The organism is Marinobacter koreensis (assembly GCF_023156285.1).
Lineage (GTDB): Bacteria > Pseudomonadota > Gammaproteobacteria > Pseudomonadales > Oleiphilaceae > Marinobacter > Marinobacter koreensis.
The window spans coordinates 856,211-971,553 of sequence record NZ_JAKZAJ010000001.1 but is presented as its reverse complement, the minus strand read 5'-3'; the positions used below and the strand labels follow the sequence as shown (position 1 = coordinate 971,553).

The following is a 115,343-nucleotide window of genomic DNA, read 5'->3' as shown; positions in this document are numbered from 1 at the left end:
TTACCGAGGGCCGGAACCGTCAGGTTCGCCGGATGACCGCTGCCGTCGGGTTCCCCACGCTCCGCCTGATCCGCTATCGTATTGGCAACTGGACCCTTGACGGACTCTCGCCGGGCCAGTATCGAACGGTCACCGTACACTTACCGGCCGGCAAACCGCCGGCAAAACGTCGCAGAAAGCCCGCTTCAAGGAGGCCATCCCGCCCATGACCTGGACCCCACACGCCACCGTCGCCGTCATCGTCGAAGACACGGAAGGCCGCTTTCTCATGGTTGAGGAGGTCAGTGCAGGCCGTGTCGTTTTCAACCAGCCAGCCGGCCATGTCGAGGAAGACGAGCCTATTCTGGACGCGGTTCGCCGAGAGGCCCTTGAAGAGACCGGATGGGACATTCAACCCCGATACTTCCTTGGTATGTACACCTACAAGGCTCCGGCCAATGGTGTCACCTACTACCGTTTCTGCTATGTCGCCGATGCGGTAAACCACAGGTCTGACGAGCTTGATGATGGCATTCTCGCTGCTCACTGGCTGACACTGGACGACATCCGGGCGCTCGGTGACCAGTTGCGCAGCCCGCTGGTTCTGCAATGCATAGAAGATTACCGAAACGGCCGCCGTTACCCGCTTGACGTGGTGGTCGAGGCGCAGACGTAACGGGCCAGAAATGCTAGACTCGCGGCTTTTATTCAACATGGGGCTGAAATGAGCAACAAGCCTGAAGTCATCTCGCCAGAATCCACCCGGGTGATCGTTGGCATGTCCGGTGGTGTCGATTCTTCCGTGGCTGCCTGGCTTCTGAAGGATCAGGGCTACCAGGTTGAAGGCCTGTTCATGAAAAACTGGGACGAGGACGACGGCACCGAATACTGTACCGCCATGACCGACCTTGCCGACGCACAGGCCGTGGCGGATGCCATTGGCATCAAGCTCCACACCGCCAGTTTCGCTGCGGAATACTGGGACCGGGTATTCGAACACTTTTTGGCCGAATACAGCGCCGGACGCACCCCCAACCCGGACATTCTGTGTAATAAGGAAGTAAAATTCCGGGCGTTCCTGGATTACGCCATCACCCTTGGCGCCGATTTCATTGCCACCGGACACTACGCCCGCCAGCGCCCCCTCGCGGACGGATCCGGCAAGGCCCTACTGCTCAAGGGCCTCGATCCGAACAAGGACCAGAGCTACTTTCTTCATGCGGTGTCCGGTGAACGGATTGCCCGCACCCTGTTTCCGGTCGGTGAACTTGAAAAGCCGGAAGTCCGGCGAATCGCTGAACAGCAGGGGTTTGTCACCCATGACAAGAAAGACTCCACCGGCATCTGCTTCATTGGCGAGCGCAAGTTCCGTGACTTCCTGAAACAGTACCTGCCCGCACAACCTGGCGATATCGAAACCCCCGACGGTCAGGTGATCGGTCGGCACCAGGGCCTGATGTACCACACCATCGGGCAGCGTCAGGGTCTTGGCATTGGCGGTCTGAGCGACTTCGGTGATGAACCCTGGTATGTCGCTGAGAAAGATCTCAACCGGAACGTCCTGATCGCCGTTCAGGGCAAACAGCACCCCCTGCTGTTTGCCCGTGGGCTGGTCTCTGGTGCGATCGACTGGGTTGCCGGAGAAGCCCCTTCCGGCCATTTCCGTTGCAAGGCCAAGACCCGTTATCGCCAGCCTGACCAGGACTGCGAGGTAACGCTCCTTGCCGGCGGGGGTGTCAAAGTGATTTTCGACGACGCACAACGAGCTGTGACACCCGGTCAGTCGGTGGTTTTCTACGACGGCGAAGTCTGTCTTGGCGGTGGCGTCATCGAGGAGACCTGGCGGGACGACCAACCGTTGCCGGAGCGGGCTGACACATCGGCACGCCATGGAATGAGCGCATGAGCCGATCCCTTCACGATCAGACCCTGGCCCTGGCCGGCCTGTTCCAGGCCTCCGCGCTGGTGCAGCAGATTGCCCATCGGGGCCAATGCAACGAAGCCAGTCTTGAAACCTCGATCCGTTCGCTGTTCGCGACCAATCCGGAGACCACGCTCGACGTATTCGGCGGTGAGCTGACGGACATACGGGAAGGTCTCGAGACACTGGCCGCCATCATGGGCCAGCAGAGCAAGCCGGAGGATGTGGAAATTCTCCGGTACACGCTCAACCTCGTCCATCTGGAGGCCAAGCTCCGGCGCCATCGGGATATGCTGGACGTCATCGGCAGCCGTATTGATCAGGCCCGCCATACTGCCAGCCACTTCGGTTACACCCACCCCAACCTCATCGGTAATCTGGCGTCCGTCTATACCGATACCATCAGCACCTTCCGCCAGCGGATTCAGGTAACCGGCAATCCCACCGTGCTCCAACGGGAAGAAAATGCTGCCAAGGTGCGCGCACTCCTGCTTGCGGGGATTCGTTCGGCGGTCCTGTGGCATCAGTGTGGAGGCCGGCGCTGGCAACTGCTGTTCGTGCGCCGGAAAATCATACAGCACGCCCGGGAACTGGCCGAGCAGTCCCGCCAGTTGCCGTAATCCTGCCCGGTTTTAACGCTGATTCCCGTCCCGGCCTGGTGTATCATGGTCGGCCCAATTTCTGTTTGTTTCGATTCTTTGATCACTTGAGAGGTTTTCGATGGAACTCACCGCCCTGACGGCTATTTCCCCCGTCGACGGACGCTATGGCAGCAAAGTCAGTGTATTTCGCAGCATTTTCAGCGAATACGGCCTTATCCGTAACCGCGTGACCGTCGAAATCCGGTGGCTCCAGAAACTGGCCGCCCACCCCGGGATTGCCGAAGTACCGTCCTTTTCCGAGGAAGCCAACCAGTTCCTCGACACCATGGTCAGTGAGTTCAGCCTGAGCGACGCCGAACGCATCAAGGAAATCGAACGGACCACCAATCACGACGTCAAGGCGGTGGAATACTTCATCAAGGAAAAGATTGCCGGCATGCCCGAGCTGCACGCCGTCACCGAGTTTGTCCACTTTGCATGTACGTCCGAGGACATCAACAATCTCTCCCACGCACTCATGCTTCGGGAAGGACTGGATCATGGCCTGCTGCCAGCCATGGAGCGCGTCATCGACAAACTGGCAGAACTGGCCCGGGAGCACGCCGAGCAACCCATGCTGTCCCGCACCCATGGACAGACCGCCTCTCCGACAACCGTCGGCAAGGAATTCGCCAATGTCGTGTTCCGCCTCCGTCGCCAGCTTGAGCAGATTCGCCAGATCGAACTGCTGGGCAAGATCAACGGTGCAGTGGGCAACTACAATGCCCACCTGTCCGCTTATCCGACGGTGGACTGGGCAGAAAACGCCCGGTCGTTCATCGAAAGCCTGGGCCTGGACTGGAACCCGTACACCACCCAGATTGAGCCGCACGACTACATCGCCGAGCTCTACGACACCATCGCCCGCTTCAACACCATCCTGATCGATCTGGACCGGGACGTGTGGGGCTACATTTCCCTCGGCTATTTCAAGCAGAAGACCGTGGAGGGCGAGGTCGGCTCCTCGACCATGCCACATAAGGTCAACCCCATCGATTTCGAAAACTCCGAGGGTAATCTGGGCATTGCCAATGCCCTGTTCGATCACCTCGCCGCCAAGCTGCCCATTTCCCGCTGGCAGCGCGACCTGACCGATTCGACCGTGCTCCGCAACCTGGGCGTGGGCTTCGCGCACAGCCTGATCGCCTATGAGGCGACCCTGAAAGGCCTGGGCAAACTGGAACTCAATCCCGGCCGCCTGAACGAGGACCTGGACCACGCCTGGGAAGTCCTGGCGGAACCCATCCAGACTGTGATGCGCCGCTACAACATCGAAAAGCCCTATGAAAAGCTCAAGGCTTTGACCCGCGGCAAGGCAATGACCCCGGAAGTCATCAAGAATTTTGTCGAGACACTCGATATCCCGGACGCAGCCAAGGCGGAGCTGATGGCCCTCACACCGGGCAGCTACCTCGGTAACGCGGCCGAGCAGGCGCGCAACATCTGAAGACAGGAGCACACCATGGACATGCTGGGCGGACTGACACCCTCCGAGTTTCTGCGGGACTACTGGCAGAAAAAGCCGATGGTCATCCGTCAGGCCTTTCCCGGCTTCCAGTGCCCCGTCAGCGCCGATGAACTGGCCGGGCTGGCCTGCGAAGAAGGCGTTGAGTCCCGGATTGTGATCGAGAACGACAACGGCAAGCCGTGGCAGCTTCACAACGGACCATTTGCCCCCGACCGTTTCGAGACACTGCCGGATCAGGACTGGACACTCCTGATCCAGGGACTTGATCATTGGGTTCCGGAGGTTGCCGACCTTCTTGAACATTTCCGGTTCATCCCGAACTGGCGCCTCGACGATATCATGGCCAGCTATGCTCCCCGGGGTGGTAGTGTTGGCCCCCATTACGACCAGTACGACGTGTTCCTGCTCCAGGCCGAAGGCCACCGCGAGTGGACCTTTGGTGGCCATTGCGACCATAACTCCGCGCGGATGGAGGGAACGCCCCTGCGCATTCTCAGCGGTTGGGACGGCGAGGAGACCGTCACCCTGGCTCCGGGCGACATGCTGTATCTCCCCCCCGGCATCGGCCATCACGGCATTGCCCAGGACGACTGCATTACCTTGTCGGTGGGCTTTCGGGCACCGACCGTGGATGACCTGTTAACCGGTTTCACGGATTTCCTGTGCAGCCAGTCCGACGCGGATGACCACCTGAACGACCCGGACCTGCAGGTTCAGCCGAACCCGGGTACCATCGCCCCGGACGTCATCGACCGGCTCGACCACGTGCTTCGCGCCAAACTGGAAGACCGGCGGCAGCTGGCGCTCTGGTTTGGGCAATATGCAACCACACCCAAGAGCCTCGACATTGTGGTGCCGGCCGAGGAACCTGCGGCCGAAGAGGATCTCGCTGAGGCCATCCGCGCCGGCGAACGCCTTCGGTGGAACGAGGGATCACGCTTTGCCTACCATGAGCTGGGAGAAGAGACCGCGCTCTTCGTGGACGGCGAACAATATCTTCTCCGGGGGGATGCGCGCCCGGTTGCCCCCCTCCTTTGTGCCGGCGCACGCATCGACATGGGCGCATTGAAACCTCTGACAGAAGACCCCGCCCTGCTCGGGCTTCTAACCAGGCTCTACAACCAGGGATCCGTCTATTTCGAATAGGAGTGTTATGACCATCCGGTTCCGAAAGTACAGCTGGCAGCTGGCGCCCGGTCAGCTCCGGGACATTCGTCAGAAGGTTTTTATCGACGAGCAGAGAGTACCCCCGGAGCTGGAGTGGGACGACACCGACGAGATCGCCGATCATTACCTCGCGGTGTTGCCGGACAACACACCGGTCGGCGTCGCGCGTCTCTTCCCGGCCCTGGATGAAACCGGCCATATCGGCCGCATGGCCATCCTGCCGGAGCATCGGGGCAAAGGATTTGGCGAGGCGCTGCTCAGGCACCTGATGGCAGAGGCCGCCTCCCAGTTCGACGAGTTGCGGCTTTCAGCCCAGGAACATGCCGTGCCCTTTTATCGCCGGTCAGGTTTTCACGTCTGCTCGGATGTATACGATGACGCAGGCATTCCCCACTACGACATGCGCTGCCTTGCTCCTGCACTGGCCATGGAGGCATTACCAGACAACCCTTACCCGGCCATCCTGGGCGAGGATCCGTCCAGCTGGCTGTTCGATACCGAAACGCGCATGCTCGCCCTGATGGATTCACTCGCAGGCCAGGCAAGACAACGTCTATGGCTTTATGACCGGCTCCTCGAACACGATCTCTACGACCGGGGCCGCTTCCGGGAACTGATCTCCGTGCTGGCACGCGGCCACAGACTCAGCGAAGTAAGGCTGTTGATCCACGATGACAAACCCCTGGTCAAGCGACGCCACAAACTGGTGGAGCTGATGCGCCGGCTGCCCAGCCGTATCGAGTTGCGTCTGACCAACGACGACTATCCGCTCGAAGACCAGCCATTCATACTGGTTGATCGCGAGGGCGTGCTGTACCGGCACGACTTCTACAAGCCGGAAGGGTTTGGCAAGTTTTCCGACGCCGGCAGGGTCAAACAGCTTTCTGAAAGTTTCCAGAGGATGTGGGACGCCGGCCGTGGTTCACTGGAATTGCGGGAACTACCGCTCTGAAGAATGGACCTGAGGCAGATCCGATGCCTCAAAGCGTGCCCCGAAATCCGCAAACTCCGCATCCACCTCTTCCGCGACTTCGGCGATCAGTTTCCGCAGCCACTGGTGATCGGTGTTGTGCTGGAGTAAAGGGCTCCAGGCCATTTTCAGCTCGAAGGGCGGAATCTCGAACGGTGGCACCTTGACCACCAGATTAGGATTATCCTTCTGCAGCCACGCCGCCCGCGACGGCAGCGTTGCAATCAGGTCGTGCTGCTCCGCGAGCAGCATCGCCACCTGGTAGTGGCGGGTAAACACGGAGATCTGCCGCTTTCGCCCCATCCGGGACAGGGCCTCGTCGACCCAGCCCAGTCTCTGGACATCCTTGGGATTAACCCCGACGCCAACCCCAAAGCCGGTTTTACTGACCCAGATATGGCTGGCGTCCAGGTAGGTGTCCAGCGTGAAAGGCTCTTTGAGTATCGGATTCCGGACGTTCATCAGGCAGGCAAAGTATTCGGCCCAGAGGGTTTTCTGGTGGAAGGACTGGGGAATCTTGTCGAACCGGTTGATAGCCATGTCCAACCTGCCCTGCTCCACATCCAGAAAACTTACGTCACTGGGGGTGAGCACATCCAGGGTGACATTCGGGGCTTCCTGACGAATCCGGCGCAGCACCCGGGGCATCAGGCAGGACTCGGCATAGTCACTGGCCATGATCCGGAAAACCCGATGGCTCTCCATCGCCGAAAAAGGCGTTTTCTCCTGAACCGTCTGTTCGATATCCGACAGAATGCCCCGCACCATTGGCTGCAACTCCCGGGCACGCTCGGTGGCGGTCATCCCCTCACTGGTTCTGACCAGCAGGGGATCGGCAAACAGATCCCGAAGTCGACGAAGGCCATTGCTCATGGCAGGCTGGGTAATCCCCAGATGGTTCGCTGCCTTTGTAACGTTGCGCTCCCGGAGCAGAACATCCAGGTAAACCAGAAGATTGAGATCGACTCGGGAAAGATCCACGGCTGTCTCCCTGAAGGAAGTGGCATTCAGACCGCCAAAACGGTACATTCACCAAAACAATATACGCTATTTTGTAGATTCACAAAATGAATGAAGCGAAGTTTCACATTTCAAAACGGATTCGAATGACTATTTCTGCTAGTCTGATTGTTGAATAATATCGGCAAGTTGTGGCCGGTTCTTCACGCCAGTCACCGACAGTTCCCGAAGCCGGAGTCCACGCTGACATCATGAATACCATAACAGTCGTTCTTTTACTGGCGGGCATTGTGACCGTCTCGATAGCGATCATCGTTCTGAGCCAGATGCGTGAAAAGGCCCGAATAGAGCGTGCCAGGAAAATCACGGCCCAGGAAGACGCCTACAATCGGGCCAACCGTCTGCTTACTGAAATTCCGGGCCAATACCTCACCCCGGATCTCAAGCTGCTCATTCTGAAGCGCATGGAGGAGGCCTGCAATGAGCTGGCCTCGCTGAAATCGAACCTCCCGGTCCAGCAATGGCGAAATGGCGTACTCCAGACCAAGAAAGCGGTTATGGAAAACACGGACTCACGCCCCCCGGTCAAGATTGACTCTCCGGACAAGTCCAATTACGTCAAAGAGCTCCTCCAGAATCTCTTCAAAATGATTGAAGGGATGCACAAAAGCGGCAACATCAACACGGCGACCGCCAAGAAAAATCTCAAATACGTGCTGTTCCTCGTCCACAAGACCCACGCGGACCTCCACGTTTTCCAGGCCCGCGATTTTGTGCGCCAGAACCAGATCCGCAAGGCGATCCATGCCTATCATCTCGCCAGCACGGAAATGGGCAAGTCCAAGGACAACCCGCTCGCCATGAAAGCCGTCAAGAGCTTCCGCACGCGGATCAAGGAGCTTGAGGCCATGAGTGCAGACGGCGTCGACAGCAGTGCCGAGTCCCACTCCAAGCTGGATCGCGAATGGGACAACTTCCTTCACGACACCGAGTGGAAGAAGAAAGCGGACTACGACGATTGACCGTCAGGCGGTGCAGGCACCGCCTTCAGACAGCAACAGGGAAGTCAGAAAGCAGTGACTAACTGGTTCCGGAAAAGACTCTCGTACCGACTGACCCGGGACACCGTTCTGGTTGCCATGGCGGTCGGCCTGGTGCTGAACCTGATCCAGATCACCCTCGACTACTTCAGTGCCCGCGAATCGATGGAGTCGGAAGTTCACGCCCTGATGGAAATCAGCCAGAGCCCCGCATCCCAGATCGCCTACAACATCGACGTACGACTTGCAGAAGAGCTGCTCGACGGGCTTTTGCGCCATCCGGCCACCATTGATGCCCGCATCATAGACAGCGAGGGCCTGACCATGGCCGCCGCCAGCCAGAGCAGCCTGTCATCGCCCTATCGCTGGCTGAGCGATCTGCTTTTTGGTGAAAGCCTGACCTTTTCGTCCGAACTCCGCGTAAAACAGCTCCAGGATCTCCCCCTCGGGCGGCTAGTTGTCACTATTGACACCTACCATTACGGACTCCAGTTTCTGGAACGCAGCCTGTACACATTGGTCAGCGGACTGCTGAAAAGTCTGGCTCTGTCGGCTGCCCTGCTTGCGATCTTCTATGTCGTGCTGACCCGCCCGATGCTCAATGTCATCGGCGCTCTCAGCCGTGTGACGGCCAATTCCCCCGAGAAAATCCGACTTCCTGTTCCATCCGGACACGGGGAGGATGAGATCGGGATCATGGTGGGCATTATCAATCAACACCTGGAGGCGATTGACTCCAGCCTCGCGCAACTGCGCTCTGCCGAGAGCGCCATGAAGAACTACTCCAGTCAGCTGGAGCAGGAAGTTGCCGATCGAACCCGGGAAATTTCCGAGAAGAATTCCGCACTGCAGCGGGGCAACAATGCCCTTGTCCGGGCCAAGGAGGACGCGGTTCGCCGGGCCAGGGGGCGGGCCAACTTCCTGGCCAGCATGAGCCACGAAATCCGCACACCGCTCAATGGCCTGCTGGGCATGCTCGGCCTGGCCGTGGAGGGCGAGCTCGACCCGGTACAGCGCAATCGCATAGAGATCGCGCTCAATGCGGGCGAAAGCCTGATGAACCTGCTCAACGACATACTCGATATATCCAAGGTGGAAGCGGGCAAGCTGGACCTCGAAAACATTCCCTTCAGCCTGCGGCACCTCATTGAGGAATGCGCCACCCTCCATGCCCAGCAGGCCCGGCGCAAGGGAATCGACCTGGTCACCGAGGTCGACCCGGAGTTACCGGAACAGTTCCTCGGAGACCCGACGCGAACGCGACAGATCCTCAACAACCTGATCAGCAATGCGATTAAATTTACCGAAAAGGGTCTTGTGCGGGTCAAGGCAAGCTATTCCGCGGGCAGTTTCCGGCTCGAGGTGATCGATACCGGTATCGGGATGTCGAAACAGGGACTGCACCGGATCTTCTCACCGTTTTCCCAGGCCGATTCCGACACCACCCGGCGCTATGGCGGAACCGGTCTGGGGCTGACGTTATGTCGTCAGCTCGTGGAACGGATGCACGGTCAGATACTGGTGGATTCAAGCGAAGGCACCGGGACGCACTTTACCGTAACGCTGCCTTTCCCGATCCATGAAACGGAAGACACAGACTCCCTCTCCAACAAAGCGATGGAGACTTTACGGGATGTCGGAGTCGCCCTGGCCATTCCGACCAGCCACCCGCACAGAGCGGCACTGGAGAACCAGCTGCGCGCCTGGCATATCCCGGTTCGGGGAGCGAGCCGCCACCCGGAAGGTATCCTCCTGATTGCCATCGATGGCGATGATCCCGAGTCGCTTGCCTATGCGGAGAGCTGGTCCGGCACCGGCGTGGTCATCGCCGGCACCCAGATCAACCAGGTGTCACGGCACACCCAATACCCGTTGTTGCCGCTGCCCATGCGCCGTGACGAGCTCTTCCAACGCCTGTGCCAGGCAGCCGCGATCGAGATCGGGGAATCTCCCGGACACCCGACGGCGACGCCGCCACTTCAACCTGTCCGCCCCCTGTCCATACTGCTGGTGGAAGACAACGAGGTAAACCAGATGGTGGCCACCAGCCTGCTGAAGAAGTTGGGCCACCGGGTCGATCAGGCCGAGAATGGCGAACGCGCCCTGAATGCCCTGGAAAGCCATCGTTACGACCTGGTTCTCATGGACTGCCAGATGCCAGTCATGGACGGTTACGAGGCCACACGACGAATCCGTCAGAATCCGGCCTATGCCGGGCTTCCCATCATTGCCGTCACGGCCAACGTCATGCAGGGCGACAGGGAAAGCTGTCTTGCTGCGGGCATGAACGACTACATCACCAAGCCCTATAATCGGGAACAGCTCAGGGCGATGATTGAGCGTTGGGCGCCGAACCCGCCTCCAGCATCTCCAGAACAGCCCTGAGTTCATCCCTGAGTGCGCCCAGACGCTCGGGCGGCAGGTTCAGATCGCACAGCAACCTGGCCGGCACCTCCCTGGCCTTATTCTCGAGGGCGAGTCCTGCATCCGTCAGCGATATGATGACGCTGCGTTCGTCGCCGGGGTCCCGGGAACGGGACAACAACCCACGCTCAGACAACCGTTTCAGGAGCGGCGTCAGTGTGCCGGAGTCCAGTCGTAAACGGCGTCCGAGATCGGACACGTGTGTGACCTGACCTTGCCTGGCATGCTCCCAAAGCACCAGCATCACCAGATACTGGGGATAAGTGACTCCAAGCTCGTCCAGAATAGGCCGATACCGGGCAGTCACGGCCCGATTGGCCGCATACAGCGCAAAGCAGATCTGGTTGTCCAGTTTGAGGATCTCAGGCGAGGCAGACTCGTTCATAGCAGCGCTTCGATGTCCTTGCGAATAGCCTCTGGCTTGGTCGTCGGCGGATATCGACGGACGACGTTGCCATCCGGGCCCACCAGGAATTTCGTGAAGTTCCATTTGACCTGCTCAGACCCCATCAATCCTTTGGCCTCGTGCTTCAGGAACCGGTACAGGGGATGGGCGTTATCGCCATTAACCTCAACCTTGGAAAACATCGGGAAGTCGACGCCGTAGTTGAGACTGCAGAACTGGCTGATGGCCGACTCATCTTCGGGATCCTGGTTCATGAACTGATTGCAGGGGAACCCAAGCACTTCCAGTCCCCGCTCCCGAAGCGATTCATACAGCGACTGCAAACCCTCGAACTGCGGCGTAAACCCACATTTGCTGGCCGTATTTACAATCAGAAGGACTTTGCCCCGGAACTCGGACAGACTCCGTTCATTGCCCTGGATATCCCGGACGGAAAAGTCATAGATACTCGGCTTCGTCATTCGATAGACTCCTGTCACGCATTTAGATTGTGCAAAATATAATTTTGCACATAAAGAATCAAAAAGACAGCGCTCAACAGGCCACTCGGTCACATCTCCGACAATCGGCGTGAATTTACGGCGCTAAGGTATCCATTTAGCGCCATAATTCATCACAATTCCCCTGTTGAAGCACCACCCTGCTCCGCTAGAATAACGACAGCCCTTACCACAAAGGCATTCATCCGTCAGAGACCGAAGGAAATCCAGTCCCATGCAGAACTACTACAAGTCCGCCAAGCTCGATAACGTCTGCTATGAAATTCGGGGGGTGGTTCTGCGTGAGGCGCGTCGGCTCGAGGAAGAAGGTCATCGGGTCCTGAAACTGAACATTGGCAACCCGGCGGCGTTCGAACTGGATGTACCTGAAGAAATCCAGCAGGACGTCATCTACAACATGCACCAGGCCCAGGGCTACGTCGAATCCAAAGGGCTGTTCTCGGCCAGAAAGGCGGTGATGCACTATTGCCAGCAGCGTGGCATCGATAAGGTCGATATCGATGACATCTACCTCGGCAACGGCGTCAGCGAGCTCATCGTCATGTCCATGCAGGCCCTGCTGAACACCGGCGATGAAGTCCTCATTCCGGCACCGGATTACCCCCTGTGGACTGCGGCGGTTACCCTGTCCAGTGGTAAGCCTGTGCATTACCGCTGTGACGAAGAGCAGGACTGGTTTCCGGACATTGACGATATCCGCAAGAAAATCACCCGTCGCACAAAAGCGATTGTCCTGATCAACCCCAACAACCCGACCGGGGCGGTGTATTCGACGGAACTGCTGGAACAGGTCATTGAGCTGGCGCGTCAGCACAACCTGATCGTCCTGTCCGACGAAATCTACGACAAGATCCTGTACGACGGCACCGAGCACGTATCCACCGCATCGCTGGCCGACGACGTCCTGTTCCTCACCTATAACGGGCTGTCGAAGAATTACCGCGCTGCGGGTTACCGGTCGGGCTGGATGATCATCAGCGGCGCCAAACATCGGGCAACGGACTTTATCGAAGGCATTGAAATGCTGTCGAACATGCGGCTGTGCGCCAATGTACCGGCCCAGCTGGCCATCCAGACCGCCCTGGGCGGTTATCAGTCAATCAACGACCTGGTCGCCCCGGGAGGGCGCCTGTTCGAACAGCGGGAAACCGCCTGGCGGATGCTGAACGATATCCCCGGGGTGAGCTGCGTCAAACCCAAAGGGGCGCTCTACCTGTTCCCGAAGCTGGACCCAAAACATTTCCCCATCGTGAATGACGAAAAGCTGGTGCTGGACCTGCTCCTGCAGGAAAAAATCCTGCTTGTTCAGGGCTCTGCGTTCAACATTGACGACAAGCAGCATCTGCGGGTGGTCTTCCTGCCCCGTGCCGACACCCTGAACGATGCCATGGGCCGTCTGGGGAACTTCCTGGAAAAATACCAGCAGTAACCGGGGAACATCATGGCAGATATTCACGTGGAAGAATTCTACCGGGACGTAGCAATCGCTCTGGCCCAGCTCTACAGCGTTTTTCCCCGCCGGATCAATCTGTTCGTCGAGGACATTGCGGGCCCGGATGAACCGGATGAATTCGGGCTGCACAGCAAGCGCCACATGGCCTGCTTCGGTGCCCTGCTGTGGCTGGAGGAAGAGGGCCTGCTTCGTTATGTGGACACGATCCGCCAGGAAGCGCTGGATCAGGCCGTCCTGACCCGTGAGGCCTTTATCCGCCTGAGCGCCCCTGCGCCCGCGGCGCTCGTCGATGCCGCCGGTGTCGATAGCGGAGAGGAGTCCGCCCTACCACAATCGGTCCGGCGCGATCTGTCCACCTATATCCATCTCATCCGCCAATCCCTGAAGTCGGGGCATTCCGCCCGGATCAGCCAGATAGTCCAGGCAACCTTCTTTGCCGACGCCTGAAATATTAAATCGCCGTAATCTTGTTGAACGCCTGAACCCGGGCCGCATATAGCGGTCAGATGGGTGAATTATTTCTTTGACTGGAAGATCCGGGAATTAACATGCGAATACTGCTGTTTCTGGCGACCAACCTCGCGGTCATTCTGGTTGCGAGCTTTACGCTGCGATTGCTGGGTGTGGACAGTTACCTGGCACAAAATGGTATCGATTACGGCTCTTTGCTGGCGTTTGCAGCCGTTTTCGGCTTCGCCGGTGCTTTCATCTCGCTGCTCATTTCCAAACCGATGGCGAAATGGAGCACACGTGCGCAGGTAATCGAATCTCCGAGGACGCCGGCGGAGCGCTGGCTGATGGAAACGGTCGCAGACCTTGTCGGCAAGGCGGGTATCAAGATGCCAGAAGTCGCCATCTTTCCGGCCTCACAGTCCAATGCGTTCGCCACCGGCTGGAACCGGAACGATGCCCTGGTTGCGGTAAGCCAGGGCCTGCTGGAGCGATTCAACAAGGATGAAATCCGAGCCGTGCTGGGCCACGAGATCGGCCACGTGGCAAACGGCGACATGGTCACCCTGACCCTGATTCAGGGCGTGGTGAACACCTTCGTGATCTTCGCATCGCGGGTGATCGGATCGTTTGTCGACCGCGTTGTCTTCCGCAACGAACAGGGCCACGGCATTGGCTTCTTCGTGGTTAGCATGGTGGCGGAACTGGTTCTCGGGATCTTGGCCAGTACCATCGTATTCTGGTTCTCGCGTCGCCGGGAATACCGGGCGGATATTGCCGGCGCCCAGCTCGCGGGTCGGTCTTCCATGATTCAGGCACTCCAGCGCCTCAAGCAGGAAAGCGAGGTGCCGGATCAGATGCCGGACAGTCTGCAGGCCTTTGGAATCAACCGCGGGGCTCGTGGCGGCCTCGGCGCCCTGTTCATGACCCACCCTCCCCTGGAGGAGCGGATCGCAGCCCTTCAGAGTGCCAAACTGTAAGACAGGCGGGGCAGGGACGCCCCTTTTGGCATATAGATGAGAGGCGGGAACGGTCAGATTTTCAGTTTGAAACCAATCGCCCGGAATTTGTCCTGCAGCGATCGACTGGATCCCTTCAACTGAACCTTGAGGCTGGAGCACTCCCGACGAACGGGGTAATCACGGCGAAGGCGGTCAAAAGCCTCGGCCCGTTCCTCCAGGCTGCCGGTCATGGCCAGACGCAACCGGGCGTCGTCCTGGCGGGGATCGTAGCAGGACCTCAGGGCAATACGGATAGCCTGCCCCTCCTCCACCGATCCGGTGAACGATACCTTGTTCAGGGGCGGCTCCGGCAGAAACTGCCCGGCCTTTTTGCGAACCGGCAACCCGAGAAACTGGCTGAGTGCACGGTACACCATTTCGGTGCCCTGCACCTTCCCTTCCAGACTGTAGCCCGCAATATGAGGTGTTGCCTGCCAGACAAGGTCAACCAGTTCCGGTTCGATCCGGGGCTCCCTCTCCCAGACATCCAGAGCCACCAGCGGCGCATCGCCTGACAGCAGTCGCTGCTTCAGCGCGGCACCATCGACAACCTCGCCCCGGCCCGAATTGATCAGCAACTGGTCCGAGGTGAGCGTTGCCAGCGCCGATGCGCCAATCATGTGGTAGGTCGCGTGCTCTGATGAACGGGTCAGCGGAGTGTGAAGCGTCACGACATCGCACTCCAGGGCCTCGGCCAGACTCACAAACTCGCCGGCCTGATCCGCTTCCTGCTCTTCCCGGGGCGGGTCGCACAGGCGAACCTCAAATCCCAGCCGGCCCAGGATCGATGCCAGCTGGCCGCCCACATTGCCAACCCCGACGATGCCGACGCTCAGATCGCTCCAGTCGGCGAGACCTTTCCGCTCCGCATAGAGTGACAACGTGGAGAGAACGTACTCCGCCACGCTGTTGGCATTGCAGCCCGGCGCCGCAGAGAAATAGATGCCCTGTTCCCTGAGCCAGTCGACGTCGACATGGTCGGTCCCGATGGTTGCGGTACCCACGAACCGGACGCGACTGCCTTCCAGTAATTCCCGGCCGACCCGGGTAACAGAGCGAACCAGAAGGATGTCGGCATCCCGCACGTCCTCTGCATTCATGCTCCGGCCGGGTACTCGCCGTATGTCGCCGATATCACCAAAAAAGGAGTCCAGCAGGGGAATATTCTCGTCGGCTACAATCAGCATTGGTCGTCTTTCCCGCCCCGGCTCAGTTTCTTCGTGATCTCTGGGGACCGCGTCCGCCCTGAGGCCGGCCTCCCGATCCTCTGCGCCCGCCTCGCTTCCTGGTGATCGGCGGCTTCTCCAGCGGCGACGTCAGATCCTCACCTGGTACTTCGGTCTTCAGTTTTTGCTGGATGTACTTTTCGATCGCGGGCAGCGCGAAGGAGTCGTCCTCATCGGCCAGACTCACGGAAACACCGGTACTCCCCGCTCGGCCGGTTCGGCCGATCCGGTGCACGTAGTCTTCGGCATTTTCCGGCAGATTGTAATTGAAGACATGGGTCACGCCGTTGACGTGAATTCCGCGTCCGGCCACATCGGTGGCCACCAGAACCTGAATGCCGCCTTTCTTGAACTGGTCCAGGGTCCGGAGGCGTTTGTTCTGGGCAATCTCACCCGACATCAATGCCACCTTGACCCCCTGGTTCTTGAGGTCTTCCTCCAGATCACGACACTGGTCCCGCCGGTTGGCGAACACGATGGCCTTGTCGACTTCCGGACGTTTCAGGTAATTGACCAGGACGCGGAGTTTGTCGTCCTCCCCGACGAGGTAGACGCTCTGCTCTACCCTCTCGGCGGTCTTCTGCTCAGGTTCGATCTCCACGAACTCGGCATCCCGCGTCCACATGGAGGCGAGATTGAGAACGTCCTGGTTAAAGGTGGCGCTGAACAGGAGCGTCTGGCGATCGTCCTTGGGCGTGCATTTGCGGATGATGCGCTTCACATCGGGAATGAAGCCCATGTCGAGCATCCGATCGGCCTCGTCGAGGATCAGAATGTCGATCTGATCCAGGAAGACGTCCTGCGAGCCGAGAAAATCGATCAGGCGACCGGGCGTAGCCACCAGAATATCGACGATGTCGTTCTGGAGTTGATCCCGTTGCTTGTCATAATTCATTCCCCCGACCACGGTCACGACATTGTGGCCGGTGTGCTTGCACAGCTGTTCAGCGTCCTTGGCAATCTGCAATGCCAGCTCGCGGGTAGGTGCCAGCGCCAGCACCCGTGGCTCGGAGGCAAAACGCTGCTCCTTCGGAATCGGGGTCTCGAGCAGCGCCTGAATGGCGGTGATCAGAAACGCAGCCGTTTTACCGGTACCTGTCTGGGCCTGGCCAATCAGATCTTCGCAGGCCAGCGTCCAGGGCAGCGTTTCGGCCTGGATCGGCGTACAGTATTCAAAGCCGATCGCCTTGATGGCCTCCTGCAAGCGTTTGTCCAGGTTAAGATCGCTGAACTTGAGGTCACCGGTATGTTTTGGGTCAGATGTCATACAGCTTCTGTATTCCTTGATCTGTCGGAAATCGAATGGGATGGAACCAGACGTCGAACGTCCCGCCGCCAGGATTCATCAAAATCCTGTGCGGTTCCGTAAAATGACTGCAGTGTCTCGAAAAACCGTTGTCCGCGCTCCGGAAGACCCCGTTCCCGATACTGGATTGCCTGTTCCAGTACATTGTTCCGGAACCGTTGTTCGTCCCGGGCACCACCCCCGGAAAGATTATCCACACTGATGTGGAATCGAATGCCCGCCGCCAGGGAAAACAGCCATTCCTGGGCCTGGGGTTTGATTTCGACCTGCTCGAAGGCCTCCTGCTGTTCCGGTGTTCTGCCATCGGGACAGTACCAGTAACCGTAGTCATGGAGGGTACGACGATGGGCCCCAGCGATACACCAATGGCTGATTTCATGCAACGCGCTGGCATAATAGCCATGCGCAAACACGACCTGCGCCAGGCCCTCCGGTTGATTCGCAGGCAGGTATTCGGGTTCTGAGCCGCCCCTGACCAGAATTGTCCGGTAATCTTCCCGGAACAGGTCATTGAACAGCATGATAAGATCGTTCGGACTGTGGTTCATTGGGAGGCTATTGTGCGACTTTACCCGGCCTAATACCAGACCAGTGGGAACTTTGCCACCGGAACGATGTCACTCGCGGGCGACATGAGGTTCGCCCAAAAACGATCAACAGGAATTTGCAATCCAGATGACTGCCAAAACTCTGGCCGACCGTAATCTGTCAAAACCAGCCGTGACCCTGGTGATCCTGGGCCTCATACTGTTCCTTCTGGCTCCCAGCGCTTCCGCTCTCGGCAACTCCGGCTCCGGCTTCTTCAGCACCGACAACGATTTCCTGCCGGTGGAAAAGGCCTTGGCGTTCAATTACACCTCTGAGAGCGGTTCGCTCGTTCTGAACTGGGACGTGGCCCCGGGGTACTACCTCTACAAGGGGCGTATTTCGGTGGAGGCATCAACCGACGGGGTTTCAACCGGCCCTCTCGCCTTTTCCCGGGACGGCGAAATCACCGAGGACGATTACTTTGGCAAAGTCACGGTGTTCTACGAGCCGGTAACTGCACGAATGCCCGTTACCCTTCCGGAAGGGACCACGGAAGCGACGTTTCGGGTTACCTTCCAGGGTTGTGCAAAAGCTGGCCTCTGCTACCCGCCCCAGACCCGGGATGTTCTCTACTATCCCGGCGACGGCGCCTCGGCTGTGGCGCCATCGGATGCAACCCGCGACTCCTCGCCGCCCGCCGGCTCCGCCGCACCGCTGGACACCGAGTCCGCCACCGGCCTTGCAGGCTTTCTCGCCGGCAGTTCGGCACCGGTCATCGTCGGTCTGTTTTTCCTGCTGGGCCTGGGGCTGACCTTCACCCCCTGTGTCCTGCCGATGGTGCCAATCATCTCAACGCTGGTTTCGGGGCATAACACCCGCACCACCGGGCATGCCCTTCTCCTTGCAATAACGTATGTGCTCGGCATGGCGTTGACCTATGCAGCGGCCGGCGTGATCACTGGCCTGCTCGGGGCAAGCTTCAACCTGCAGGCGCAGCTGCAATCGCCCTGGATTCTGGGAACATTTGCCGTCGTCTTTGTCCTGTTCGCGATGTCGATGTTCGACCTGTTTGATATCCAGCTTCCCAGATTCCTGAGGGATTCGCTGAACAACGCCAGCCATCGGCTGAGCCCGTCCCGCGTGGCGGGTATTTTCGGGATAGGCGCCATGTCGGCGCTGATTGTGTCGCCCTGTGTATCGGCGCCACTGGCGGGCAGCCTGCTTTACATCTCTACCACCCAGGATGCCGCCATCGGCGGACTGGCCCTCTTCGCCCTCGGACTCGGCATGGGTGTGCCACTGATCCTCGTCTCTGTCGGCGGGCGCCGGATGCTTCCCGCCAATGGTCGCTGGATGACGACCGTGAAGCATTTTTACGGCGTCCTGATGCTGGCCGTCGCAATCTGGCTTCTGGAGAGAATGGTCCCCGCCTGGCTCACGCTGCTGCTGTGGGGCCTCCTTGTCGGCATTACCGGCGTCCAGCTCGGCGCCTTTGACGCGGCGAAGGCGGGCTGGGAGCGCACTCGCAAAGGGCTCGGACTGGTACTGTTTGCCTATGGGCTCGCTCTCCTTGCCGGCGCCCTCAGTGGTGCATCGGATCCGTTAAAACCACTGGCACCGTTTACGGGATCATCAATGGCCAGAGCGGGCGATCTCCCGTCTGCCAGTGCCGACTTCCAGCGGGTCACTTCACCGGACCGGCTGCGTGAACTGCTTGATCAGGCCAACCGTCAGGGACGACCAGCCATGCTGGACTTCTATGCCGACTGGTGTATTTCGTGCAAGGTCATGGAACGGACGGTATTCAGTGATGGGCGTGTCGAGGAAGCCCTGCGGCCCTACACCCTCCTGCAGCTGGACATCACGGATAACACACCCGAGCAACAGGCGCTGCTCAACGAGCTGGGCATCTTCGGCCCACCGGCCATCCTGTTCTACAACGGACGAGGGAAGGAGCTGGAAAACCAGCGTGTTCTCGGCGAGATGGACCGGGATCAGTTTCTCGATCATCTCGACTCAGTGGCCCGGGCGCTCTAGACCTGATCGCCACGCCGTATGAGATACACAAATTCGTCGTCCTGCTCAGTCCGGGAAAGCAGTTCGTGTCCAAGAAACTGGCAGAAACGGGGAATGTCCCGGGTGGTCGATGGATCGGTGGCCACGATTCGAAGAACGCCGCCCGGCTCGACATCGTTGATCCGGTTGTGGAGCAGCATGACTGGCTCGGGACAGAACAATCCCCGGGCATCAAGCTCAGCGTCAAAGTGATCTGTGGTCAACGTCTTCTCTCCCGTCCGAGTAGGCTGATTTTTCGACAATCGATGCTAAAGTCGTGTTTAGGGTGGTTGTCAAAAAGGAGGATCACCATGATACGGGTTCTGATCGAACGTCACATTGCCGAATCACTGGAATCCAATTACGAGCTTCAGGCACGCATTATTCTACAGCACGCGGTCTCTGCCCCGGGCTTCATTTCAGGCGAGACCCTGCTGGATGCCCACGATCCGGATCATCGGATCACGCTGGCCAACTGGCGCTCCGAAGCCGACTGGGACCGGTGGTACCACTCAGAAGAGCGCAAGCAGCTGATGGCCGAACTGATTCCCATGATGGATCGTGACGAGAGCATCACCGTGCTGGAACAGTATGTTGCCTAACCGGTTCGCTCAATAAAACAGGTGATTTCCTCGCGATCATGGTACAGGTGTCGGGCCTGCAACCGGTATCCGATACCGGCGGCCTTGAGCCCCTGGACGAGGATATCCCGACAGATCAGCCATTCTTCGTACCGTTTCTTCATCGGAAGCTTGAGATTGAAAACGGTATAGCGGCAAAGGCCCGAGCCAATCCAGTCCACCACCAGGTGAGCGGTTTTCCGCGGCTGATCCACGATGTCGCAGACCATCCAGTCAATCCCGCGGTGTGGACGCCAGCTGTAGCCATCCGCCCGGACATGCTCGACCTGCCCCGAAGCCATCAAATCCGCATTCATGGGGCCGTTATCCACCGCGTACACCGACATCCCCTGACGGACGAGTTGCCAGGTCCAGCCCCCGGGCGCCGCGCCGAGATCGGCCGCTGTCTTCCCGCCCCCGATGTAGTCGAGCTCCCGCTCTGGAGGCAGGAACACCTTCCACGCTTCCTCCAGTTTCAGGGCAGACCGGCTCGGTGCGGAAGCCGGCAGCCGAAGCCGGACGATACCACCCGCATAGCGGGCTCGATTTTCAGCAAAACTGAAGCCAATGATGGCCTGGGTAAAGTCAGGCAGAATGATTTCGAGACGAGCGGATGCTCCGGAATCAGGCTCATCCATCAGACCGGCACCCCGCAGGCCCCGGGACAGGGGAGCCACCCACTTGCGGGCAAAGTTACCAAGATCCCGATCCGTGTTGTTCTCCAGTAACCGCACTTCGACCCTGTCGCAACGGGGCATCGCCGAGCGATGCGTTTTCAGGGCTTCGATGACGGCTCCAACGCGATCCTCGGGAGGCAGCTCAGGGGTATCGAGGACGATCAGCCAATCCCGGACAAAGACAAGGGTTTCGATCCCGACCCGATCCAGCAGCGCCTCCGCCTGCTCCGGCCCGGTCAGGTAAAATCGGACCAGCCCGCGATCCCTTTCGGGCTGAAAATACCCATAAAGTCCCGCCGACATGGCCGAATCGACCAGCTCCTGCCCGGCCTCCGCCTCAAACCCCGGGCGGCAAAATGCAAGAATCTGTTCCATGGTGCTCCTGATCGGGTGCGACACCAAGCCGCAAATTTGAATCTGTTTAACAGTGTAAGCTGTGTACCTTGGCTACACTCTGACTCTGTTTTTCTCTGTGGATGCCCGTATGGCACTTATCACGCGGTTGCTGTCGTTCGTTCTGCTGCTGAGCCTTGCGGGGCCGTCGCTTGCTGACAGCATGGCACGCCAGGACCGATGCCCCACCCTGGATGTCTCTAACCCCTCCGCACGGGTCCGGTTGATGCAGTATGTGTGCTACCACATTGCGGATCCCGGACAACAGGCCTATGAGGCAAAAGCCCCTGATCAGTTGCCAGGTGGGATAGAGTGGACCCGTGCGAATGGTCATGACCTGGTCTTCAGTCATACCGAGTCCACGTATTGGCTTCGCCTGCATCTGACAAACCGATCCGCCGGACAATTCCGCTGGTACCTCAAGCTGAATTACCCGCTACTGGATGAGGTCACTTTCTGGCAATCGAGTCCCTTCCGGGATACCCGGCCGATTGTCACCGGTGACCGCCGGCCCTTCTCTTCGCGGGGCATAGATTATCGATATTTCCTGCTCCCCGTCACCCTGGATCAGGGGGAAACCACGGACATTACCGTCAGGATTCACAGCAGCGGCGCCCTGAATATACCGCTGACGCTGGAAACCCCACAGGAAGTGATCGAAAGCAGCAACCATCTGACGCTGACCCATGGACTGTTTTACGGCGCTGTCACAATCTTTGCCGCTTTCAATCTGCTGCTATTTTTCAGTTCGGGTACCTTCTACTATTTTTACAACGCCTTTTATATGGCGAGCATGGGCCTGTTCCTGTTCGCAATGGGCGGCTTTGCTAACCAGTATTTCTGGCCAGACAACCCGGACTTTGCAAACACCGCCATCCCTCTGCTGCTCGGGTTTTGCGCCCTGGCCATGACGCTTTTCGGGCGATCCTTCCTGGAAGTCATCCGGGGTTCTGCGGCCGACCGGACACTGAAGTTCCAGGCCTGGGCCTGTGTCGTGGCGGTGACAGCCACCCTTTTTCTACCCTACCACCAGACCATTATCTCGAATACGGTCCTGGCACTCGCAGTGATCGCCAGCCTGTTCGTTTGTGCTGCGGTCCGTTGGCGGCAGGGATATCAGCCGGCAATCTGGTACCTGCTGGCGTGGATGGTCATGCTCCTGGGCGGCCTGATCTATGCGCTCGCGGCGTTTGGCTATCTGACGGATTTCCTGGCCAGTGAGTCCCTGATGCAGGTCACAATCGGCGGACAGGTGATTCTTCTCAACTACGCCATGGTGCAGCGCTGGCGACTCCTTAACCAGAAGCTGCTGGACGTCGAACACAATGCCCGCACAGAACTGGAAGTCCAGGTACATGAGCGGACGGCCCAGTTGAGAAAGGCCATGCGCGAGCTGGAAAAAGCAAACCGGAGTCTTTCCACCCTTTCACTCAATGACGCACTGACCGGCCTCTATAATCGACGCCACCTGGACAACTGCCTGCCGGAACTCTGTGCGGAAGCGCGTCGAACAGGAAACCCGCTCTCCCTGGCGCTGATTGATGCGGACCGATTCAAATCCGTCAACGATACCTGGGGCCACAGTTTTGGCGATGAGTGCCTGCGGCGCATCGCCGATGTTCTCACCCGGCATACCAAGCGGCCTCGCGACGTCGCGATCCGCTTTGGCGGCGAGGAATTTGCCCTGTTGCTACCGGGAACCGACCGCGAGGGGGCAGAAAAGGTATGCTCGGAAATACTGCACGATATAAGGCATGTCCCGATTGAGAGCCCGGACGGAACAGCCGTCAATCTGACGCTCAGTGCAGGTATTGCCGAGCTGCGGACGGCTGAAGACCAGGACAAGCTCTTCCGGCGAGCCGATGATGCTCTCTACGAAGCGAAATCCTCCGGTCGCAATCGGGTGGTCATCTCGGAGACCGTGATCACAGACCTGGAACCCGGGCCTGCCGGATAAAGAGCCGCGTCTGCCTGGCGGCTTTCCGAATCAGGTCATTCTGGCTTCGCCCGGAACGTGCGAGTGGTTGGAAGTCGTGATTTCCTCCGTCGAGCCACGTGATGGAACACCCGCCCAGTTCCGGCTGACGCTCCTCCAGCTCCTCGGCTTTGCCAAATGGATCGCGGGTCCCCTGCAGGATTAACATCGGACACTGGACCTGAGGGAAATGGTCCACTCGCCATTTGTCGGGCTTGCCGGGCGGATGAAAGGGATAGCCGTAGCACACCACGCCATCAACGGACGCACCGGAACTGGCCAGGATGCTGGCCATCCGCCCCCCCATGGATTTTCCCCCGACCCATATCGGGACCGACTCCCCAACCTCTTCCCGGATCTGAGCCAACGTTCCTGAAAAACAGTCAATCAGCACAGGCTGGCGGTCCGGAGGCCGTTTACGCCCGTCTTCCCGCCTTTTCTGCATATAGGGGAATTCGAACCTGACAACCGCCACACCTTCCTCATCGAGAGCCGCCGCCAGTTGTTCCATGAAGTCGGAATCCGCGGGGGCTCCCGCCCCATGTGCCAGAAGAAGGACTACGTCGGGACTGGTTACATAGCAATTGGTCTTAATCAACTTCACTTCAACCACCTTAAGGTTCATGGGAGCTATCATGACAGGGAAGACACAAACATTACGGGCATTTCCGGAAAACCGCGAGGCGGAAAGCGCCTGGAATCCGCTCCAGACCACTGATTTCGGGGAATTTGACGGATGTCAGGCTTTGATCTGAGTCATTGCAAAGATGCAATGCTTTATCCATACTTGCCTCCGCATAATTCCCCATCCTAAACCCATTGGTAAGGCTATGAGCACAGTAAATGCAAACCTGACGTACAACTACAAGGTGGTGAGACAATTCGCCATCATGACTGTAGTCTGGGGCATTGTTGGCATGAGTATGGGCGTGCTGATCGCATCCCAACTTGTGTGGCCCGCAATGAATCTGGACTTTCCCTGGAGTCACTTCGGAAGACTCCGTCCGTTGCATACCAACGCGGTAATCTACGGGTTCGGCGGATCGGCTCTGTTTGCCACATCCTACTATGTGGTACAGAGAACCTGTCAGGCCCGGCTGATTTCTGACGGTCTTGCCTCATTTACCTTCTGGGGATGGCAGGCCATCCTGGTAGCGGCAGCCATCACCCTTCCAATGGGTTTCACGACCAGTAAAGAATACGCAGAACTTGAGTGGCCGATCGATATCGCCATCACAATTGTCTGGGTGGCCTATGCCCTGGTCTTCTTCGGCACGATCATGAAGCGCGCGACCAAGCACATTTATGTTGCAAACTGGTTCTACGGCGCATTCATCATTACCGTTGCCGTCCTGCACGTCGGTAACAACCTGGAACTGCCCGCCAGCGCTTTCAAGTCCTACTCTGCGTATGCCGGCGTCACCGACGCCATGATGCAGTGGTGGTGGGGACACAATGCGGTTGGCTTCTTCCTGACCGCCGGCTTCCTGGGCATGATGTACTACTTTGTTCCCAAGCAGGCCAACCGTCCGGTCTACTCCTACCGCCTGTCGATCGTTCACTTCTGGGCGCTTATTGCCACCTATGTCTGGGCCGGCGGCCACCACCTGCACTACTCTGCCCTGCCAGACTGGGCTCAGACAGCAGGCATGATCATGTCCCTGATTCTGCTCGCACCTTCCTGGGGCGGCATGATCAACGGCATGATGACCCTCTCGGGCGCGTGGCACAAACTGCGCACGGATCCGATCCTGCGCTTCCTGGTGGTTTCCCTGTCGTTCTACGGTATGTCGACCTTCGAAGGCCCCATGATGGCAATCAAGACCGTCAATGCCCTGTCGCATAACACCGACTGGACCATCGGCCACGTTCATTCCGGCGCCCTCGGCTGGGTTGCCATGATTTCCATTGGCGCCATGTACCACCTGATTCCGCGCCTCTGGGGTATGGTCGAGATGTACAGCATCCGCATGATCAACGTTCACTTCTGGCTGGCCACCGTCGGCACCGTGCTTTACATCGTTGCCATGTGGGTTAACGGCATCATGCAGGGCCTGATGTGGCGTGCGGTCAACGAAGACGGCACCCTGACCTACAGCTTCGTGGAATCGGTTGAAGCCTCCCACGCCGGTTATCTGGTACGCATGATCGGTGGTGCAATCTTCCTGAGCGGCATGTTGCTCATGGCCTGGAACGTTTACATGACCGTTCGCCAGAAGCAGGCGGTTGCCCAGGATAACGCAGCAGCCCAGGCTGCCTGAGGGAGAAGAACCAGATGAAACACGAACTTATTGAGAAGCACCTTGGTTTGATGATCCTCCTGATCGTACTGACGATCAGTGGTGGGTTCCTGGTGGAAGTGGTTCCCCTCTTCTTCCTGAAAGAAACCAACACACCCGTGGAGGGCCTCAAGCCCTACACCGCGCTCCAGCTGGAAGGCCGGGATATCTATATCCGTGAAGGCTGCAGCGTGTGTCACACACAGCAAATCCGCCCGTTCCGCTCCGAAACCGAGCGTTACGGCCACTACTCCGTTGCCGGCGAATTCGTCTACGACCGGCCGTTCCTCTGGGGTTCCAAGCGTACAGGGCCAGACCTGGCACGTGTCGGCGGTCGGTACTCCGATGCCTGGCAGCGCCAGCATCTGTACGATCCCCGGAGTGTCGTGCCGGAATCCATCATGCCGGCGTTCCCGTGGCTGTTCGAAGACAAGGTGGACTACACCAAGACGGCCGACAAGATGAAGACCCTGCAGACACTCGGCGTGCCCTACACGGATGAGCAGATTGCCAATGCTGAGAGCGAGGTAAAGGGTAAATTCGAAATCGAAGCCCTGGTCGCCTACCTGCAGCATCTTGGCACTGTCATTTCTGAGAAGCGGTGATTCCAATGGACATCAATGAGTTACGCGGCTATCACACACTGCTGATCATGGCAGTCTTCATCGGCATTATCTGGTGGGCCTACAGCTCCCACCGGAAAAAGGCAAACGATGAGGCTGCACAGTTGCCGTTCAGCGACGACGAAGTAGACAAGCGTACTCTCGAACAGGAAAAAACGGAGAAAAAGCAATGAGTACCTTTTGGAGCGTCTGGATCAGCGTGATCGTGCTCGGTACTGTTTTCGGCTGCATGTGGCTTCTCTTTGCAACTCGCAAGAGCCAGACCACCGACGTCGAAACGGATCGGACCACCGGTCATTCCTATGACGGCATTGAAGAGTATGACAATCCGCTGCCCAAGTGGTGGTTCTACCTCTTCCTGGCTACCTGTATTTTCAGTCTGGGCTATCTGGCCCTCTACCCGGGTCTGGGCAGTTTCAAGGGCCTGCTGGGTTGGACGTCCCACAACCAGTGGGAAGCAGAGGTTGCTGCGGCCGAAGAGAAATACGGTGAAATCTACGCCCAGTACGGCAGCACGCCTGTGCCTGAACTGGCGAAGAACGAAGATGCCCTGAAAATCGGCCAGCGTCTGTTTGCCAACAACTGTGCGGTATGCCACGGCAGCGCCGCTCGCGGCCAGGTGGGCTTCCCCAACCTGACTGACGACGACTGGCTCTACGGTGGCGCGCCGGAGAACATCCTGCACACCCTGAAGAACGGTCGCATGGGCAACATGCCTGCCAAAGGCCTGATGCCTTCAATGACCGACCAGCAGGTCGACCAGGTGGTGAACTACGTCCTCAGTTTCAGCGGTCGTGAAAAGGACGCAGAAGCCGCGAAAGCCGGTGAAGCCGTCTTTGCACAGGCCTGTGCCGGCTGTCACGGTGCCGATGCCAAGGGTAACCAGGGGATCGGTTCGCCGAACCTGACGGACAACACCTGGCTGTATGGCTCCACCTACGACTGGATCAAGGAAACGGTCATGAATGGCCGTCAGAATCAGATGCCTGCCCAGCAGGGTCGTCTGACCGATGATCAGATCCAGATTCTGGCTGCGTACGTGTACAGCCTGTCCAACTGAAAAAAGCCGGCCAGATAGCTTCTGGCCGGGTCTTTTCAACCCTGTGCCCGCGCTCCGCGGACACAGGCTTGAACAGATCCGCAGACCCTCCGAGGCCCGCTCCCCGCTTTACCATTTCATCGGGAGGTAACGATGAGCAGTGAGATTCCGGTCAAACAGATTGACCCTTCCTCTGACCCCTCCAATAAAAACAAAAAAGCAGAGACCGTAGAGCTTTATGCCAGTCGCAAAAAGATCTACGTGAAAGAGGTTAAGGGCTTCTTCCAGAGAATTCGCAACGTCAGCCTGATGGCTCTCATGGGAATGTACTTTCTGTTCGTATGGATCACCATCGACGGACAGCCATTGATCCATTTCGACCTTCCGGCCCGTGAATTCCACCTCTACGGTGCGACCTTTTATCCCAAGGATTTCATCCTGCTTTCGGGCATGCTGATCATTTGTGCCTTTGGACTGTTCTTCATCACCACCCTGTTTGGCCGGGTCTGGTGCGGTTATACCTGTCCACAAACCGTCTGGACCTTCATCTTCATGTGGGTGGAGGAGCGTATTGAGGGCAGCCGGAACAAGCGAATGAAGCTGGACCGGGCCCCGACCTCCTCGGAGAAACTACTCAAGAAATCGGCGAAACACGCCATCTGGCTCCTGATAGCACTGGCGACGGGGCTCACGTTCGTCGGTTATTTCTATCCGATCCGTGAGCTGATCGTCGATCTTTTCACGCTGCAGGCGAACGGCTGGGCGTATTTCTGGGTGGCCTTTTTCATGGTGGCGACCTATCTGAATGCTGGCTGGATGCGAGAGCAGGTCTGTCTTTATATGTGCCCGTATGCGCGCTTCCAGTCCGTTATGTTCGACCCCAATACCCGGGTCGTCTCTTACGATCCGAACCGTGGTGAGCCGAGGGGCAGTCGGAAAAAAGGCGTGGCACCTTCCGAGGTCGGCCTGGGCGATTGCATCGATTGCGGACAGTGTGTGCAGGTTTGTCCGACCGGAATCGACATCCGGGATGGTCTGCAGTACGAGTGTATTGGCTGCGCCCTGTGTATCGATGCCTGCGACCAGGTCATGGAGAAAATGAATTATCCAACAGGCCTGATCCGGTATACTACCGAGAACGAACTGGAAGGTAAGACGTCGAAGCTTCTTCGACCACGGACCTTTGGTTACGGTGCTGTTCTCCTGACCATGATCGGCGCCATCATTTTTACCCTGGCCACCCGGGTACCGGGGCAGATGGATGCGCTCAGGGATCGCGGGTCACTCTACAGTTTCAATGGCGAGGGCCGGATCGAGAATTCCTACACCCTCAAAATCGCAAACATGACGGAAGTGCCCCAGACCTTTACTATTTCGGTGAATGGCCTCGAAGGCATCCGTATCCTGACCAGCACACAGGTGACCGTGCAAAGCGGCGAGAACCGGTCGCTACCCACGGTGGTTGACGTTCCGCCGGACGCAATCTCGGAGACCAACAGCAAGATCCGGTTCTTCGCGAAATCGCAGACCGATTCTTCGCTGAATCTTGAAACTGAAAGCCGATTTGTCGGTCCCACACGCTGAGTGCGGACATGTGACCAACATTCACCCTTGAGAGACAGTTCAGTATGAGCGTTAACGCCCCGGTCGCCCCATGGTATCGACAGCCCTGGTTCTGGTTCATCGCGTTTTTTCCCCTGATTACCATTGTCTGGGGCGTCGTGATGATCATCATTGCCGCCAATGTCGAAGACACCATGGTGACAGACGACTATTCCAAAAAAGGCCTGGCCATCAACATGGAGTTGAAGAAGGATGAGAAGGCCTACACGATGGGCATGGTCGGGGCACTGACCTTCGAAGGGCGGGACCTTGTACTCAGGCTCAAATCCGATCAGGGCCCTGCCGATTACCAGTACCTGATACTGTCCCTGTACCACCCGACGCTCGCCGGGCGTGACCGGACGATCCAGTTCAATTCGAACGGCAACGGGCTGTATTCGGGTAAGCTGCTGAAAGATATCCAGGGACGCTGGTACTACATGTTGCGTGATCCCGCCGATGACTGGCAGATCAAAGGTGAGCTCCAGCTGCCCGCAGAGGGCTCAACTCTCACACTACAGGCTGACAAGCCCATTCAAGGGTGAGTATCACTCCCTGCTTCCATTGCGGGGAGCCGGCAGACGGTTCCCCGCCCATAACTCTGGAGCTTGATGGTGAGCTCCGGCATTTTTGCTGCCGCGGTTGCAAGGCTGTTTGCGAAACCATCCGCCAGGAGGGCCTGGATGGCTTCTACCGCTTCCGTACCGAACCGGCAGCGACCCCTCGGGAGCTGAGCGACGCTGAACTCAATCGGCTCCGGGAACTGGACCACCCACTGGTTCAGAAGTCCTTCGTGTCCGCTGTCAAAGCCGGCCAGGAAGCCCAGCTATTGATTGGGGGCATCACCTGCGCTGCCTGCATCTGGCTACTCGAGAATCACCTGAAAAAGCAGCCCGGTGTGCTGGATTTCAATGTGAACCATACCACCCAGCGTGCAACCCTGGTCTGGTCTCCGGAACAAACCAGGCTGAGCGACCTGCTGATCGCCATTCATCAGCTCGGTTATACGGCCCGCCCTTACCAAGCCGATGAACTGGAGAAGCAACTCAAGGCGGAACACCGATCCATGTTGATTCGCCTGGCCATTGCCGGCATTGGATCGTTCCAGAGCATGATGTTGGCGTTCCCGCTGTATTTCAACATGATCAACGGGCTTTCGCCGGAGTTCGTCACGTTTTTCCGATGGTTCAGTCTCCTGGTTGCAACCCCTGTTGTGTTCTACAGCGCCCGGCCCTTCTTCCGGAACGCACGGCGGGATATTCGCAGTCGTCACCTCACCATGGACGTTCCGGTTGCCATCGCGATTGGCCTGGCCTATGCCGCCAGCGCCTGGGTAACCATCGTGGGTGGCGAAGAGGTTTACTTTGAATCCGTCTGCATGTTCACCTTCTTCCTTCTGCTTGGCCGTTATGTGGAAGTCATGGCGCGCTATCGGGCCGGCCTGACCGGCAATGCACTGGCCGGCTTCCAGCCAGCGGTGGCAATCCGCGTCGCCGGAGAGGACGCGGATCTGGTTCCCACGCACGACCTTCAGGCCGGTGATACTGTCCGGGTCCGCCCCGGGGAGACACTGCCCGTGGACGGCATAATCCTGTCCGGGCAGTCGACGCTCAACGAGGCAGCCCTGACCGGTGAGTATCTGCCCGAATCCAGAGGGCCCGGGGATGTGGTCCATGCTGGCAGTGTCAATGGAGAAAATGCCCTCGACATACGCGTAGAAAAGGCCGGGGCGCAGACCCGCCTGTCCGGGATTCTCAGAATCCTGGACCGGATCCAGGCCGAGAAGCCACCGGTTGCCCATATGGCGGACCGGATCGCCGGCAAGTTTGTCGCCCGGGTCCTGATCCTTGCTCCGCTGGTGTGGATCGGGTGGTTGCTGGCCGGCGCGCATAACGCCTTCGACATCACGCTCTCCGTTCTGGTGGTCACCTGCCCCTGTGCCCTGTCTCTGGCGACCCCGACCGCCATTACTTCCGCCACCATGAAGCTGCGTCGCGATGGCTTCCTGCCGACTCGTGGCCACACCATTGAATCCCTGAACGACATCGATACGGTGGTGTTCGACAAGACCGGTACGCTCACCCGCGGCGAGCTGTCCCTGGTTAACACACAAACGCTCGCTGAGCCCAGCGACAAAGACTGCCTTGCGCTGGCCTCCGGGCTGGAAGGTCATTCCGAACATCCGATTGCCAGGGTGTTTCATGGCGTACCGGCGGCATCAATGGAGACCGTCGAGAATCACCTGGGTGGCGGATTGACCGGTCAACGCAATGGAAAAGCCTATGCCATCGGGCATTTCGACTTCGTCCTGGCGCATACCAGTGCACCACCACCGGATCATGAACCGGGCCAGGGGCTGGAAGTCTGGCTGGTCTCCGATGATGCATGGCTCGCCAGATTCCAGCTCGACGACCAGCCCAGAGAAGATGCAAAGGCAGTGATTCAGGCCCTCCAGGGGGAGGGCATCCGGACGATGTTGCTCAGCGGTGATCGGTCCAGCCATGTCCAGCACATTGCCGGAATTCTGGGCATTGACGAGGCCATTGGCCAGGCATCACCGGAAAAGAAGCTGTCCGTACTTGAGGACCTCAGGGATCAGGGCCACCGGGTCATAATGGTCGGTGACGGGCTGAATGACCTGCCTTCAATGGCCGGCGCCGGTGTGTCGGTGGCCATGGGAACAGCAGCTGACCTGACCCAACTGAAAGCCGATGCCGTGCTGCTCAACAGCCAGTTGATGGTGCTGCTGGATGCCCTGAAAGTCAGCAGGCGGACACGCCGGGTGATCCGCCAGAATCTCGCCTGGGCCCTGGTCTACAATCTGGGCGCGCTGCCTCTTGCCATAGCCGGACAGGTGCCCCCCTGGCTGGCGGCCATTGGTATGTCCGCAAGCTCTCTGATCGTGGTACTGAACGCGATCCGCCTGGGCTCGGGCAAGTCGGCCGGGACCCCGGTCACTACGGATGTTGGTGCCGAGGCACTCTCCTGATAATGTAGAAACTGAACCGAAAGCAGGACTGTATTGTGGAAAGTGTTCTCTACCTTGTACCGCTGATGCTGATTCTCGTTGCCGTCGGGATCGGCCTGTTTTCCTGGGCGGTGAAAAGCGGCCAGTACGACGATCTGGAAGGCCCGGCTCATCGGGTTCTCTATGATGACGACAAGGAAATGATCCCGAAGGACGCACAGACACCTGACATGAAACAGGATCCGGAGGAGTCTGCCAACTCCGGTGAGGACAGCGACGGCAAAAAATCCAATTCCTGATGGCGGCCGACCTCTATCTAAGCTACTCCAGCGCCTTCATGATCGGGCTTTTGGGAAGTACCCACTGCCTGGGCATGTGCGGTGGCATCAGCGCCTCGTTGTCCATGACCCTGCCTGTCGGTCGGGGATTCCGGATCCGTCAGTCGGCAATGCTGCTCAGCTTCAACCTCGGCCGCATTGCCAGTTACACCCTGATTGCCATATTGATTGCCAGCCTGAGTACCGGCGCTGCCGAACAGTGGGCGTCAGCCGGCGCTATCCTGAGAACACTCGCAGGGCTTCTGTTGATTTTCATGGGGTTATCCATGGGACAGTGGTGGCAGGGGATTCGATACATTGAACGGGTCGGGGCGCCGGTGTGGGCGCGACTCGCACCGCTGACCCGGAAACTGATGCCGGTCCATCACCCGATCCAGGCCCTGGCACTCGGGGCATTATGGGGCTGGCTTCCCTGCGGGCTGGTCTACAGCACCCTGGGATGGGCAGCCCTCCAACCAACCATCACGTCGGCCGGCCTGACCATGTTCTGTTTCGGCCTGGGGACCCTGCCTTCGATGCTGGCAACCGGATTCGCCGCCAACCGCCTCCGGGACTTCCAGGCGAGCCAGCTTGTTCGCAAGACTACAGCGGTGCTGCTGATCGGGTTCGGTTTCTGGACCCTGCCCCTGTTCTAGATATTCAGCACATCGAGGCGACCAAAGCTCTGGTCCGCCTGCGGCTCGGCTGTATTGACAGACTGGCGCTTGCCGCCAAGACGCCGCCCCTCCCTGAAATCGTAGAGATCCGGGTCCGCCAGGTGCGAAGGTTCCACATTGCACATGGCCCGGAACATCGTTTCCAGACGGCCGGGGTGTTGCTTGTCCCAGGTCTGGAACATGTCCTTGATCACCTGCCGTTGCAGGTTTTCCTGCGATCCACACAGGTTGCAGGGAATGATCGGAAATTCCCGCAACGCCGCATAACGTGCAATGTCCTTTTCGCGGCTGTACGCCAGCGGACGTATGACCGTGTTGCGACCATCATCGCTGTGCAGGACCGGGGGCATGGATTTGAGTTTGCCTCCGTAGAACATATTCAGGAACAGCGTTTCAAGCAGATCATCCCGGTGATGCCCGAGCGCGATCTTGGTCACCCCGTGCTCTTCGGCAAAATTGTAGAGAATTCCACGACGTAGGCGGGAACAAAGGCCACAAGTGGTCTTCCCTTCCGGGACCTTTTCCTTGACAATGCTGTAGGTGTCCTTCTCGATGATGTGGTATTCGATCCCGAGAGAACTGAGGTATTCCGGCAGTACTTCCTCCGGGAAGCCCGGTTGTTTCTGGTCGAGATTAACGGCAATCAGTTCGAACGACACCGGGGCGCTTTTCTGCAGATTCAGCAGGATGTCCAGCATGGCATAGGAATCCTTGCCACCGGACAGGCAACACATAACCTTGTCGCCCGCCTCAATCATCGAGAAATCGGCGATGGCCTGACCGACTTCACGGCGCAGACGCTTCTGTAGCTTGTTGATTTCCACCTTCTGGCGACGATCCCGCTCGGATGCGGTAACGGAGTCAGGAGATTGGGCGATCATCGTTTCGGACATAACAACCACGTTCGTAAAATCAGTGAACCCGCGATTATACGCGTCACAGGGATTCAGGGACAGGTCAGCAACATGGATAAGTTACAGGACGAAACCGCTGCCATCGGCCGGCGGGAACGCAATCGCATCCGCAATCGCAACGCCATTCTCATGTCCGCCAGGGACACGTTCCGGGAACTGGGGTACGACCGGGCCACGATCCGGGATATCGTCCAGCGCAGCGGCCTTGCCACAGGCACGTTCTACAATTATTTCACGAGCAAGCAGGACATCTTCGCCACACTGCTCACCGATTTCCTCACTCGCCTGAATGACGGCCTGATCCGGAATCGTCGGTCCGCCCACACCACGGAGGATTTCATTCACCGGGCTTATCTCGGGCTTTACCAGGCAACCGCCCGGGATCCACTTGTCTATGAACTGGCTCGTCAGAACGACCGGGCGCTGAGAAAGCTGTTCGGCTCCAATCTCCTTGAGCTGGCCATGTCGTCGCTGGAAGAGGATGTGCGAGATGCGATGGAGCGTAATCTTCTACCGAGCGTCGACTACGAGTATCTGTGTGCCAGCTTTTTCGGGGTGGCCTACGAGATGAGCCTGTCGGTGGCTCGCAGGGCCCACAATGCTCCGGAATCAGCCGAACAGGAAGCCGAGGGGGCAGCACGTTTTTCGACAGTCCTTTTCCTTGGCGGACTGCCCGAACTGGCAAAACTTTCCTGAGAGGGCAGTCTCCCCTACCATACCCTCATGACCGACATGCCTTTAAAAGAGACGATCAGGTCGGCCGAGGCAGAAAGCGCCCTCGACCGGCAGATCGAACACCTGCTGGTCGCCGTTGAACATGAGCTGAGAAGCGCATCAGACGGGATGGACGAGCTGAACCTGATCAAAACGCTGCAGCGGCCGCCCTGGCAGCTACTGGGACAGGTAAATTTTCACGAGCCGGAAATGCTGTATCCGGTGCATTTCGTGCTGTTTCACGTCCTCTACCGCCTGCGGGATCGCCTGACCGAGTCCGGCGAACGCCTCGACATTTCGCCCCTGCGCATAAAGCTGTCCCGGGAAGCGGTGGTCGGTGGAACCGGTGTCCCCGGCCAACATGACGAGTTGAGAAACTTCTACCTGGACCTGACCCACTATCAGTTGTCCGAGGACTCGATCCGTCAGATGATGGACGATTTCTGGTCCGGCCGACCAGCAGCCCGCCCCGCCCACGAGGACATCCGGAAAGCGGCTCGTGCCCTGGGATTCGACGTGGTTCCTTCCGAGTTCGCAGAAGTAAAGCGCCGGTTTCGCCGTGCGGTCATGCAGGCACACCCGGATCGCGGGGGGACGACCGAAACGGTCCAGAATCTGAACCAGGCTTTCTCAGTCCTGAAACACCATTTCCAGGCTTCAACCTGATCACTCCTCAAACCGGACACGCAAACATGCTGAAACACTGCCTTCTCATGTCCCTGTTGGCCGCCGCCAGCCTCAATGCCAGAGCCGACCTTGTCGTGCTGCAGTATCACCACGTCGACGACAGCACCCCGCCATCCACCAGCACCTCGGTATCGCTGTTCCGGGCACAGATGGACATGGTCGAGACGATGGGGCTTCCCGTCGTGCCGCTGAAAGAAGGTACCGTTAAAGCGCTTGAGGGGGATGACCGCAAAGAGGTAGCCATCACCTTTGACGATGCCTATGACTCGGTTTATGAGACGGCAGCACCGCTGCTGGAGGATCACGGTTTTCCCTACACCGTTTTCGTCAACACCGATGCGGTCGGGCGTACCGGTTATATGACCTGGGAGCAGCTCCGCACCTTATCCGGTCGACCCGGCGTGACCATCGCCAACCACAGCGCCGACCATGGGCACCTGGTGCAACGGCCGGACGAGAATGCCGAAGACTGGAACCGGCGCGTGGATCAGAGTCTCGACCGTGCAAGCGAGGCCCTTCAGAACCGCCTCGAAAGTGATCCGACACTATTTGCCTATCCCTATGGGGAATTCGACGTCCAGCTCCAGAAAAAGCTGAGAGGTCGGCAATGGTACGGGTATGGCCAACAATCCGGACCGATTGGTCCCGGGTCCGATTCGACCCGAATGCCCCGGTTTCCGATGGCCAATGCCTACGGACAATTGGGAAGCCTCAAAAGCAAACTGAAAAGTCTGGCCTTTCCGACAGAGGCGAATGCGTTGCCGGATAGTGTGATCCGCTCCAACCCACCCGCACTGGACCTGACACTCAGCGATGCCTGGTCACCGAAGCGGCTGACCTGCTTTGCCTCCGGAATGGGGCGTATCGAGATCAGTATTGAGGGGCAAAACCGGGTGAATGTGGAGGCGCCACGCCCCTTCGATAGCCGGCGGTTCCGCTACAACTGTACTTATCCTGCCGGCAATGGCCATTTCTTCTGGCTGTCTCAGCCATGGCTGGATCTGAGCAGACCGGAAGACTGAGTCCCGGTCAGTCCTCCGATGCCATCTCAAGGCCGATTTCACCGGTCTTGAGATGCGGAATCGCCTTGGGCCCATACCGGGTCTCCGTGACCGTCTGATTATCCAGGTCCCGGTTACGGGTGAAAATGACCATCCAGCGTTCGCCCTTTGCCGGGAACACCGGCAACCAGGCCTCCAGATGGGCCAGGGAATGCCAGTTTTCCGGCACGAATGTGGCTGCAATATCCGTTACCACCCGCAGTGGCTGGAAATCCGCATTCAGGAAAACCAGTGACGGCACAAACACACCTTCATTGGCGTACGACCTCAAATGGAGCACAAAGTCCGGGTGTTGTCGTGGCCAGGGCAACTCGATCACCGCATAGGGGCTGTCGCCCGTCGAAAATCCATGGGTTGACGACTCCGCATCGAGGTCCACTTCGAACTCCCGCCCCGATATCCAGGGTTGGCGATCACCGGTTTTGAGAGACTGGCAGCAAGCCCTGGCGAAGGTGTTAAAGAAGGTTCCGGCTTCGTCGGCGCCGAGTATGGCCAGAGCATTGGGATCGTAACCTTCCACCGGCTGTTCAGGCAGTCCGCCCTCCCCGGGCTCGTGCGTTGTCGCCGGCGTCAGCGTAATCGGGGGCGGAATCCGGCCCTTCTGCTGATCGGTCCGTGTGTCAGGCGTGTAATAGCTGACACGAATATTCCCCTCGGCGTCTTTCCAGGTGAAATACGGCTTTGGCTCACCTTTGCGGATATAGCCCTTTTTCGCCAATTCGTTGGCATCGGGGTAGTTTTCCAGGGTGTATTCATCCTCTTCCTGAAGACCGGTGGGCACCTCTGGCGATCCATCGCCAGCGTCGGCGCTGGCATTGCCCTTGCCGGCGCTGGTGGTGACTTTTCGAGTTTTATCCCCCTCGCCTTTGGGAATGGGTGAGTAGCGGACCTGGCCCTGTTCATCAACCCAGGTGAAATAGCCCTCCTTTTCACTGACCGGGGACCCGCCGATCTGACAGCCAGCCGAGAGTAGCGTAACCAGAGTCAGTAGACACAGGCGTTGGTCAAGGCGCCATTGGGACATTGCTTACCACCAGGTCGTCGGGACAGGGATCATCAGAATTTGGTGCGGAAGCTCAAGCCCGCCGAGACCACCCTCAACGACGTCTTGATATCCAGCCCCGCATAGGGATTGTAGATGATGTTGGTAATATTATCGCAGTTCACGTTACAGCTGCCGTTCGCCGGTATTGTCTCGATCGACTGGAGATAGCTCAGGTTCATGTCGATCTGGGTATCCTTGTCCCAGCGATACCCCATCCCGATGCTGTAGAGGTTAGCCCCGCCGAACGGTGCCATGACCTGCCGCTGGTCGTCGGGAATCACCGAATCCCGGATCTCCACACCGGCCCGAAGGTCCAGACGGGAGGAGGCATGGAACTCCGCCCCAAAGGCCCAGTTCCACTGGCTCTTGAAGCCCAGCGGCAACCTCAGTGTATTGGGTGTGGCATTGTCCGGCGACAGAATCCTTGCCGCATTGAGAAACTCGAGGTTTCGATCGAATCGGAACAGGAACGCATCCCACTGGGCATAGTCCGTCCAGCCAATGTCGGCGTTCAGGGTTAGTTTGGGATGGACATCCACGCTGATCCCGGTCTGGAAGTGCTGGGGATACACCAGATCCATACTGACATTACCCGCTTCCCTCGGCGCGCCGGAGGGCAGGCTCAGGATCGCCGATGTGATCGCCCCCAGAACCGAACTGTTCACGCTCTGCCAGAAACCGGACCAGTCATCGGTATACTGGATCTCGAACGTGCCTTTCATATTCATATCGGCTTCCGAGGAGTAGTTTGCCCCCCAGGTAAACCAGTCAGTCGGCTCCCACATCACCCCCAGGTGATAAGTGGGAGACAGGCTATCCTCCACCTTGATATTGAGCGCGCCGATATCGTCCCAGGGGCCGACATTACCGCCACAGAGTGCAAGCCACGGCTGAAGCGGTTCGTCCCCGCTTTCGCAGTTGAACGCATCCTGAAGGATCTCTGCCACCCCCAGCAACATGTTCGGAGCACGCATGTACTGATCCGCCGCAATACCCTGGTGCGACAGATGGATCCCGGCCCCGACCGACCAGGCATCATTGATTTTATAGCCCACGGTTGGCGACAGGTAGGTAATCCGCTGCAACGCCGCTGCCTGGGGCTGATAACGGCCAGGATCGTCTTTTTCGCGGTAAAACCCGGCTGCCATGGGCAGGTAGAAGGCATTGGCAAAGGTCAGTTTGGACCCCGGTGGATTGATGCTGATGCCAGCCGATGGGGCAACCGCAGGCCCCGGCGGCATTCTCAAGATGCCGTAGCCCGGCACGAACAGGGCCACATTGTTGGTGTGGCTGTGGCTGTTCGCCACGGGATCCTTCTGCTTGCCGGTTTTCGGATCAATCTCGAGACCATCGATGCCGAAGATCTCGTAACCCTCCGGCGCATAAAAATCCGCATCGCTGTCGAGGTAAACGCTCAACAGGTTTACTTCCAGCTGGCGACCATCCAGCTTGGTCAGGCCAGCCGGATTGTAGTGGACCGCCATTATACCCGGTGGATCCGCCGTTACCGCGTTGCCCAGGGCCAGGGCCTTGGGATGGATCGTCAGGTTCTGGGTGAACTGGGCATGTGCACCGCATGAGAGCGTCGATGCGATCAGGGCTGCGAGTATGTGCTGGTTGCGCTTGGTGTGTCCCATGAAAGTCTTCCCTTGCCGAAATTCGCCGACCTCTGCAATCACTCTTTCAGGCCAGAGAAGTTAATGGGCAGGGAGACCCCCACAGAAAAGTCCGGCGCGTCTTGCGTCAGACCGATACCGAGACTGGTATTCACAATGGTGGTCTCACTGACACGCGTACCCAGGGACATGCTCAGAAAGCCGGTCATCTGATCCTGAGCCACGGCCTGCTCTCCATTGGAGAAGGTCAGGACAGTCTGGTCGCTGTAGCTCAGCTGGGCGGAGATACTCAGGGAAACATCGTAGGAGAGTGAATACGCAAAGCCGGCGGATCCGGAAAGACCGAATCCGGGTTCCACTTCCACCAGAAGTCGAGCCCCACGGACCTGATTGAGGTCCTTGGCTGGCAGATTATAGGTCGCGCTGACCGAACCAAACACGACCACGGGGTCCAGGACCTTGGAGAGACTGGCGCCGCCACCCAGCGAATAATAACCGCTGCCGGTGGAAAGCTGTTCCTTGATATCGATCTCGTAGGGGCTGACACCGGTCTTGGTGGTCAGCGTGCCGAAGAAGGTCGTGGACATCTTGCCCGGCACGTAGGCGAACGGCTGCCAACGACCGGTGAAGGACACATCCCCGACGTCGTAAACGCTCAGCTCATCTTCGGTATCGTATTTCACGACCAGAGGGATCCGGGTGCCAATGGTGACGTTATCGAGCAACCCGTAATCGTAGGAAAACGAGTTGGTGAAGTTGTGCGTTGCCGAAGGCACCACATCGAGGTTACGGACTGAGCCATTGGTGATGGCCAGGTCCAGTCTCTGATCTCCGGTATAGGAGTAGTCAAAGGAGTAGTTCAGCGCATGGGTTCCCTTCTTCTGGAGGGAATAGTTTTTTTCCGCCGCCTGAAACACCTCTTCCAGCTGCTTGGAGGAATCTTCGTCCCCTTCCTGTTTGGCAAGCGCTTCCCGCGCTTTGTCCACGTTCCCATCCTGTGCCAGAACCATGTCTGGAAACAGAGCTGCCGTGGAAACAAGGATAAAACCTCGCACGAACCAACGATTCATCCTGACTCCCTAATCTTGTATTTGTAGTGTTCCTGTCCCGGGAAACATGCTCCCGGATGCACTAGTTGCGACGGTAGTAGAGTTGTTTACGGGTGTTTTCAACACTGCCGTCCGGGTTGTTCTTCTGTCGCTCCAGCAAATTCTGGATACGTCTTTCGGTGGCGTCATGGAATTCCGGAATCCGGTCCAGTGCCAGCAGGGTCATTGTCTGGTCGTCTACAAAACGCAGGTCTTCCTCTTTCAGCTCCAGGTTGTCGAGCGGCTTGTCGCTACCGGGAAAAACAATGAAGAGCACGTTGCCATCCCATTTGTTTTCGAATTGCGGGAGCGTAAACGAGATGTTTCCTACGGAGGGATCGGCGATGAAGGCCCGTCCATCCCGAATCGTCCGAAGCACCACGAAGTGTTTGAATCCGGCATGATGAATCGGAACGATGGCCGGGTGGTCCAGGTCTTTGAGATCGTCGATGGTTGCCCGAAAACCGCCGGAGGGATACCCAAGGGCCGTAACCAGGCGTTTCATGTCAAGCATTGAGAATGCCCGGCGCTGCACGATTCGGTCGCTCTCGCCATAATGCAGCAGCCCTTCCATCACCTGTCGCTCCGACAGGGTTCGACCGAGGTAGTAGTTCAGTATGATGGTCAGTGCGGCGCTGCCGCAGCTGTAGTCATAGGCCTGGTGAACGATGTTCCGGTACTTCTGCTCTACCAGAGGCTCCACCCGGATATCATTCCTGAGCTTGACCGGGCTGGAATCCACGTCCTGTTCGATCACAATCTCGTTTTTATCGAACGGCTCAACCTTGGTCGCTTCCTGCACCATGGCGAATGTTAGGATAGATCCGGCGAGCACCAGCAGCATGTCAGACGAAGTCCCTGTTTCTTTTGACCACGATCGAAATCGGGTTACATGTTGTTACGGTAAGATACCGAAATCCCGGTACCCTTAAAGATAACTGTGCCTCAAATCTGCCCCTGCAGAAGAGGCCGCCGGCGGGCGTTTTGAGAACTGGTTCATGCCGTCAGGAAGGGACCCCGGACACACCATGAGGCTGCCGGAATCATAGCAGGAAGCTGACCTCCGTTTCACCGTCAGCCAAGGAAGATCAGCCCAACCAGTACGTAACTGGCCGCCGTAACCACCACGATCCCCATCAGGTTAAGGGCAAAGCCTGCGTGAATCATGTCGCGGATAGCCATATCACCACTGGAAAACACGATGGCGTTGGGTGGCGTCGCCACCGGCATCATGAAGGCGCAGCTGGCCGCAATGCCTGCCGGGACCGTGAGTAATACCGGCGGCAATCCCTGGGCCTCGGCCAGAGCGCCGAGCAGCGGCAGAAAGGCGGCGGCTGTCGCCGTATTGCTGGTCACTTCGGTCAGAAAGATGATCACGGTAATGACCAGCGCCATCAGAACCAGTGTCGGCAGAACGCCGGCCGTCCCCAACGCACCGGCGATCCAGGCCGCCAGCCCCGAACTGCTGATCACCCCGGCCATCGCGAGGCCTCCGCCGAACAGGAGGAGAACTCCCCAGGGCAATCCCCTGGCGGTTTCCCAGTCCATCAGGAATTGACCTTCGCGCACATTAACCGGGATCAGGAACATCAGGATAGCTGCGCCAACGGCTATTCCCGTATCGTTCAGCCAGGGCAACAGTGATTCCGACAGCAGGGGCCGAAGAATCCAGGCAGCAGCCGTTGTGACAAACACAACGGCCACCCATCTCTCGCCCTTTCCCATTGGCCCGAGAGACGCCAGTTCCTTCAGGATGAGGTCACGACTGTCACCACTGTTGGATATCCCGTAATCCCGGCGGGTGAGCCACCACCAGGCAAGAAACAGCATAATGGCAGACACCGGCACGCCCACCAGCATCCACTGGGCAAAGCCGATGGACAGTCCAGCGGTTTCGTTCAGGTAGGCTGCCAGCAGGGCATTCGGCGGCGTACCAATCAGGGTGGCAATGCCTCCGATGCTCGCGGAATAGGCGATCGCCAGGAGCAGCGAGGTTGCGTAACGACGGACCCCGTCTGCACCGGTCGAGCTTGCGGATTCCAGCATGCCGATGACGGAGGCCCCGATAGGTAGCATCATGATCGCCGTGGCGGTGTTGCTCACCCACATGCTCAGGAAGGCGGTCGCGAGCATGAACCCGGCAATCTGGCGGCGCGGATTGCTCCCTACTGCCTTCAGTGTCAGCAGAGCAATACGTCGATGAAGATTCCAGCGCTGCATCGCAAGGCCCAGCGTAAAGCCGCCGAGGAACAGAAAGATAATAGGATGGGCAAAAGGCTGGGTCGCATCGGCAACAGACCCCAGGCCCAGCGCCGGTACCAGTACAATAGGCAGCATCGCCGTCGCCGGAATCGGTATGGCTTCCGTACTCCACCAGGTTGCCATCATCAGCATCAGTCCCAGTGCCGCCCAGGCATTGTCATTGAGAGTGCCGGGCGCCGGCAGCGCCAGCACCATGATCAGGAATCCAACGCCGAGGACCAGGCCGACCAGCCGACTGATGGCCAGGCCTTGTGGGGCCGTCGGTCCTGTGTCGGAGTCAGTCATGGCCCCTCCCTTCTGAAAAAGCTCGGGAAACCCTCACGCTGCTGCCCTCACCTTTGCCAACTGACGATCATGAAGCTTTCGCATCAACAGAACGGCAAGCACCGCGCCCAGCAGCGCCCAGCCCATATCCGATTGCGTGTCCCAGATGTAGCCCTGGGTACCCAGGAAGGAATCCGCGGCTTCCTCACTGACGAGCGCCACCCACCACTCAATGAGCTCATAGAACGCACTTAACGCAAGACAGAAGCACACCACAAAGAAAGCCGTCCACCGGGGGCGGGCAAAAACACCCATGCGTATTACCACCTCCCGGGCGATCATCGCGGGGATAAAGCCCTGGGCAAAATGCCCCAGCTTGTCATAGTTGTTGCGCTGCCAACCAAACCAGTCTCCAAGATGATCGAACAGGGGCACCTCGGCATAGGTGTAGTGGCCACCAATCATCAGAATGATGGAATGCACAAGCACGAGCCAATAGACCAGTGGTGTCAGCGGGAAACGCCGGTAGCTCCAGGTAATGATGATGAACCCGATGGCGGCCGGGAGAACTTCGAGGACCCACGTCATCCGGTCTTTCGGCTCAATGCCGGACCAGATGAACGCCGTCAGGAAAAGAACTGTCCAGGCTGCAATCGATGCCCGTTTCTGACTCATGAGTTACCGCACCCTTATGCTTGTACCATCCTCAAGCTGCCGGTCGGGATGGCGAACCACCTGATCGCCCGCCGAGAGCCCCTCCAGGATCTGTGTATCCAGGCCGTTGCTGCGTCCGGTTCGGACCGGGGTCCGAACGACCGTATCCCCCCGGGCAATGAAGACGTGAGACTGGCCCTCGTAATCGAAAACCGCCGATGAGGGCACAGTGAGAACGTCATCACCAGACCAGAGTATAAAACTGGCGTCCACACGGTAACCGTCGCCCAGGGACTGCCAGTCCTCGAACGGGCTAAGGATATCGGCCACCACCTGTACCCGCTGCTCTTCGACCCCCAATGCCGAAATGTCCTCAAAGCCCACCGGTTCAACACGGCGTACGACGCCCTTAAGGGTGACGCCGCCCCAACCGTCGAAACGCACTGGCATGCCCGGTTTGAGCTTGACCGCATCGAAACTCAGAACATCCACGACCACCTCCAGTGCGGCGGGGTCTCCCACCTCAAGAATCGGATCGCCGGCCTGGATCACCCCTTCACTTTCTCTTGCCACGGAGAGGACCGCTCCGTTGACCGGCGAATGCACCGTGACGCGGTCACCACTGTCGTTTCCGTTCATCCTTGCCGCAGAAACATCAAGCCGGGTTCTCGCCGCAGCCAGTTCGTGTGCCATAACCTCTTCTTCAAATCGGGCCGAACGCAACATGGCCTCGGCATGGTCGGTTCGGGCACGGGCCTGATCAAGCTGCTCACCAGAGACAAAACCGGTCGTTCCCTTTTCGGTGAGTGACTGCAGGCGGGCAAACTCCTGGCGCGCAATCCGCGCTTCCGCCTCTGCCGCCGACACCTGCTGACGGGCCGATTTCAGAGCCGAGGCGGCCGACTCCACCTTGGCTTGTGCCTCGGCACGGCTTCTTGCATCCAGGACGGCGGTCGGCATCGGATCGATCTCGGCGACGACGTCGCCCGTCTTGATGGTATCGCCCACCTCCAGTGTCACGCGCCGGAGATAACCGGATACGGGAGTGGAAATGACGTAACGATCCCTCACCCGGGTCTTGCCCTCCTCCGTCACCGTCACCTCCAGCGGTCCTTTCCGGGCGACGGCAAGATCCACCCAGACCGGATCAGGCCGGAGGGTCAGAAACAGCGCCCCTGCCGCCAACACGCCACAGACGATCCAAAATAGCCACTTACCCACTGCGTGCCTGACTTTATCCATTACTCGCCCTATACATCCCGCTACTCCACATTCTGCACATCCCTATTCCCGGGTTTTGAGCACCGCAATCAAGTCCAGATTCCGTAACCGCCACCAGGCCACCAGACCCGATACCAGGGCGGACACAACCACCACGGTCGCTGACATTCCCAGAGTCTGTCCGGTGATCGTCAGAGGAACCCGATACAGCTCGGTTTCGAGCGCTCCAACGATCAGCTGGGCAAGCCCCTGGCCAATCAGCCATCCCAATGGAATGCCCACGGCCACGATGATCGCCATCTCTCCAAGGAGGATATGGGAAACTTCGTTGTGGGTATAACCCAGCACCCGTAAACTCGCTAGCTCGCGCCCCTTTTCCGCCAGTGAAATCCGGATCGTGTTATACATGACACCAAACGCGATCACCCCACCCAGAAGGCTATTGAAAAAGGTAAACGTCAGGAAGGTTTTTGCGAGCGTGTCATAAAAGCTGTCCAGCATCGCCTGACGAATACTGATCCCAAGTACTCCCGGCGCCTCCCGGAGTTCCCGATAGACGCTGCCTCTGGCGTCCGGAGCCAGGTTGAGCAAGGCCTGATTGATGACCGGACCATCCCCGGTGACACGGTTGAGGACACCAAGGCGGGCATAAGCCCCAACGCCCACCAACTCCGAGCTGATTCCAGCCACCGGCATCGAGATTGACTTCCGCTTGCCCTCAAGAAACTGGACCCGAACCTTGTCTCCAACGTTCACACCGAGGCGCCGGGCCAAAAAATCGGTTAACAACAGCCCTTCGGCTGGCAAAGGAACCGCCCGCATATTCTGGTCCACCACAAATTGCAGACGGGCATCTTCGGGCATACCCGTGACCGACCCCCGCCATTGTCGATGTTCATGGATCAACCGGGCGGAAACAACCCGGCGCCCTTCTGCGTAGCGGACACCCGGCTGCTGCTGGAGGGTGTAGAGTGAGGAAGCGTTGCACGGCTCGATAAACGACGCCGTCACATCCTGCTGCTGCACCCTCGCGAATTGCTGGTGAACCATCAACGAGACCGAGTCAAACTGGAAGTTACCCACCAGAACGATGCCCGTGGCCATGGCCACCCCCATAACCGACAACACGGTTCGACCGGGCCGCCGGAGCAGCTGCCGGATAATCATTCGTGACGGTTGGCTGAACCGGATTGGCGCCAGAATACGCTCGATCCAGCCGGTCCTGTACCGGGTCGGTCCTTCGGGCTGCATGGCCTCGGCCGGCGGCAATGCAGCAGCCTTATGAATGGCCTGCCACCCACCGAGCCAGGCGACACCAAGCGTTCCCACCGCGAGCACGATCAACCAGCGGGGATCCATGCGAAACAGCAGGCCGGGGAACCGGTAGTAATCCATGTACATTTCGCCCAGGGCCCGACCGGTCCAGACACCGAGCAGCAGGCCCAGGAACAGACCAATCACAGCAATGGTGAGTACCAGTTTGCTGTAATGCCAGCCAACCTGGCCATTGGAATAGCCGAAGGCTTTCAGGATGGCGATGATATCCCGCTGGGTGTTGATCAGCCGGTTGATGACGACGTTCAGGAGAAACATCGCCACTGTCATGAAGATCGCCGGAAACACCGTGGCCATGGTTTTCAGCTGACTCAGCTCATCGTTCAGAAAGCGATGTGAAAACTGATCGGAACGGGCAAAGGCTCCGGTCACCCCGTAACGGTCGAGCAACCGGTCAAGCGCTTCAATCACTGAATTCTCAGAGGCCCCCCGGTTTATCGTCACGACCAGGCTATTGAAGGCCCCTTTCATATCCATGGCCGCCTCCAGGGATTCCCGACTCATCCATAACACACCGTAGCGTTCGTAGTCGGGCAGCATGCCGCCGGGTGGGATGGTATAGATGAATTCCGGTGATTCCACGACGGCGGTGACCGTGAGAACCTGCCGGCGACCGTGAATAATGGCCCCAAACCGGTCTCCCGGCTGAAGATCGTGAGCATCGGCAAAACTGCCTATGATCGCCACTTCCCGGTTTCGCCCGGGCCTGGGCAGCTGACCCTGGCGTACGTACAACTGATTGACTGCCGGCTGCCCCCGAGGCGGAAGCGAGACCACGCGAGCCGAGACCGGCTCCGGAAAATCGGGCATTTCAAGCTTTGCTGCACCCTCGACCCGTGCGCTGATCCGGTCGATGCCCGGAATCGCTTCAACTTTCTCCACCACGGAACGAGGTGCCCGTTTCAGGTTGGCAAAGACATCGGCGAACCGGTATTGCTGGTAATAATCCGCCCGCGTAACCATCAGCGAGGAGTAGTTTGCAAGGGACATCACGCATACCCCTACCCCCCCAGCGATAACCAGGGCAATGGCCAACACCTGCCCCCGCATCTGCCAGAGTTCACGGCGAATTTTGGTATTCAGCGAGGCGGTTGACCGGATCATGACATCACCACGCCAGTGTCCCCGGGTCCTGACGCTGCTCGTTGCGGGTCTCACCGCTGATACGCCCGTCCGACACGGTGATGACGCGATCAGCCATCGCTGCAATGGCCGCGTTGTGGGTAATGATCACGGTAGTGGTGCCGGTTTCCCGATTGGCCTTGTCGAGGGCCTCCAGCACCAGCACGCCGGTTGCCGAGTCGAGCGCACCGGTGGGCTCATCGCACAGTAAAACCCGGGGCCGCTTGGCGATGGCGCGGGCGATGGCAACCCGCTGCTGCTCGCCACCGGACAGCTGGGCGGGAAAGTGATCCATGCGGGGTTCGAGCCCAACCATGGACAGCGCCGCTTCCGGCGTCATCGGATCCACTGCAATCTCGGTGACCGCTGCCACGTTTTCACGGGCGGTCAGGCTGGGAATCAGATTGTAGAACTGGAACACAAAACCAACATGCTCGCGGCGGAAAGCCGTGAGCTCCGCTTCGCTGGCATGACTCAGTTCGGTGTCGAGATAGAAAACATCCCCGGAGGTCGGGACATCCAGCCCCCCAAGTATGTTCAGCAGAGTCGATTTACCAGACCCGGAGGCCCCCAGCATGACCACCAGCTCGCCCGGGAAAAGCTCCAGATCCACACCCCGGAGGGCGTGAACCTCAACGTCTCCCTGGTGGTATACCTTGGTCAGCCCACGAGTCCGGAAAACCGGCCTGGTTTCCATCCCCGATCGTTCCGGATTTGCGGTCAATCTTCGGCACAATCCACGCAAACGGTTGTATAAGGCAGCACCTGGAGTCGACGCGGGTCAATCTCGGCACCGCAGGACTCACACTGATCACCGAGCCCGGCGTCCATGCGCGCCAGGGCATGTTCGATCTGTGCAAGTTCCGAACGGGTTTCCGATTCCAGCGAATCCACCACTTCGTCGTTCTGGGTTTGCGCGGCCTGTTCCTCAAAATCCTTGTCCAGAGCCCCGGCCTCGCGATGCTGATGGGCCTCGTAGCGAGACAGACGAGCTTTGAGGTCTGCCCTCAGGGTTTCCAGTTCCGATTTCCGACTGCTCATGTCGATCACAACTCCTTTCGAATGCCCATGGGAAATGATGATTACCCTAAAGCATAAGGTGATTTGTGGATTGATGCTTGTCAAAATCGCCCACAGCCTCTTTGGGCACAATCATAGACGGGTAGTTGCAGGTTGCTTGTCAAATGGCACCACTCCCCGGTCAATAACAATTCCAGAGCCGAAAGGAACCGTTATGGGGCACTCGCTCCCGCTGTCGAAAATCATGCACACCGGTCTGCTGCTGCAGTGCCGGCCGGAAACTACGGTTGCCGAGGCCGCGGCCCGCATGAGCGAACACAATGTCAGCTCGATTCTGGTTTCCGATGGCGGGAACATCGTCGGTATCTGGACAGAACACGATGCGCTGGCGGTGGATTTTTCCGAACCGGAACGGTTGGAACAGCCCGTGAGCAACGTGATGAGTTCACCGGTCCTCACCCTGCCCCACGATATGGAGATCGGTGAAGCGGCCATGGCCTTCCGGGAGAGCGGGAAACGGCATTTTCTTGTCGTGGACCAGAGCGAACACCCGATCGGCATTGTGTCCCAGACGGACATGGCCCTGAACCAGGGGCTCGAACCCTATCTTCGCCTTCGGGAGGTCCGTGCCGCCATTCCCCACCCGCCCATTGTGGTAAGAGGCGAGTTGCCGCTCTCTGAGGTCGCCCGACTCATGCACCGGCACCATGCCGACGCAGTGGTGGTCGATTGTGGCCCTGAAGGACTGGGGATTCTGACCGAGCGGGACATTGTGCGACTCATCGGTCGCCACACCAGCAACACCCACGCAAACCTGTTGGCGACTCGTCCGCTGCTGACCGTGAATGAAAACGATCCGCTCATTCAGGCGCGGGATATTCTGCTTGAACACCGGATACGTCACCTGGCCGTGGTCAACGACGATGATGAAGTCACCGGATTGATCGGCTACAACGACATGCTGTCCGGTGCGGAGCAACTGTATCTGAACGATCTCCGCCAGGCCCTGGAGCAGCGGGATGAGGCGCTGGCCCGATCCCGGCGCACGCTGCAGCTGGCCGAGCGGGTCATCGAGTCTTCCTTCGAAGGCATCATGATTACCGACAGCAATGTAAAGATCGAGTTCGTCAATCCGGCGTTCACCTATCTCACCGGCTACCCCCCGGAAGAAGCCATAGGCAAAGGCCCCGATCTCCTGTCGTCGGGTCGGCATGACAGCGAGTTCTACCAGCGCATGTGGCAATCACTGAAGACCCAGGGCTACTGGCGAGGGGAGATCTGGAACCGCCGCAAGACCGGGGAACTGTACCTGGAGCTGCTGACCATCACGGCCATCACCGACGATGAGGGTAACACCACCCACTACGCGGGCCTGTTCACCGACATTACCCAGAACCGGAAAAACGAGGAACAGATCCGCCAGCTGGCCTACTACGATGCTCTGACCGGCGTTCCAAACCGGCGCCTGCTGGAAGACCGCCTGGAGCACGCGATCCGACACGCCCATCGCAAGAACTGCCGGCTCGCCGTGCTGTTCCTGGATCTTGATCATTTCAAGCGCATCAATGACACACACGGCCACGCCGTCGGTGACGAACTGTTGGTGCAATTCACCCAGCGGGTCACCCGGTGCCTGCGGGAAGACGACACTCTGGCCCGTCTGGGGGGCGACGAGTTCATCGTGCTTCTACCGGAGGTGGACACTGTTGAGGACGTCCGATTAGTGGCTGAACGGCTGATCTCGCTGAACGAACAGCCCTATCAGATTGAAGATGCGTCCGTGCGCGTGGGCTCCAGTATCGGAGTCAGTCTCTATCCGGAGGATGGAAGCACTGCGGAGGAGCTGCTTCAGGGAGCCGATGCCGCCATGTATCGATCCAAACGGGAGGGACGCAACCTGTACCGGGTATTCAATCCCGGTACAACGGAGTCCGCCTGAACCGGCCCGCCCCTCAGGCCATTTCAACCGACACCTGGAACTGCCCCGTCAGACGCTGCATTGCTGTTATCAAAAGCCCGGAGACAAACGCCCCCGGGCTTTGGCCCCGGGGATCAGTCGCCCCGATCGGCGATATAATCGGTAATCGCCGCGTAGAATTCCATTTCATCAAAGGTGTCCGGACCAACACCCACCACATCCAGGTGATCCTGATTGATCACATAGTTTGAGGACGTCATCTGAGTCCTGTTCGGGTGGTTAATGTCGCTGACATAGCCCAGCTCCGGACGCTCCCAGACATAGTCGAGGCATCCCCAGCACTCATAGTACTGCATACGGTAGCCCTGCTGCTGACTGTTGATGCCCACAAGACCGTCGTCATCCCGCTCGTAAGGGTTACCATCTCCCTGTCCGGCAGCACCGTCGTTGTTGCAATCGTCAACGCAGTAACCGTCACCATCAATGTTGTAGATGAATTCGGATGCGAGCCACAACGCAGGGTTCAGCGAACTGCCACTCTGAGCCGTCATCAGGGATACGGAGTTGGCCACATAGCTGGTGCTGGACGGATACTTCTGGTTGAACGCCTTCATGCCAGTGATCACACCGTCATTCGGATCGTAATCGTTGTAAACCAGCTGCTTGGCACCAGCGATCGCATCGTTACCACTCCCGTAGACAACACTGCCGTAGTAGTTGGCCAGGGTCTCGGTAATCGAGTTGGCATAATGATCGAGAATGTATTTCGCCACCGGGGAGCCACGATGCGGCGCGGACACACTGACGTGGGTCTGGACTACACGGTAACCTTTCCGCTCTCTGAGCAGCCGGGCTGCCTTGCGTGCATCAATCCCGCCCTGGGAGTGGGAAATGATATTCACATGACTGGCACCGGATGTGGCCATGTAACTCTCGATGTTGTTCGCCAGCTGATAGCCGCGAACTTCCGAACTCTGGAACGGTGTGACGGAAGAGACATAGCTGCGCTGGCCATCGTTGATATCGCCATTGCAGTTGACTTCAAGAAACTTGTCGCAGGGGTCCAGGACAAACGTTCCGTAGTCGTCACCCCAGTAGTCGTAACCGAGGATATCGTCGAAACCAGCCATGCCGTGAGCAAACACCACCGGATACTTCGTTCGGTTGGCGTCGCGGGCCATGGCAGGCATCGCGGAGGCAAGTCCGGCCAACAGCATTACAGCCGCGCTTACCCGGATCAGGGTACTTTCGTTTTTCATTGTTGAAGCCTCTTGTTTTTGTTGTGTGCAGATCCGCGGTACTGCATGCCCGGATCGAGGCCGATCGGGGCAACCGGGTCGCCTGATAAACAGGCCCCTCTTTTCTACCGAATATTCCTCTTGGTGTGTGTGCGAGGAGTCACAGACGACGCAATAACCGGACAGTTACTCATTTTTTGCAGTGGCGCACGGCTGGAGGTTGAGTAGCCTGATAGCTTTGTCCCGGACCCAATAACAACAACGTCAGGTGACCAGAATGAAACCCAGAGCTCTCGCGATTGCCGTCCTTGTCCCGGTGTTGGCCGGATTTGCCGTCTATCAATGGGGAAACGTATCGCAGCCAGCACCCCCTGCCACTCCGACGGACAAGCAACCTTCGGCCGCCCCCACGCAAGATTCCGTGCAGGCTGCCCCGGGGCCTGCGACAGAAATCAGTCAGGCCACAGAGGAAAACGAGCTGGATAAGTTCCGTGATCGACTGCTGAACCGCTATGCCGGTCGACTGGACCAGCCAAAATCACAGGTGCGTTTGCTGGAAGAATTGATGCGCTATCTTTCGGAAATGGATCCGGAACACTGGAAGGAGAGTCTTGCCGCACTGCTGAAGGGCTGGTTTCCGGATCGGGGGGATCAATTGTTGCAAAGAGCTCAGGCCATGATCGCCTACCAGGACTTTATGGAACAGGAGCGTTACACCCTGAGCAGCATGGGGCCGGATGAACGTCGGGACTTCGTCTGGGCCCAGCGCCGGGCACTTTTTGGCGACGACGCCGACATTATCTGGCAGGAAGAACTCCGCAATCATGCGTTGAGCCAATCACTTGCCGGAATCGACAAGCGCACCGGCTCCCCCACCCAGAAGGCAGCGGACTACACGCGCGCCATTCGCGAAACCTACGGTGAACAGGCAAGCGCCATGCTGGAGAACCGGCGACAGGAGCTGACCGACCGCTTCATAACGCTGAGCTCTGTACAGGACTCTCTCCAGGATCTCGATCCGGACCAACGCTACGGTACGTTACGGGAAATTCGCCAGACGATGGGCATGGAAGAGGCTGCCCTGGACCGCTGGAGTGAACTCGATCGAACCCGGGACGAGCGCTGGAAGGCTGGACAGGCCTATCAGGCGCAACGCCAGGCCATTCAGGAGCGTTACCAACCGGGCGCAGAACGGGACAAGGCGCTGGACAAACTGAGCCGGGACTTTTTCGGAGAGGACATGGGCGCCGTCATTCGTGACGAAGAGGCAGCCGGATATTTCCGGTTCCAGCAGCCTCGCGTTTACGGCCAGAATTAGGGTCAGACTGTTTCTGACAACCGAACCTTGACGCCTATCAAATACCTACAAACTGTTACGCAAAGTTCCACCTTAGTCCCATTGTTGTGGCTATGATCCCCGGAGACACTTGAGAGTCCAAAAAACAACCAATCAAAAACCTGCAGCCGCCCTTTCGGGCGGCACTGCATCCGGAGGCCAACATCCATGAGTCCAAGGAAAGCACTGCTTTGTGCGTGTCTGTTATTGCTGGGCAGCGCAGCAGCGACCGCCGAGCCCCTGAAAATCGGTCTGAACTACCCTCAGACCGGTCGCTACAAGGATCAGGGACTGCAACAGCGCCTTGGCGCCTTCCTCGCGGTCGATGAAATCAACAAGACTGGTGGCGTTATGGGACGGCCATTGGAACTGGTGATCAGGAACACCCGCGGAGAACCCGCCGAAGGCGCCGAAAATACCGCTGAGCTGATCGACAAGGAAGGCGTAAAGATGGTGTTTGGTGGTGTCTCCAGCTCCGTCGCCATTGCTTCGGGGAAAGCCGCCCGGGACCGTGACACCCTGTATTTCGGTACACTGACCTACTCCAACGCCACCACAGGCGAAGAGGGCCAGAAGTACATGTTTCGCGAGCCCTACAACGCCTGGATGACGGCAAAAGTCCTGAGTCAGTATCTCAAGACCAATCACGCCGACGAAAAGTATTTCTACATCACAGCGGATTACACCTGGGGCTGGTCCGTTGAAAAGTCCGTGCGGAAGTTCTCCGGCACCGAAGACACCGATGCAAATCCGGGCGTAAAGACGCCGTTCCCGAGAGCGCTGATCAGCGATTTCAGGGATGCACTCGAGAAAGCCGAAGCCAGCGACGCCAAGGTACTGATGCTGGTGCTGTTCGGCGACGACATGGTCCGGGCTCTGAACGTTGCCTACGAGATGGGCCTGACCAAGAAAATGCAGGTGGTGGTGCCCAACCTGACACTGGGCATGGCGCGGCAGGTTGGCCCCAAGATGATGTCCGGCATTGTCGGCGCGGCACCCTGGGTTTGGAACCTGCCCTACGAAAAGGGCTACCAGCGCGGCAAGGACTTCGTCGAAGCCTTCTCCAAACGCTATGAAATGCGGCCGTCCTCATCCGCCGCCTCGGCCTACAGCATCATCTATCAGTACAAGGATGCCGTTGAGCGTGCCGGCACCACCAAAACCAGTGCCATCATCCGCGAGCTCGAGGGCCACCACTACACCTTCCTCAAGGACGAACAATACTGGCGAGCGTTCGATCACCAGAACGTTCAGACGGTGTACGTGGTCCGGATCAAGGATCGGAACACGGTTGTTTCGGATGAATACAGTTCCGATTACTTTGACATCATCGACTCAATGCCCGGCGACGAAGCCGCCCAGACCCGGGAAGAGTGGAACCAGCGTCGCAAGGACGCGGGCAAGCCAACCCATCTCTGAGCGGGCACGGGCCATAAACGGCCCGGCTGACCGATGGGGGCCGCAAACCAGCCCCCATCGGCTGCCAACAGTGAGCCTGATCCCCGGCAAGCTGCATCCGTCCCCCAAAACCACTACACTCCCCGGATGTCCTGACCCGACAAACCGCCTTACCCTGCCCGCCACGGAGACATTGCATGGCACAGCACCGCAGACAGGACCGGATCCTGGAAATGATACGGGAGCACGGATTCGTGACCACCGACCAGCTGGTCGATACCTTTCACGTGACGCCCCAGACCATCCGTCGGGACCTGAACGAACTGGCACGCCAGAACCTGCTGAGACGCCACCACGGGGGCGCCGGGATTGATTCCAGCACGGCAAACACCGAGTACCAGACCCGCAAGATCATGGATCTGGAAGCCAAGGAACGCATCGCCGAATCCCTGGTGGAAATGATCCCCGACAATGCCTCCATGTTCATTAACATCGGCACCACCACCGAGACCATTGCCCGGGCCCTGCTGAAGAAAAATAACCTCCAGGTCGTTACCAACAACCTGCACGTCGCCTCCATTCTCTCGGCAAAGGAAGACTTCCACATCATCATCGCCGGCGGGGAGGTCAGAAACCGGGACGGAGGCATCGTGGGCGAGGCCACGCGGGATTTTATCAATCAGTTCAAAATGGACTTTGGAATCATCGGTATCAGTGGCATCCACTCGGACGGCTCTTTGCTGGACTTTGACTACCGCGAAGTCCGTGTCGCGCAGGCCATCATTGCCAACTCCGATCAGGTCCTGCTGGCCGCCGACCATACCAAGTTCGGCCGGAAGGCCATGGTCCGCCTTGGCACGATCACCCAGGCCGACCACGTCTTTACCGACGCCCCGCCTCCCAAGGCTCTCCGGGCCATGCTGGCCGAAAACGACATCCAGCTGCACGTCGTCTGAGCTCCCTCCTTCTACTCCAAAACGACGACTCATGCTCAAAAATGTTCGTTTATGTTCTTTATTTTCTTTTTCGAAAAACTTAACATTGAAGGCATACGCTGTTCGAACCTCTTGCACCGTCGAACAGTCAGTGTGAAACCAACGTTTGTCGCAGGAGCGTATTTCAATGACCAGGGATCAGCAGGAGTTCGACGTCGTCGTCGTCGGTGGCGGGGTGAACGGCGTGGGTATCGCCATGGATGCCGCCGGACGGGGTCTCAAGGTGCTTCTGTGCGAGATGAACGATCTGGCCTCGGCCACCTCGTCATCGAGTAGCAAGCTCATCCATGGCGGCCTGCGTTACCTGGAACACTATGAGTTCCGGCTTGTTCGCGAAGCGCTGGCTGAGCGGGAGTCGCTCCTCAGGAACGCGCCCCACATCATGTGGCCCATGCGCTTCCGCCTCCCCTATCGCCCCCACCTGAGACCGGCCTGGATGATACGCACCGGACTGTTCCTTTACGACCATCTGGCTAAACGGGAGTTGCTTCCCGGCTCAAGGTCGATTCGTTTTGACAGTTCCGATCCGCTCAAACCCGAGATCAGGAAAGGTTTCGAGTATTCCGACGGCTGGGTCGACGATGCCCGGCTTGTTGTGCTCACTGCGCAGAAAGCCCGGGAACTGGGCGCCAGCATCCGGACCCGCACCAAATGCGTCCGGGCGGAACGGGGATCAACCCACTGGAACGTTACTCTCCAGGACATGCGCAACGGATTGGAGCAACACATTACTGCCCGGACCGTGGTCAACGCGACAGGTCCCTGGGTCAGCCGACTGTTTGGCGAAGCGCTGTCGATGCGTGCCCCCAAAATGATCCGTATGGTGAAAGGCAGTCATATCGTGGTGCCGCGACTCAACAAGGGGCAGGAAGCCTATATCCTGCAAAATGCGGATGACCGCATCGTCTTCGTCATTCCCTATGAGGATCACTTTTCTCTGGTTGGCACCACAGACGTGGACTATCAGGGCGATCCATCCAAAGCCACCATCTCCGCCGAAGAGACCACGTATCTGTTGAACATTGTGAACGACCACTTCCAACATCAGCTCACGCCAAGTGATGTGGTCTGGTCCTACTCCGGTGTCCGCCCCCTGATGGACGATGAGGAAGGCGATGCCCAGAAGGCCTCCAGGGATTACAGCTTTGAGGTCAACCGGGATAAAGGACTCGCCCCGCTTATCTCGGTTTTCGGCGGCAAGATAACCACCTATCGGAAACTGGCGGAAGCCGCCACCAACAAGTTGTGCCAGTTCTTTCCGGGCTGCGGTGAGCCCTGGACCAAACACGCTGCCCTGCCCGGCGGGGACTTTGACAGCCAGGAAGCGCTGGCGGCGAGACTGAAAGCCGACTTCCCCTGGCTTTCGGAGTCGCTCAACCGCCGGCTGGTACGTACCTATGGCACCGCCTGTTATCAATTCCTCTCGGGCCACCAGTCCATGGATGAGCTGGGGCAACACTTCGGCGGCACACTCTATCGTGCCGAGGTGGATTACCTGATCGAACAGGAGTGGGCCCTGACCACCGACGACATACTCTGGCGCCGAACGAAACAGGGACTCTACGCCTCCGAGTCGGATGTCGCGGCCCTGAATCGGTATCTTGCCGAGGCCATCTCCTCACCGGCTCCACGACAAACCGCCAGCGACCCTCAGGTTTCCGGCGTCGGACTCTGATCGAAGGGCTTGTTCAGGACTTCCGAAATCCGGTTCTGGAGCGCCGGAACGACCTCTTGCTCAAACCAGGGATTGCGCCGCAACCACAGGTTGTTTCTGGGGCTCGGATGGGGCATGGGCACAAGCCGGGGCCAGTATTCCCGCCAGGCCCGGACGTTCTCGGTCAGTGAGGCCCGGGACTTTCCGATATGCCAGGCATGTGCGTACTGGCCTATCACAAGAGTGAGCTCGATATTGGTCAGGCGACTCAGAAGCTCATCCCGCCAGGTTGCCGCACATTCCGGTCTCGGAGGCAGATCGCCTGATTTCCCGGTGCCCGGATAGCAAAACCCCATGGGCAGGATGGCCAATCGGGATTCGTCATAGAACGTATCGCGGGTCACTCCCATCCACTGCCGCAGGCGATCACCGCTGGGATCATTGAAGGGCAAGCCGGTCTCGTGAACCCGGCGTCCGGGTGCTTGCCCGACCACAAGTATGCGGGAGGTTTCACTCAGCTGGACGACGGGGCGCGGTTCCCGGGGCAACACGTCTGCGCAGAGGGTGCAGGCCCGCACCTGTCGGACCAGTGCATCAAACGACAGTGTCTGGAGAGGATTGGTCATGGGATCTGGTGGTTACGGCAATTGCATCCAGCGACATTTATCGCAACCATAGGTCGATCCGTTCAAGACCACAAGGCCAGGACATGAATGCCAAAACAGATCCGGTTTCCAACACCCACGCCAATGCATTCAGAGAGATCGTCCGAAGCCGCCGTTCTGTCAGGCGATTTACCGGGGAACCCATTCCTCCGGAGGTGCTGCAGGATTGCCTGGAACTGGCAACTCTGGCACCCAACTCCAGCAATCTTCAGCCCTGGTCATTCCATGTGGTGCAGACGCCTGCCCTGAAGGCCCAACTGGCGGAGGCCTGTCTCGGTCAGAACGCCGCCCGCACCGCGCCGGTTCTGATTGCCATTGTTGCCAGGCCTCTATCGTGGGAGCAGCACGCGCAGCGTGTGCTGGATGAGTGGCCGGAGGAACGCATTCCGGACATTGTGAAACGTTATTACCAGAAGGTCGCGCCCCTGCATTACCGTCAGGGGCCGTTGGGGATTTTCGGGCTTGCCAAGAAGGCGGTCGGACTCGTGGCCGGCCTGAAGCGTCCCGTACCGAGAGGCCCCTACTCACCGGCAGAGATGAAAATCTGGGCCACCAAGTCGACTGCGTTGGCCGCTGAGAATCTGATGCTGGCGCTCAGGGCCCATGGCTTTGATTCCTGTCCGATGGAAGGGTTTGACGAATGCCGGGTGAAAAAACTGCTCGGACTCCAGCGCAGCGAGTTGGTGGTCATGGTGCTTGCCGCGGGCCGACGGGGCGAGAAAGGCGTCTATAATCGCCAGCACCGCTTTACCGGCGAAGATATCATCCGGTACCGGTAACCTCATACACCGGACTTCCTGGCCCCATCAGAGCTCAGGGTTGGCCAATGCTTCTGCCGCGCCACGAAGACCGGTGTAGGGGTCTGTCACCACATAAACCGGCGTGGATTCCAGCAACGGACGCATCCGGCCCTTATCCTCAAAGCCCGAACGAAACGGACTTGCCAGGAAAAAATCGAGGAACCGCGGCACCATGCCGCCGCAGAGGTAAACGCCGCCCAGACTCCCCAGCGTGAGGACTGCGTTACCAGCGGTTCGTCCCAGTAGTTCACAGAAATGATTGAGGGTATCCCGCGCCAGCGCATCCTGACGCTCCGCCGCCACGGTAATTTTCTCGGGGGATTCCAGCGGTGCCGGAAGGTCCAGTACTTCGGCACGGGCCCGATAGAGATTGAGCAGGCCCTCGCCGCACAGCAGGCGCTCCACTGAAACCCTGCCAAATCTTGCCTTCAGCACCCGCAGAACCTCGAACTCCAGGTCGTTGGTGGGGGCAAAATCAACATGACCACCTTCGGTCACCAGTGGCACCCAGCCGCCCCGGATGGGCACCAGACCGGAAACGCCCAGCCCTGTGCCCGGCCCTATCACCAGAATGGGCCTCCTCGGATCGCCCGGACCACCACAGACCGGCACGAGGTGTTTTCGGCCCACGTGGAGCACACCGAGCGCCATGGCGGTGAAATCGTTCACAACCTTGAAGGTCCGCCAGCCAAACCGCCCCCGCATTTCTTCGATATCGAATTGCCAGTCGCTGTTGGTCAGTTTTACGCGGGAACCCTTTACCGGCGAGGCAACCGCGAGACAGACACGACTCACCCCGTTCACACCCAGGCTTCGAAGGTAATCCTCGATCGCGTGATCGAGGTTGTCGAAGTCGGCACAGGGCAACGCCCTTATTGCGCGGGGCTCTGCCTCGCCCTCCTCGACCAGCGCAAACCGGGCGTTGGTACCGCCAATATCGCCTATCAGTGAAACGTTACCGAACGTCATGCATCGTGATTCCAGAAAAAGCTGGCCCCTTCCTCCGGTGTGCTGGCCGAACGGCGAAGCCAACCGAACAACTCCCGACCGTATCCGTGATGGCTGGCCTTAAGGTCTGCGCCAGCCGGTTCCCTCGCGGCAAATTCCGCCTCGTCCACATCGACAGTCAGGGACCCGGCCTCTGCATCCAGGAGGATCATATCGCCATGCCTCACCCGTGCCAGTGGTCCGCCGTCCAGGGCCTCCGGGTAGACATGAATCGCGGCAGGCACTTTGCCGGACGCGCCAGACATCCGCCCATCCGTCACGAGCCCCACCTGGAATCCCCGATCCTGGAGAACGCCAAGGTAAGGTGTCAGCTTGTGCAATTCCGGCATGCCGTTGGCCCTCGGTCCCTGGAAACGCACGACCACCACGCAGTCACGATCCAGATCACCGGCTTCAAACGCCGCTTTCAGTTCATTCTGATCATGGAACACCACCGCCGGAGCGCGCACGGTCCGATGTTCGGGGGCAACGGCAGAAACCTTGATAATCCCGCGCCCCAGGTTCCCGTCGAGAACCTTCAGCCCCCCGTTGGGGGCAAAAGGCTCCGCCGCACTGCTCAGCACTTCCGGGCGTCGACTCTCCGAGACAGCGGGCGTCCAGGTGAGCGCTCCATCGGTCAGTTCGGGCATTCGGGCATACTGCTCCAGACCATGGCCAATTACCGTTTCCACATCGTCATGGAGATACCCGCCATTCAAGAGTTCCCGAATCAGGTAAGGTGTACCGCCGGCCTCGTTAAACGCATTCACATCTTCCTCGCCGTTCGGATAGATACGGGTCATCGACGGCACCACCGACGACAGTTCCGCATAGTCGTTCCAGTCAATAATGATGCCGGCTGCCCTGGCAATCGCAATCCAGTGAATCGTATGGTTGGTTGAACCACCGGTCACCAGCAGCGCCACCAATGCATTGACGATGGCTTTCTCATCCACCATGTCGCCCAGACCCAACGTGCCTCCGTGGGGCTTTGACAACCGGATGACCTGTTCGGTCGCAGCCCTGGTGAGCGCATCCCGTAATTCAGTGCCCGGATGCACGAATGCCGCACCGGGCAAATGCAGCCCCATCACCTCCACCAACAGTTGATTGCTGTTGGCCGTGCCATAGAAGGTGCAGGTACCCGGACTGTGGTAGGACTGGCTTTCAGCCTCAAGCAGTTCGTCCTTGCCGATTTTTCCCTCCGCATAGAGTTGTCGGATTCGCTGCTTTTCCTTGTTGGGCAGTCCGGATGGCATCGGGCCGGCAGGCACAAGGATCGTCGGAAGGTAACCAAAACTGAGCGCACCGATCAGCAGGCCCGGCACGATCTTGTCACAGATACCCAGAAGCAGAGTGGCATCGAACATATTGTGGCTCAGCGCCACGGCGGTACTCATGGCGATGGTATCCCGGGAAAACAGACTCAGTTCCATGCCCGGCTGGCCCTGCGTCACCCCGTCACACATGGCCGGGGTGCCCCCTGCGAATTGCGCAACCGACCCCATCCCGTGGGCCGCCTCCCGGATGACATCGGGAAACGTCTGATAGGGCTGATGGGCCGACAGCATGTCGTTGTACGCCGAGACAATGGCCACATTCGCCTTGTTCATGAATTTGAGCGTGTCCTTGTCCGACTGGGGACAGGCAGCAATACCATGGGCCAGGTTTCCGCAGGACAACGAACTTCGATGGGGAGAGAGTGCCTTGAGCGCGTCCATCCGGCCCAGATAGTCTTCCCTGGTGCCACGGCTGCGTTCTATGATTCGCTGAGTGACCTTTTCAATGGTGGGATGCATGATGAACTCCGTTGCTTTGTCCGATGAGACGTCGCCAATGCCGTAAGTTTACTTTCTTTTTAAAAGCCCCACAGAAAGTATCATTCATCGATTCAGATTTTGTTGATATATTTACTACATAATCGAACCACGTGGCTCTCATCGCCAATAACACAGCCGGGAAATGATCGCTCCGTGTTCAGGATACCTGCGATCAATGTACCACTGGTCGATCCAGGCTTCATAAACAACCTTAAGGAATGCACCATGCTCAGGCGCACCAAGATTGTCGCCACCCTCGGCCCCGCCACCGACTCCCCCGAGGCACTCGCTGCCATTATCCGGGCCGGGGTCGACGTCACGCGACTCAACTTTTCCCACGGCAGTGCAGAAGAACACATCGAGCGGGCCCAGCGCGTTCGGCAGGCCGCCGCGGCAGAGGGTCGCTTCGTCGCCCTGCTCGCCGATCTGCAGGGACCAAAGCTCCGGATCGCCCGCTTCGCTGACAACAAGGTCACGCTTGAAGCCGGCCAGACCTTCGTGCTTGACGCCAGCATGAACAAGGAAGAAGGCACCCGCGACCGCGTGGGCATCGACTATGAGCAGCTGATTGACGACGTAGCGCCCGGCGACGTCCTGGTACTGGATGATGGCCGGATCGAGATGGAGGTGCAGTCGGTAGACGCCCACAGTATTACCTCTCGAGTGCTGATCGGCGGCCCGCTCTCGAACAACAAGGGGCTGAACAAACGTGGCGGCGGGCTTTCCGCCGACGCTCTGACCGAGAAGGACAAGCAGGACATTGTGACCGCGGCCAGGCTGGGCGCCGATTATGTCGCCGTTTCCTTCGTCCGTACGGCAGAGGACATGCATACAGCCCGGCGGCTTCTGCAGGACGCCGGTTCGGAGGCCGGACTGGTTGCCAAGATCGAACGGGCGGAACTGGCCCATGACGAGGCTGCCCTCGACGCGGTTATCGAGGCGTCTGACGCGGTCATGGTGGCCCGAGGCGATCTTGCGGTGGAAATCGGCGATGCCGAACTCGTCGGGGTTCAGAAGCACATTATCGCCCGAGCCCGCTCCCTGAACCGGGCCGTCATCACCGCCACCCAGATGATGGAATCGATGATCACCAATCCGATGCCAACCCGGGCCGAAGTGTCGGATGTAGCGAACGCCGTGATGGATTATACCGACGCCGTCATGCTCTCGGCCGAAACCGCTGTCGGCGATTATCCGACGGAAGCGGTGGAAGCCATGGTTCGAATCTGCGTGGGCGCCGAGAAACACCCCTCCATGCATCAGTCCAAGCACCGGATCCACGAAAGTATGGAACGCGTGGACGAAGCCATCGCCCTGTCAGCGATGTACGCCGCCAATCATCTCGAAGGCGTCAACGCCATCATCTGCATGACAGAGACCGGCGCAACGCCGCGACTGATGTCACGGATCAAGTCGAGTCTGCCCATCTTCGCTTTTTCCCGCCACCATTCGACCCAACACCGGGTCGTTCTGTATCGGGGCGTACAGACGGTCCCGTTTGATTCTGCCGAAGTGCCCCATGAGCAAACCAATGCCAGGGCCGTCGCGGAATTGGTGAACCGGAAGATCGTCAAGGAAGGCGACCTGGTGGTTATGACCAAGGGCGACTATGCCAATGCCCAGGGAGGCACCAACAGCATGAAGATTGTTCGGGTAGGACCGGACATTCGCTAGTGCCGAAAAATGACCGGGCCGTTCAACCCCGACACGGCGGCTGAGCGGCCTGGCACCGGATCAGAGATCCGCCAGGCTTCCCCTCGCAACTTCCTCGATCTGCGCCCAGTCTTTCTGCGCCACCACATCGTCCGGCGTCAGCCACGAGCCACCTACGGCTTTCACGTTCCCGAGAGCCAGGTAATCCTTTGCCGTTGCACGTCGAATCCCACCAGTGGGACAAAACACCACCTCGGGAAAAGGGCCACGGAACGACTTCAACGCAGCCACTCCCCCGGAAACCTCAGCCGGAAAGAACTTGAAAGCCCGGTACCCGTGTTGGTAGCCCATCATCAATTCAGAGACCGTGGCAATGCCAGGCAACAGAGGCGCGGCGGAGGTTACCCCGAATTCCAGCAGCGATTCGGTTACGCCCGGCGTTATCACGAACTGGGCGCCGGCCGACTCAACCTGGCGATACTGCTCAACACTGGTGACGGTACCGGCCCCCACCCAGGCTTCGGGAATGGCGGCACGAACGGCTTCAATAGCGCGCAGACCATGCTCGGTCCTGAGCGTGATCTCCAGTACTGAAATACCGCCTGCCACCAGAGCCCGGCAAAGCGGGATTGCGTCTTCAGGATCGCGGATGGCAATAACCGGTATCAGGAGCGAGGCCCCGAGAACAGACTGAATGCGATCGCGGTGGTAATCAGACAGCTGGCTCATGATGGACTCCAGTAAATCTTCAGGCCCGGCCGGAGAAAGCCTCGAACAGGCATTTCCATAACGCCTTCCGTATGTGCCATCGCCTCCTGAAGCGTCGCGAGCTTGTCCTTGCCCCGCAGGTGTAGGGCCACGAACCGGGCGGAACTCAGAAAACGATAAGTCAATGTAATGCGACGCTGTGGCTGGGATGCAGGGGTGGCGACAACCACTCTTTCGTCGTTGTCAGGATCCATCGCCGCCGACAGCTCCGGGGCATCGGGAAACAACGACGCAGTATGGCCGTCGTTGCCCATACCAAGCACCACGACATCCGGAGGTTCGATCAGCCCGGCAAGGCACCGCCGGGCCTCTGCCAAACCCTCCTCCGGCGTTGCTCCGGGATGTTTGAGCGGCAGAAAGCGCGCGCCAATGGCTCGGTCACGCAACAAATGTTCCTTCACAAGCGCGGTATTGCTGGCCGGATCGTCCTCCGGAACCCAGCGTTCATCCGCCAGAACAACATCCACCCGATCCCAGTCCAGCCTCTTCCTGCAGAGGGCGTGGAAAAATGGCAGGGGTGTCGAGCCCCCGGATACCACAAGACTTGCCCTGGGAGCGCTGGAAAGCCGTTCGGCGAGAAACCCGGCAACAGCATCGGCAAGCTGCTCGCCCACCTCATTCGGGGTCCGACCCACATGACTCTCGATGCCATCGGGCAGATGCAGCTCAGACATCTTCATACCAGCTCCTGCCATCCCGGGTGATCATCGCAATGGAAGCCACCGGCCCCCAGGTACCGGCAGCGTAGCGCTTGGGCGGCTCACCACTGTCCCGCCAGTTCCGAATGACCTGATCGACCCATCGCCAGGCATACTCCACCTCGTCACGACGGACAAACAGGTACTGATTGCCTTTCATGACCTCCCACAGCAAGCGCTCGTAGGCATCGGGGATTCGGTCCGTTTCGAAGGTCTCCGAGAAGGTCAGCTCCAAAGGGCCTTGTCGAAGCCGCATCCCCTTATCCAGGCCATGATCCTTGGTGAGGATTCTCAGGGACATCCCTTCATCGGGCTGCAGGCGGATAATCAGCTTGTTATTGGCCAGGTGCTTCTGGTCCGGGTCGAAGATGTAGTGCGGCGCCGGCTTGAAATGAATAATAATCTGGGACAGCTTCTCGGGCAGGCGTTTGCCAGTGCGAATGTAGAAGGGCACCCCCGACCACCGCCAGTTTTCAATTTCGGCCTTCAGGGCAACAAAGGTCTCGGTCTCGCTGCCCTTGTTGGCGCCCTCCTCTTCAAGATATCCGGGCACCGGTTTTCCATCGCTGGTGCCGGCGGTGTACTGACCACGAACCACGTAACTGTCCATCATGTCCGGACGAATCGTTTTCAATGCCTTCAGGACCTTCACCTTCTCATCGCGGAGACTGTCGGCCGACAGATCGGCTGGCGGATCCATGGCAATCAGGCAAAGCAACTGGAGGAGGTGGTTCTGCACCATATCGCGGATCTGGCCAGCTTTGTCGAAGTAGCCCCAGCGACCCTCTATGCCCACACTCTCCGCCACCGTGATTTCCACGTGAGAGATGTGATTCTGATCCCACTGGGAGGCAAACAGGTTGTTGGCGAACCTTAAGGCAATCAGGTTCTGGACCGTCTCCTTGCCGAGATAATGGTCGATCCGGAAAAGTTGATTTTCGCTGTAGACTTCACCCAGCTCGTCATTGATCACCTTTGAAGACTCAAGGTCATGACCAATGGGCTTTTCCACCACCACACGGGTATTCTCGTTGCAGCAACTGGCTGCCTTGAGGTTTCTCGCGATGACCCCGTACATGGCCGGCGGCGTCGCCATATAGACGATCAGTTCATTGTCCGGCCTGTCCCGCCACGTCTGTAACACGTCATAGCCAGCCGGATCCGTGAAATCGAGGAGCCGGTATTCCACCCGTTCCAGGAAGCTGCGGGCAACCCCGGCATCAAACTCCGCGGGCTTCACATAACGCTTCAGGTTCTCGAACAGCTGATCTCGAAATTCGTCGGTCCCCATGTCCCTGCGCGCCAGAGCGAGCACCCGACTTTCCCGAGCAAGCAACCCCCCGCACTCGAGCTGGTACAATGCCGGAAACAGCTTCCGCTGGGCCAGATCACCGACGGCGCCAAACAGCATGAGATCGCAGCGCGTATCGCTCGTTTTGACCATCGAGTCACTCTCCCCGCCTTTGCCTCACCAAGCCGACATACCAACCGGAGGCCATGTGTAGTAATATTAAACAAATAGTGTCATTCCAGATCCTTGAATCCAAGGATTTTCACTGACAATGACACATTTACTACCCGACCATACGCCTGAAAGCAGCACAGTCGGCCTTTTTATCACCATGACAACCGAAGCAGGGAGTATCCTTCCATGGCGGCGACCCCCGCGCACCGTGACGACAACCTTCTGGAAGACATCCAGGCTCGGCTGGACAGCCTCAACAAATCCGAACGCAAGGTAGCAGAAGCCATCCTTCGGGATCCCAGCGCAGCGACTCGTTACAGCATTGCCGCACTGGCCCGGGCGGCCGATGTCAGCGAACCGACCGTCAACCGCTTCTGCCGCGGCTTCTCCGCCACCGGTTTTCCCGACTTCAAAATCCGGCTTGCCCAGAGCATTGCCACCGGAACGCCCTACGTCGGCCAGAACGTCGAACCGGACGATACGGTCGCGGAGTTCGCAGACAAAATCATGCTGAGCACGATCGCCAGCCTCGACAAGGCCCGGCAATCCCTAGACCCGAAGGCCCTGGCCAGCGTTATCGACTATCTGATACAGGCCAAGCAGATCAACTTCTTCGGCATGGGTGGCTCGGCCTCCGTCGCTCTTGATGCCCAGCACAAGTTTTTCCGATTCAATATTCCGGTCATGTCCTACGACGACGCCCTGATGCAGCGCATGGTGGCCGCAGGCGCCCAGGTCGGTGACGTGATCGTTCTCATCTCCTACACCGGGCGCACCAAGGAAACGGTCGACATTGCCAGACTTGCCCGGAGCAATGGCGCAACCGTCATCGGCATTACCAATCCCGACTCGCCTCTCTCCGAGTGCTGCACCGAGGTTCTGGGGGTCACGGCACCCGAAGACACGGAGGTGTATATGCCGATGTCCTCGCGGATCATCCATCTCACCGTCATCGACATTCTCGCAACCGGCGTGACTCTCAAGCGAGGCAAGGACTTTCTCGGCCACCTCAAAAAAATCAAGGAGAGCCTGAAGGCGACCCGTTTCCCACAGAACTGACCAGGATTGCTTTTCAAATTAGCAGAGTTTTGCCGGGTCTGACGACTCAAAAACACAAAGGGCGCCGAAATGGCGCCCTTTGTGTTTTGCGACCGAAGCGAGGCCTCTTATGGGCGCTCGACCTCCGCTCGCTTACGCAGCATCTGCTGGTAAGCCGTGTAATCCCGCTGCCCTTCGAGGGAAGACAGGAACCGGTAAAGGCGCTTGTATTCTTCGCTGTCCTTATCCACCTTACCCTGATTAACGGCATCCAGCTCGATCACGCTCGCCTGATCTGCATCAACAACCTTGCCAAAGCTCGGCTGATTCTCGGACGGACGAGGCAATGAGAACGCCGTCTGCAGAACCGGCGCAGGAAGGCCCGATGCGTTGCGGCCCTGGTCCGTATAATCGACCCACTCACCCGCTCCGATTTTATCCGCGCTCTTACCCTGCTTGAGATCAGAGATAATGGAATCCGCGCGCTGCGCCAGGGCCTCACGCGTCTTCTGTTCGACCAGGGTAGAACGCACCTGGTCTTTTACTGCATCCAGCTCCAGCTGCTTGGCCTCCCGGTGCGCCCGGACACGCGCGACCACGGACAGGTTGTCACCCACGTCAATCAGTTCGGTGTTATAGCCATCATTGAGCACATCGTCCGAGAACAACTGGCGGACGAGCCCGGGGTGATCGAAGGGTGCGGGACCACCGTCTCGGGTAATACCGGAAATCTCGCGGACCTCAAGCCCGAGTTCCTTTGCCGGCCCGGCCAGATCGTCCGCCGCATACGCGGAGTCAGCCAGCTTCGAGCGAACTTCCGCAAACTTGTCCTCGGCCTTCTTGCGCGCCAGCTCGGCACGAAGTTTGTCTTTCATCTCGTCAAATGACGGCACCTTGGAGCGACGAATGTCCTCGAGTTTGATCAGGTGAACGCCAAAGCGAGTTTTAACCGGCTCCGACACCTCGCCTTCCTTGAGGCCGAACAGGGCTTTTTCGAAATCGGGATCGTAGACGCCACGACCGGCGTACCCAAGCTCACCGCCCTTGTCGGCGGTCGCCGTATCGATGGAGTATTCCTTCGCCAGGTCGGCAAACGACTCCCCGTTTGCGAGCCGATCCTGGATCTTTGCAATCGTAGCGGACGCGTCCGGACCATCATTAATCAGAATGTGCGCGGCACGACGCTCCTCACGAGCCAGTCCATCTTTCTTCTGATCGTAATAGGCCTTCAGCTCGTCATCGCTCACGTCAATGCTGTCGGCCAGAGCGCCAACCGACAGGGCGATGTAGGCCGCATCGACCTGTTCTGGCTGCCGGAACTGGCTGGTGTGGCTGTCGTAGTAGTCCTGAATATCCCCATCGCTCACAGACACCTGGTCAGCGACGGCTTTCGCGGGAATGGTGAGCGCCCGGAAATCCCGGGTCTGGTTCTGGATCTGCAGCAACTGACTGGCGTTGGATTCGGTCGCGAGACCACTTTGCACAATGCCGTTGCGGATCTGGTTCACCACATACTGCTTGCGAAGGAGATTACGGAACTCCCCAATGCCCATTCCCATGTTCCGGACTGTCGCAGCAAAACGCTCACTGCTGTACTTTCCATCCACCTGGAACTGGGGCATCTGGCGGATCAGGGCGTCGATGTCGGAGTCGGACAGTTCAAGTCCCTGACTCGCTGCATCCTGAGTCAGTGTCTCTTCCCGGATAAGGTTCTCGAGAACATCCTTCCGGAGCTGATCTTCATTCAGCAGGGAGGGATCGGGCGTTTCCATCTGGGAAAGGCGGCGCTGCTTTTCGATCTGTACCGTGCGGAGAAACTCTCGTTCGGTAATATCCTGGCCGTTAACCGTGGCAACCTCCGGCTCACCGGAAAACCCGCCAATAATGGCGTCCATTCCCCAGATGGAAAGGGAAACGATTAGAACCACGATGATGATCTTGGCAATGGTACCCTGGGCATTATCCCGAATATCTTGAAGCATGTTTCTCCCGAATCCCCGTCAAGGTCGTGCGTTGTTTTCGGTTTGGTATTGGCTTGGAATGTGCTGAACGTAAAAAGGCGCACCCTGTTCGGAATGCGCCTTCAATTCTTCTTGGCGGCCTACCAGAGCAAACCGCCGGAGAAAGAACCGTTACTTAACGGCGTCTTTCAGGGCCTTGCCAGCTTTGAAACCAGGCACTTTGGAGGCCGGAATCTTGATCTCGGCACCAGTCTGCGGGTTACGACCGGTGCGGGCAGCACGCTCTTTGACAGAGAAGGTACCGAAGCCGATCAGGGTAACCTGATCACCTTTCTTGAGGGCACCGGTGATGGAGTTGGTCATGGCATCCAGAGCACGGCCAGCGGCGGCTTTGGAGATATCTGCGGACTCTGCAATTGCATCGATAAGTTCGGACTTGTTCACACTAAACCCCTTCGATTTCAGGTTGAAGATGTTATAGGTTGGTTTATTTTTTCGCGGACGTTCTCGACTATCGCATAAGCGGTCCGAGAATTCCATTCTTCAGTTTTGTTATTCCTTTCGGCTGTACACCGGTGTTCGGAATAGGCACATACTGCGCGGGAGCCCTTGGTATTGGCTGCTTCACGGCGAAACAGTTATACCAATGGGCTCTCTGGCATGTCAACAACTCATCATGGCTTTAATGCGTATTTATGCGCTCCGCCGCTTCACCTTCATCATCTCGCGGTTTTCCGGAACCGGTTTTTCCGGCCGGGGATTCCGCATGCGCTTCGGGCGGGTAAGCCAACGCGATATCCAGCACTTGATCAATCCAGGTCACCGGCCGGATATCCAGAGATTCCTTGATATTCTCTGGTATCTCCTTGAGATCACGGACGTTTTCTTCCGGAATGACAACCGTCTTGATGCCACCGCGATGGGCCGCCAGCAGCTTTTCCTTGAGCCCACCAATGGCCAACACGCGCCCTCTGAGAGTGATTTCCCCGGTCATCGCCACGTCGGCACGGACGGGTATCCGGGTCAGGGCTGACACCAGGGCGGTGCACATGCCGATACCGGCACTGGGACCGTCTTTCGGCGTCGCGCCTTCGGGAACGTGAACGTGCAGGTCGTGCTTCTCATGGAAATCGTTCGCAATTCCAAGGCCAGCTGCCCTGCTCCGGACCACGGTCAGTGCGGTCTGGATAGACTCCTGCATGACATCGCCGAGCGAGCCAGTCTTGACCACGCGGCCCTTGCCCGGAGTCAGCGCGCACTCGATGGTCAGCAACTCACCGCCAACCTGGGTCCACGCGAGGCCAGTGACCTGCCCGATCTGATCGCTCTCTTCAGCGAGCCCATACTTGAATTTCTTGACACCGGAGTAATCCTCGAGCATCTCCGGCGACAGGGTCACTGCAGCCTTCTCACCAGCCTCCACATGCTCACGAACCACCTTCCGGCAGATCTTGGCGATCTCCCGCTCAAGCCCGCGTACACCGGCTTCACGAGTGTAGTACCGGATCAGATCCCGAAGGGTCTCTTCAGGAATCTCCAACTCATCCTTGCGCAAACCGTTGGCCTTGATCTGCTTCGGCAACAGGTACCGCAGCGCAATATTGACCTTCTCGTCCTCGGTATAGCCCGGGATCCGGATGATTTCCATGCGATCCAGCAGTGCCGGCGGAATATCCATGGAGTTCGACGTACAGACGAACATGACATCCGAGAGGTCGTAATCCACTTCCAGGTAATGGTCGTTGAAGGTGTGGTTCTGCTCCGGGTCCAGCACTTCCAGCAGTGCCGAGGCCGGATCGCCGCGGTGATCCATGCCCATTTTGTCGATCTCGTCGAACAGGAACAGCGGGTTCTTCACACCCACTTTCGACAGCTTCTGGAGAAGCTTGCCAGGCAAGGCACCAATGTAGGTCTTGCGATGCCCGCGGATCTCGGCCTCGTCGCGAACGCCGCCGAGGGCCATCCGGGTGTATTTCCGATTGGTCGCCCTGGCAATGGACTGCCCCAGGGACGTCTTACCCACCCCTGGAGGCCCTACAAGACACAGCACCGGCCCTTTCACCTTCTTGACCCGGCTCTGGACCGCCAGATACTCAAGAATGCGTTTCTTGACCTCGTCCAGACCGTAATGGTCCCGATCCAGGATTTCCCGGGCCTTTTCAATGTCGTGCCGAACGCGGCTGCGCTTTTTCCAGGGGATAGCCAGCATCCAGTCGATGTAGCCGCGAACCACCGTCGCCTCGGCCGACATCGGCGACATCATCTTGAGCTTGTTCAGCTCCGCCTCGGTCTTCTTGCGGGCTTCTTCCGGCAGACCGGCTTCTTCGAGCTTGTTCTCAAGCTCCTCGAAATCGTTGTTGCCCTCACCGAGCTGGCCCATTTCCTTCTGGATGGCCTTCATCTGCTCATTGAGGTAATACTCGCGCTGACTGCGCTCCATCTGCTTCTTGACCCGGCCACGGATGCGCTTTTCGACCTCGATCAGATCGATCTCGCCATCCAACTTGCCGAGCAGGAGATCCACACGCTTGCGCACGTCGAGCGCTTCAAGCAGTTCCTGCTTCTCAGGAATCCGCATCTCGAGATGGGCCGCCATGGTATCGGCCAGACGCTCAAGCTCTTCGATGCCGGTCAGCGCATTCGACACTTCTGACGGCACTTTCTTCGAAAGCTTCACGAACTTCTCGAACTCGTCCATTAATGTCTTGACGAGTACGTCTTCTTCCCGTTCCGGCAATCCTTCTTCATCAAGCAGAATGGCTCCACCGGTCAGGTAGTCGCCTTCCTTGATATCCCGGATCGAGGCCCGGGCATTGCCTTCGACCAGCACCTTGACCGTACCATCCGGGAGCCGGAGCATCTGCAGGACAGTGGCCAGAGTGCCCATCTCGAACACATCTTTGGCACCAGGCTCATCAGTGGAGGCATCTTTCTGCGCCACCAGCAGGATTTCCTTACTGCCCTCCATGGCCGCTTCCAGCGCCTGGATGGATTTTTCACGGCCGACAAACAGCGGAACTACCATGTGCGGGAACACCACGACGTCCCTCAGCGGGAGTAACGGGTATTCTTGCACGGTATCTTCGGGTATCAGGGTCATAGGAATTCCTCTGACGGTATTTCTTTCAGCATATCACCCTTCATTGGGGCGCCAATGGAAATTGCAATCTTTTTACGAAACGAAACGGGCGGGTACATATACGGTGGGAAGGCCATACGAAAAGGGGGCGCAACCGCCCCCTTTTCAATGCCTCACGGCTGACTTCGATGGACAGACCAGTCGATCAGTCCTCGGGTACAGCCTTGGCGTGGTCCGAACTGGCGTAAATCTTGAACGGCTCGGAATCGCCCTTGATCACGCTTTCGTCAATCACCACCTTGCTGACATCATGCTCGGACGGAATCTGATACATGGTATCCAGCAGGGTCGCTTCCATAATCGACCGCAGGCCGCGGGCGCCGGTCTTCCGCTCCATCGCCTTACGCGCCACGGCACGCAGGGCGTCTTCCCGGAAATCAAGCTCCACGCCTTCCATATCAAACAGTTTCTGATACTGCTTGGTCAGCGCGTTCTTGGGCTGGGTCAGGATCTGCACGAGCGCATCTTCATCGAGCTCGGTCAGGGTCGCCACAACCGGCAGTCGGCCAACGAATTCCGGAATCAGGCCAAACTTCACCAGATCCTCGGTCTCGACATCCTTGATGATGTCCCCGGTTGCCTTGCTGTCGTCCTGGCTCTTGACCGTGGCCGAGAAGCCAATGGAACTGCGATCCGACCGTTCCTGAATCACCTTTTCCAGGCCGGCAAACGCACCACCGCAGATAAACAGCATGTTGGTGGTGTCCACTTGCAGGAATTCCTGCTGCGGATGTTTTCTACCACCTTGCGGCGGCACAGAAGCGACCGTCCCTTCGATCAGTTTCAGCAATGCCTGCTGAACACCTTCACCGGACACGTCACGGGTGATGGAAGGGTTGTCCGACTTTCGCGAAATCTTGTCGATTTCATCAATGTAGACGATGCCGCGCTGCGCCTTGTCGACGTCGTAGTCGCACTTCTGCAGCAGCTTCTGGATGATGTTCTCAACGTCCTCACCCACGTAGCCAGCTTCGGTGAGCGTCGTGGCATCAGCAATGGTGAACGGCACGTTCAGCATACGCGCCAGTGTCTCTGCCAGCAGCGTTTTACCGCTACCTGTCGGGCCGATCAGGAGAATGTTGCTTTTGCCAAGCTCGACATCGCTCTTGCCCTCACCGTAGCGCAACCGCTTATAGTGGTTGTATACAGCGACAGACAGCACCACCTTGGCCCGGTCCTGGCCGATGACGTACTCATCCAGCGTCTCCCGGATTTCCGCCGGTGACGGAAGGCGATCACTGCTCTCTTCCTCAGCGTTCTCCTGAATCTCCTCGCGGATGATGTCATTGCACAGGTCTACGCACTCGTCGCAGATGAACACCGAGGGCCCTGCGATGAGTTTCCGGACTTCATGCTGGCTCTTTCCACAAAACGAGCAGTACAGCAACTTGCCGTTATCGTCGCCTCTGCCGTTTCTTTCATCTGCCATTGAATTACCTCTGCTCTTTTACAGCCGGCGTTACTGGCTGATACGCCGGCCAAGGATGATGCGATGACTTTCAGTATTATGTATTCGGTACGCGCTTATCAAGTACCGAATCAATCAACCCGTACTCTTTGGCCTGGTCCGGATCCATGAAATTGTCACGGTCGGTATCCTTGGCGATGGTCTCAAGATCCTGGCCGGTATGGTGAGCCAGCAGGGAGTTCAGGGTGTGGCGAATTTTCAGGATCTCACGTGTGTGAATCTCGATATCCGTCGCCTGCCCCTGATATCCGCCAAGCGGCTGATGGATCATGACCCGGCTGTGTGGCAAGCACGCCCGCTTGCCCTCTGCACCGCCGGCGAGAAGGAATGCGCCCATGCTGGCCGCCTGACCAATGCAAAGCGTCGCCACGTCGGGCTTGATAAACTGCATGGTGTCATAGATGGACATACCCGCAGTCACAGAGCCTCCCGGGCTGTTGATATACAGGTGAATGTCCTTGTCGGGATTCTCGGATTCCAGGAAAAGCATCTGAGCCACAATCAGGTTCGCCATGTGGTCTTCGACCGGACCAACCATAAAGATCACCCGCTCTTTCAGAAGACGGGAATAGATGTCGAAAGAACGCTCGCCCCGAGCAGTCTGTTCGATAACGATTGGCACCAGGCCAGAATTGGTAACCATTGCGGGACCATCGATTGGTTTCTGCGTCATGTGCGCCTGAACTCCTTGTGGACAATGGGTTGTGGCGCAAGGCCACGAATATTCAATATGTTGGCATCCAATACTGTGCCACCAGTCGGCCCAGATGAAAACAGCCGGACATGCCGGCTGTTTTCGGATTCGGCCAACGTGACCGGCTATCCCGGCCGGTCGCCGTCGCTTAACGCTGCGGCTGGCCCGCAGCAACGGCCTCTTCGTACTTCATCTTCTTCTCTTTGACCTTGGCCTGCGCCAGTACGTGGTCAACGACAGCATCTTCCAGCACAGAAGACTCGATCTGGGACTTCTGGTCCGGATTGTTGTTGAAGTGTGCAACAACTTCCTCTGGCTGTTCATACGTTGAAGCGATCTCCTGGATCTTTTCTTCAACCTTCGAAGGATCCGCCTTCAGATCGTTCTGCTTGACCACTTCCTGGAACAGCAGACCGGTCTTGACGCGACGGGTAGCCTGCTCCTCAAAGATTTCCTTGGGCAGCTGCTGGAAATCCACCTGGCCGCCAAAGCGCTGGACCGCATCCTGACGCAGACGATCAATTTCCTGATCAACCAGCGCAGCCGGCACGTCAAGTTCGGTATTTTCCAGAAGGCCATCAACGACGTCGTTCTTGACCTTGTTGGAGACCGCCTGCTTGAGCTCGCGCTCCATGTTCTTTTTCACTTCCTCACGGAAGGTCGCTTCGTCTTCGGCTTCGATACCGAAATTCTTGAAGAATTCGGTATTCAGCTCGGGCAACTGAGGCTCTTCCACCTTGTGGATCTTGATCTCGAACTTGGCCGGCTTACCCGCGAGGTCTTCATTGTGATAGTCCTCAGGGAAGGTCACTTCGATTTCCATGTCTTCGCCGGCCTTGCCACCTACGATGGCCTTCTCGAAGCCCGGAATCATCTGTCCGGAGCCCAGTGTCAGGCGCTGACCTTCGGCGGAACCACCCTCGAACTCCTCGCCATCAATGTAGCCCTTGAAGTCGATGGTCACGATGTCCTTGTTCTTGGACTTGCGCTTGACCTCTTTCATCGTGGCCTGCTGGCGACGCAGGTTGTCGATCATGGTATCGATGTCTTTGTCGGTCACTTCGGAAGCGGGCTTTTCAATGGCGATCTTGCTGAGATCACCGAGCTCGATTTCCGGCAGCACTTCGAAGGTTGCCACGAATTCGAGATCCTTGCCCTCTTCCATGGTCTTCGGTTCAAACTGCGGCCAGCCCGCAGGGTTGATGTCCTGCTCCTGCAGTGCCTTGATGTAGTTGTCGCGCATAACCTCGCCAACCACTTCCTGACGGATGCTGTCACCGAAACGACGCTTGACCACGCTCATGGGCACCTTGCCAGGGCGGAAACCATTCAGACGCACAGTGCGCGCTGTTTCCTGCAGGCGTTTCTGGACCGCCTGGTCGATTTCCTGGGCGGGCACACCAATCGTCATGCGACGCTCGATGTTGGAGGTCGTTTCAACAGACACTTGCATGGAAGATCCTCAAATTACAGGTTCGGTATGTGAATGAATTTTATCAATAAATCCTGCCCGGACTGCGATAGCGCAGAGTGGGCGAAAATTAAAAGGCCGTAGTTTACCACGGTTTGCACCGCCGAGAGAATCATCTGTACGGCCATATTCAAGGCAACGACAGAACTCCGGACCACCGGCATGAAGAGATTGGGGATAGAATGAGAAAATAAAAGGGTGGTGCGAGAGGAGAGACTCGAACTCTCACGGGTTGCCCCACTGGAACCTAAATCCAGCGCGTCTACCAGTTCCGCCACTCTCGCATGTACTGCGCCGACCAGAAGACATCAAAACGGGTTCAAGGCCTGGTCACTGCGGAAATTCAAGGCTTGGGGAAAAGTGGGGTGGACGAAGGGGTTCGAACCCTCGACCGCAGGAGTCACAATCCTGAGCTCTACCAACTGAGCTACGTCCACCACATCAAGACGTACCTTTCGGCACCTTCAACTTTTCAACTTTGCTGCCTGTGGCGCCCGGCGCGAACCAGGCCTGAGGCTTAATGGCGCGCCCGGCAGGACTCGAACCTGCGACCATCCGCTTAGAAGGCGGATGCTCTATCCAGCTGAGCTACGGGCGCCTGACCGTTCACCCACCTGAACATTCAGAGTTTGGTCGGGGTAGAGAGATTCGAACTCCCGACATCCTGCTCCCAAAGCAGGCGCGCTACCAGACTGCGCTATACCCCGTATGCCTGAACAACAAGTGCCTCAGCAAAGTTGGCGCGCATATTACCGGCGCCGGAGGACGCCGTCAACACGCATTTGGAAAATCCTGTCAGCACTCGCCTTTCCAGATGACTCGAAACCCCGAAAGAAGTTCCTTCCACACAAAATCGTCGAATTGGAGTTCGGACGGAAGCATGAGACAATTCCCCGCCTTCATTTACCGATGCCCAACCGACAAGACGGAATTATGAGCGCGAAACTTATTAACGGAAAAGAGATTGCCGCACAGGTCCGACAACAAGTCGCGGCCGGCGTGGAAGCGAGAAAGCAGAAAGGCCTGCGTGCGCCGGGCCTGGCAGTTGTGCTGGTCGGCAACGATCCGGCTTCCCGCGTATACGTTGGCAACAAGATCAAGGCCTGCGAAGAGACCGGCATCCTTTCCCTCTCCTACGATCTGCCGGAGGACACCTCACAGGACGCCCTCGAAGCCCTGGTGGACGAGCTCAATGAAAACCCTGCCGTGGACGGAATACTGGTCCAGCTGCCCCTGCCCGCACACCTCGATGCAGACCCGATCCTCGTCAAGATTCGTCCGGACAAGGATGTGGATGGTTTTCACCCCTACAACATCGGCCGACTGATGCAGCGTAAGCCCACTTTGCGCCCCTGCACTCCGGCGGGCGTGATTACCCTGCTCGACTCCATCGATACCCCTTACAAGGGACAGCACGCGGTCATCGTTGGCGCCTCCAATATTGTTGGTCGCCCCATGAGCATGGAACTGCTGCTAAGAGGCGCGACAACCACCGTCTGCCATCGCTTTACGGACAACCTGGAAAAATACGTTGGCGAAGCCGATATCCTGATTGCTGCTGTCGGCAAGCCGGGGCTTGTAAAGGGCGAGTGGATCAAGCCGGGATCCACGGTCATTGACGTGGGCATGAACCGGACCGAAGACGGGAAACTCAGAGGCGATGTCGAATTCGAGGCTGCCGCAGAACGCGCCGCCTTCATCACCCCGGTCCCTGGTGGCGTTGGGCCCATGACGATTGCGACACTCCTTCAGAACACCCTGTACGCTGCGGACGTCCTGCACCAGGAGTGATGCTCCCGGGCCGTGCGACCCTGAGCAAAACGTCAGAGCCTTACAGACATAAAAAACCCGCGGTAAACCGCGGGTTTTTTATGCACCGAAGCCTTACTGGCCGTATTTGGCCTTGGCTTTCTGGCGGTAGGCGTGCAGAAGCGGCTCGGTGTAGCCGTTCGGCTGTTCACAGCCCTTGAGAACCAGTGCCATGGCGGCTTCGAAAGCGACACTGTCGTCGAAGTTCGGAGCCATGTTGCGGTAGGCAGGATCACCAGCGTTCTGCTGGTCAACCACCGCGGCCATGCGCTTCATGGTTTCTTCGATCTGCGCTTCTGTGCAGACGCCATGGTGCAGCCAGTTGGCCAGCAACTGGGAGGAAATCCGCAGGGTTGCACGATCTTCCATCAGACCGACGTTGTTGATGTCGGGCACCTTGGAGCAACCCACGCCCTGGTCGATCCAGCGCACAACATAACCCAGAATACCCTGAGCATTGTTATCCAGCTCCTGCTGAATCTCATCGGCACTCAGGGAGGACGGATCGTCCATCACAGGCACGGTCAGGATATCGTCCAGGTTGGCGCGGGCGCGGCTTTCCAGCTGCTTTTGCACGTCTGCAACGCTGACCTGGTGATAATGGGTCGCATGCAGGGTCGCCGCTGTCGGAGACGGAACCCAGGCGGTGTTCGCGCCAGCCTTGGGGTGACCAATCTTGGCTTCCAGCATGCCGGCCATCAGGTCAGGCATCGCCCACATACCCTTACCGATCTGGGCAACGCCGCGGAAACCGGTTTCCAGCCCAATGTCGACGTTCCACTGCTCGTATGCATTGATCCAGGTCGCCTGCTTCATCTGCCCTTTGCGAATGAAGGGACCCAGCTCCATGGAGGTGTGAATTTCATCGCCGGTACGATCCAGGAAGCCGGTATTGATAAATACCGCACGCTCTTTCGCAGCCTCGATGCACGCCTTCAGGTTAACGGTCGTACGACGCTCCTCGTCCATAATGCCGACTTTCAGGGTGAAGCGCGGAAGCCCGAGCGCATCCTCAACACGACCAAAGAATTCGTTGGTGAACGCCACTTCCTCAGGGCCATGCATCTTGGGTTTCACAATGTACATGGAACCCTTGGTGCTGTTCTGGAACGGGCCATTACCCTTGAGGTCGTGAATGGCGATCAGGGACGTGATCAGGCCGTCCATCAGACCTTCCGGAATCTCGTTACCATCCTTCAGCAGGACCGCCGGGTTGGTCATCAGGTGACCAACGTTGCGGATGAACATCAGGCTGCGGCCCTTCAGCACCAGTTCGCTGCCATCGGCGCCGGTGTATGTGCGATCCGCGTTCATCTTGCGAGTCATCTGCTGACCGCCCTTTTCGAAGGTCTCCTGCAGATCACCCTTCATCAGGCCCAGCCAGTTACGGTAGGCCAGCGCCTTATCATCCGCGTCAACCGCGGCAACAGAATCCTCACAGTCCATGATGGTGGTCAGGGCAGATTCCATCAGGACGTCTTTTACGTGGGCACCGTCGTCCTTGCCGATCGGGTGACTGGCATCGATCTGGATTTCGAAATGCATGCCGTTCTTGACCAGCAGAACGCCCGTGGGAGCGTCGGCAGCGCCGGTAAAGCCGACAAAGCCAGCCTCATCTTTCAAGCCAGTGGTTTCACCGTTCTGCAGCTTGACGACCAGCTTGCCACCCTCAACCAGGTACTTGGCAGCGTCTTTATGACTGCCGGATGCGAGGGGAGCAGAGCTGTCCAGCAGGTTGCGGGCCCACTCAATTACCTTGGCGCCGCGGACCGGATTGTAGCCCGGGCCTTTCTGGGCACCGTCCTCTTCAGAGATGGCATCGGTACCGTAAAGCGCGTCGTACAGGCTACCCCAACGGGCGTTGGCCGCGTTCAGCGCGAAACGCGCATTCATGATCGGAACAACCAGCTGCGGCCCCGCCATGGTGGCTACTTCAGGATCAACATTGGAAGTGGAGATCTTGAACGCCGCCGGCTCTTCCACGAGGTAGCCAATGTCTTTCAGAAAGGCCTTGTATTCGGCCATGTCCAGCTTCTGACCCTTGTGGTCACGGTTCCAGCTGTCCATCTTTTCCTGGATCGCATCACGCTTGGCCAGCAGCTCGCGGTTACGTGGCGCAAGCTCGTTCACGATCTTGTCAAATTCGGCCCAGAATTTATCGGCATCGATTCCGGTGCCCGGGATCGCTTCGTTGTTCACGAAGTCATACAGATTCTTTGCGACCTGAATGCCGCCGACTTGTACGCGTTCTGTCATCGTTGTCTGCCTCAGTGGGTTACGTTTCCCGACTCCCCCTTCGCTTCGAGGGGGCATTCTAATTTGAGCGCCGCATTGTAAGGGAAAATCCTTACAAGATCATTCCTGCGCGCGCAAAACTGGTCTGACCAACTGGCCACGCCCGGAAATTCAGGCCCTTCGCCAGGTCGTTCCCTCGCGACTGTCGTCCAGAACAATGCCTTTGTCCGCAAGCTCATCACGAATCCGGTCGGCCTCGGCAAAGTTCTTGTCCTTCCGGGCATCGGCCCGGGCCTGGATCATTCGCTCGATTTCCTCTGCGGTGAGGTCGCTGCCGGTATCCGCCTGGAAAAAGGCCTCCGGATCCTGTTGCAGCAGCCCCACTACGGCACCGAGGCGAACCAGCACGGCGGCACTTCGCCGGGCCGCCTGATCCTCGCCGTCCCGTCTGAGCTGATTGATCTCGTTGGCCACCGCATGCAGTACCGAGATGGCACCGGCTGTGTTGAAGTCGTCATCCATGACTTCGGCAAACCGACGATCATGTTCGGTCTCCGGCACTTCCCCGCTACTGGCTGGCACAATGCCGCGCAGTGCGTGGTATAACCGGGTCAGGGTCCGACCGGCCTCCGCGAGGTTTTCCTCGGAATAATCCACCTGGCTCCGATAATGGCTGGAGACAAGGAAATACCGGACCACTTCAGCCGGATAGGTTTCGAGGATCTCCCGGATCGTGAAGAAGTTACCCAGCGATTTGGACATTTTCTCCTTGTTTACCCGGATGGCGCCGGCGTGCATCCAGGTATGCACAAAGGTATGGCCGGTGGCACATTCGGACTGGGCGATTTCGTTCTCATGATGGGGAAACAGAAGATCGGGACCACCGCCGTGTATATCGAACGTATTTCCCAGACACCGGGTCGACATGGCAGAGCATTCGATGTGCCAACCGGGACGACCGTCTCCCCATGGCGACTGCCAGCTCACTTCACCAGGACCGGCCGCTTTCCACAAGGCAAAGTCCGCCGGACTGCGCTTGGCCTCTTGAACATCCACCCGGGCTCCGGCAATCAGGTCGTCCAGTTTTTTCTTGCTGAGTTTGCCGTAGTCCGGGAAGGACTCGACTGAAAAGTAGACATCGCCATTGTCGGCCGCGTAGGCATGGCCGCCAGCAATCAGCTGCTGGATCATGGCGATGATATCGTCGATGTAGGCCGTCGCCCGGGGTTCTTCGTCGGGCGACAAAACGCCGAGCCGGGCCTCGTCTTCATGCATCGCCTGGATCATACGGTCCGTGAGACTGGTATACGCCTCGCCGTTTTCATCCGCCCGACGGAGGATCTTGTCGTCGATGTCGGTGATATTCCGGACGTACTCCACATCGTAGCCCCGGTGCCGGAGGTACCGCGTGACCACGTCGAAGGCGACCAGAACCCGGGCATGCCCGAGATGGCAGTAGTCATAGACGGTCATGCCGCAGACATACATCCGCACCTTGCCCGGTTCGATGGGGCGGAACTCTTCCTTTTTCTGCGTCAGCGTATTGTAGATTCGGATCACTTGCCCCCCTTACCCCAGGAATCCCGCAATGTGACCGTGCGGTTGAACACAGGGCGTCCGGCCGCGGCGGTCTGCTCCTGATCGCAAAAGAAGTAGCCTTCCCGCTCGAACTGGTACGGCAGATCGGTGCGAGGATCCACCAGGCCCTTTTCGGCCCGCGCGCCCTTCAGCACAACCAGGGAATCCGGGTTGAGATGGTCGACGAAGTCACCGTCCTTGTCGCTGTCCGGCGACTCATGATTGAACAGGCGATCATAGACATTGATGTCCGCTTCCACGCTGTCGTGGGCCGATACCCAGTGAACCACGCCGTTCGGCTTGTAGCCTTCGGGATTGACCCCAAGGGTGTTCGGATCGTACTCGCATTTCAGTTCGACGATCTCGCCACTGGCATCCCGCACGATTTCGCGGCAGGTCATGACATAGCCACCACGCAGTCGTACTGCCTGGTCCGGGGCAAGGCGCTTCCACTTGCGCGGCGGCTCCTCGGCAAAATCCTCCCGATCGATGTACAACACCTGACTCCAGGTCACTTCCCGCTCACCCATATCCGGGTTCTGCGGATGCACCGGCAATGTCAGGGTTTCGGTCTTGTCGGTCGGGTAATTCGTCAGGGTGACCTTCAGCGGGCGCATCACACACATGGCGCGCGGCGCGCGGGCATTGAGGTCTTCCCGGATGGCGTGCTCGAGCATGCCGACATCCACCGTACCGCCGGCCTTGTTGACACCGATCATGTTGCAGAAATTGCGAATGGATTCCGGCGTATAACCCCGACGGCGCATGCCCGAAATGGTTGGCATACGCGGATCGTTCCAGCCGTCCACATAGCCTTCATCCACCAGGCGCTTGAGTTTGCGCTTGGAGGTGATGGTGTAATTCAGGTTGAGCCGGGCAAATTCGATCTGGCGCGGATGGCAAGGCACAGAGATGTTGTCCAGCACCCAGTCGTACAGCGGCCGGTGATCCTCAAACTCCAGGGTACACAGGGAATGGGTAATCCCTTCCAGCGCGTCCGAGATCGGGTGGGTATAGTCGTACATCGGGTAGATGCACCACTTGCTGCCGGTCTGGTGGTGATCGGCATAACGGATACGGTAGAGGATCGGGTCGCGCAGGTTGATGTTCGGCGACGCCATGTCGATCTTCGCCCGCAGCACCAGCTCGCCATTGCCGTATTTGCCATCCCGCATATCCCGGAAGAGCTGGAGGTTTTCATCAACAGGACGATCCCGGTAGGGACTGTTGCGCCCCGGCTCTTTGAGCGTGCCCCGGTACTCGGCCATCTCATCGGCCGTCAACGCGCAAACGTAGGCCTTGCCGTTGCGGATCAGCTCCTCCGCAAAATCGTAGAGGGCGTCGAAGTAATCCGAGGCGAACCGGACCTCGCCGGCCCATTCGTACCCGAGCCACTGCACATCCTGCTTGATGGCGTCGATGTATTCCTGGTTTTCCTTCTCCGGATTGGTGTCATCAAACCGCAGGTTACATTCACCACCAAAGGTCTCGGCGATGCCAAAATTCAGACAGATCGACTTGGCATGACCAATATGGAGATAGCCATTCGGTTCCGGCGGGAAACGGGTCACGACGGTGCCGGTATGCTCTCCCTTGGCAATCGCATCTTCAATCAGGCTCTGGATAAAGTTGTGGGCTTTCTTCGATTCGGCGCTCATACAATCTCTGTTGGACAGGGGTTGAATCTGAAACCGCCTATTATACTCACAAATCCTTGCCGGACTCATGCATAGCGGAAAACTCTTGAGTACAATAACGGCCTGAACGTTCCCTAACCCGAAACAGGAAACCCTGATGATTCTGTTGCAAACCAATTTCGGCGATATCAAGCTCGAACTGGACCACGAAAAGGCCCCGGAAACGGCGAAAAATTTCGAACAGTATGTCCGTGACGGCTTTTACGACGGCCTGATTTTCCACCGCGTGATCAGCAACTTCATGATTCAGGGGGGCGGCTTCGAACCGGGCATGACCCCACGGAAGACCCGCGAGCCGATCCAGAACGAAGCCGACAACGGCCTGAGCAACATGACCGGCACCATCGCCATGGCTCGCACCATGGACCCCCACTCCGCCACGGCGCAGTTCTTCATCAACGTTCAGGACAATGGTTTCCTCGACCACACCGCCAAGAACGCCGAAGGCTGGGGCTACTGCGTGTTCGGCAAGGTCGTGGAAGGCATGGATACTGTCAACCGGATCCGGGCGGTGCGCACCACCATGCGGGCCGGCCATCAGGACGTCCCCGCTGACGACGTTGTGATCGAAAAAGCCGAGGTGGTGGAGGACGCGTGACCACGCTGTTTATCTCGGATCTGCACCTGGAAGAATCCCGTCCGGACATCACAGATGCGTTTCTCGGCTTCCTGCGCACCACTGCGCAGGGAGCGGAGCGACTGTATATTCTGGGCGATTTTTTTGAAGCCTGGATTGGCGATGACGAAAGGACGCCGCTTCAGGAACAGGTCGCCGCGGCACTGAAGGACCTCAACGAGAACGGAACCGACATCTTTCTGATGCACGGTAACCGGGACTTCCTGATCGGCGAGGACTTCTGCGCCCGTGCCGGTGCGACACTGCTCGAAGACCCGACCGTCATCGACCTTCACGGCACCCCCACCCTGCTCATGCACGGCGACAGCCTCTGTACGGCGGATGTGGAGTATCAGAAATTCCGGACCAACATGCGCAACCCCCAGTGGCAGCAGATGATCCTGGCACGCCCCCTGGAAGACCGCCAGCAGATGGCCCGGCAACTCCGCGAAATCTCCATGGCCAAAAACCAGGGCAAGGCCGAAACCATTATGGATGTCACGCCGGAAGAGGTGGTCCGGGAACTGGAACATCACGGTGTACAGCGGATGATTCACGGCCATACCCATCGGCCAGCGGTGCATTCACTTCACGCCAATGGCGCGGACGCAAAACGGATGGTGCTCGGCGACTGGGACCAGAACATCTGGTGGATCGAGGCAGAACCCGGCCAGGAGCCGGCGCTGAAAAAAGCTCCGTTAGGATGATCCCGAGGCAGGCGGCTCCCGATAGGTGTCCAGTCGCTTGAGCCAGCCCGGCAGCCATCGCTCCCGCTCGATGGCTCTGGGTGCATTCTCCGCACGCCGGGTCAGTACCCGGCCGGCTGCCTCCCGGAAAGCAGACAGGGCCGTCTGTTCCGGATTGGAATGCATTTCAAGCAAGACCTGAAGCAACCCCCAGCCCTCGCCATGATACCGTTCGGACTCGGCAAGCCCCTCCCCCTTGAAATTGACATAATCCATCAACGCGTAGGCACCGCCGGGTGTGGCACTCAGTTCAACGAGCGCCTTCCGTAGGCGGGGTTTCTCGGACGATGGCGCCGCCTGCAGAACGCGACCCAGGGCCAGGCGGGTACGCTGGAAGATGAACGCCGCCTGCAAGCCCCGAGTCTGGCTGAGAAAATCCCGTAATTGCTCAGTGCGGGAGTCCGGATCCACCTGCAGGAAAGTTGCCCGATCGGGCCAGGGCGCATCAAAGGGATCGAGGCGCTTCAACCACTCGGAAATCGGCGCATCGTGCTCCTCCATGAACTGGATCAGCGGAGGAAAGCTCTCCACAAATTTGCCGTGAACCCCCGTGGGATACCAGATGAAATGCCCGATACCCAGCGATGGAAAGGCTTCTCCCTCATTCCAATGCACCAGGCATTCTCTCCGGCTCGCGCACTCATTCCGGAAAATCTGCGCGCCAACCCAGTGCAGCTGCGCGGGCGTCAGTGCCAGCCTGATAGCCTCGGCTTCCCGGGTCTCGGGACCAGAATCACAGGCGGCAAGCACGAGAACGGACAACGCAACCAGCAGGTGAACCATCCGATTGAGAATCAATCAATCCCCCTCAACCGAGCAATAATGAGCGCCGTGAACAGGCTCATCATTCCGGCATGGCATGTTCAGCCAGTTGATCCTTGATCTCCTGCGGGATTGGCACCGATTTCTCGCTGTTGTAATCAAAGTGAATGAGCACGGCAATACCGCGCGCAATCTGCTTGCCATTCTGCCAGGCTTCCTGAACCACGTGGACGGAACTGTTACCGATCTTGCCGACACCGGTGCGGATTTCAACGGGCATGTGCCAGTAGCTCTGGGCCAGAAGATCGATCTCCATCCGGGCCAGGATCAACGGCCAGGTTTCGACTTCCAGATCGGGATGAAAAATTCGGAAAATGGGTGTTCGGCCCTGCTCGAACCACACTGGCAACGAGGTATTGCTGATGTGGCCAAGCGCATCGGTATCACTGAAACGGGGATCAAGTTCAATCGAAAACATAGCATTCTTCCTGAGACAAAACGCGCCAGACTATACACGCAAACCCGTCCTGAATTCACTCATGGCGAAGCGCATCAATCGGGTTCAGCCTGGCGGCCTTTCGCGCGGGGAAGAATCCGAACACCACGCCGATGGCCACCGAGAACGAGAAACCCACCACCATGATCAGGGGTGAGAGCACGAACGGCATATCCAGTTTCCAGGTAAGCAACCAGGTCCCCCCAACCCCGAGCAACAGGCCAATGATCCCGCCCAGCGTCGACAACACGATGGACTCCACCAGAAACTGGTTCAGCACGTCGCGGGCGCGGGCCCCGATCGCCAGCCGTATACCGATTTCACGCGTTCGTTCGGTCACCGAAACCAGCATGATGTTCATGATACCGATCCCGCCGACAAGCAGGCTGACGGCAGCAATCGCGCCCAGAAGCACGGTGAGTGTATTGGTCGTACTTTCCAGCGCCTCGGCAATTTCCTGGGTGTCCCGCACGTAGAAATCGTCCACGCCGCCACTGTCGACTCGCCTCCGCTGCCGCAACAGGGACTCGATCTGGGACTGGACCCGTTTGGTCGTGCCGTCCACCAGCGCAGACACGTAAATGACACTGACATCCAGCTTGCCAACCAGCCGCCGCTGGACGGCCTTGATTGGCATCAGAATCGTCTTGTCCCGGTCCTGCCCCATGGATTCCCCTTTTTCGGAGAGCACGCCAATGACCCGGCACGCGGTTCTACCTACGCGGATCGTCGCACCAAGGGGCTCCTGACCCAGGAACATCTCATCCACCAGGGTCTTGCCGATAATGCACACGGAAGCGCCCGACGATAATTCACCAGACTCGAACGCGCGGCCGTAATCAAGAGGATGGTTCCGGACTGACAGGTATTCGTTGCTGGTTCCAAGAACCGGAATCGTGTCATTGGCATTGCCCACGACCACCCGGGCTGTGGTGGCCAAAGCCGGCGCGACTTCAACGCCATCCACTTCCCTGCGAATCGCATCCACATCGGACAGGTCGAAGTTTTCGGCACTGGTTCGCACCGCGCCCGGCCCTCGCAGGGAGGTCCCCGGCATGACGAAAAGCAGATTGGAGCCGATGCTGGCGATGCGTTCAGTCACACTGCGAGTGGCTGACTGACCCAGATGCACCATGGCCACCACACTGGCCACGCCGATGATGATGCCAAGCGTGGTGAGAAACGATCGGAGTTTATTCCTGGCAATCGCCTGTGTGGAGAGCGACAGAACGTCCAGCACCCTCATGCCAGAACCTCCGCCGGTGTTCCGTCCCGGACCAGCTTACCGTCGGTGAACAGAAGCACCCGGTCGGCGTAGCGGGCGATGTCCGGTTCGTGGGTTACCATGACGATGGTGACACCACGTTCCCTTCGGACATCGGTGAGCTGGGTCATGACTTCCCGTGCCATGACCGTATCCAGGTTACCCGTCGGCTCGTCCGCCAGCAGCACCGGTGGTTCCGTGACCAGAGCGCGGGCGATGGCGACCCGCTGCTGCTGCCCGCCAGACAATTCGGCCGAGGTTGCCGCCTGTCGATCGGCCAATCCCACGGCTGCCAGCGCGCTCACGGCCCGACGATGCCTGAGCGCCGGACGGACCCCCTCATATACCAGGGGCAACTCGACATTGGACAATGCACTGGTTCGCGGCAGCAGGTTGTAACTCTGGAACACAAATCCCATGAAGTGGCGACGCACCAGCGCGCGCTCATCTCGCCCCAGTGTTCCGACATCGACGCCGCTGAAGATGTACTGTCCGGCGGAAGGGCTATCGAGGCAGCCGATAATGTTCATGCAGGTCGATTTGCCGGACCCGGACGGCCCCATGATCGCCACGAATTCGCCCGCCCGGATCGTCAGACTGACGCCGTCCAGAGCCCGCACCTCGGTCGCGCCTCTGCCGTAAATCTTGTAGACGTCACACAACTCAACAATCGTCGGAGGCACACCCGATTCACGAACCTCGCCGTATCCATCGCTCATTTCGCTGACGCCTGCGTTACACCAACGATGACTTCGTCGCCCGCAGACAGTTCATTGCCGGTCAGTTCCGTATAAAGTCCATCTGTGGCACCAGTGCTCACGACCTTACGATCTGGCTTGCCGTCCTTCAGAAGCCATACGGTATTCGAGGGGCCAGACCGGCCATTGCCAGCCCTACCGGCTGGATGCCGGAAGAGTCCACCGGTATCGGCCGACTGTGACGGGGGCGTAAACCGGAACGCGGCATTGGGTACCCTCAGGACACCCTGGCGCCGCCCGGTTTCGATGGTTGCGGTGGCCGTCATACCCGGCTTCAACAATCCGTCACGGTTATCCACCGACAGCACGGTCGTATAGGTGACCACGTTATTCTCAATGTTCGGATACAGATACACCTTGAGGACCCTGGCCTGGAACTGCCGTCCGGCCCAGGCATCGACGGTAAAGGTGGCCGGCTGCCCCGCTTCCACAAGTCCGACATCCGCTTCGTCCATCGACACATGCAGCTCCATCTGGCCCAGGTCTTCAGCCAGCAGGAACAACACCGGCGTCTGGAAGCTGGCCGCGACGGTATTGCCCGGTTCGATGCTGCGCTGAAGCACAACGCCGTCGATGGGAGACCGGATCACGGCCTTTTCCAGGCGTGTGCGCGCCTGCGACACGGAGGCCTGCGCCTGCCTGACGGAGGCACGGGCATAGTCAACCTTTGCTTCTGAGCGTTGCCGGACCGCCGCCGCAGCATCCACGTCAGCCTGGGCGGCAGTGCCACGGTCCCATAATTCGTTGGTCCGTCGCTCTCCCGCCAGGGCCTCCTTGAGTGTCGCCTCCGCTTCGGCAAGAGAAGCCTTCGCCAAAGCCAGTTGCGCCTCCGCCTGATCCAGCGCCACATTCAATTCATCGGTATCGAACAACGCCAGCGTCTGGCCCTTACTGACATGATCGTTGTCAGACACAAGTACCTGGGTTATCCGGCCGGAAATCTCCGCACCCACCGACACCTCACTCTTGGGTTCCAGACTGCCGGTGGCCGTCGCGGTCAGAATCATGTCACCCCGGTCAATGGCGTGTGTTTGCCAGACAGGCACCGCTTCCGCCGGCCATAGCAGGAAGAGCAATACCGCCACAACCACCGGTATCGCCAGTACCGCAATCAGCTTGCCTGCCCTGTTGCGACTGTGCTCGGACCGGATGATCCGGTTCACGTCCGACGCCATTTTCTGCGGTGTCGATTGCTGCGATGGTTTCATATGGCAGATTCCAGGATCAGATAATACGTGGCCTCTTTCAGGCGTCCATTACGTGCAACCGTCTGTTGACGGGGCATAAGCCAGCTCTCTAAAGTCTAGGTCAGAATAAGTATGTCGCTGCCAAGCTGGAGACCCCCCTCTGATGCCATCCATGAAACCGGCGAAAGTCGGACTTAGAACCCGGTTATTCCAGCTCATTTTCGAATCGGACACGCCCGCCGCCAAAGCATTTGATGTTGTCCTGGTGATCCTGATCTTTCTGAGCGTCGGTATCGTCATGCTGAACAGCATCGCCGAATACCACCAACAATATGGAAACTACTTTTTTTACATCGAGTGGTTTATCACCGTCATTTTCACGGTCGAGCTGGCTCTGAGAATCTATTGCCTCGACAAGCCCCTGCTTTACCTGAAGAGCTTCTATGGCGTCATTGATGTGTTATCGGTACTGCCGACATGGCTGGTTTTGCTGTTCCCCGGCGCGCATACGCTGATTGTGGTGCGCCTGCTCCGTGCGCTGCGACTGTTCCGGGTACTGGATATGATGACCATTGAGGGAGAAAAGCGCCTGTTGCTCGACGCCCTGCTCCGCAGCCGGCACCAGATCATGCTGTTCCTTTTCACGGTACTGATGCTGGTGACAATCTTCTCGTCCATCCTGTACCTGATCGAACCCGCCGAAGCCGGGTTCTCAAGTATTCCGACCGCCATCTATTGGGGCATCGTCACCCTGACCACGGTGGGCTACGGCGACATCACCCCGATCACACCCCTCGGGCAATTTATCTCTGTCGCCATCATGCTGACAGGTTACTCCATCATCGCCCTGCCAGTCGGGGTCTTTTCCGCCGAGGTCATCCGGGCATTGCGTGCAGAGCGGTATTCAGACGAAGCCTGCCCGGGCTGTGGCCGCCATCACCATGAGCGGGATGCCCGTTACTGCAAGTTCTGTGGCACCTGGCTGGATGAAGAAACGGCCGACCCACGCGCCAGAGAGTAGCGCGGATCATCGACCTTAACGCAGCACTTCCCGACTGCGATCCGGAATGAACAGCAAGGCCACGAAAGCAATCACCGCCATCAGCACGAGATAGATGGCGGGCGCGGTTGAAACACCCGTGACATCGATCAGCCAGGTTGAAATCATGGGGGTTGTGCCCCCGATCACCCCCAGCCCGAGGTTGTAGGCCACTGAGTATCCCGACAGCCGATCCCGTGCCGGAAAGAGCTCAACGAACATCGCCGGAGCGGATCCGAGCGGGACGGCAATAAAGGCGATCAGCAGCATTTGCACGACAACCGCCGCGACGATGCTGTCACTGACCAGCCAGAGATACAGCGGCCACCCTGCTATCGCCAGACACAACATGGCACCGGCAATGAAGTGGGTCCGGCGAATCAGATGATCCCCAAGCCAGCCCGAGATAGGTATCAGCACCAACAAAACGGCGGTGGCAACGGTGTTGATCTGAAGGGCCAGATGCAAGGGCATTCCTGTCTCCGAGTGGAGCCATTCGGGCAGGTAAACAATCGGGAGATAGAAAAGAACGCCATAGGCAGACGCGAAGCAGACCGCCAGTAACGTTTCGCGACGATTGGTGGTGAAAGCTTCCAGAAGTGGGGAGGTGTCACAGCGCTCGTCGTGGTGGCGCTGAAAATGCTCCGAACGCGGCAGATGGCGCCGAAGCATGATGGAGATCAGACCAATGACGCCCCCAAACAGGAAAGGCAGACGCCAGCCCCAGTCATGGACCGATCCACTGTCCATCCAGCTGGTCACCAGAGCCGCCATGCCTGCGCCCAGCAGCATTCCGAAGATACTGCCGGTATTTGCCCAGCTACCGGCCATGCCACGCTTATCATCCGGCGCTGTTTCAACCAGGTAGGTCACGGAACTGCTGAATTCCCCTCCCACCGACAGTCCCTGAACCATCCGGATGATCACCAGCAGCACCGGCGCCAGCAAGCCCGCCTGATGATAGGTCGGAAGACAACCGAGCAGGAACGTGGGTAACACCATCATGGTGACGGAAATCAGCATGGTCTTGCTTCGGCCGATGGTGTCCCCCAGCCAGCCAAAAACGCCGGACCCCAGCGGACGCATGATAAAACCGGCCGCAAACACGCCGTAAGTTGCAATCAGGGACGCAACCGAGTCTTCACCGGGAAAGAACAACCCGGCCAGAATACCCGCCATGTAACCGTAGACAGCGAAATCGTACCACTCCACGACGTTGCCGATAAAACCGGCCAGGATCATGGTCTTCCGCTTGCCAATGGTCATTTACAGCTCCTCTGAAGAGATCAGTATTCGGCGATTACCATGCTCATTAGAACCATCTTGCGGCTTTGAGACTATTCGGCGCATTGATCTGTATAAAGTCACCATAAAAAAACCCGCGGTGAGAGACCGCGGGTTTTCAGGAGGTGCGAACAGGGAATCGGGTTACTGCTCTACGAATGCCCTCTCGATAACGTAGTGCCCCATATCGCCGCCACGAGCTTCCCGGAAACCCATCTTGTCCAGAATGGCACAGGTATCTTTCAACATACTCGGGCTGCCGCAAATCATGAAGCGGTCCTCATCCGGGTTGAAATCGGGAAGTCCGAGATCACGTGTGATCTTGCCCGATTCCATGGCGTCGGTCAGGCGACCCTCGTTGCGGAACGGTTCGCGGGTAACGGTCGGGTAGTAAAGCAGGTTGCCTTTCACCATCTCACCAAAGAATTCGTTCTCAGGCAGTTCCTCGATCTCCTTCTGATAAGCCAGTTCAGAAATGTATCGAACGCCATGGGTCAGAATGACCTTGTCGAAGGCCTCGTAGACTTCCGGATCCTTGATGATGCTCATGAATGGCGCCAACCCTGTGCCGGTGCTGATCAGCCAGAGATTCTTGCCCGGAAGGAGATTATCCAGGACCAGCGTGCCCGTCGGCTTTTTGCTCAGCAGTATCTCGTCACCCGGCTTGATTCGCTGCAGGCGGGATGTCAGCGGACCATCGGGCACCTTGATCGAGAAGAACTCCAGCTCTTCTTCGTAGTTGGCACTGGCGATGCTGTAGGCGCGCATCAGCGGCTTGCCATCGGTTTCAAGCCCGATCATCACAAAGTGGCCGTTCTTGAACCGGAAGCCGGGATCCCGGCTGGTCTTGAAACTGAACAGGGTGTCGTTCCAGTGATGGACACTGGTGACGGTTTCTTTCATCAGGTTGCTCATGTAAACCCCTTACCTGCTCTGATACGAAAAGATTAAGCCTAAAATTGAATTGCCTAAATTCTACCCCACCACTAACCTATCGATGAAATGGGATATTCTCATAACCTTATTCGGGTCAATCGATTTATAGCGATTCATTATGAAATTCAGTTTCCGCCAACTCGAAGTATTCCTCGCCGCCGCCCATTTTCAGAACATCACCCGGGCCGCCGAATCCCTTGCCATGTCGCAGTCAGCGGCCAGCAGTGCACTCAAGGAGCTGGAGAACCAGTTTGATATCCAGCTGTTCGACCGGGTCGGCAAGCGTCTCCAGCTGAACGAGCTGGGGAGACTGTACCGCCCCAAAGTCGAATCCGTTCTGGCGCAGGCCGGAGAACTGGAACAGGCCTTCAGCAAGCACACGGAGATCGGAGCCCTCAAGGTCGGCGCGACATTAACCATAGGAAACTATCTGGCCGTTGGCGTCATGGCCCAATACATGAATACCCCTACTCACCCCCGGGTGTCTCTGGAAGTGGCCAATACCAGCACCATCGCCCGGCGGGTGAAGGATTTCGAGCTGGATATCGGGTTGATCGAGGGCGAACTCCAGTCTCCGGAACTGGAGGTCATCCCGTGGCGGGACGATAAACTGATCGTGTTCTGCGCGCCGGATCACCCTCTCGCCCAAAAGGGCACGCTGACCGACGACGACCTCCGGGACGCCACCTGGATCATGCGGGAACCGGGCTCCGGCACCCGGCAAAGCTTTGAACGGGGCATGCACGGCCTGCTTCCGGACCTGAACGTGCTCCTGGAGCTGGAGCATACCGAAGCCATCAAGCGAGCCGTCGAGGCCAATCTGGGTATCGGCTGCCTGTCACAGGTCGTCCTGGTCGATGCCTTCAAACGCGGGAGCCTGGTGCCCCTCTCCGTGCCTTCACACCGTCACTTCGACCGGCACTTCTACTTCATCCTGCACAAACAGAAGTACCGCAGTGCTGGCATTGATGCGTGGATCGAGTTGTGTCGGGCACTGTAAGGACTGCCCGGGTTACCGTGCCGGGACAACCGGCCCGCTGTGGAAACGGAACTCGGCGTCCGGTGCCTGGATCAGTTCCTTTTCGAGGGCCAGAAACACATCCACACGCTCGCCTACCGGCCCGCCATTGGCCTGCACCGCCAGTTTGAGATAATCCTGGTAATGCCGGGCCTCGGACTTGAGCAGGCTGTTGTAGAAATCCGCCAGTTTCTCGTCCAGATGTGGAGCGAGCGCGGCAAATCGCTCACAGGACCGGGCTTCGATGATCGCGCCAACGATCAACACGTCCACCAGTCTGCCCGGATCCTCAGTCCGAACCGCCTGCCGGAGCCCCGCAGCGTATCGGGCCGGCGAAAGATGGGTGTATGTGATGCCCCGCTTTCCCATGATCGCCAATACCTGTTCGAAATGCCGAAGTTCCTCGCGCGCAAGGCGAGACATCCTGTTCAGCAGATCCACGTTATCGACATACCGGTACATCAGGCTCAGCGCCGTAGAGGCAGCCTTTTTCTCGCAGTGGGCGTGATCGATCAGCAGAACATCCTGGTTGGCCAGGGCATTGTCGATCCACGCCGGCGGCGTGCGGCAGGGAAGAAAATCGTGAATCTCTTGCAGGGCGTCATTCATGGCAATACACGGGCTGGATTGTGAAAAGGCGGGAGTATAGCGCAGCTAACAGATTTCTCCGACCACTGTCCAACTTAACTTTATAAGGGGTTTCCTATAGAATGCAGCGCCAGTTTAGGGAGTCTCTGAATAAACCCTGATTACCCCGCCCCACGCTTTCAGGCGTTATTCAGAGGCTCCCGTGGCCTTTTCGCCATAAACCTCCCGCCAGGCATGATGCCATCCAGCGGGACATTCCAACTGATGAGGGTCCATATCGTGTTAGAAGCCTATCGTGAACACGTTGCCGAACGTGAAGCCCTGGGTATCCCGCCCAAGCCCCTGAACGCCGAGCAGACTGCAGCCCTGGTTGAGCTGCTGAAAAATCCGCCGGCGGGTGAAGAGGAAACCCTGGTTTACCTTCTCGAAAACCGTATTCCGCCGGGCGTGGACGAAGCTGCCTACGTCAAGGCCGCGTTCCTGACGGCGATCGTCAAGGGCGAAACCAGCTCTCCCCTGCTCGACAAGCGCAAAGCAGTTGAACTGCTGGGTATGATGCAGGGCGGTTATAACATCGCGACTCTGGTTGAGCTGCTGGACGATGCCGACCTGGCCGAGCTGGCCGGAGAGCAGCTGAAGAAAACCCTGCTGATGTTCGATGCCTTTAACGACGTCAAGGAAAAAATGGACGCGGGCAATTCCGTGGCCAAATCCGTGGTGGAATCCTGGGCCAACGCCGAGTGGTTCACCAACAAGAAGAAGGTACCGGAAAGCACCAAGATGGTGGTGTTCAAGGTCACTGGCGAAACCAACACCGACGACCTGTCTCCGGCCCCGGATGCCTGGTCCCGTCCGGACATCCCGCTGCACGCCCGCGCCGCCTACAAGATGGAGCGCGATGGCCTGAAGCCGGAAGAGCCGGGTGTTACCGGTCCCATGAGCCAGATCGACGAAATCAAGTCCAAGGGTCTGCCCGTTGCCTTCGTTGGTGACGTAGTCGGTACCGGTTCTTCCCGGAAATCCGCCACCAACTCCGTGCTGTGGTTCTTTGGCGAAGACATCCCAGGTGTACCGAACAAGCGCGCCGGCGGTGTCTGCATCGGTAACAAGGTTGCCCCGATCTTCTTCAACACCATGGAAGATGCCGGCGCCCTGGTCTTCGAGGCACCCGTCGACAACATGAACATGGGCGACGTTATCGAGATCCGCCCGTACGAAGGCAAGATCCTGAACGAAGCCGGCGAAACCATCTCCGAGTTCAAGTTCAAATCTGACGTCATCCTGGACGAAGTTCAGGCCGGCGGCCGTATTCCGCTGATCATCGGGCGTGGCCTGACTGCCAAGGCGCGCGCCGCTCTGGGCATGGGCCCGACTGACCTGTTCCGCCTGCCGAAAGATCCGGAAGCCGGCACCAAAGGCTTTACCCTGGCCCAGAAGATGGTCGGCAAGGCATGTGGCCTTGAAGAAGGCAAAGGCGTTCGCCCGAACACCTACTGCGAGCCGCACATGACCACCGTTGGCTCCCAGGACACTACTGGCCCGATGACCCGTGACGAACTGAAAGATCTGGCGTGTCTGGGCTTCCAGGCGGACCTGGTGATGCAGTCCTTCTGTCATACCGCGGCTTATCCGAAGCCGGTTGACGTTGAAATGCAGCACACCATGCCGGACTTCATCCAGACTCGTGGCGGTGTTGCCCTGCGTCCGGGCGACGGCATCATCCACTCCTGGCTGAACCGCATGCTGCTGCCGGACACCGTCGGTACCGGTGGTGATTCCCACACCCGTTTCCCGATGGGCATTTCCTTCCCGGCCGGCTCCGGCCTGGTGGCGTTCGCCGCTGCTACCGGTGTTATGCCGCTGGACATGCCAGAATCCGTTCTGGTCCGCTTCAAGGGCGAGATGCAGCCGGGTATCACCCTGCGTGATCTGGTACATGCCATCCCGCTGTACGGCATCAAGCAAGGCATGCTGACCGTTGAGAAGAAAGGCAAGATCAACGAGTTCTCCGGTCGCATTCTGGAGATCGAGGGCCTGGAGCACCTGACCGTCGAGCAGGCGTTCGAGCTGTCTGACGCCTCTGCAGAGCGCTCCGCAGCCGGTTGTACCATCAACCTGTCGGAAGACTCTGTTGCCGAGTACCTGCGTTCCAACATCGTCATGCTGCGCTGGATGATCGCTGAAGGTTACGGCGATCCGCGGACCCTGGAGCGTCGCGCTCAGCAGATGGAAGAGTGGCTGAAGGATCCGAAGCTGATGCGTGCCGACAAGGACGCCGAGTATGCCCACGTGATCGAAATCGATCTGGCCGACATCAAGGAGCCGATCGTCTGCTGCCCGAACGACCCGGACGACGCCAAGTTCCTCTCCGAAGTCGCTGGCGACAAGGTCGACGAAGTATTCATCGGTTCCTGCATGACCAACATCGGTCACTTCCGCGCCGCCGGCAAACTGCTGGAGCAGCATAAAGGCGCCCTGAGCACCCGTCTGTGGATGTCTCCGCCCACCAAGATGGACCAGCAGCAGCTGATGGAAGAAGGCTACTTCAACACCTACGGCACTGCCGGTGTTCGCACCGAGATGCCGGGCTGCTCCCTGTGCATGGGTAACCAGGCGCGTGTTGCTCCGAAGAGCACGGTGCTGTCCACGTCCACCCGTAACTTCCCGAACCGCCTGGGCGACGGTGCCAATGTGTACCTGACCTCGGCGGAACTGGCGGCTGTGGGCGCGGTACTTGGCAAACTCCCCTCCCCTGCGGAGTATATGGAGTACGCCAAGGACCTGAACAGCATGTCGAAAGAAATCTATCGCTATCTCAACTTCGACCAGATGGAGGACTACACCAAGAAGGCTTCTGAGGCGTCTGTCGCCTGAGATAGTTCTCTTCGGTAACCTCTGAAAACGCCAGCCTCCGGGCTGGCGTTTTTTTGTGCCTGTGTCAGAGGTGGCGGGCTGGATATCCGCCCGCCAGATACGACAAACCCCCGCCGGAATGGCGGGGGTTTGTCTGGGTTCCGGCGCACGAGGCGCCCAGCGGCTATTTACCGATGGATATGCTGATACTCGCCAGCATCCGCGGTTGCCTTGGAGACAACAAAGATCGCAATCCAGGAAACAATGAAGCCAGGAATGATCTCGTAAACACCCGGGCCACCCATGAACTCTCCGTTCCAACCCAGTGAAATCCATACGATGACGGTGACCGCACCGGCAACCATTCCCGCGATTGCCCCGGCACCGTTGGTGCGCGGCCACATCAGAGACAGGATGATCAGCGGGCCGAAGGCGGCGCCGAAACCGGCCCATGCGTTACTGACCAGCCCGAGAACCTGGGAGTTGGGATCTGATGCAATCACGGCCGCAACAAGCCCGACCAGAACAACCGAAATACGGCCGATGGTCACGCATTCACGATCTGACGCCTCTTTGCGCAGGAACAGACGGTAGAAGTCCTCGGTCAGGGAGGATGAGGACACCAGCAGCTGACTGGAGATCGTACTCATCACTGCCGCCAGCAGTGCCGCATAGAGGAAACCGGTGATCAACGGATGGAACAGCAGATCAGACAGAATGATGAAAATGGTCTCGGGGTCGGCTACGTCGAGTCCGTTACGTACGGCATAGGCCCGGCCGAAGATACCCAGCGAGATTGCACCGATCAGTGAAATCCCCATCCAGGACATACCGATGTTACGGGCGATGGGTACATCTTTCAGCGAACGGATCGCCATGAAGCGCACAATGATATGCGGCTGACCAAAATACCCGAGCCCCCAGGTCACGGCCGATAGCCAGCCGACAAACGTGAGCCCTTCGGTCCAGGACAGCAACGTAGGATCAACCTGGTTGAGGGTCTGAGATGCCTGGGCGTAGCCACCGCCTCCTTCGCCGAACAGCACAACCAGCGGGATGATGACCAGCGCCAGCATCATGATGCAGCCCTGCACAAAATCCGTCATGCTCACGGCCAGGAAACCACCAACGACCGTGTAGGCCAGAACAACACCAAGCGTTATGACAACACCCACTGAATAGTCGCTAAGCCCACCAAAATTGAAAATCCCGGAAAAGGCACTTTCGAACAGCTTGCCACCGGCAACCAGGCCAGACGCCGTGTAAACTGCGAAGAAAACAACGATAACGACGGCAGAGACGGTTCTCAGAGCCACCGCCCGCGTTGGAAACCGGTTCGCCAGGAAAGACGGAATGGTAATCGCATTGCCGTAATGAACCGTTTGTTCCCGGAGCCGTGGGGCGACCAGCACCCAGTTGAAGAAGGCACCCACAAACAACCCGATACCAATCCAGGCAGAGGCAAGGCCGGACACATAAAGCGCCCCTGGAAGGCCCAACAGCAACCAGCCACTCATATCCGACGCGCCGGCCGACAGTGCCGCTACTTTCGGACTCAGGGCTCGCCCACCCAACATGTAATCTTCAGAAGACGAAGTCGATCGCCGCATTGCGAAAATGCCAATGGCAATCATGAGCAAAAAGTAGGCAATAAGACTAATCCAAACACCAATAGCCATAAGGCTCCTCCGGTTCAATGAGTCGGATTACATCCGCTCTTGAAGTGCAGATCTGGTTCCCAGCCAGTGTCCTGCACTATTTTTCTTGTTTACCCGAATTCCATCCTGATTGGAGCAAAGCGCCGTTCGCTCTTAACTGACTATAGTTGACTAGCCAATGATTGCGACACGAACTTTGAGCAAGAGCTCTCTACGGGCCCCCAACTGATATAAATTAGTATTAATACGGAGTTCAGACTTACAGAATCCTACGATTCTTTTGCAGAATCCTACGACACCGCTCGCTGAACGCGACATTCACTCGACACAGGCACCCGATTGCAGCTTCGAGGGTGTCGTGCCGTTGTGCTTGCGCAACGCATTGGTCAACGCACTCTGGGAGGAAAAGCCGGTTCGGTAACTGATTTCCGCTATGGACAGTGCGGTAGACGTGAGCAGTTGCGTTGCCTTGTCAAGGCGGGTTTTCAGCAAAAACTGATGGGGCGTTATCCCGGTGCCCTCTCTGAAAACCTCGTGAAAGCGGCTGACACTCAGACAGGCCTCGCGGGCCATATCTTCAACCGTGATTTTTCGATGCAGGTTCCTGAGAATATAACGTCGTACAAGCTCAGGATTGACACTGTAGCGGGCCGGGAGTCGGGCTCTCCGGTCGGTCATACGGTCGGCCATGCAGTGCAGGATGCTGGCGGCCAGATGCCGCCTCATGGCATCGTTCTCCGGAGACCGGCCGAATTCTCCAGCGGCAAACTGGACCAGCCCCTGGAGACGACTATCCATATCCAGGGTCCTCGTTTTTTCAAACAAGGGCGCAAGACGGTCGTAATCGGCATGGGCCGGACTGTTGAGGGCAGGAATGTAGGGGTCAAGATTGATGACCATGACGTGGTTCTGGTTGTCGCCACAGTAATCGTGAGGCGCCTCTGTGGGCACCAGGCACGCCTTCCAGGTATCCAGGTGGGAACCGTTTCCGTCTACGCTGAGCTCCGCTTCGCCCTGCACGCCGACCACAATCTGGTGGTGCTCGTGACGATGTTGGTGCGATGCAATGGGCAATTTCTGTAAGCGTGCATCCAGCATGGAGACAGTTGTTCTTAACTGAGAATGTCACTCAATTAAAGCAGATATGCATGAAAAGTGCACGGAACCGGGCGCTTGCTGCCTTAATTATCCCGCAAAGGCTTCAATCCACGCGCCCCGCAATAGCCCGGACAATCTGCGAAACGTCGTCCGTAACCTCTGAGAGACGCCTTGAAGCGTCAACAACGTGAAAGCGGTCCGGCGCTTCTGCCGCCCTCTCAAGGTAGGTGTTGCGGATACGTTCAAAAAACGCCGTGACTTCCTGTTCAAACCGATCGAGATCACCACGATGCCGGGCCCGCGCCATCCCGATCTCGACCGGAGCATCCAGCAGAACAACATGATCAGGCCGGATATCGCCCTGCACCAGCGATTCGAGCTGGGCAATCCGATCGCGGGACACGCCGCGACCACCGCCCTGATAGGCAAAGGTCGCATCGGTGAACCGGTCGCACAGCACCCATTGGCCACGCTCCAGTGCAGGCAGAATCTGTCCGTACAGGTGCTGCGCCCGCGCGGCAAACATCAGCAACAGTTCCGTCAACTCGTGAACCGGCTCGTCCCGGGGTGCCAGCAGAAGCTCACGAATGGCTTCTGCCATCGGCGTTCCGCCTGGCTCGCGGGTCACAATGACATCCACGCCCAACTCCCGAAGGATCTCGGCGGCATTGGCCAGCTGAGTGGATTTACCAACCCCCTCGGAGCCCTCAAACGTAATGAACCGGCCTCGGGTCACTGATTTTGCTCCTGAGCCTCTGCGCTGCTATTGGTTGCTGATGGCGACGACCGGTAGTCGTCCCGCCGATTCAACTGGAATTCACGAACCGCCTTCTGGTGCTCCGCGAGCGTGTCCGAAAACTTGTGCGTCCCATCACCCCTGGCGACAAAGTACAGCGCCTTACCGCCACCCGGATGCAGCGCCGCGTGGATCGCTTCCCGCCCCGGCAAAGCAATGGGCGTTGGCGGCAGGCCGTTGATTCGGTACGTGTTATACGGGGTATAGGTACGAAGGTCCTTCGAGCTTATTCGCCCCTTGTAGCGCTCTCCCATCCCGTAGATGACCGTCGGATCGGTCTGCAGCCGCATGCCCTTTTCGAGACGTCGTACAAACACGCCGGCGACATCGTTACGCTCTTCCGGTACGCCGGTTTCACGCTCGACAATGGAAGCCATGATCAGCGCGTCATAGGGGGTTTTGTAGGGCAGCCCCTTCTCACGATTCGACCATTCCTCCGACAACACCGTCTTCATGCGATCAAACGCCCGCTGAAGAAGGTCCAGATCGGATTCGTAGCTGGTAAACAGGTAGGTGTCCGGGAAAAACCGGCCTTCGGGGTGCTCCCCCTCCGCTCCGACAGCCTTCATGATCTGCTCATCGGTCCAGTCAGCAGTCTTCTGCGTCAGGCGATGGGTGCTGGCCAGCGCGGCTCTCATATCCTGAAACGTCCAGCCCTCGATAAACTGGACACTCCACTGCTTGATCTTTCCATCCACCATGGCAGCGACCATATCAAGAGCCGACATGCCGGAGGTGAACTCGTATTCGCCGGCCTTGATTCGAGCACGCTCGGGGAACAGACGACCGTATAGCCGCAGCCACAGGCTGTCTTCGACCAGCCCCTGGTCCTCGAGATTCCGGGCTACCCGGGAGAAAGGCGATCCGGCAGGCACATCGAACAGAACAGGCTCGTCCAGTGATACAGGCTGTTTCAGGGTTTTCAGGCCCTGGGACGCCCAGAGTGCCGTCCCTGCAACCACAAGCACGCCAACGCAAACAACGACGATGAAAAACTTCTTGAACAAACGACTTATTCCAGTGTTTGGAGCGGATCGCAGATTGTCGCAAGTCCGCCGTCGACAGGCAAATCCTGACCCGCCAGCCGACCTACCGAAACGACGCCGAGCACGCTGTTGAGAAGGTAAAAGCCGCGGCAACCGTCACCCAGAACGTGCTCCGGCAGAATCGGAGATTCTGTGACTTGCTCGCCACGAGCCCGGAGGCGCTCAAGCACCCATTGCCGCATCACACCCACCACCGCCAGATCGGCGCGAGGGGGAGAAAACCACCCAGCGTCTGTGGCTAACAAAAGATTGGTACGTGAGCCCTCGACCAACTCACCCCGGGCGTTGGACTGGATCACCTCGAAAAGACCGTCCTGGATTTCCCGCGCCGCCATGACCTGTTCCAGACGATTCAGGGACTTGATACCGGCCAGCAAGGGATTCACGGTGAGCGGTACGCGAGAGAACTCTACGTCTACGCCGTCTGGATACGGCCGGGGTGGTGCCGGGGCCGCCTGGATCTGCAGATTCGGTTCCATGCCCGGGTCCGGGCGGTAGCCACGACCACCCGCACCGCGCGTCAAAACCAGCTTGAGCACCCATGGGGCCGCACTGGACGCATCACCATAGCGGTTCACTGCCTGGGCATAGGCATCCTGAAGTTGCCTGCGGGTGACGGGAATCCCCAGTCGTGTGGCATCACGGACCATACGCTCCAGATGGCGCGCGACCAGGGCCCCTTGCTGCCCTCGCATCAGGATGGTCTCGAACAGACCATCACCATAGGCCGCTCCGCGGTCGCCCGCCGGGAGGCCGTCCTCCTCCGCCCAGAAAATCCGAGCCACGACTGTCTCAGCTCTCGTAACGTCGGAAGATCAGGGTACCGTTGGTGCCGCCAAAGCCGAAGGAGTTTGACAGGGCGACCCGCAGGTCGGCTTGACGGCTCTGGTTGGCGACGAAGTCCAGGTCGCAACCCTCATCGGGGTTGTCCAGGTTGATGGTGGGTGGCAACACGCCATCCCGAACGGCCAACACGGAGAAGATCGCCTCAACGGCACCCGCCGCACCAAGCAGGTGCCCGGTCATTGATTTGGTGCTACTGATTGCCAGCTTGGAGGCATGACCACCAAACACCTGCTTGACGGCACTGACCTCGGCAACATCGCCAACCTGGGTAGAGGTTCCATGAGCATTGATGTAATCGATTTCCGACGGCTCCAATCCGGCATCCCGGATAGCATTGGCCATTGACCGGGCTGCACCTTCGCCATCCTCAGGCGGAGCGGTAATGTGATGGGCATCGTCACTCATGCCGAATCCGATCACTTCACCGTAGATGGTTGCTCCGCGCTTCCTGGCGTGCTCGAGATCCTCGAGGACCAGCACCCCGGCGCCATCGCTGAGCACAAAGCCATCGCGGTCACGATCCCACGGGCGGCTGGCCTTTTCCGGTTCGTCGTTTCTTGTCGACAGCGCGCGCGCCGCCGAGAAAGCCGCGACACCCGTCCGGGTGGTCGCCATTTCAGAGCCCCCGGCCAGCATTACGTCCGCATCACCATAAGCGATGGTCCGGGCGGCATAACCGATGTTGTGCGTTCCGGTGGTGCAGGCGGTAACAATCGAAATATTCGGCCCGCGATAACCGAACCGGATGGCTGTATTGCCCGCGACCATGTTGATCACCGACGCAGGAACAAAGAATGGAGAGACCTTTCGGGGACCGGACTTCTCCATCTGGATGACATTCTTCTCGATGAATTCCAGCCCGCCAATTCCGGAACCGATCGCAACACCGACACGATCCCGATCCAACGGTTCGTAATCATCCAGCCCACTGTCTTCAACTGCTTCCTGTGCCGCAATCAATCCATATTGGATAAAGGCGTCCAGCTTTCGGGCATCTTTTGGAGAAAGGTAGGCATTGAGATCCAGGTCTTTCACTGATCCGCCGATCCGGGTGTTGTACTCGGATGCGTCGAAGCGATCGATCATGCCAATCCCGCTGCGTCCGGCCTTGATCGCCGCCCAGGAAGCCTGCACGTCGTTACCCACCGGTGAGAGCATGCCCATGCCTGTGATGACAACCCGTCGCTTAGTCATATCCCCTTGCACCTGATCCTTGTCTGTATTGATAGCTTGCCGATTGAACCTGATTTTCAGCCAATAAAAAAGCCGTCCCTCGATCTTTCACAAGGACGGCTTTTTGCCTGGCTTACTTAATCGCAGAGTATCAGGTGTGCGCGACGATGTAGTCGATCGCGTCCTGAACAGTGCCCAGCTTCTCGGCTTCTTCGTCAGGAATCTCGGTTTCGAATTCCTCTTCCAGGGCCATAACCAGCTCAACAGTGTCCAGTGAGTCAGCGCCAAGATCCTCTACAAAAGAAGATGTGTTCTGAACTTCGGACTCTTTAACGCCCAACTGTTCACAAACGATCTTCTTCACGCGCTCTTCAACTGTACTCATAATGTCCTCACTTTGTGTGTCAACCAAGCAACTCAAGTGCTGCCAGTTTAGATTAAACCCTACCTGCAAACAAGCAGGGACTCATTCAAACATGTTGCGCAACAAGGCGTTGCGCACGAGCCCCGAATCGGGCTCACCCCATGTACATTCCGCCGTTCACGTGGATGGTTTCCCCAGTCACGTATCCGGCCGCATCCGAAGCCAGGAAGGCAACCACCGCCGCAACTTCCTCCGGCTTACCCAGACGACCCGTGGGTATGATTTCCAGCATAGCCTCACGCTGCTTGTCGTCCAGTTTTTTGGTCATATCTGTGTCAATGAATCCCGGCGCGACGCAATTGGCCGTAATTCCGCGGTTGGACATTTCCTTGGCGAGGCTGCGGGTAAAGCCTTCAACACCCGCCTTCGCGGCGCAATAATTGCCCTGACCAGGGTTGCCCATGCCCGCCACCACGGAGCTGACATTGATCACCCGGCCCCACTTGGCCTTGGCCATACCGCGCAACACCGCCTTGCTGGTGCGATAAACACTGGAAAGGTTGGTTTCAATGACCGATGACCAGTCATCTTCTTTCAACCGCATGAGCAGGTTATCGCGGGTGATACCGGCATTATTCACCAGAATCAGCGGAGCACCGGATTTTTCCGTCAGCTGTTTCAGCCCCGCCTCGATACTTTCCGGATCTGCCACGTTCATCACGATGCCGTAGCCTTTCAACCCGGCGTCAGCCAGTGTCCGGGAGATTGTTTCGGCACCGTCGCTGCTGGTCGCTGTTCCCACAACCTCGGCGCCCTGCTCAGCAAGGGCCAACGCGATGGCCTTTCCAATTCCGCGGGTAGCGCCGGTAACCAGTGCCACCTTACCTTCCAATGACATGAAAGACTCCTTTCGTCGCTTCAGGACCGGCCAACGGCTTCAATCGCCTTCGCCAATCCATCCGGTTGTTCAATTCCGTAGACGGTCAGACTACGCTCGATTCGCTTGATCAGCCCCGCCAGGACCTTACCGGTGCCGCACTCGACAGCCACGTCCACGCCTTCTGACACCAGGGTGCGGACTGAATCTGTCCAGAGCACCGGCGAATAAAGCTGCTTGAGCAGATTGGCCTTGAGTGCATCTGCCGACGTCTCGACCGACGCATGGACATTCTGGACCACCGGGATGACGGCATCGTTAAACCGAACTTCGTTCAGCGCCTCAGCCAACTCTTCGGCAGCACCTTTCATCAATGCACAATGGGACGGCACACTGACCGGCAGCGGCATCGCCTTGCGCGCACCGGCTTCCTTACAGGCTTCGATTGCCCGATCCACCGCAGCTGCAACACCGGCAATCACCACCTGGCCAGGGGCATTGAAGTTCACGGCGGAGACGACCTCGCCCTGAGCCGCAGCCTCGCACGCGGCGATTACGTCCGAATCGTCCAGCCCAAGAATCGCTGCCATCTTGCCCTCGCCGGCAGGCACCGCATCCTGCATGAGCTCCCCACGAAGGCGAACCAGCTTGACCGCCTCGATAAAATCGAGACTTTCGGCCGCGACCAGTGCACTGTACTCACCCAGGCTGTGACCGGCGACGAAATCGGGTGCGCGACCGCCTTCGACCATCCACTGCCGCCACAAAGCAACACTGGCGGTCAACAGAGCGGGCTGGGTTACGGTGGTCTGGTTGAGTTCATCGGCTGGACCGCTCTGGCACAGATGCCAGAGGTCATAACCCAGCACATTCGACGCTTCAGCGAACGTTTTGTTGATGATGGGCCAGGTCTCGGCGGCGTCTTTGAGCATCCCCACCGATTGGGCCCCTTGTCCGGGGAAAATAAATGCTGATTTCATAGGGCGAATCTTATCGTCATTGAAGGGTTTCGGGAGATTAGCCAATAGTACAACTCTCGCCGATTATCCGCGAATAACCGACCGAAGGACGACAGACTTTAGTCTCAGGCTCAGAGCATGAGGTCGTCGAGACGCTCGTTGATTCGCCGAGGCACTTCCAGCTCGACTTCAGTGACAGCCTGACGAATGGCCGCAAGCATCGCCCGCTCGTTGGCATTGCCGTGGCTCTTGATGACAACGCCCTGCAGCCCCAGAAGGCTGGCGCCGTTGTGGCGGGACGGGTCCATCAGCTGGAGAAGGCGGCCAATAATCGGACGCGCAAGCATTCCGACAAAACGGCCGTACAGATTTCTGGTGAACGCCTGTTCCATTAATTCGATGAGCAGGCCAGCGACACCCTCCCCGGTCTTCAGGGCAATGTTACCGACAAAACCATCGCACACGACAACATCCGCCACATCCCGGAACAGGTCACTGCCCTCGACGTAACCGATGTAATTGATGGTTTCACACTGGGCCAGCATATGAGAGGCCAACCGGACCTGCTCGTTGCCCTTGATCTCTTCCTCGCCCACGTTGAGCAGCGCTACTCTCGGCTCGGTCTGATCGCAAATGGCCGAGGCCATCAGCGACCCCATCAGCGCATACTGGTAGAGATTCTCGGCCGTTGAGTCCACATTGGCCCCGAGGTCCAGCACGTGGCAACGGCCTCGAAGGGACGGAATCAGCTTGGAAATGGCGGGCCGCTCGATGCCGGGGTACATCCGGATGATGCTTCGACCGAACGCCATCAGAGCCCCGGTATTGCCGGCGCTGACACACCCCTGGGCCTCACCGTCACGCACCAGACCCAGCGCGACAGCCATGGAGGAATTTTTCTTGTGCCGAAGGGCATGGGAAGGACGCTCGTTCATGCGAACCACGTCCGCCGCTTCCACGATGCGAAGCCGATCATGCCCCTCAGACAACAAAGCCTCGAGCTCACTCCGGATTCCCACCAGAATGATGCTCAAGGCTTCGTTTTCACGCACCGCCCGCAGTGCCGCAGACACTACAATCGCAGGTCCGCGGTCACCGCTCATAGCGTCAATGGCAATGGTGACCGATTTCACCGTATCTCCATGCGACACTGGGCGGTGCCTGTCTGCGCCGAAATTACTCGTCGCGTGCCTCAACTACCTGCTTGCCACGGTAAAAACCGTCCGGAGACACGTGGTGACGACGATGAACTTCGCCGGTTGTGGAATCGGTAGACAGAGCTGCGGTGCTCAGCGCATCGTGAGAGCGACGCATACCGCGCTTGGAACGGGTCTTTCGGTTTTGCTGTACAGCCATGGTTTTGCTCCTGACCTGTTAACGTAATGAAAACGTGTGTTCGTCCTGGCACGCTGACTTTCAATGGAACGTCACGTACCGCTTAATGTTTTGTCTTCTTGAGATCCGCCAGAACGCTGAACGGGTTCTCTTTTGCCGGTGATTCCTGCTCAACCGGGCTGCCATCGGGCTCGTACGCCTCCAGGTCTTCCCGGGCCGGACACTCGTCTCGCCCATGCAGTGGAAAAGGCGGCAATACCAGCAACAGCTCGTCCTCCACCATACTCCAGAGATCCGCGCTGAAATCTTCCGTCAGGAAGGGTTCGAGATCCCGTGGCAACTGCTGCGCCTGTTCGTCTGTCGTGACCAGTCCGAGCACAAAATCCGAGGTTAACCTGACCGCCATCGGGCTCATGCAGCGCTGGCATTCGAGATTGACCGTTGCGTCCAGCTTGCCGGAGACAATTCGACGGCGCTCGCTATCCTGGCTGAATGACAGTATCACCTGACAGCCAGCACCGTCCTCGAAACCAAGGACCGCTTCCCGGAAACGGGAAAGCCCGCTGAGTGGAACGAATCCCTCCAGCGTGGTGTTATGCTCCGCCAGCCGATAGGGATCGACAGACTTGGGCAATTCGGCGTTCGACGCTTTTGACATAGGCGCGCAATTTTAGGGCTGCGCCCCCGCTCTGTCAAAGACTTCGTTGGCATTTATAGTCGCGTTAGCATAAAGGTAAGTGTATTCAACCATAAAAGGACCTTGGCAATGGCAATCCCCCTGGTACTGGCATCGTCTTCCCCTTACCGAAGGAGACTACTGCAACAACTCGGCATTCCCTTCGAGACAGCCAGCCCGGACATCGACGAGACACCACTGGCGAACGAGACTGCGATTCAACTTGCCCGTCGTCTGGCGGAAAGCAAGGCGACGGCGCTGGCCGCGACTTACCCCGACGCCTGGATCATTGGATCCGACCAGGTCGCCTCACTTGAAGACGGCACACTGCTAAACAAGCCCGAAAACCACGAGACAGCGATACGCCAGCTGCGTCAGAGCAGCGGGCAGTCGGTGATTTTCCTGACCGGGCTCTGCCTCCTGGACGCGGCAAGCGGAACCCGGCAAATCACCTGCGAACCGTTCACCGCCCATTTCCGGGAATTGACGGTGGAGGAAATCGAACGGTACCTGAAGCATGAACAGCCCTACGACTGTGCCGGCAGCTTCAAGATGGAGGGACTTGGCATCACGCTGTTTGACCGGCTGGAGGGGCGCGACCCCAACAGCCTTATCGGCCTGCCGCTCATCGCACTGAATGAGATGCTCCGCAACTGGGGGCGGAACCCACTGATGGAAGCATAGCCAGCCAACGTCAGTGGAGCTGGAGCCTTGACTCCAGCAACTGCCCGGCAAAACTTTCACCGAAAGCCACGCCCAGCTGCCCGACCAGATCTTCCAGGGCAGACTTCCGATGACTGTAGTCAACCAACTTCTCGGCACCGACTACTTCCCGGGCCACATAGGAGGCACTGCCCAGCCCGTCAACCAGCCCGAGATCCTTTGCCTGGTCACCACTCCACACCAGACCGGTGAACAACCGGGGATCGTCTGCCAACCGGTCGCCCCTGCCAGCCTTCACGGCCGAAATGAACTGCTTGTGGGTGTTTTCAAGGACCGACTTCCAGAAGTCGACCTCTTCCGGCTTCTCAGGTGAGAATGAATCCAGGAATGCCTTGTTCTTGCCCGCGGTGTAGAGGCGCCGCTCAATGCCCAATTTATCCATCAAGCCGGTAAACCCGAATCCACCGGCAATAACGCCGATCGAACCCACCAGACTGGCCCGGTTGGCGTAGATCTCATCGGCGGCGGATGCGATGTAATAGGCACCGGAAGCACCGATGTCGGAGATAACGGCATACAGCTTTTTCTCCGGGTATTGCTCACGCAGACGCCGGATCTCGTCATACACGTAGCCGGACTGAACCGGGCTGCCGCCGGGACTGTTGATCCTGAGCAGTACCGCCTTGGCCCCCTCGTCCTCGAAGGCCGCCCTGAGCGAATCAATCAGGTTGTCCGCACTGGCAATTTCTTCCGCACCGATTGGACCGGTCACATCAATCACGGCGGTATGCTCGCCCGCCGAAGCCTCAATACCGCTCATCAATGGCGTCCGGATCATGAACAGCAGCGCGAACAGGTATCCGAATGTCAGCAACTTGAAAAAAATACCCCATCGGCGGCTCCGGCGCTGTTCCGCCTGCAGTGACATGACAAGCTTCTCGATCAGCTTCCAGTCCCGCCCACTCTCAGGTGGTATGGCCGGCCCCCGACCCGCACCACGGGAAGATTTTTCCTCGCGCTCCACGGGTTCATCACCCCATGCGGGCGGCTTGCCTTCGTCCCAATCGCTCATGAAAACTCCCTGTTACAGACCCAACACATCTCGAAGTTCAGCGACAGTTTCCACAACCGCATGGGGTTGGTAGTCGCCCAGCACATCCCGCTTGTGCACACCCCATTCGACACCGATAGAGGGCATACCAATCCGCCGCGCCATATCGAGATCATAACGGGTATCACCAATCATCACCGCTTCGGACGGGTCAACCCGGTAAAAATCCAGGATTTCCCGCAACATCAGGGGGTCAGGCTTGGAACGGGTTTCGTCCGCACAACGGGTAATATCGAAGTGGATGCCCAGTCCGCTGCTATCCAGCGCTCCTTCCAGGCCCCGACGACTCTTGCCGGTTGCCACCGAGCACCGGCGACCCGACTGCCGCAGGTCGGACAGTACCTCCGCCATGCCGGCAAACACGTTCTGGGGCGTGGTCACCTTGCTGAAAAAATAACCGGCGTACCCTTCGCGAATCGACTTCATCTCCTCCCGGGAAATACCGGGATAGAGCTTCTCGAGCGCCTCGACCATGCCCAGGCCGATAATGTCCCGATAGGCTTCCCGCTCAAGGGCCGGATACCCAAGATCCGTTGCCGCCTGATGGAGGCTGTCTGCAATGTGCTCGACGGAGTCCACAAGCGTGCCATCCCAATCGAAAATCACCACTTTCACATTCATACTGTCTGTCCTGCTTTGCGCGACTCCAGGGTCCGGAGCACAAAATCAAACGCGTCGTCGTACGCCGCCTCGAGTCTGACCGAACGCTCCGTACCGGGCAAACGGAACTCCAGCGTCCTGGCATGCAACATCAGGCGCTGCCCACCCAGCGCACGGAAAGCCTTCATACTCGCATCGTCCATATACTTGTCATCCCCCGCAATTGGATGACCAGCCCAGGCGGCATGGACCCGAATCTGGTGGGTCCGACCAGTCACCGGAGAGGCCTCCACCAGCGAATACCCCTGGTACCGGTTCAGACAAGAAAAGGTGGTCAGCGATGCCTTACCGGCGGCATCCACCCGGACTCGCCGCTCGCCATTGGGCATCTCGTACCGCAAAAGGGGCTGCTCGACCCTCCCGATCTCATCCGGCCAGTTACCTGACACCAACGCGTGGTAACACTTGCGGATTCGCTTGTGCCGCAATTCATCCTGGAGGAATCGAAGGGCGGAGCGCTTCTTGGCCACCATCACCAGACCGGAGGTATCCCGATCAAGACGATGCACCAACTCGAGAAACCGACTATCAGGGCGCGACGCCCGAAGGACTTCGATCAAGCCGAAGCTCAGACCACTGCCGCCATGGACCGCAATCCCGGAGGGCTTGTTCACCACCAGTACCTGATCGTCTTCGAAGACAACAGCCGCTTCAACCACCCCCTGAACGCGACTGCCCGGCCGGGGAGACTCCGGCTTTTCCTTGCGCACCACTGGCGGAACGCGAACCTGGTCCCCCGTATGGAGACGGGTGTCCGGCCGCACCCTCCCCTTGTTCACCCGCACTTCGCCCTTGCGAATGATCCGGTAGATAATACTCTTGGGCACACCTCGCAGGCGCGCCATCAGAAAGTTGTCGATCCGCTGGTCGTCATTATCTTCGTCGACGGTTACCCACTGAACGCCCTGCTTCACCGAACCTGCAGGCACGGACGGCGGCGGAGCATCCCGCCGCTGCTTTGCCGAACGATCTGATCGGGACCGGTTTGACGATTGTCGCCTCTCGACGGACTTGCGTGACATGAAATACCTTGTCGGCAGCGATGATTGGAGGATTGAACAGCCATCCCAATACTGTTATATTCCGGCGTGCTCTGTCGTTTGTCTACGGCCTGGCCGGTTCAAGCCAGAAGCCGGAGCGGCAGAAGTATACCGACACTATCAGAGAGTTTGAACGCCGGCATCCCGACAACTTTTGGGGTTTCGGCACCGAAGAGCTCCCGATAATCCCCTGAAGCGGACCGAAAGAGTGCCGTTTGAGGCCTCGGGAGAGAGAAACCGTACGGAAAACCGACGGGCGACATCGCGAAGAATCAATGCCACGCAAGGCCGGGCCGTCCAGCTGACTAATACGACGTGAGACCCAGGCACCTGTGTGAACCAGATATTGGACAACATGCGTCAACAGATACCTACCCTAATCGACACTTCACTGCCCGCAGGCAGGAGAACCGTCGGCGGTGGTACCGATCCAACGGAATCGCACCCCATAAGGGTCTGATTCGGTCTGGCCGCCGGCTGCTTTCGATGTAACAGGCCGCGGCACGCACGTTTTGCTTCGCTGATGCGAACACCCCGGTTTTCTGTCAAAACCCAATGACAGGAATCCTTTCTTTCCATGAAAAGAATGCTAATCAATGCAACTCATCCCGAAGAGTTGCGCGTCGCCCTGGTAGACGGCCAGCGCCTGTTTGATCTGGACATCGAATCCAGCTCCCGCGAACAGAAAAAGGCCAACATCTACAAGGGTCGTATCACCCGCGTTGAGCCCAGCCTGGAAGCCGCCTTTGTCGATTTTGGCGCAGAGCGTCACGGTTTCCTTCCGCTGAAAGAAATCTCCAAGGAATACTTCAAGAAGTCTCCCGGCCAGATCGAAGGCAAGATCAACATCAAGGATGTGGTTGCCGAAGGCCAGGAAGTCATCGTTCAGGTGGACAAAGAGGAACGGGGTAACAAGGGTGCAGCCCTCACCACGTTCATTTCCCTGGCTGGCCGATACCTGGTGCTGATGCCGAACAACGCCCGCGCCGGTGGTATCTCACGCCGCATCGAGGGTGAGGAACGGGCTCAGCTCAAGGAAGCCATGAGCAATGTTCAGGTACCCAAATCGATGGGCATCATTGTTCGTACCGCGGGGATCGGTCGTACCACCGAAGAACTCCAGTGGGACCTGGACTACCTCGTTCAGTTCTGGGAAGCCATTACCCAGGCGGCCAGCGAACGCAAGGCTCCGTTCCTGATTCATCAGGAAAGCAATGTCATCATCCGCGCGGTCCGGGACTACCTCCGTCAGGACATCGGTGAAGTTCTGATCGACGCCGAGAATGTCTACGAAGACGTACTCAGCTTCGTTCGGGCCGTCATGCCGACGTTCGAGAACAAGATCAAGCTGTACAAGGACGAAATCCCGCTGTTCAGCCGCTACCAGATTGAAGGCCAGATCGAGACCGCCTTCGAGCGGGAAGTCAAACTCCCGTCCGGCGGCTCTATCGTCATCGACCCCACCGAAGCGCTGGTATCGATCGATATCAACTCCTCCCGCGCCACCAAGGGTCATGACATCGAAGAAACCGCTCTGCAGACCAACCTGGAAGCGGCTGAGGAAATTGCCCGCCAGCTCCGGCTCCGGGATATGGGGGGCCTGATCGTCATCGACTTTATCGACATGACGCCGGCCAAGCACCAGCGCGAAGTTGAGCAGAAGATGCGTGAAGCGCTCGAGCTGGATCGCGCAAGAGTCCAGGTCGGCAAGATCTCCCGGTTCGGGCTGCTGGAAATGTCACGTCAGCGCCTGCGGCCTTCCCTCGGCGAAACCCGGAGCGAAGTCTGCCCCCGCTGCGAAGGTCAGGGCACCATTCGGGGCATCGAGTCGCTGGCCCTGAGCATCATGCGACTGATCTATGAAGAGTCATCCAAGGAAAAAACCGGCGAAGTTCGGGCCGTTGTCCCCGTATCCGTTGCGACCTTCCTGCTGAATGAAAAGCGCAAGCAGCTCGCCGACATCGAAGCCCGCCAGAGTGTCTCTGTCGTCGTGGTTCCGGTTCCGCACATGGAGACGCCGCATTTCGAAATCATCCGGATGCGCCAGGACGAAGCGACGCCGGAACATATTTCCAGCCATCAGGTGGCCCAGGAATACACGGTGCGCGAAGAGGAAATCTTTGAAGCGCCAAGTGCCGATAAGCCGGTCCGGGAGCAGGCCGCGGTGAAAGCCATTCGCCCCAGTGCTCCGGCACCCGCGCCCAAAGCCGAGGACGCTGGCAACGGCGGCCAGGAGGAGGGTCTTTTCCGTCGCCTCGGCCGCAAGATCGCCTGCTTCTTCAATGGCGAGGAAGAGCAGAACGAGCAACAGGCCCAGAACAAACGTCCTACCCGGGAAGATCGCCGAAACCAGGGTCGTCAGGACCGCCGCAAATCCCGCGTAGCCCGGGACGATCAGAATTCCGGCGACAAGCGCAGCGGTGCTGATCGGCGCCAGGGCGGCCAGCAGCAGTCTCGCAACGACGACAATCGTGGCCGGAACCGCGGTCGCAACCGGGGCGATGACCAGAACCGCAATGCACAGGGCCGCCAGGGTTCTTCCGACAAATCGCAGGACAAGAGCAGCGATAACCGGAAGGACAACAAGGGTCGCGGCCAGGGCCGCAACAAGCCCTCACGGGACCAGAAGGATACCAGGGACCAGCAACAGGCGAAGGGCCCGAACCAGAAAGACCAGAAGGACCAGAAGGACCAGAAGGACCAGAAGGACCAGAAGGATCAGGGTGGCAAAGCAAGCGGCTCGGAAGACAAGCGTCGCAAGCCCCGTCGCCAGAGAAACCGCGATGGTTCTCCGGCCGACGCACCCTCTTCCACGCCAGCGGAACGGAAATCCGCCCGGAGCGAAAAGCACCAGAAGGACACTCAGCCTGAGGTAGCACCGGAACAGGAAAAGGCGCCCGCAGCCGAGGCTAAAGCACCGGAACCGAAGAAGCCTTCTTCCAAACCGGATTCCGGAAAGACCGAGCAGAAAGCTCCGGTAACGGCGGAGCCCGGCAAAGAGTCGCAATCCGGGGAGAGCAAGTCTCGCACTGAGAATAAGGCGGCTGGAACAAACAAGGAACAGACTGCCGAGTCGGACAAGGCCCAGAGGGCTTCCGACGACAAGGCGAGCACTGAAACCGCCAAACAGGACAAGGCACCGGAGAAGAGTGAATCACCCCGGTCAGAAGCCCCCAGGTCCGAGAAGCCGAAGGAAGCCAAGTCCGACCAGCCGATGAAATCGGAGGAAAGCCGTAAGCCCGCGGAAAAGCCGGGCGAAAAGGCAGCCGACGCCAGCGACAAGCCGGTCAGCAAGCCGACGGAAGAACCGGCCAAGGCGAAATCCGTCGAGCCGGAGGCCGGTGAACCCAAGCCGAAGGCGAAGACCGATTCGTCCGAGACTGGCAAAGCCGCCAAGGTGACAGAAGCAGAGAAGAAGCCGGCTTCCAAACCTGAGGAATCGACCCAATCGTCTGGACAAGCAAACGCAGAGAAGGCTAACGAGAAGCCGGCGAAGGAAGAGCCCGCCGCCGCGCCTCAGCAGCCTTCCACTGCGCCAGCTGCCCAGGAACAGAAGGCCCCGGAACCCAAATCGTCCGAGGCCCCCAGGATCATCCAGGGTGAAAGCGGCAAACCCGAGCTGGACCTGCCGGTCACCCCCGGACGGGCCTACAATGATCCGAGAGAAGTACGCCGTCGGCAACGTGCCGCGGAAGAAGCCAAAAAGGCTGGGAGTAATTAATTAATGCTGTCCAATACCGAGATCGAAGCGCTGGAAGACATTCTGTTTGCGGAGCCCTGGGGCGATGATGCCCTGGATTTCTTTGGCCTGCACGGGGTTGTCTGCGCCAGCGTCGTCGGGCCGGTCGGTCTGGATACGCAAGCCATCTTCCGGCTGGCAACAGGCACCGACCAGGTGCCTGACCAGGGTATTCCGGAGGTGTTCGGGCGCTGCGTCACCAAACTGGCGGAAGAGCTGGCCCACTCTCTGGACATGGGACAGGCACTGGAACTCCCGGAGCCGGAAGACGGCGACCCGATGAACGCACTGGAGAACTGGTGTGCCGGCTTTGTCGATACCTTCCTTGAACACGAGGAAGACTGGGTCGAAGCCGCCAGCGAAGAGGAGACCGCAGACCTGCTGGTGCCGATGCTGACGCTCTCCGGCCTGTTCGATGACGAGGACTTCCAGAAAGTCCGCAACAGCGAAAAGCTGTCACGTCAGATGGCGGACGCCATTCCGGACTCGGTGACCGACCTCTACCTCCTGTTTCACGCTCCGGACTGAGTCAGCCCGGGCTCCAGAGAAACAGGTGTTCTGAAATGATGCCAGACCGGCTCCAGCCGGTCTGGCATTTTCATGATATGGCCCAGCTCACACCAGGGTGCCCCGGGAAAATGGAAATCACTTCCCTGGGAGGCCCATAGCCCTTTCTGGAAACACAAGTCGGCGAGAAAACCGAGATCACCACTGGACTGGCCGGAGGTTACAACCTCGATGCCGCGTCCTCCCGCCGCCATGAAATCCCGCGTGAGATCCCGTAGCTTGGTTGCCGTCAGCTTGTACTTTCGCGGATGGGCCAAAACAGCAATACCACCAGCCGCCACAATCCAGTGCACGACGTCTTCGAGATCTGGCCAGTAAGCACGCACATCGCCTGGCTTGCCCGCACCGAGATATCGTTTGAATGCCTGCGCGGGGTTTCTCACCACACCCGCATCAACCAGAACCTCGGCGAAGTGCGGGCGACCAGGGACCTCCCCTCCAGCCTTCTCCGTGGCCCGGTCAAGCAAGCCTGAAACCTTGAGCCGACTGAGGCGCTCCTCAATCATTGCGGCCCTGGCCCAACGGTTCTCAGTCTGCTGATGAACGCAGGCCTGAAACCCCGGATCCTCAGCATCAAAGTCCAGACCGACAATGTGAATCGTGCGCCCCTTCCAGAGACAGGACAGCTCAATTCCATTGATCAGAACCATGGACCTTTCGGCGGCTGCCACCCTGGCCTCTTCAAGGCCGCCCAGCGTATCGTGATCCGTCAGCGCCAGGTGACTGACACCGCGCTCACCGGCGCGGGCAACCAGCTCGCCTGGCGAGAGAGCACCATCCGAGGCGGTACTATGGCAATGCAGATCAATGCACAAAGACGGGGCTTGCGGTATAGTCACGATAAATTCCGGATCGGTTGTTAGACGGTGTGCGCTTGCTCACTGCAGTCTATCAGCCTCGCCTCAATCTGTATTGTCCGTGGGCCCCGGCTGGCTCCCGCACATTGATCGGAGACTATGATGTATTACGCTATCATCAGCCAAGACGTTGAAAACAGCCTGCCATTTCGCAAAACCGCCCGGGCTGCACACCTTG

The 115,343-nt window shown here is 58.5% G+C and carries 105 protein-coding genes and 4 tRNA genes (2 of these 109 running past the window's edge); 45 read left to right on the top strand and 64 right to left on the bottom strand.

Annotated elements, in window-relative coordinates; translation table 11 throughout:
- From MLD04_RS04670 to MLD04_RS04640, 7 genes are all read left to right on the top strand, one after another.
- On the top strand, positions 1–209 hold the final stretch of the coding sequence (locus MLD04_RS04670) for a pseudouridine synthase (protein WP_248155196.1). The gene continues 418 nt to the left of window position 1, outside the view; the window shows 209 of its 627 coding nt (coding positions 419–627); its start codon lies beyond the left edge, outside the window; it ends in the stop codon at positions 207–209.
- Positions 206–655, top strand: coding sequence for an NUDIX hydrolase (locus MLD04_RS04665; protein ID WP_248155194.1), 450 nt, complete (start codon positions 206–208; stop codon positions 653–655). Before MLD04_RS04670 ends, MLD04_RS04665 begins: the two co-directional genes overlap by 4 nt.
- A gap of 48 nt (positions 656–703) precedes the next feature.
- Positions 704–1,885, top strand: a complete 1,182-nt coding sequence (gene mnmA, locus MLD04_RS04660; protein ID WP_248155192.1) for a tRNA 2-thiouridine(34) synthase MnmA — start codon at positions 704–706, stop codon at positions 1,883–1,885.
- The gene (gene hflD / locus MLD04_RS04655) at positions 1,882–2,520 is read left to right on the top strand and encodes a high frequency lysogenization protein HflD (protein ID WP_248155190.1); all 639 of its coding nucleotides are present in this window, start codon (positions 1,882–1,884) and stop codon (positions 2,518–2,520) included. The genes mnmA and hflD overlap by 4 nt, the downstream gene beginning before the upstream one ends.
- A gap of 100 nt (positions 2,521–2,620) precedes the next feature.
- Positions 2,621–3,988: an adenylosuccinate lyase gene (gene purB / locus MLD04_RS04650; protein WP_248155189.1), complete on the top strand. Its 1,368-nt coding sequence runs from the start codon at positions 2,621–2,623 to the stop codon at positions 3,986–3,988.
- Between the two features lie 15 nt (positions 3,989–4,003).
- Positions 4,004–5,155 (top strand): ribosomal protein uL16 3-hydroxylase, encoded by a 1,152-nt coding sequence (locus tag MLD04_RS04645; protein ID WP_248155187.1) that lies wholly within the window; start codon positions 4,004–4,006, stop codon positions 5,153–5,155.
- Positions 5,156–5,162: 7 nt separating this feature from the next.
- Positions 5,163–6,128, top strand: a complete 966-nt coding sequence (locus MLD04_RS04640) for a GNAT family N-acetyltransferase (RefSeq protein WP_248155185.1) — start codon at positions 5,163–5,165, stop codon at positions 6,126–6,128.
- Here MLD04_RS04640 and MLD04_RS04635 read toward each other — a convergent pair.
- Positions 6,117–7,127 carry a LysR family transcriptional regulator gene (locus tag MLD04_RS04635; RefSeq protein ID WP_248155183.1) on the bottom strand — a complete coding sequence of 337 codons (1,011 nt, stop codon included), beginning with the start codon at positions 7,125–7,127 and terminating at the stop codon, positions 6,117–6,119. The two genes, MLD04_RS04640 and MLD04_RS04635, sit on opposite strands and share 12 nt — an antisense overlap.
- A gap of 230 nt (positions 7,128–7,357) precedes the next feature.
- On the opposite strand from MLD04_RS04635, the gene MLD04_RS04630 reads away from it, so the two are divergent.
- Positions 7,358–8,128, top strand: coding sequence for a hypothetical protein (locus MLD04_RS04630; protein ID WP_248155181.1), 771 nt, complete (start codon positions 7,358–7,360; stop codon positions 8,126–8,128).
- Positions 8,129–8,245: 117 nt separating this feature from the next.
- Entirely contained in the window at positions 8,246–10,531 is a 2,286-nt protein-coding gene (locus MLD04_RS04625) for a hybrid sensor histidine kinase/response regulator (RefSeq protein WP_282451772.1), read from the top strand.
- Here MLD04_RS04625 and MLD04_RS04620 read toward each other — a convergent pair.
- Together MLD04_RS04620 and MLD04_RS04615 are read right to left on the bottom strand one after the other, a co-directional pair.
- Positions 10,470–10,955 carry a MarR family winged helix-turn-helix transcriptional regulator gene (locus MLD04_RS04620; protein WP_248155177.1) on the bottom strand — a complete coding sequence of 162 codons (486 nt, stop codon included), beginning with the start codon at positions 10,953–10,955 and terminating at the stop codon, positions 10,470–10,472. The genes MLD04_RS04625 and MLD04_RS04620 overlap by 62 nt on opposite strands.
- Positions 10,952–11,437 carry a glutathione peroxidase gene (locus MLD04_RS04615; protein ID WP_248155175.1) on the bottom strand — a complete coding sequence of 162 codons (486 nt, stop codon included), beginning with the start codon at positions 11,435–11,437 and terminating at the stop codon, positions 10,952–10,954. The genes MLD04_RS04620 and MLD04_RS04615 overlap by 4 nt, the downstream gene beginning before the upstream one ends.
- Positions 11,438–11,690: 253 nt before the next feature.
- Between MLD04_RS04615 and MLD04_RS04610 the strand changes: the two genes are divergently transcribed.
- The 3 genes from MLD04_RS04610 (at position 11,691) to htpX (ending at position 14,359) form a co-directional block, all read left to right on the top strand.
- A complete protein-coding gene (locus MLD04_RS04610; RefSeq protein ID WP_248155173.1) occupies positions 11,691–12,905 on the top strand; it encodes a pyridoxal phosphate-dependent aminotransferase in 1,215 nt (404 codons plus the stop codon).
- 12 nt (positions 12,906–12,917) lie between these two features.
- The gene (locus tag MLD04_RS04605; protein WP_248155171.1) at positions 12,918–13,376 is read left to right on the top strand and encodes a hypothetical protein; all 459 of its coding nucleotides are present in this window, start codon (positions 12,918–12,920) and stop codon (positions 13,374–13,376) included.
- Between the two features lie 101 nt (positions 13,377–13,477).
- Entirely contained in the window at positions 13,478–14,359 is an 882-nt protein-coding gene (gene htpX / locus MLD04_RS04600) for a protease HtpX (protein ID WP_248155169.1), read from the top strand.
- A 53-nt stretch (positions 14,360–14,412) separates the two neighbouring features.
- On the opposite strand, the gene pdxB is transcribed toward htpX, so the two are convergent.
- Genes pdxB through MLD04_RS04585 form a run of 3 tightly spaced genes read right to left on the bottom strand, consistent with a single transcriptional unit; the run spans position 14,413 to position 17,460 of the window.
- Positions 14,413–15,567 carry a 4-phosphoerythronate dehydrogenase PdxB gene (gene pdxB, locus MLD04_RS04595; protein WP_248155167.1) on the bottom strand — a complete coding sequence of 385 codons (1,155 nt, stop codon included), beginning with the start codon at positions 15,565–15,567 and terminating at the stop codon, positions 14,413–14,415.
- 22 nt (positions 15,568–15,589) lie between these two features.
- Positions 15,590–16,873, bottom strand: a complete 1,284-nt coding sequence (locus tag MLD04_RS04590) for a DEAD/DEAH box helicase (RefSeq protein ID WP_248155165.1) — start codon at positions 16,871–16,873, stop codon at positions 15,590–15,592.
- On the bottom strand, positions 16,870–17,460 hold the full coding sequence (locus MLD04_RS04585) for an elongation factor P hydroxylase (RefSeq protein ID WP_248155163.1): 591 nt from the start codon (positions 17,458–17,460) through the stop codon (positions 16,870–16,872). Before MLD04_RS04585 ends, MLD04_RS04590 begins: the two co-directional genes overlap by 4 nt.
- Positions 17,461–17,587: 127 nt before the next feature.
- Between MLD04_RS04585 and dsbD the strand changes: the two genes are divergently transcribed.
- Positions 17,588–19,477: a protein-disulfide reductase DsbD gene (gene dsbD, locus MLD04_RS04580; RefSeq protein ID WP_248155161.1), complete on the top strand. Its 1,890-nt coding sequence runs from the start codon at positions 17,588–17,590 to the stop codon at positions 19,475–19,477.
- Here dsbD and tusA read toward each other — a convergent pair.
- Entirely contained in the window at positions 19,474–19,719 is a 246-nt protein-coding gene (gene tusA / locus MLD04_RS04575) for a sulfurtransferase TusA (protein WP_248155159.1), read from the bottom strand. The genes dsbD and tusA overlap by 4 nt on opposite strands.
- 87 nt (positions 19,720–19,806) lie before the next feature.
- On the opposite strand from tusA, the gene MLD04_RS04570 reads away from it, so the two are divergent.
- A complete protein-coding gene (locus tag MLD04_RS04570; RefSeq protein WP_248155157.1) occupies positions 19,807–20,097 on the top strand; it encodes an antibiotic biosynthesis monooxygenase family protein in 291 nt (96 codons plus the stop codon).
- Here the strand turns inward: MLD04_RS04570 and rlmM are convergent.
- Complete coding sequence (gene rlmM, locus MLD04_RS04565; RefSeq protein WP_248155155.1) at positions 20,094–21,167, bottom strand: 23S rRNA (cytidine(2498)-2'-O)-methyltransferase RlmM; 1,074 nt, start codon at positions 21,165–21,167, stop codon at positions 20,094–20,096. The genes MLD04_RS04570 and rlmM overlap by 4 nt on opposite strands.
- 109 nt (positions 21,168–21,276) lie before the next feature.
- Between rlmM and MLD04_RS04560 the strand changes: the two genes are divergently transcribed.
- A complete protein-coding gene (locus MLD04_RS04560) occupies positions 21,277–23,142 on the top strand; it encodes a sensor domain-containing diguanylate cyclase (RefSeq protein WP_248155153.1) in 1,866 nt (621 codons plus the stop codon).
- Here the strand turns inward: MLD04_RS04560 and MLD04_RS04555 are convergent.
- Positions 23,111–23,764, bottom strand: coding sequence for an alpha/beta family hydrolase (locus MLD04_RS04555; protein WP_345799603.1), 654 nt, complete (start codon positions 23,762–23,764; stop codon positions 23,111–23,113). The genes MLD04_RS04560 and MLD04_RS04555 overlap by 32 nt on opposite strands.
- Before the next feature lie 226 nt (positions 23,765–23,990).
- Here MLD04_RS04555 and ccoN point away from each other — a divergent pair, with 226 nt between their 5' ends.
- The 9 genes from ccoN to MLD04_RS04510 all read left to right on the top strand — a co-directional run bounded on the left by ccoN (position 23,991) and on the right by MLD04_RS04510 (position 32,644).
- Positions 23,991–25,421, top strand: coding sequence for a cytochrome-c oxidase, cbb3-type subunit I (ccoN, locus tag MLD04_RS04550; RefSeq protein WP_248155151.1), 1,431 nt, complete (start codon positions 23,991–23,993; stop codon positions 25,419–25,421).
- Between the two features lie 14 nt (positions 25,422–25,435).
- Positions 25,436–26,044: a cytochrome-c oxidase, cbb3-type subunit II gene (gene ccoO, locus MLD04_RS04545; protein ID WP_008938648.1), complete on the top strand. Its 609-nt coding sequence runs from the start codon at positions 25,436–25,438 to the stop codon at positions 26,042–26,044.
- Between the two features lie 5 nt (positions 26,045–26,049).
- Positions 26,050–26,235 carry a CcoQ/FixQ family Cbb3-type cytochrome c oxidase assembly chaperone gene (locus MLD04_RS04540; RefSeq protein ID WP_008938649.1) on the top strand — a complete coding sequence of 62 codons (186 nt, stop codon included), beginning with the start codon at positions 26,050–26,052 and terminating at the stop codon, positions 26,233–26,235.
- Complete coding sequence (ccoP, locus tag MLD04_RS04535) at positions 26,232–27,122, top strand: cytochrome-c oxidase, cbb3-type subunit III (RefSeq protein WP_248155149.1); 891 nt, start codon at positions 26,232–26,234, stop codon at positions 27,120–27,122. Before MLD04_RS04540 ends, ccoP begins: the two co-directional genes overlap by 4 nt.
- A 132-nt stretch (positions 27,123–27,254) precedes the next feature.
- The gene (ccoG, locus tag MLD04_RS04530; protein ID WP_248155147.1) at positions 27,255–28,685 is read left to right on the top strand and encodes a cytochrome c oxidase accessory protein CcoG; all 1,431 of its coding nucleotides are present in this window, start codon (positions 27,255–27,257) and stop codon (positions 28,683–28,685) included.
- 44 nt (positions 28,686–28,729) lie between these two features.
- Entirely contained in the window at positions 28,730–29,248 is a 519-nt protein-coding gene (locus tag MLD04_RS04525; protein ID WP_248155145.1) for a FixH family protein, read from the top strand.
- Positions 29,245–31,692: a heavy metal translocating P-type ATPase gene (locus MLD04_RS04520; RefSeq protein ID WP_248155143.1), complete on the top strand. Its 2,448-nt coding sequence runs from the start codon at positions 29,245–29,247 to the stop codon at positions 31,690–31,692. Before MLD04_RS04525 ends, MLD04_RS04520 begins: the two co-directional genes overlap by 4 nt.
- Before the next feature lie 35 nt (positions 31,693–31,727).
- Positions 31,728–31,970, top strand: a complete 243-nt coding sequence (ccoS, locus tag MLD04_RS04515) for a cbb3-type cytochrome oxidase assembly protein CcoS (protein ID WP_248155141.1) — start codon at positions 31,728–31,730, stop codon at positions 31,968–31,970.
- A complete protein-coding gene (locus MLD04_RS04510) occupies positions 31,970–32,644 on the top strand; it encodes a sulfite exporter TauE/SafE family protein (protein ID WP_248155139.1) in 675 nt (224 codons plus the stop codon). Before ccoS ends, MLD04_RS04510 begins: the two co-directional genes overlap by 1 nt.
- Here MLD04_RS04510 and ttcA read toward each other — a convergent pair.
- Complete coding sequence (ttcA, locus tag MLD04_RS04505; RefSeq protein ID WP_248155409.1) at positions 32,641–33,546, bottom strand: tRNA 2-thiocytidine(32) synthetase TtcA; 906 nt, start codon at positions 33,544–33,546, stop codon at positions 32,641–32,643. The two genes, MLD04_RS04510 and ttcA, sit on opposite strands and share 4 nt — an antisense overlap.
- A gap of 84 nt (positions 33,547–33,630) precedes the next feature.
- Between ttcA and MLD04_RS04500 the strand changes: the two genes are divergently transcribed.
- From MLD04_RS04500 to MLD04_RS04490, 3 genes are read left to right on the top strand one after another with little or no spacing between them, the layout of a single operon-like run.
- Entirely contained in the window at positions 33,631–34,275 is a 645-nt protein-coding gene (locus tag MLD04_RS04500; RefSeq protein ID WP_248155137.1) for a TetR/AcrR family transcriptional regulator, read from the top strand.
- A 36-nt stretch (positions 34,276–34,311) separates the two neighbouring features.
- On the top strand, positions 34,312–34,959 hold the full coding sequence (locus MLD04_RS04495) for a DNA-J related domain-containing protein (RefSeq protein WP_248155135.1): 648 nt from the start codon (positions 34,312–34,314) through the stop codon (positions 34,957–34,959).
- A 26-nt stretch (positions 34,960–34,985) separates the two neighbouring features.
- Complete coding sequence (locus tag MLD04_RS04490; RefSeq protein ID WP_248155133.1) at positions 34,986–36,002, top strand: polysaccharide deacetylase family protein; 1,017 nt, start codon at positions 34,986–34,988, stop codon at positions 36,000–36,002.
- 7 nt (positions 36,003–36,009) lie between these two features.
- On the opposite strand, the gene MLD04_RS04485 is transcribed toward MLD04_RS04490, so the two are convergent.
- The 10 genes from MLD04_RS04485 to MLD04_RS04440 all read right to left on the bottom strand — a co-directional run bounded on the left by MLD04_RS04485 (position 36,010) and on the right by MLD04_RS04440 (position 47,689).
- Entirely contained in the window at positions 36,010–37,065 is a 1,056-nt protein-coding gene (locus tag MLD04_RS04485; protein WP_248155131.1) for a MalM family protein, read from the bottom strand.
- Between the two features lie 32 nt (positions 37,066–37,097).
- Positions 37,098–38,723, bottom strand: coding sequence for an OmpP1/FadL family transporter (locus tag MLD04_RS04480; protein ID WP_248155129.1), 1,626 nt, complete (start codon positions 38,721–38,723; stop codon positions 37,098–37,100).
- 38 nt (positions 38,724–38,761) lie between these two features.
- Positions 38,762–39,772, bottom strand: coding sequence for a transporter (locus tag MLD04_RS04475; RefSeq protein WP_248155127.1), 1,011 nt, complete (start codon positions 39,770–39,772; stop codon positions 38,762–38,764).
- A gap of 61 nt (positions 39,773–39,833) precedes the next feature.
- On the bottom strand, positions 39,834–40,634 hold the full coding sequence (locus MLD04_RS04470; protein ID WP_248155124.1) for a C39 family peptidase: 801 nt from the start codon (positions 40,632–40,634) through the stop codon (positions 39,834–39,836).
- Positions 40,635–40,864: 230 nt separating this feature from the next.
- Positions 40,865–42,337, bottom strand: a complete 1,473-nt coding sequence (locus tag MLD04_RS04465) for an SLC13 family permease (protein WP_248155122.1) — start codon at positions 42,335–42,337, stop codon at positions 40,865–40,867.
- A gap of 33 nt (positions 42,338–42,370) precedes the next feature.
- Complete coding sequence (locus MLD04_RS04460) at positions 42,371–42,991, bottom strand: DUF2238 domain-containing protein (protein WP_248155121.1); 621 nt, start codon at positions 42,989–42,991, stop codon at positions 42,371–42,373.
- Positions 42,992–42,994: 3 nt separating this feature from the next.
- The gene (locus MLD04_RS04455) at positions 42,995–44,212 is read right to left on the bottom strand and encodes an efflux RND transporter periplasmic adaptor subunit (protein ID WP_248155119.1); all 1,218 of its coding nucleotides are present in this window, start codon (positions 44,210–44,212) and stop codon (positions 42,995–42,997) included.
- A gap of 42 nt (positions 44,213–44,254) precedes the next feature.
- Positions 44,255–46,630, bottom strand: coding sequence for an ABC transporter permease (locus MLD04_RS04450; RefSeq protein WP_248155117.1), 2,376 nt, complete (start codon positions 46,628–46,630; stop codon positions 44,255–44,257).
- A gap of 4 nt (positions 46,631–46,634) precedes the next feature.
- On the bottom strand, positions 46,635–47,345 hold the full coding sequence (locus MLD04_RS04445; RefSeq protein ID WP_248155115.1) for an ABC transporter ATP-binding protein: 711 nt from the start codon (positions 47,343–47,345) through the stop codon (positions 46,635–46,637).
- Positions 47,346–47,368: 23 nt separating this feature from the next.
- Complete coding sequence (locus MLD04_RS04440) at positions 47,369–47,689, bottom strand: TraR/DksA family transcriptional regulator (protein WP_248155113.1); 321 nt, start codon at positions 47,687–47,689, stop codon at positions 47,369–47,371.
- A gap of 193 nt (positions 47,690–47,882) precedes the next feature.
- On the opposite strand from MLD04_RS04440, the gene MLD04_RS04435 reads away from it, so the two are divergent.
- On the top strand, positions 47,883–49,607 hold the full coding sequence (locus MLD04_RS04435) for a diguanylate cyclase domain-containing protein (protein ID WP_248155111.1): 1,725 nt from the start codon (positions 47,883–47,885) through the stop codon (positions 49,605–49,607).
- A gap of 113 nt (positions 49,608–49,720) precedes the next feature.
- Here MLD04_RS04435 and MLD04_RS04430 read toward each other — a convergent pair whose 3' ends face one another.
- Positions 49,721–50,845, bottom strand: a complete 1,125-nt coding sequence (locus MLD04_RS04430) for an esterase/lipase family protein (protein WP_248155109.1) — start codon at positions 50,843–50,845, stop codon at positions 49,721–49,723.
- A gap of 256 nt (positions 50,846–51,101) precedes the next feature.
- Between MLD04_RS04430 and MLD04_RS04425 the strand changes: the two genes are divergently transcribed.
- The 4 genes from MLD04_RS04425 to glpD all read left to right on the top strand — a co-directional run bounded on the left by MLD04_RS04425 (position 51,102) and on the right by glpD (position 56,228).
- Positions 51,102–52,142, top strand: coding sequence for a hypothetical protein (locus MLD04_RS04425; RefSeq protein WP_248155107.1), 1,041 nt, complete (start codon positions 51,102–51,104; stop codon positions 52,140–52,142).
- 186 nt (positions 52,143–52,328) lie between these two features.
- Positions 52,329–53,579 carry an ABC transporter substrate-binding protein gene (locus tag MLD04_RS04420; RefSeq protein ID WP_248155105.1) on the top strand — a complete coding sequence of 417 codons (1,251 nt, stop codon included), beginning with the start codon at positions 52,329–52,331 and terminating at the stop codon, positions 53,577–53,579.
- A 176-nt stretch (positions 53,580–53,755) separates the two neighbouring features.
- A complete protein-coding gene (locus MLD04_RS04415) occupies positions 53,756–54,514 on the top strand; it encodes a DeoR/GlpR family transcriptional regulator (protein ID WP_248155103.1) in 759 nt (252 codons plus the stop codon).
- 166 nt (positions 54,515–54,680) lie between these two features.
- Positions 54,681–56,228 carry a glycerol-3-phosphate dehydrogenase gene (glpD, locus tag MLD04_RS04410; protein WP_248155101.1) on the top strand — a complete coding sequence of 516 codons (1,548 nt, stop codon included), beginning with the start codon at positions 54,681–54,683 and terminating at the stop codon, positions 56,226–56,228.
- Here the strand turns inward: glpD and MLD04_RS04405 are convergent.
- Entirely contained in the window at positions 56,204–56,833 is a 630-nt protein-coding gene (locus MLD04_RS04405) for a uracil-DNA glycosylase family protein (RefSeq protein ID WP_248155099.1), read from the bottom strand. The two genes, glpD and MLD04_RS04405, sit on opposite strands and share 25 nt — an antisense overlap.
- Positions 56,834–56,916: 83 nt before the next feature.
- Between MLD04_RS04405 and MLD04_RS04400 the strand changes: the two genes are divergently transcribed.
- Entirely contained in the window at positions 56,917–57,651 is a 735-nt protein-coding gene (locus tag MLD04_RS04400) for a nitroreductase family protein (protein ID WP_248155096.1), read from the top strand.
- 27 nt (positions 57,652–57,678) lie between these two features.
- On the opposite strand, the gene glk is transcribed toward MLD04_RS04400, so the two are convergent.
- Positions 57,679–58,641 (bottom strand): glucokinase, encoded by a 963-nt coding sequence (gene glk, locus MLD04_RS04395; RefSeq protein WP_248155094.1) that lies wholly within the window; start codon positions 58,639–58,641, stop codon positions 57,679–57,681.
- Positions 58,638–60,458 carry a phosphogluconate dehydratase gene (gene edd / locus MLD04_RS04390; protein WP_248155092.1) on the bottom strand — a complete coding sequence of 607 codons (1,821 nt, stop codon included), beginning with the start codon at positions 60,456–60,458 and terminating at the stop codon, positions 58,638–58,640. The genes glk and edd overlap by 4 nt, the downstream gene beginning before the upstream one ends.
- Before the next feature lie 246 nt (positions 60,459–60,704).
- Here edd and pyk point away from each other — a divergent pair, with 246 nt between their 5' ends.
- Positions 60,705–62,153 carry a pyruvate kinase gene (gene pyk / locus MLD04_RS04385; RefSeq protein ID WP_248155090.1) on the top strand — a complete coding sequence of 483 codons (1,449 nt, stop codon included), beginning with the start codon at positions 60,705–60,707 and terminating at the stop codon, positions 62,151–62,153.
- Positions 62,154–62,213: 60 nt separating this feature from the next.
- On the opposite strand, the gene MLD04_RS04380 is transcribed toward pyk, so the two are convergent.
- Genes MLD04_RS04380 through zwf form a run of 3 tightly spaced genes read right to left on the bottom strand, consistent with a single transcriptional unit; the run spans position 62,214 to position 65,042 of the window.
- Positions 62,214–62,861, bottom strand: coding sequence for a bifunctional 4-hydroxy-2-oxoglutarate aldolase/2-dehydro-3-deoxy-phosphogluconate aldolase (locus MLD04_RS04380; RefSeq protein WP_248155088.1), 648 nt, complete (start codon positions 62,859–62,861; stop codon positions 62,214–62,216).
- Positions 62,858–63,580 carry a 6-phosphogluconolactonase gene (gene pgl, locus MLD04_RS04375; protein WP_248155086.1) on the bottom strand — a complete coding sequence of 241 codons (723 nt, stop codon included), beginning with the start codon at positions 63,578–63,580 and terminating at the stop codon, positions 62,858–62,860. The genes MLD04_RS04380 and pgl overlap by 4 nt, the downstream gene beginning before the upstream one ends.
- A complete protein-coding gene (gene zwf / locus MLD04_RS04370) occupies positions 63,567–65,042 on the bottom strand; it encodes a glucose-6-phosphate dehydrogenase (protein ID WP_248155084.1) in 1,476 nt (491 codons plus the stop codon). Before zwf ends, pgl begins: the two co-directional genes overlap by 14 nt.
- Before the next feature lie 207 nt (positions 65,043–65,249).
- Between zwf and MLD04_RS04365 the strand changes: the two genes are divergently transcribed.
- Complete coding sequence (locus MLD04_RS04365) at positions 65,250–66,122, top strand: MurR/RpiR family transcriptional regulator (RefSeq protein ID WP_008938684.1); 873 nt, start codon at positions 65,250–65,252, stop codon at positions 66,120–66,122.
- Between the two features lie 107 nt (positions 66,123–66,229).
- On the opposite strand, the gene MLD04_RS04360 is transcribed toward MLD04_RS04365, so the two are convergent.
- The 10 genes from MLD04_RS04360 to MLD04_RS04315 form a co-directional block, all read right to left on the bottom strand.
- The gene (locus MLD04_RS04360; RefSeq protein ID WP_248155082.1) at positions 66,230–68,083 is read right to left on the bottom strand and encodes a SurA N-terminal domain-containing protein; all 1,854 of its coding nucleotides are present in this window, start codon (positions 68,081–68,083) and stop codon (positions 66,230–66,232) included.
- Between the two features lie 150 nt (positions 68,084–68,233).
- Complete coding sequence (locus MLD04_RS04355) at positions 68,234–68,506, bottom strand: HU family DNA-binding protein (protein ID WP_008174603.1); 273 nt, start codon at positions 68,504–68,506, stop codon at positions 68,234–68,236.
- A gap of 238 nt (positions 68,507–68,744) precedes the next feature.
- Entirely contained in the window at positions 68,745–71,162 is a 2,418-nt protein-coding gene (lon, locus tag MLD04_RS04350; protein ID WP_248155080.1) for an endopeptidase La, read from the bottom strand.
- Positions 71,163–71,346: 184 nt separating this feature from the next.
- The gene (gene clpX / locus MLD04_RS04345; protein WP_248155078.1) at positions 71,347–72,630 is read right to left on the bottom strand and encodes an ATP-dependent Clp protease ATP-binding subunit ClpX; all 1,284 of its coding nucleotides are present in this window, start codon (positions 72,628–72,630) and stop codon (positions 71,347–71,349) included.
- 76 nt (positions 72,631–72,706) lie between these two features.
- Positions 72,707–73,342 (bottom strand): ATP-dependent Clp endopeptidase proteolytic subunit ClpP, encoded by a 636-nt coding sequence (gene clpP / locus MLD04_RS04340; protein WP_248155076.1) that lies wholly within the window; start codon positions 73,340–73,342, stop codon positions 72,707–72,709.
- A gap of 169 nt (positions 73,343–73,511) precedes the next feature.
- Positions 73,512–74,816 (bottom strand): trigger factor, encoded by a 1,305-nt coding sequence (gene tig, locus MLD04_RS04335; RefSeq protein ID WP_248155074.1) that lies wholly within the window; start codon positions 74,814–74,816, stop codon positions 73,512–73,514.
- 217 nt (positions 74,817–75,033) lie between these two features.
- Positions 75,034–75,118 (bottom strand) — tRNA-Leu (locus tag MLD04_RS04330).
- Between the two features lie 77 nt (positions 75,119–75,195).
- A tRNA-His gene (locus tag MLD04_RS04325) sits at positions 75,196–75,271 on the bottom strand.
- 84 nt (positions 75,272–75,355) lie between these two features.
- Positions 75,356–75,432, bottom strand: a tRNA-Arg gene (locus MLD04_RS04320).
- Positions 75,433–75,464: 32 nt separating this feature from the next.
- A tRNA-Pro gene (locus tag MLD04_RS04315) sits at positions 75,465–75,541 on the bottom strand.
- A 226-nt stretch (positions 75,542–75,767) separates the two neighbouring features.
- Between MLD04_RS04315 and folD the strand changes: the two genes are divergently transcribed.
- The gene (gene folD, locus MLD04_RS04310) at positions 75,768–76,625 is read left to right on the top strand and encodes a bifunctional methylenetetrahydrofolate dehydrogenase/methenyltetrahydrofolate cyclohydrolase FolD (RefSeq protein ID WP_248155072.1); all 858 of its coding nucleotides are present in this window, start codon (positions 75,768–75,770) and stop codon (positions 76,623–76,625) included.
- 93 nt (positions 76,626–76,718) lie between these two features.
- Here the strand turns inward: folD and MLD04_RS04305 are convergent, their stop codons facing one another.
- The 3 genes from MLD04_RS04305 to MLD04_RS04295 form a co-directional block, all read right to left on the bottom strand.
- The gene (locus tag MLD04_RS04305; RefSeq protein ID WP_248155070.1) at positions 76,719–78,899 is read right to left on the bottom strand and encodes a malate synthase G; all 2,181 of its coding nucleotides are present in this window, start codon (positions 78,897–78,899) and stop codon (positions 76,719–76,721) included.
- A gap of 150 nt (positions 78,900–79,049) precedes the next feature.
- A complete protein-coding gene (cysS, locus tag MLD04_RS04300; RefSeq protein ID WP_248155068.1) occupies positions 79,050–80,438 on the bottom strand; it encodes a cysteine--tRNA ligase in 1,389 nt (462 codons plus the stop codon).
- A complete protein-coding gene (locus MLD04_RS04295; protein WP_248155066.1) occupies positions 80,435–82,114 on the bottom strand; it encodes a glutamine--tRNA ligase/YqeY domain fusion protein in 1,680 nt (559 codons plus the stop codon). The genes cysS and MLD04_RS04295 overlap by 4 nt, the downstream gene beginning before the upstream one ends.
- A gap of 136 nt (positions 82,115–82,250) precedes the next feature.
- Between MLD04_RS04295 and MLD04_RS04290 the strand changes: the two genes are divergently transcribed.
- Complete coding sequence (locus MLD04_RS04290) at positions 82,251–82,751, top strand: peptidylprolyl isomerase (protein ID WP_008938694.1); 501 nt, start codon at positions 82,251–82,253, stop codon at positions 82,749–82,751.
- The gene (locus MLD04_RS04285) at positions 82,748–83,476 is read left to right on the top strand and encodes a UDP-2,3-diacylglucosamine diphosphatase (protein WP_248155064.1); all 729 of its coding nucleotides are present in this window, start codon (positions 82,748–82,750) and stop codon (positions 83,474–83,476) included. The genes MLD04_RS04290 and MLD04_RS04285 overlap by 4 nt, the downstream gene beginning before the upstream one ends.
- Here the strand turns inward: MLD04_RS04285 and MLD04_RS04280 are convergent.
- From MLD04_RS04280 to MLD04_RS04260, 5 genes are read right to left on the bottom strand one after another with little or no spacing between them, the layout of a single operon-like run.
- Positions 83,468–84,313 carry a hypothetical protein gene (locus MLD04_RS04280; RefSeq protein WP_248155062.1) on the bottom strand — a complete coding sequence of 282 codons (846 nt, stop codon included), beginning with the start codon at positions 84,311–84,313 and terminating at the stop codon, positions 83,468–83,470. The genes MLD04_RS04285 and MLD04_RS04280 overlap by 9 nt on opposite strands.
- A 46-nt stretch (positions 84,314–84,359) precedes the next feature.
- Positions 84,360–84,755, bottom strand: coding sequence for an acyl-CoA thioesterase (locus MLD04_RS04275; RefSeq protein WP_008938697.1), 396 nt, complete (start codon positions 84,753–84,755; stop codon positions 84,360–84,362).
- Positions 84,756–84,810: 55 nt separating this feature from the next.
- Positions 84,811–86,019 carry an ABC transporter permease gene (locus MLD04_RS04270; protein WP_248155060.1) on the bottom strand — a complete coding sequence of 403 codons (1,209 nt, stop codon included), beginning with the start codon at positions 86,017–86,019 and terminating at the stop codon, positions 84,811–84,813.
- Positions 86,016–86,756, bottom strand: coding sequence for an ABC transporter ATP-binding protein (locus MLD04_RS04265; RefSeq protein ID WP_248155058.1), 741 nt, complete (start codon positions 86,754–86,756; stop codon positions 86,016–86,018). The genes MLD04_RS04270 and MLD04_RS04265 overlap by 4 nt, the downstream gene beginning before the upstream one ends.
- Positions 86,753–88,003, bottom strand: coding sequence for an efflux RND transporter periplasmic adaptor subunit (locus MLD04_RS04260; protein WP_248155056.1), 1,251 nt, complete (start codon positions 88,001–88,003; stop codon positions 86,753–86,755). The genes MLD04_RS04265 and MLD04_RS04260 overlap by 4 nt, the downstream gene beginning before the upstream one ends.
- Positions 88,004–88,145: 142 nt before the next feature.
- On the opposite strand from MLD04_RS04260, the gene MLD04_RS04255 reads away from it, so the two are divergent.
- On the top strand, positions 88,146–89,003 hold the full coding sequence (locus MLD04_RS04255; RefSeq protein ID WP_248155054.1) for an ion transporter: 858 nt from the start codon (positions 88,146–88,148) through the stop codon (positions 89,001–89,003).
- A gap of 15 nt (positions 89,004–89,018) precedes the next feature.
- On the opposite strand, the gene MLD04_RS04250 is transcribed toward MLD04_RS04255, so the two are convergent.
- Positions 89,019–90,287, bottom strand: coding sequence for an MFS transporter (locus MLD04_RS04250; RefSeq protein WP_248155052.1), 1,269 nt, complete (start codon positions 90,285–90,287; stop codon positions 89,019–89,021).
- 162 nt (positions 90,288–90,449) lie between these two features.
- Positions 90,450–91,220, bottom strand: a complete 771-nt coding sequence (locus tag MLD04_RS04245; protein ID WP_248155050.1) for a ferredoxin--NADP reductase — start codon at positions 91,218–91,220, stop codon at positions 90,450–90,452.
- 139 nt (positions 91,221–91,359) lie between these two features.
- Between MLD04_RS04245 and MLD04_RS04240 the strand changes: the two genes are divergently transcribed.
- Positions 91,360–92,241 (top strand): LysR substrate-binding domain-containing protein, encoded by an 882-nt coding sequence (locus MLD04_RS04240; protein ID WP_248155048.1) that lies wholly within the window; start codon positions 91,360–91,362, stop codon positions 92,239–92,241.
- 12 nt (positions 92,242–92,253) lie between these two features.
- Here the strand turns inward: MLD04_RS04240 and MLD04_RS04235 are convergent, their stop codons facing one another.
- Positions 92,254–92,868: a MiaE family protein gene (locus MLD04_RS04235; RefSeq protein WP_248155046.1), complete on the bottom strand. Its 615-nt coding sequence runs from the start codon at positions 92,866–92,868 to the stop codon at positions 92,254–92,256.
- Positions 92,869–93,126: 258 nt separating this feature from the next.
- Here MLD04_RS04235 and MLD04_RS04230 point away from each other — a divergent pair, with 258 nt between their 5' ends.
- Positions 93,127–95,721, top strand: coding sequence for a bifunctional aconitate hydratase 2/2-methylisocitrate dehydratase (locus tag MLD04_RS04230; RefSeq protein ID WP_248155407.1), 2,595 nt, complete (start codon positions 93,127–93,129; stop codon positions 95,719–95,721).
- A gap of 167 nt (positions 95,722–95,888) precedes the next feature.
- Here MLD04_RS04230 and putP read toward each other — a convergent pair whose 3' ends face one another.
- The 12 genes from putP to MLD04_RS04170 all read right to left on the bottom strand — a co-directional run bounded on the left by putP (position 95,889) and on the right by MLD04_RS04170 (position 106,510).
- Positions 95,889–97,379: a sodium/proline symporter PutP gene (gene putP, locus MLD04_RS04225; protein WP_248155044.1), complete on the bottom strand. Its 1,491-nt coding sequence runs from the start codon at positions 97,377–97,379 to the stop codon at positions 95,889–95,891.
- Between the two features lie 297 nt (positions 97,380–97,676).
- Complete coding sequence (locus tag MLD04_RS04220) at positions 97,677–98,456, bottom strand: helix-turn-helix domain-containing protein (protein ID WP_248155042.1); 780 nt, start codon at positions 98,454–98,456, stop codon at positions 97,677–97,679.
- 103 nt (positions 98,457–98,559) lie between these two features.
- Positions 98,560–99,192: a dTMP kinase gene (tmk, locus tag MLD04_RS04215; RefSeq protein ID WP_248155040.1), complete on the bottom strand. Its 633-nt coding sequence runs from the start codon at positions 99,190–99,192 to the stop codon at positions 98,560–98,562.
- Positions 99,189–100,259, bottom strand: a complete 1,071-nt coding sequence (gene mltG / locus MLD04_RS04210) for an endolytic transglycosylase MltG (RefSeq protein WP_248155038.1) — start codon at positions 100,257–100,259, stop codon at positions 99,189–99,191. The genes tmk and mltG overlap by 4 nt, the downstream gene beginning before the upstream one ends.
- 5 nt (positions 100,260–100,264) lie before the next feature.
- Entirely contained in the window at positions 100,265–101,083 is an 819-nt protein-coding gene (locus MLD04_RS04205; RefSeq protein ID WP_248155036.1) for an aminotransferase class IV, read from the bottom strand.
- A gap of 7 nt (positions 101,084–101,090) precedes the next feature.
- A complete protein-coding gene (gene fabF, locus MLD04_RS04200; protein ID WP_248155034.1) occupies positions 101,091–102,338 on the bottom strand; it encodes a beta-ketoacyl-ACP synthase II in 1,248 nt (415 codons plus the stop codon).
- A gap of 130 nt (positions 102,339–102,468) precedes the next feature.
- A complete protein-coding gene (acpP, locus tag MLD04_RS04195; RefSeq protein ID WP_008938713.1) occupies positions 102,469–102,702 on the bottom strand; it encodes an acyl carrier protein in 234 nt (77 codons plus the stop codon).
- A 133-nt stretch (positions 102,703–102,835) separates the two neighbouring features.
- Positions 102,836–103,579 (bottom strand): 3-oxoacyl-ACP reductase FabG, encoded by a 744-nt coding sequence (fabG, locus tag MLD04_RS04190; protein ID WP_248155032.1) that lies wholly within the window; start codon positions 103,577–103,579, stop codon positions 102,836–102,838.
- Positions 103,580–103,599: 20 nt separating this feature from the next.
- Complete coding sequence (fabD, locus tag MLD04_RS04185; protein WP_248155030.1) at positions 103,600–104,538, bottom strand: ACP S-malonyltransferase; 939 nt, start codon at positions 104,536–104,538, stop codon at positions 103,600–103,602.
- 110 nt (positions 104,539–104,648) lie between these two features.
- A complete protein-coding gene (plsX, locus tag MLD04_RS04180) occupies positions 104,649–105,650 on the bottom strand; it encodes a phosphate acyltransferase PlsX (RefSeq protein ID WP_345799602.1) in 1,002 nt (333 codons plus the stop codon).
- Between the two features lie 43 nt (positions 105,651–105,693).
- Positions 105,694–105,873, bottom strand: coding sequence for a 50S ribosomal protein L32 (rpmF, locus tag MLD04_RS04175; protein ID WP_008938717.1), 180 nt, complete (start codon positions 105,871–105,873; stop codon positions 105,694–105,696).
- Between the two features lie 82 nt (positions 105,874–105,955).
- The gene (locus tag MLD04_RS04170; RefSeq protein WP_248155028.1) at positions 105,956–106,510 is read right to left on the bottom strand and encodes a YceD family protein; all 555 of its coding nucleotides are present in this window, start codon (positions 106,508–106,510) and stop codon (positions 105,956–105,958) included.
- A 108-nt stretch (positions 106,511–106,618) separates the two neighbouring features.
- On the opposite strand from MLD04_RS04170, the gene MLD04_RS04165 reads away from it, so the two are divergent.
- Positions 106,619–107,212, top strand: coding sequence for a Maf family protein (locus MLD04_RS04165; RefSeq protein WP_282451720.1), 594 nt, complete (start codon positions 106,619–106,621; stop codon positions 107,210–107,212).
- Positions 107,213–107,222: 10 nt separating this feature from the next.
- Here MLD04_RS04165 and MLD04_RS04160 read toward each other — a convergent pair whose 3' ends face one another.
- From MLD04_RS04160 to rluC, 3 genes are read right to left on the bottom strand one after another with little or no spacing between them, the layout of a single operon-like run.
- Positions 107,223–108,263, bottom strand: coding sequence for a S49 family peptidase (locus MLD04_RS04160; protein WP_248155026.1), 1,041 nt, complete (start codon positions 108,261–108,263; stop codon positions 107,223–107,225).
- A 12-nt stretch (positions 108,264–108,275) separates the two neighbouring features.
- Positions 108,276–108,923: an HAD family hydrolase gene (locus MLD04_RS04155; RefSeq protein ID WP_248155024.1), complete on the bottom strand. Its 648-nt coding sequence runs from the start codon at positions 108,921–108,923 to the stop codon at positions 108,276–108,278.
- Complete coding sequence (rluC, locus tag MLD04_RS04150) at positions 108,920–109,984, bottom strand: 23S rRNA pseudouridine(955/2504/2580) synthase RluC (protein WP_248155022.1); 1,065 nt, start codon at positions 109,982–109,984, stop codon at positions 108,920–108,922. The genes MLD04_RS04155 and rluC overlap by 4 nt, the downstream gene beginning before the upstream one ends.
- Positions 109,985–110,579: 595 nt before the next feature.
- Here rluC and rne point away from each other — a divergent pair.
- A complete protein-coding gene (gene rne / locus MLD04_RS04145) occupies positions 110,580–113,723 on the top strand; it encodes a ribonuclease E (RefSeq protein ID WP_248155020.1) in 3,144 nt (1,047 codons plus the stop codon).
- A 3-nt stretch (positions 113,724–113,726) separates the two neighbouring features.
- Positions 113,727–114,269 carry a YecA/YgfB family protein gene (locus MLD04_RS04140; RefSeq protein ID WP_248155018.1) on the top strand — a complete coding sequence of 181 codons (543 nt, stop codon included), beginning with the start codon at positions 113,727–113,729 and terminating at the stop codon, positions 114,267–114,269.
- Here MLD04_RS04140 and MLD04_RS04135 read toward each other — a convergent pair.
- Positions 114,254–115,147 carry a PHP domain-containing protein gene (locus MLD04_RS04135; RefSeq protein WP_248155016.1) on the bottom strand — a complete coding sequence of 298 codons (894 nt, stop codon included), beginning with the start codon at positions 115,145–115,147 and terminating at the stop codon, positions 114,254–114,256. The genes MLD04_RS04140 and MLD04_RS04135 overlap by 16 nt on opposite strands.
- Before the next feature lie 120 nt (positions 115,148–115,267).
- Between MLD04_RS04135 and MLD04_RS04130 the strand changes: the two genes are divergently transcribed.
- Positions 115,268–115,343 carry the start of a YciI family protein gene (locus MLD04_RS04130; protein ID WP_248155401.1) on the top strand. Its footprint extends 224 nt past the window's final position, so the window shows 76 of its 300 coding nt (coding positions 1–76); the start codon lies at positions 115,268–115,270; the stop codon falls past the right edge of the window.

Coding starts and splice junctions, on each gene's coding strand:
- MLD04_RS04170 (WP_248155028.1), bottom strand. CDS start 106,510: ATGTCAAAAGCGTCGAACGCCGAATTGCCCAAGTCTGTCGATCCCTAT.
- pdxB (WP_248155167.1), bottom strand. CDS start 15,567: ATGCTGATTGTAGCCGACGAGAATATTCCCCTGCTGGACTCCTTTTTT.
- fabF (WP_248155034.1), bottom strand. CDS start 102,338: ATGACTAAGCGACGGGTTGTCATCACAGGCATGGGCATGCTCTCACCG.
- MLD04_RS04640 (WP_248155185.1), top strand. CDS start 5,163: ATGACCATCCGGTTCCGAAAGTACAGCTGGCAGCTGGCGCCCGGTCAG.
- MLD04_RS04260 (WP_248155056.1), bottom strand. CDS start 88,003: ATGAAACCATCGCAGCAATCGACACCGCAGAAAATGGCGTCGGACGTG.
- MLD04_RS04155 (WP_248155024.1), bottom strand. CDS start 108,923: ATGAATGTGAAAGTGGTGATTTTCGATTGGGATGGCACGCTTGTGGAC.
- pyk (WP_248155090.1), top strand. CDS start 60,705: ATGCTCAGGCGCACCAAGATTGTCGCCACCCTCGGCCCCGCCACCGAC.
- pgl (WP_248155086.1), bottom strand. CDS start 63,580: ATGAAGATGTCTGAGCTGCATCTGCCCGATGGCATCGAGAGTCATGTG.
- MLD04_RS04465 (WP_248155122.1), bottom strand. CDS start 42,337: ATGACTGACTCCGACACAGGACCGACGGCCCCACAAGGCCTGGCCATC.
- MLD04_RS04590 (WP_248155165.1), bottom strand. CDS start 16,873: ATGACATCTGACCCAAAACATACCGGTGACCTCAAGTTCAGCGATCTT.
- MLD04_RS04360 (WP_248155082.1), bottom strand. CDS start 68,083: ATGCTTCAAGATATTCGGGATAATGCCCAGGGTACCATTGCCAAGATC.
- MLD04_RS04245 (WP_248155050.1), bottom strand. CDS start 91,220: ATGAGCAACCTGATGAAAGAAACCGTCACCAGTGTCCATCACTGGAAC.
- MLD04_RS04605 (WP_248155171.1), top strand. CDS start 12,918: ATGGCAGATATTCACGTGGAAGAATTCTACCGGGACGTAGCAATCGCT.
- clpP (WP_248155076.1), bottom strand. CDS start 73,342: ATGACGCAGAAACCAATCGATGGTCCCGCAATGGTTACCAATTCTGGC.
- ccoO (WP_008938648.1), top strand. CDS start 25,436: ATGAAACACGAACTTATTGAGAAGCACCTTGGTTTGATGATCCTCCTG.
- MLD04_RS04445 (WP_248155115.1), bottom strand. CDS start 47,345: ATGGAAACCAGGCCGGTTTTCCGGACTCGTGGGCTGACCAAGGTATAC.
- ttcA (WP_248155409.1), bottom strand. CDS start 33,546: ATGATCGCCCAATCTCCTGACTCCGTTACCGCATCCGAGCGGGATCGT.
- tig (WP_248155074.1), bottom strand. CDS start 74,816: ATGCAAGTGTCTGTTGAAACGACCTCCAACATCGAGCGTCGCATGACG.
- MLD04_RS04440 (WP_248155113.1), bottom strand. CDS start 47,689: ATGAGCAGTCGGAAATCGGAACTGGAAACCCTGAGGGCAGACCTCAAA.
- MLD04_RS04400 (WP_248155096.1), top strand. CDS start 56,917: ATGAATGCCAAAACAGATCCGGTTTCCAACACCCACGCCAATGCATTC.
- MLD04_RS04570 (WP_248155157.1), top strand. CDS start 19,807: ATGATACGGGTTCTGATCGAACGTCACATTGCCGAATCACTGGAATCC.
- folD (WP_248155072.1), top strand. CDS start 75,768: ATGAGCGCGAAACTTATTAACGGAAAAGAGATTGCCGCACAGGTCCGA.
- MLD04_RS04630 (WP_248155181.1), top strand. CDS start 7,358: ATGAATACCATAACAGTCGTTCTTTTACTGGCGGGCATTGTGACCGTC.
- MLD04_RS04645 (WP_248155187.1), top strand. CDS start 4,004: ATGGACATGCTGGGCGGACTGACACCCTCCGAGTTTCTGCGGGACTAC.
- MLD04_RS04450 (WP_248155117.1), bottom strand. CDS start 46,630: ATGATCCGGTCAACCGCCTCGCTGAATACCAAAATTCGCCGTGAACTC.
- MLD04_RS04405 (WP_248155099.1), bottom strand. CDS start 56,833: ATGACCAATCCTCTCCAGACACTGTCGTTTGATGCACTGGTCCGACAG.
- edd (WP_248155092.1), bottom strand. CDS start 60,458: ATGCATCCCACCATTGAAAAGGTCACTCAGCGAATCATAGAACGCAGC.
- MLD04_RS04585 (WP_248155163.1), bottom strand. CDS start 17,460: ATGAACCACAGTCCGAACGATCTTATCATGCTGTTCAATGACCTGTTC.
- MLD04_RS04220 (WP_248155042.1), bottom strand. CDS start 98,456: ATGCTGGATGCACGCTTACAGAAATTGCCCATTGCATCGCACCAACAT.
- rlmM (WP_248155155.1), bottom strand. CDS start 21,167: ATGGAACAGATTCTTGCATTTTGCCGCCCGGGGTTTGAGGCGGAGGCC.
- rluC (WP_248155022.1), bottom strand. CDS start 109,984: ATGTCACGCAAGTCCGTCGAGAGGCGACAATCGTCAAACCGGTCCCGA.
- MLD04_RS04235 (WP_248155046.1), bottom strand. CDS start 92,868: ATGAATGACGCCCTGCAAGAGATTCACGATTTTCTTCCCTGCCGCACG.
- ccoN (WP_248155151.1), top strand. CDS start 23,991: ATGAGCACAGTAAATGCAAACCTGACGTACAACTACAAGGTGGTGAGA.
- zwf (WP_248155084.1), bottom strand. CDS start 65,042: ATGGTCAAAACGAGCGATACGCGCTGCGATCTCATGCTGTTTGGCGCC.
- MLD04_RS04140 (WP_248155018.1), top strand. CDS start 113,727: ATGCTGTCCAATACCGAGATCGAAGCGCTGGAAGACATTCTGTTTGCG.
- glpD (WP_248155101.1), top strand. CDS start 54,681: ATGACCAGGGATCAGCAGGAGTTCGACGTCGTCGTCGTCGGTGGCGGG.
- MLD04_RS04620 (WP_248155177.1), bottom strand. CDS start 10,955: ATGAACGAGTCTGCCTCGCCTGAGATCCTCAAACTGGACAACCAGATC.
- MLD04_RS04420 (WP_248155105.1), top strand. CDS start 52,329: ATGAGTCCAAGGAAAGCACTGCTTTGTGCGTGTCTGTTATTGCTGGGC.
- MLD04_RS04485 (WP_248155131.1), bottom strand. CDS start 37,065: ATGTCCCAATGGCGCCTTGACCAACGCCTGTGTCTACTGACTCTGGTT.
- MLD04_RS04250 (WP_248155052.1), bottom strand. CDS start 90,287: ATGACCATTGGCAAGCGGAAGACCATGATCCTGGCCGGTTTTATCGGC.
- purB (WP_248155189.1), top strand. CDS start 2,621: ATGGAACTCACCGCCCTGACGGCTATTTCCCCCGTCGACGGACGCTAT.
- ccoG (WP_248155147.1), top strand. CDS start 27,255: ATGAGCAGTGAGATTCCGGTCAAACAGATTGACCCTTCCTCTGACCCC.
- htpX (WP_248155169.1), top strand. CDS start 13,478: ATGCGAATACTGCTGTTTCTGGCGACCAACCTCGCGGTCATTCTGGTT.
- clpX (WP_248155078.1), bottom strand. CDS start 72,630: ATGGCAGATGAAAGAAACGGCAGAGGCGACGATAACGGCAAGTTGCTG.
- rne (WP_248155020.1), top strand. CDS start 110,580: ATGAAAAGAATGCTAATCAATGCAACTCATCCCGAAGAGTTGCGCGTC.
- MLD04_RS04560 (WP_248155153.1), top strand. CDS start 21,277: ATGGCACTTATCACGCGGTTGCTGTCGTTCGTTCTGCTGCTGAGCCTT.
- ccoP (WP_248155149.1), top strand. CDS start 26,232: ATGAGTACCTTTTGGAGCGTCTGGATCAGCGTGATCGTGCTCGGTACT.
- MLD04_RS04455 (WP_248155119.1), bottom strand. CDS start 44,212: ATGGATAAAGTCAGGCACGCAGTGGGTAAGTGGCTATTTTGGATCGTC.
- glk (WP_248155094.1), bottom strand. CDS start 58,641: ATGACGTTCGGTAACGTTTCACTGATAGGCGATATTGGCGGTACCAAC.
- MLD04_RS04295 (WP_248155066.1), bottom strand. CDS start 82,114: ATGAGCGCCGAATCGAAGAAAGCCCACAACTTTATCCAGAGCCTGATT.
- MLD04_RS04615 (WP_248155175.1), bottom strand. CDS start 11,437: ATGACGAAGCCGAGTATCTATGACTTTTCCGTCCGGGATATCCAGGGC.
- MLD04_RS04490 (WP_248155133.1), top strand. CDS start 34,986: ATGCTGAAACACTGCCTTCTCATGTCCCTGTTGGCCGCCGCCAGCCTC.
- fabG (WP_248155032.1), bottom strand. CDS start 103,579: ATGTCATTGGAAGGTAAGGTGGCACTGGTTACCGGCGCTACCCGCGGA.
- MLD04_RS04365 (WP_008938684.1), top strand. CDS start 65,250: ATGGCGGCGACCCCCGCGCACCGTGACGACAACCTTCTGGAAGACATC.
- MLD04_RS04525 (WP_248155145.1), top strand. CDS start 28,730: ATGAGCGTTAACGCCCCGGTCGCCCCATGGTATCGACAGCCCTGGTTC.
- MLD04_RS04425 (WP_248155107.1), top strand. CDS start 51,102: ATGAAACCCAGAGCTCTCGCGATTGCCGTCCTTGTCCCGGTGTTGGCC.
- MLD04_RS04275 (WP_008938697.1), bottom strand. CDS start 84,755: ATGTTTTCGATTGAACTTGATCCCCGTTTCAGTGATACCGATGCGCTT.
- MLD04_RS04255 (WP_248155054.1), top strand. CDS start 88,146: ATGCCATCCATGAAACCGGCGAAAGTCGGACTTAGAACCCGGTTATTC.
- MLD04_RS04540 (WP_008938649.1), top strand. CDS start 26,050: ATGGACATCAATGAGTTACGCGGCTATCACACACTGCTGATCATGGCA.
- MLD04_RS04270 (WP_248155060.1), bottom strand. CDS start 86,019: ATGAGGGTGCTGGACGTTCTGTCGCTCTCCACACAGGCGATTGCCAGG.
- MLD04_RS04460 (WP_248155121.1), bottom strand. CDS start 42,991: ATGAGTCAGAAACGGGCATCGATTGCAGCCTGGACAGTTCTTTTCCTG.
- MLD04_RS04265 (WP_248155058.1), bottom strand. CDS start 86,756: ATGAGCGATGGATACGGCGAGGTTCGTGAATCGGGTGTGCCTCCGACG.
- MLD04_RS04610 (WP_248155173.1), top strand. CDS start 11,691: ATGCAGAACTACTACAAGTCCGCCAAGCTCGATAACGTCTGCTATGAA.
- MLD04_RS04415 (WP_248155103.1), top strand. CDS start 53,756: ATGGCACAGCACCGCAGACAGGACCGGATCCTGGAAATGATACGGGAG.
- MLD04_RS04480 (WP_248155129.1), bottom strand. CDS start 38,723: ATGGGACACACCAAGCGCAACCAGCACATACTCGCAGCCCTGATCGCA.
- MLD04_RS04290 (WP_008938694.1), top strand. CDS start 82,251: ATGATTCTGTTGCAAACCAATTTCGGCGATATCAAGCTCGAACTGGAC.
- MLD04_RS04435 (WP_248155111.1), top strand. CDS start 47,883: ATGGGGCACTCGCTCCCGCTGTCGAAAATCATGCACACCGGTCTGCTG.
- MLD04_RS04510 (WP_248155139.1), top strand. CDS start 31,970: ATGGCGGCCGACCTCTATCTAAGCTACTCCAGCGCCTTCATGATCGGG.
- acpP (WP_008938713.1), bottom strand. CDS start 102,702: ATGAGTACAGTTGAAGAGCGCGTGAAGAAGATCGTTTGTGAACAGTTG.
- mnmA (WP_248155192.1), top strand. CDS start 704: ATGAGCAACAAGCCTGAAGTCATCTCGCCAGAATCCACCCGGGTGATC.
- MLD04_RS04470 (WP_248155124.1), bottom strand. CDS start 40,634: ATGCTGCTGGTGCTCGCCGGATCTATCCTAACATTCGCCATGGTGCAG.
- fabD (WP_248155030.1), bottom strand. CDS start 104,538: ATGAAATCAGCATTTATTTTCCCCGGACAAGGGGCCCAATCGGTGGGG.
- rpmF (WP_008938717.1), bottom strand. CDS start 105,873: ATGGCTGTACAGCAAAACCGAAAGACCCGTTCCAAGCGCGGTATGCGT.
- hflD (WP_248155190.1), top strand. CDS start 1,882: ATGAGCCGATCCCTTCACGATCAGACCCTGGCCCTGGCCGGCCTGTTC.
- dsbD (WP_248155161.1), top strand. CDS start 17,588: ATGACTGCCAAAACTCTGGCCGACCGTAATCTGTCAAAACCAGCCGTG.
- lon (WP_248155080.1), bottom strand. CDS start 71,162: ATGACCCTGATACCCGAAGATACCGTGCAAGAATACCCGTTACTCCCG.
- putP (WP_248155044.1), bottom strand. CDS start 97,379: ATGGCTATTGGTGTTTGGATTAGTCTTATTGCCTACTTTTTGCTCATG.
- MLD04_RS04305 (WP_248155070.1), bottom strand. CDS start 78,899: ATGACAGAACGCGTACAAGTCGGCGGCATTCAGGTCGCAAAGAATCTG.
- MLD04_RS04495 (WP_248155135.1), top strand. CDS start 34,312: ATGCCTTTAAAAGAGACGATCAGGTCGGCCGAGGCAGAAAGCGCCCTC.
- MLD04_RS04160 (WP_248155026.1), bottom strand. CDS start 108,263: ATGAGCGATTGGGACGAAGGCAAGCCGCCCGCATGGGGTGATGAACCC.
- MLD04_RS04165 (WP_282451720.1), top strand. CDS start 106,619: ATGGCAATCCCCCTGGTACTGGCATCGTCTTCCCCTTACCGAAGGAGA.
- MLD04_RS04240 (WP_248155048.1), top strand. CDS start 91,360: ATGAAATTCAGTTTCCGCCAACTCGAAGTATTCCTCGCCGCCGCCCAT.
- MLD04_RS04380 (WP_248155088.1), bottom strand. CDS start 62,861: ATGAGCCAGCTGTCTGATTACCACCGCGATCGCATTCAGTCTGTTCTC.
- MLD04_RS04500 (WP_248155137.1), top strand. CDS start 33,631: ATGGATAAGTTACAGGACGAAACCGCTGCCATCGGCCGGCGGGAACGC.
- MLD04_RS04475 (WP_248155127.1), bottom strand. CDS start 39,772: ATGAATCGTTGGTTCGTGCGAGGTTTTATCCTTGTTTCCACGGCAGCT.
- MLD04_RS04665 (WP_248155194.1), top strand. CDS start 206: ATGACCTGGACCCCACACGCCACCGTCGCCGTCATCGTCGAAGACACG.
- MLD04_RS04625 (WP_282451772.1), top strand. CDS start 8,246: ATGGCGGTCGGCCTGGTGCTGAACCTGATCCAGATCACCCTCGACTAC.
- MLD04_RS04430 (WP_248155109.1), bottom strand. CDS start 50,845: ATGAAAAACGAAAGTACCCTGATCCGGGTAAGCGCGGCTGTAATGCTG.